Origin of the sequence: Pseudanabaena sp. Chao 1811 (genome assembly GCF_027942295.1) — a bacterium.
Taxonomy (GTDB): domain Bacteria; phylum Cyanobacteriota; class Cyanobacteriia; order Pseudanabaenales; family Pseudanabaenaceae; genus Pseudanabaena.
Window position 1 is genome coordinate 575310 of record NZ_CP101416.1, and the last position, 115343, is coordinate 690652.

At 42.1% G+C, this 115343-nt stretch carries 109 protein-coding genes, 1 tRNA gene and 8 pseudogenes (2 of these 118 cut by a window edge); 61 read left to right on the forward strand and 57 right to left on the reverse strand.

Annotation, left to right across the window (positions count from 1 at the left end; all coding sequences use genetic code 11):
* The 4 genes and pseudogenes from rplL to NMG48_RS02750 form a co-directional block, all read left to right on the forward strand.
* Window positions 1-332, forward strand: the 3' portion of a protein-coding gene (gene rplL / locus NMG48_RS02735; RefSeq protein WP_126388025.1) for a 50S ribosomal protein L7/L12. It extends 61 nt beyond the left edge of the window; only the last 332 of its 393 coding nucleotides appear in the window; its start codon lies beyond the left edge, outside the window; it ends in the stop codon at window positions 330-332.
* A gap of 149 nt (window positions 333-481) precedes the next feature.
* A pseudogene (gene hisE / locus NMG48_RS02740) lies at window positions 482-754 on the forward strand (phosphoribosyl-ATP diphosphatase); the annotation flags it as partial.
* Between the two features lie 99 nt (window positions 755-853).
* Window positions 854-2785 (forward strand): transglycosylase domain-containing protein, encoded by a 1932-nt coding sequence (locus tag NMG48_RS02745; protein WP_271253879.1) that lies wholly within the window; start codon window positions 854-856, stop codon window positions 2783-2785.
* A 47-nt stretch (window positions 2786-2832) separates the two neighbouring features.
* Window positions 2833-3036 carry a hypothetical protein gene (locus NMG48_RS02750; protein ID WP_271253880.1) on the forward strand — a complete coding sequence of 68 codons (204 nt, stop codon included), beginning with the start codon at window positions 2833-2835 and terminating at the stop codon, window positions 3034-3036.
* Window positions 3037-3064: 28 nt separating this feature from the next.
* On the opposite strand, the gene NMG48_RS02755 is transcribed toward NMG48_RS02750, so the two are convergent.
* The 5 genes from NMG48_RS02755 to corA form a co-directional block, all read right to left on the reverse strand.
* Complete coding sequence (locus NMG48_RS02755) at window positions 3065-3535, reverse strand: ATP-binding protein (protein WP_271253881.1); 471 nt, start codon at window positions 3533-3535, stop codon at window positions 3065-3067.
* A 137-nt stretch (window positions 3536-3672) separates the two neighbouring features.
* Window positions 3673-5016 carry a gluconeogenesis factor YvcK family protein gene (locus NMG48_RS02760; protein ID WP_271253882.1) on the reverse strand — a complete coding sequence of 448 codons (1344 nt, stop codon included), beginning with the start codon at window positions 5014-5016 and terminating at the stop codon, window positions 3673-3675.
* Between the two features lie 52 nt (window positions 5017-5068).
* Window positions 5069-5512: a secondary thiamine-phosphate synthase enzyme YjbQ gene (locus NMG48_RS02765; protein ID WP_271253883.1), complete on the reverse strand. Its 444-nt coding sequence runs from the start codon at window positions 5510-5512 to the stop codon at window positions 5069-5071.
* Window positions 5513-5566: 54 nt separating this feature from the next.
* Window positions 5567-6370 carry an RsmE family RNA methyltransferase gene (locus NMG48_RS02770; RefSeq protein ID WP_271253884.1) on the reverse strand — a complete coding sequence of 268 codons (804 nt, stop codon included), beginning with the start codon at window positions 6368-6370 and terminating at the stop codon, window positions 5567-5569.
* A 48-nt stretch (window positions 6371-6418) separates the two neighbouring features.
* Window positions 6419-7585 (reverse strand): magnesium/cobalt transporter CorA, encoded by a 1167-nt coding sequence (gene corA / locus NMG48_RS02775; RefSeq protein WP_271253885.1) that lies wholly within the window; start codon window positions 7583-7585, stop codon window positions 6419-6421.
* A gap of 151 nt (window positions 7586-7736) precedes the next feature.
* Here corA and NMG48_RS02780 point away from each other — a divergent pair, with 151 nt between their 5' ends.
* A complete protein-coding gene (locus NMG48_RS02780; RefSeq protein ID WP_271253886.1) occupies window positions 7737-9329 on the forward strand; it encodes a hypothetical protein in 1593 nt (530 codons plus the stop codon).
* A 34-nt stretch (window positions 9330-9363) separates the two neighbouring features.
* Here the strand turns inward: NMG48_RS02780 and NMG48_RS02785 are convergent, their stop codons facing one another.
* The 3 genes from NMG48_RS02785 to hemB form a co-directional block, all read right to left on the reverse strand.
* On the reverse strand, window positions 9364-10485 hold the full coding sequence (locus NMG48_RS02785) for a tetratricopeptide repeat protein (protein WP_271253887.1): 1122 nt from the start codon (window positions 10483-10485) through the stop codon (window positions 9364-9366).
* A 62-nt stretch (window positions 10486-10547) separates the two neighbouring features.
* Window positions 10548-11255, reverse strand: a complete 708-nt coding sequence (locus tag NMG48_RS02790) for a pentapeptide repeat-containing protein (protein WP_271253888.1) — start codon at window positions 11253-11255, stop codon at window positions 10548-10550.
* A 68-nt stretch (window positions 11256-11323) separates the two neighbouring features.
* A complete protein-coding gene (hemB, locus tag NMG48_RS02795) occupies window positions 11324-12316 on the reverse strand; it encodes a porphobilinogen synthase (protein ID WP_271253889.1) in 993 nt (330 codons plus the stop codon).
* A 160-nt stretch (window positions 12317-12476) separates the two neighbouring features.
* Here hemB and NMG48_RS02800 point away from each other — a divergent pair, with 160 nt between their 5' ends.
* Window positions 12477-13133 carry an SDR family oxidoreductase gene (locus tag NMG48_RS02800; RefSeq protein WP_271253890.1) on the forward strand — a complete coding sequence of 219 codons (657 nt, stop codon included), beginning with the start codon at window positions 12477-12479 and terminating at the stop codon, window positions 13131-13133.
* A gap of 46 nt (window positions 13134-13179) precedes the next feature.
* Entirely contained in the window at window positions 13180-14019 is an 840-nt protein-coding gene (locus NMG48_RS02805) for an SDR family oxidoreductase (protein WP_271253891.1), read from the forward strand.
* 215 nt (window positions 14020-14234) lie between these two features.
* On the opposite strand, the gene NMG48_RS02810 is transcribed toward NMG48_RS02805, so the two are convergent.
* The gene (locus NMG48_RS02810; RefSeq protein WP_271253892.1) at window positions 14235-15728 is read right to left on the reverse strand and encodes an LCP family protein; all 1494 of its coding nucleotides are present in this window, start codon (window positions 15726-15728) and stop codon (window positions 14235-14237) included.
* A 288-nt stretch (window positions 15729-16016) separates the two neighbouring features.
* Here NMG48_RS02810 and NMG48_RS02815 point away from each other — a divergent pair, with 288 nt between their 5' ends.
* From NMG48_RS02815 to NMG48_RS02825, 3 genes are read left to right on the forward strand one after another with little or no spacing between them, the layout of a single operon-like run.
* Window positions 16017-16904 (forward strand): DUF4349 domain-containing protein, encoded by an 888-nt coding sequence (locus tag NMG48_RS02815; protein ID WP_271253893.1) that lies wholly within the window; start codon window positions 16017-16019, stop codon window positions 16902-16904.
* Between the two features lie 57 nt (window positions 16905-16961).
* Complete coding sequence (locus NMG48_RS02820) at window positions 16962-17252, forward strand: type II toxin-antitoxin system Phd/YefM family antitoxin (protein ID WP_271253894.1); 291 nt, start codon at window positions 16962-16964, stop codon at window positions 17250-17252.
* The gene (locus NMG48_RS02825) at window positions 17236-17559 is read left to right on the forward strand and encodes a type II toxin-antitoxin system RelE/ParE family toxin (protein WP_271253895.1); all 324 of its coding nucleotides are present in this window, start codon (window positions 17236-17238) and stop codon (window positions 17557-17559) included. Before NMG48_RS02820 ends, NMG48_RS02825 begins: the two co-directional genes overlap by 17 nt.
* 37 nt (window positions 17560-17596) lie before the next feature.
* Here the strand turns inward: NMG48_RS02825 and NMG48_RS02830 are convergent, their stop codons facing one another.
* Window positions 17597-18217 carry a Uma2 family endonuclease gene (locus tag NMG48_RS02830; protein WP_271253896.1) on the reverse strand — a complete coding sequence of 207 codons (621 nt, stop codon included), beginning with the start codon at window positions 18215-18217 and terminating at the stop codon, window positions 17597-17599.
* A gap of 232 nt (window positions 18218-18449) precedes the next feature.
* Here NMG48_RS02830 and NMG48_RS02835 point away from each other — a divergent pair, with 232 nt between their 5' ends.
* From NMG48_RS02835 to petG, 4 genes are all read left to right on the forward strand, one after another.
* A complete protein-coding gene (locus tag NMG48_RS02835; RefSeq protein WP_271253897.1) occupies window positions 18450-18899 on the forward strand; it encodes a DUF3531 family protein in 450 nt (149 codons plus the stop codon).
* Between the two features lie 79 nt (window positions 18900-18978).
* Window positions 18979-19362, forward strand: coding sequence for a lactoylglutathione lyase (gene gloA / locus NMG48_RS02840; RefSeq protein ID WP_271253898.1), 384 nt, complete (start codon window positions 18979-18981; stop codon window positions 19360-19362).
* 91 nt (window positions 19363-19453) lie between these two features.
* The gene (locus NMG48_RS02845) at window positions 19454-20908 is read left to right on the forward strand and encodes a hypothetical protein (RefSeq protein WP_271253899.1); all 1455 of its coding nucleotides are present in this window, start codon (window positions 19454-19456) and stop codon (window positions 20906-20908) included.
* Between the two features lie 107 nt (window positions 20909-21015).
* On the forward strand, window positions 21016-21114 hold the full coding sequence (petG, locus tag NMG48_RS02850; protein ID WP_071590170.1) for a cytochrome b6-f complex subunit V: 99 nt from the start codon (window positions 21016-21018) through the stop codon (window positions 21112-21114).
* A 39-nt stretch (window positions 21115-21153) separates the two neighbouring features.
* On the opposite strand, the gene NMG48_RS02855 is transcribed toward petG, so the two are convergent.
* On the reverse strand, window positions 21154-21486 hold the full coding sequence (locus NMG48_RS02855) for a hypothetical protein (protein ID WP_169364279.1): 333 nt from the start codon (window positions 21484-21486) through the stop codon (window positions 21154-21156).
* Between the two features lie 226 nt (window positions 21487-21712).
* Between NMG48_RS02855 and psbO the strand changes: the two genes are divergently transcribed.
* On the forward strand, window positions 21713-22555 hold the full coding sequence (gene psbO, locus NMG48_RS02860) for a photosystem II manganese-stabilizing polypeptide (protein WP_271253900.1): 843 nt from the start codon (window positions 21713-21715) through the stop codon (window positions 22553-22555).
* Window positions 22556-22670: 115 nt separating this feature from the next.
* Here the strand turns inward: psbO and NMG48_RS02865 are convergent, their stop codons facing one another.
* From NMG48_RS02865 to NMG48_RS02900, 8 genes are all read right to left on the reverse strand, one after another.
* Window positions 22671-23396: a hypothetical protein gene (locus NMG48_RS02865; protein WP_271253901.1), complete on the reverse strand. Its 726-nt coding sequence runs from the start codon at window positions 23394-23396 to the stop codon at window positions 22671-22673.
* Window positions 23393-24553: an AAA family ATPase gene (locus tag NMG48_RS02870; protein WP_271253902.1), complete on the reverse strand. Its 1161-nt coding sequence runs from the start codon at window positions 24551-24553 to the stop codon at window positions 23393-23395. Before NMG48_RS02870 ends, NMG48_RS02865 begins: the two co-directional genes overlap by 4 nt.
* Window positions 24540-26534, reverse strand: coding sequence for a S9 family peptidase (locus NMG48_RS02875; RefSeq protein WP_271253903.1), 1995 nt, complete (start codon window positions 26532-26534; stop codon window positions 24540-24542). The genes NMG48_RS02870 and NMG48_RS02875 overlap by 14 nt, the downstream gene beginning before the upstream one ends.
* A 63-nt stretch (window positions 26535-26597) precedes the next feature.
* Window positions 26598-27305: an HpsJ-like protein, cyanoexosortase A-associated gene (hpsJ-A, locus tag NMG48_RS02880; RefSeq protein WP_271253904.1), complete on the reverse strand. Its 708-nt coding sequence runs from the start codon at window positions 27303-27305 to the stop codon at window positions 26598-26600.
* Between the two features lie 44 nt (window positions 27306-27349).
* Window positions 27350-28069: a cyanoexosortase A system-associated protein gene (locus tag NMG48_RS02885; RefSeq protein WP_271253905.1), complete on the reverse strand. Its 720-nt coding sequence runs from the start codon at window positions 28067-28069 to the stop codon at window positions 27350-27352.
* A complete protein-coding gene (locus tag NMG48_RS02890; protein ID WP_271253906.1) occupies window positions 28038-28925 on the reverse strand; it encodes an archaeosortase/exosortase family protein in 888 nt (295 codons plus the stop codon). Before NMG48_RS02890 ends, NMG48_RS02885 begins: the two co-directional genes overlap by 32 nt.
* Before the next feature lie 19 nt (window positions 28926-28944).
* Window positions 28945-31305 carry a ComEC/Rec2 family competence protein gene (locus NMG48_RS02895; protein WP_271253907.1) on the reverse strand — a complete coding sequence of 787 codons (2361 nt, stop codon included), beginning with the start codon at window positions 31303-31305 and terminating at the stop codon, window positions 28945-28947.
* Between the two features lie 16 nt (window positions 31306-31321).
* Window positions 31322-31597 (reverse strand): hypothetical protein, encoded by a 276-nt coding sequence (locus NMG48_RS02900; protein ID WP_126387950.1) that lies wholly within the window; start codon window positions 31595-31597, stop codon window positions 31322-31324.
* Window positions 31598-32250: 653 nt separating this feature from the next.
* Here NMG48_RS02900 and NMG48_RS02905 point away from each other — a divergent pair.
* From NMG48_RS02905 to NMG48_RS02980, 16 genes are all read left to right on the forward strand, one after another.
* Window positions 32251-32589: a diguanylate cyclase gene (locus NMG48_RS02905; protein WP_271255230.1), complete on the forward strand. Its 339-nt coding sequence runs from the start codon at window positions 32251-32253 to the stop codon at window positions 32587-32589.
* 231 nt (window positions 32590-32820) lie between these two features.
* Window positions 32821-34512, forward strand: coding sequence for an ABC1 kinase family protein (locus tag NMG48_RS02910; protein ID WP_271253908.1), 1692 nt, complete (start codon window positions 32821-32823; stop codon window positions 34510-34512).
* Window positions 34513-34682: 170 nt separating this feature from the next.
* Window positions 34683-35420: a Stp1/IreP family PP2C-type Ser/Thr phosphatase gene (locus tag NMG48_RS02915; protein ID WP_271255231.1), complete on the forward strand. Its 738-nt coding sequence runs from the start codon at window positions 34683-34685 to the stop codon at window positions 35418-35420.
* A 245-nt stretch (window positions 35421-35665) separates the two neighbouring features.
* Window positions 35666-36250 carry a DUF4157 domain-containing protein gene (locus NMG48_RS02920; RefSeq protein ID WP_271253909.1) on the forward strand — a complete coding sequence of 195 codons (585 nt, stop codon included), beginning with the start codon at window positions 35666-35668 and terminating at the stop codon, window positions 36248-36250.
* Window positions 36251-36362: 112 nt separating this feature from the next.
* A complete protein-coding gene (recR, locus tag NMG48_RS02925) occupies window positions 36363-36959 on the forward strand; it encodes a recombination mediator RecR (protein ID WP_169364255.1) in 597 nt (198 codons plus the stop codon).
* Window positions 36960-37182: 223 nt separating this feature from the next.
* Window positions 37183-37701 (forward strand): YdcF family protein, encoded by a 519-nt coding sequence (locus tag NMG48_RS02930; protein ID WP_271253910.1) that lies wholly within the window; start codon window positions 37183-37185, stop codon window positions 37699-37701.
* A 151-nt stretch (window positions 37702-37852) separates the two neighbouring features.
* Window positions 37853-37925: transfer RNA gene (locus NMG48_RS02935), tRNA-Phe, on the forward strand.
* 450 nt (window positions 37926-38375) lie between these two features.
* Window positions 38376-38900 (forward strand): FKBP-type peptidyl-prolyl cis-trans isomerase, encoded by a 525-nt coding sequence (locus NMG48_RS02940; RefSeq protein WP_271253911.1) that lies wholly within the window; start codon window positions 38376-38378, stop codon window positions 38898-38900.
* A gap of 124 nt (window positions 38901-39024) precedes the next feature.
* The gene (locus NMG48_RS02945; protein ID WP_271253912.1) at window positions 39025-41691 is read left to right on the forward strand and encodes a CHAT domain-containing protein; all 2667 of its coding nucleotides are present in this window, start codon (window positions 39025-39027) and stop codon (window positions 41689-41691) included.
* 25 nt (window positions 41692-41716) lie between these two features.
* Window positions 41717-44251: a CHAT domain-containing protein gene (locus NMG48_RS02950; RefSeq protein WP_271253913.1), complete on the forward strand. Its 2535-nt coding sequence runs from the start codon at window positions 41717-41719 to the stop codon at window positions 44249-44251.
* 129 nt (window positions 44252-44380) lie between these two features.
* A complete protein-coding gene (locus NMG48_RS02955; protein WP_271253914.1) occupies window positions 44381-45292 on the forward strand; it encodes an Rpn family recombination-promoting nuclease/putative transposase in 912 nt (303 codons plus the stop codon).
* Window positions 45293-45313: 21 nt separating this feature from the next.
* The gene (locus tag NMG48_RS02960) at window positions 45314-45475 is read left to right on the forward strand and encodes a hypothetical protein (RefSeq protein WP_271253915.1); all 162 of its coding nucleotides are present in this window, start codon (window positions 45314-45316) and stop codon (window positions 45473-45475) included.
* A gap of 34 nt (window positions 45476-45509) precedes the next feature.
* Window positions 45510-47126: a tetratricopeptide repeat protein gene (locus tag NMG48_RS02965; RefSeq protein WP_271253916.1), complete on the forward strand. Its 1617-nt coding sequence runs from the start codon at window positions 45510-45512 to the stop codon at window positions 47124-47126.
* Window positions 47127-47146: 20 nt separating this feature from the next.
* Window positions 47147-48289 carry a transposase gene (locus tag NMG48_RS02970; protein WP_271252192.1) on the forward strand — a complete coding sequence of 381 codons (1143 nt, stop codon included), beginning with the start codon at window positions 47147-47149 and terminating at the stop codon, window positions 48287-48289.
* Window positions 48290-48300: 11 nt separating this feature from the next.
* Window positions 48301-49296 (forward strand): CHAT domain-containing protein, encoded by a 996-nt coding sequence (locus NMG48_RS02975; protein WP_271253917.1) that lies wholly within the window; start codon window positions 48301-48303, stop codon window positions 49294-49296.
* Window positions 49297-49447: 151 nt separating this feature from the next.
* Window positions 49448-51976: a CHAT domain-containing protein gene (locus NMG48_RS02980; protein ID WP_271253918.1), complete on the forward strand. Its 2529-nt coding sequence runs from the start codon at window positions 49448-49450 to the stop codon at window positions 51974-51976.
* A 104-nt stretch (window positions 51977-52080) separates the two neighbouring features.
* Here the strand turns inward: NMG48_RS02980 and NMG48_RS02985 are convergent, their stop codons facing one another.
* The 4 genes from NMG48_RS02985 to NMG48_RS03000 form a co-directional block, all read right to left on the reverse strand.
* A complete protein-coding gene (locus NMG48_RS02985) occupies window positions 52081-52503 on the reverse strand; it encodes a hypothetical protein (RefSeq protein ID WP_126390344.1) in 423 nt (140 codons plus the stop codon).
* Between the two features lie 147 nt (window positions 52504-52650).
* The gene (locus NMG48_RS02990) at window positions 52651-53559 is read right to left on the reverse strand and encodes a hypothetical protein (protein ID WP_271253919.1); all 909 of its coding nucleotides are present in this window, start codon (window positions 53557-53559) and stop codon (window positions 52651-52653) included.
* A 175-nt stretch (window positions 53560-53734) separates the two neighbouring features.
* Window positions 53735-55111 carry a glycogen synthase GlgA gene (glgA, locus tag NMG48_RS02995; protein ID WP_271253920.1) on the reverse strand — a complete coding sequence of 459 codons (1377 nt, stop codon included), beginning with the start codon at window positions 55109-55111 and terminating at the stop codon, window positions 53735-53737.
* A 140-nt stretch (window positions 55112-55251) separates the two neighbouring features.
* Window positions 55252-56007 (reverse strand): response regulator transcription factor, encoded by a 756-nt coding sequence (locus NMG48_RS03000; protein ID WP_345961239.1) that lies wholly within the window; start codon window positions 56005-56007, stop codon window positions 55252-55254.
* A gap of 320 nt (window positions 56008-56327) precedes the next feature.
* Here NMG48_RS03000 and sds point away from each other — a divergent pair, with 320 nt between their 5' ends.
* Both sds and NMG48_RS03010 read left to right on the forward strand, forming a co-directional pair.
* A complete protein-coding gene (gene sds / locus NMG48_RS03005) occupies window positions 56328-57311 on the forward strand; it encodes a solanesyl diphosphate synthase (protein WP_271253922.1) in 984 nt (327 codons plus the stop codon).
* A gap of 57 nt (window positions 57312-57368) precedes the next feature.
* Entirely contained in the window at window positions 57369-58064 is a 696-nt protein-coding gene (locus NMG48_RS03010) for a Uma2 family endonuclease (RefSeq protein WP_271253923.1), read from the forward strand.
* Window positions 58065-58104: 40 nt separating this feature from the next.
* Here NMG48_RS03010 and NMG48_RS03015 read toward each other — a convergent pair whose 3' ends face one another.
* From NMG48_RS03015 to psbE, 4 genes are all read right to left on the reverse strand, one after another.
* Entirely contained in the window at window positions 58105-58224 is a 120-nt protein-coding gene (locus NMG48_RS03015) for a photosystem II reaction center protein J (protein ID WP_126387912.1), read from the reverse strand.
* Between the two features lie 108 nt (window positions 58225-58332).
* A complete protein-coding gene (locus tag NMG48_RS03020; protein ID WP_071590099.1) occupies window positions 58333-58449 on the reverse strand; it encodes a photosystem II reaction center protein L in 117 nt (38 codons plus the stop codon).
* Between the two features lie 55 nt (window positions 58450-58504).
* Window positions 58505-58639: a cytochrome b559 subunit beta gene (psbF, locus tag NMG48_RS03025; RefSeq protein ID WP_126387910.1), complete on the reverse strand. Its 135-nt coding sequence runs from the start codon at window positions 58637-58639 to the stop codon at window positions 58505-58507.
* A gap of 87 nt (window positions 58640-58726) precedes the next feature.
* A complete protein-coding gene (gene psbE, locus NMG48_RS03030; protein ID WP_126387908.1) occupies window positions 58727-58972 on the reverse strand; it encodes a cytochrome b559 subunit alpha in 246 nt (81 codons plus the stop codon).
* Window positions 58973-59163: 191 nt separating this feature from the next.
* On the opposite strand from psbE, the gene NMG48_RS03035 reads away from it, so the two are divergent.
* The 5 genes from NMG48_RS03035 to NMG48_RS03055 all read left to right on the forward strand — a co-directional run bounded on the left by NMG48_RS03035 (window position 59164) and on the right by NMG48_RS03055 (window position 62261).
* Complete coding sequence (locus tag NMG48_RS03035) at window positions 59164-59580, forward strand: XisH family protein (RefSeq protein WP_271253924.1); 417 nt, start codon at window positions 59164-59166, stop codon at window positions 59578-59580.
* The gene (locus tag NMG48_RS03040; RefSeq protein ID WP_271253925.1) at window positions 59568-59903 is read left to right on the forward strand and encodes a XisI protein; all 336 of its coding nucleotides are present in this window, start codon (window positions 59568-59570) and stop codon (window positions 59901-59903) included. The genes NMG48_RS03035 and NMG48_RS03040 overlap by 13 nt, the downstream gene beginning before the upstream one ends.
* A gap of 2 nt (window positions 59904-59905) precedes the next feature.
* Window positions 59906-61129, forward strand: a complete 1224-nt coding sequence (locus NMG48_RS03045) for a GNAT family N-acetyltransferase (RefSeq protein WP_271253926.1) — start codon at window positions 59906-59908, stop codon at window positions 61127-61129.
* A gap of 51 nt (window positions 61130-61180) precedes the next feature.
* Entirely contained in the window at window positions 61181-61570 is a 390-nt protein-coding gene (locus NMG48_RS03050) for a Fur family transcriptional regulator (RefSeq protein ID WP_271253927.1), read from the forward strand.
* Between the two features lie 151 nt (window positions 61571-61721).
* Window positions 61722-62261, forward strand: coding sequence for a DJ-1 family glyoxalase III (locus tag NMG48_RS03055; RefSeq protein ID WP_271253928.1), 540 nt, complete (start codon window positions 61722-61724; stop codon window positions 62259-62261).
* A 131-nt stretch (window positions 62262-62392) separates the two neighbouring features.
* On the opposite strand, the gene NMG48_RS03060 is transcribed toward NMG48_RS03055, so the two are convergent.
* The 3 genes from NMG48_RS03060 to ilvB form a co-directional block, all read right to left on the reverse strand.
* Window positions 62393-62989, reverse strand: a complete 597-nt coding sequence (locus NMG48_RS03060) for a DUF5684 domain-containing protein (protein WP_271253929.1) — start codon at window positions 62987-62989, stop codon at window positions 62393-62395.
* 129 nt (window positions 62990-63118) lie between these two features.
* A complete protein-coding gene (locus NMG48_RS03065; RefSeq protein ID WP_271253930.1) occupies window positions 63119-63604 on the reverse strand; it encodes an RNA pyrophosphohydrolase in 486 nt (161 codons plus the stop codon).
* Between the two features lie 197 nt (window positions 63605-63801).
* Window positions 63802-65565, reverse strand: coding sequence for a biosynthetic-type acetolactate synthase large subunit (gene ilvB / locus NMG48_RS03070; protein WP_271253931.1), 1764 nt, complete (start codon window positions 65563-65565; stop codon window positions 63802-63804).
* Between the two features lie 557 nt (window positions 65566-66122).
* Between ilvB and NMG48_RS03075 the strand changes: the two genes are divergently transcribed.
* The 4 genes from NMG48_RS03075 (at window position 66123) to NMG48_RS03090 (ending at window position 70423) form a co-directional block, all read left to right on the forward strand.
* Complete coding sequence (locus NMG48_RS03075; protein WP_126387885.1) at window positions 66123-67016, forward strand: FAD-binding oxidoreductase; 894 nt, start codon at window positions 66123-66125, stop codon at window positions 67014-67016.
* 90 nt (window positions 67017-67106) lie between these two features.
* Entirely contained in the window at window positions 67107-68507 is a 1401-nt protein-coding gene (locus NMG48_RS03080) for a sensor histidine kinase (RefSeq protein WP_271253932.1), read from the forward strand.
* Window positions 68508-68510: 3 nt separating this feature from the next.
* Window positions 68511-69503: a pentapeptide repeat-containing protein gene (locus NMG48_RS03085; RefSeq protein WP_271253933.1), complete on the forward strand. Its 993-nt coding sequence runs from the start codon at window positions 68511-68513 to the stop codon at window positions 69501-69503.
* A 203-nt stretch (window positions 69504-69706) separates the two neighbouring features.
* On the forward strand, window positions 69707-70423 hold the full coding sequence (locus NMG48_RS03090) for a hypothetical protein (RefSeq protein ID WP_271253934.1): 717 nt from the start codon (window positions 69707-69709) through the stop codon (window positions 70421-70423).
* A gap of 130 nt (window positions 70424-70553) precedes the next feature.
* Here NMG48_RS03090 and NMG48_RS03095 read toward each other — a convergent pair.
* Window positions 70554-71357, reverse strand: a pseudogene (locus tag NMG48_RS03095) (HsdM family class I SAM-dependent methyltransferase); the annotation flags it as partial.
* A gap of 67 nt (window positions 71358-71424) precedes the next feature.
* Between NMG48_RS03095 and NMG48_RS03100 the strand changes: the two are divergent.
* Both NMG48_RS03100 and NMG48_RS03105 read left to right on the forward strand, forming a co-directional pair.
* Window positions 71425-71793, forward strand: coding sequence for a helix-turn-helix domain-containing protein (locus NMG48_RS03100; protein WP_271251623.1), 369 nt, complete (start codon window positions 71425-71427; stop codon window positions 71791-71793).
* Window positions 71794-71822: 29 nt separating this feature from the next.
* Window positions 71823-72371 (forward strand): annotated as a pseudogene (locus tag NMG48_RS03105) (transposase); the annotation flags it as partial.
* Between the two features lie 10 nt (window positions 72372-72381).
* Here NMG48_RS03105 and NMG48_RS03110 read toward each other — a convergent pair.
* The 8 genes and pseudogenes from NMG48_RS03110 to NMG48_RS03145 all read right to left on the reverse strand — a co-directional run.
* A pseudogene (locus tag NMG48_RS03110) lies at window positions 72382-73113 on the reverse strand (type I restriction-modification system subunit M); the annotation flags it as partial.
* A gap of 42 nt (window positions 73114-73155) precedes the next feature.
* Window positions 73156-73557, reverse strand: coding sequence for an HNH endonuclease (locus NMG48_RS03115; RefSeq protein WP_271253937.1), 402 nt, complete (start codon window positions 73555-73557; stop codon window positions 73156-73158).
* Window positions 73557-73916 carry a hypothetical protein gene (locus NMG48_RS03120; RefSeq protein ID WP_271253938.1) on the reverse strand — a complete coding sequence of 120 codons (360 nt, stop codon included), beginning with the start codon at window positions 73914-73916 and terminating at the stop codon, window positions 73557-73559. The genes NMG48_RS03115 and NMG48_RS03120 overlap by 1 nt, the downstream gene beginning before the upstream one ends.
* Before the next feature lie 31 nt (window positions 73917-73947).
* Window positions 73948-74142: a hypothetical protein gene (locus NMG48_RS03125; RefSeq protein ID WP_271253939.1), complete on the reverse strand. Its 195-nt coding sequence runs from the start codon at window positions 74140-74142 to the stop codon at window positions 73948-73950.
* A 25-nt stretch (window positions 74143-74167) separates the two neighbouring features.
* A complete protein-coding gene (locus NMG48_RS03130; protein ID WP_271253940.1) occupies window positions 74168-74596 on the reverse strand; it encodes a virulence RhuM family protein in 429 nt (142 codons plus the stop codon).
* Window positions 74593-75882: a restriction endonuclease subunit S gene (locus tag NMG48_RS03135; RefSeq protein ID WP_271253941.1), complete on the reverse strand. Its 1290-nt coding sequence runs from the start codon at window positions 75880-75882 to the stop codon at window positions 74593-74595. Before NMG48_RS03135 ends, NMG48_RS03130 begins: the two co-directional genes overlap by 4 nt.
* 43 nt (window positions 75883-75925) lie before the next feature.
* The gene (locus NMG48_RS03140; RefSeq protein ID WP_271253942.1) at window positions 75926-76396 is read right to left on the reverse strand and encodes a hypothetical protein; all 471 of its coding nucleotides are present in this window, start codon (window positions 76394-76396) and stop codon (window positions 75926-75928) included.
* Window positions 76393-76632: a hypothetical protein gene (locus tag NMG48_RS03145; protein ID WP_271253943.1), complete on the reverse strand. Its 240-nt coding sequence runs from the start codon at window positions 76630-76632 to the stop codon at window positions 76393-76395. The genes NMG48_RS03140 and NMG48_RS03145 overlap by 4 nt, the downstream gene beginning before the upstream one ends.
* Window positions 76633-76813: 181 nt before the next feature.
* Between NMG48_RS03145 and NMG48_RS03150 the strand changes: the two genes are divergently transcribed.
* Window positions 76814-77038, forward strand: a complete 225-nt coding sequence (locus NMG48_RS03150; protein ID WP_271253944.1) for a type II toxin-antitoxin system ParD family antitoxin — start codon at window positions 76814-76816, stop codon at window positions 77036-77038.
* A 7-nt stretch (window positions 77039-77045) separates the two neighbouring features.
* On the opposite strand, the gene NMG48_RS03155 is transcribed toward NMG48_RS03150, so the two are convergent.
* The 5 genes from NMG48_RS03155 to NMG48_RS03175 form a co-directional block, all read right to left on the reverse strand.
* Window positions 77046-79841 carry a type I restriction endonuclease subunit R gene (locus tag NMG48_RS03155; protein WP_271253945.1) on the reverse strand — a complete coding sequence of 932 codons (2796 nt, stop codon included), beginning with the start codon at window positions 79839-79841 and terminating at the stop codon, window positions 77046-77048.
* Between the two features lie 58 nt (window positions 79842-79899).
* Window positions 79900-81135 (reverse strand): dihydroorotase, encoded by a 1236-nt coding sequence (locus tag NMG48_RS03160; protein ID WP_271253946.1) that lies wholly within the window; start codon window positions 81133-81135, stop codon window positions 79900-79902.
* Window positions 81136-81221: 86 nt separating this feature from the next.
* Window positions 81222-82307, reverse strand: a complete 1086-nt coding sequence (locus tag NMG48_RS03165) for a hypothetical protein (protein ID WP_271253947.1) — start codon at window positions 82305-82307, stop codon at window positions 81222-81224.
* Between the two features lies 1 nt (window position 82308).
* Entirely contained in the window at window positions 82309-82734 is a 426-nt protein-coding gene (mscL, locus tag NMG48_RS03170; RefSeq protein ID WP_271253948.1) for a large conductance mechanosensitive channel protein MscL, read from the reverse strand.
* A 92-nt stretch (window positions 82735-82826) separates the two neighbouring features.
* Entirely contained in the window at window positions 82827-83243 is a 417-nt protein-coding gene (locus tag NMG48_RS03175; RefSeq protein ID WP_271253949.1) for a hypothetical protein, read from the reverse strand.
* 555 nt (window positions 83244-83798) lie between these two features.
* Between NMG48_RS03175 and NMG48_RS03180 the strand changes: the two genes are divergently transcribed.
* The 3 genes from NMG48_RS03180 to opcA all read left to right on the forward strand — a co-directional run bounded on the left by NMG48_RS03180 (window position 83799) and on the right by opcA (window position 87659).
* Entirely contained in the window at window positions 83799-84614 is an 816-nt protein-coding gene (locus tag NMG48_RS03180) for a mechanosensitive ion channel family protein (RefSeq protein WP_271253950.1), read from the forward strand.
* Window positions 84615-84885: 271 nt separating this feature from the next.
* Window positions 84886-86415, forward strand: a complete 1530-nt coding sequence (gene zwf / locus NMG48_RS03185) for a glucose-6-phosphate dehydrogenase (RefSeq protein WP_271253951.1) — start codon at window positions 84886-84888, stop codon at window positions 86413-86415.
* 122 nt (window positions 86416-86537) lie between these two features.
* Window positions 86538-87659 (forward strand): glucose-6-phosphate dehydrogenase assembly protein OpcA, encoded by a 1122-nt coding sequence (opcA, locus tag NMG48_RS03190; protein ID WP_271253952.1) that lies wholly within the window; start codon window positions 86538-86540, stop codon window positions 87657-87659.
* Between the two features lie 69 nt (window positions 87660-87728).
* Here opcA and NMG48_RS03195 read toward each other — a convergent pair whose 3' ends face one another.
* The 6 genes from NMG48_RS03195 to hemF form a co-directional block, all read right to left on the reverse strand.
* Window positions 87729-88049: a hypothetical protein gene (locus tag NMG48_RS03195; RefSeq protein WP_271253953.1), complete on the reverse strand. Its 321-nt coding sequence runs from the start codon at window positions 88047-88049 to the stop codon at window positions 87729-87731.
* 276 nt (window positions 88050-88325) lie between these two features.
* Window positions 88326-88622 (reverse strand): hypothetical protein, encoded by a 297-nt coding sequence (locus NMG48_RS03200; RefSeq protein ID WP_271253954.1) that lies wholly within the window; start codon window positions 88620-88622, stop codon window positions 88326-88328.
* Window positions 88623-88788: 166 nt separating this feature from the next.
* A complete protein-coding gene (locus tag NMG48_RS03205) occupies window positions 88789-89886 on the reverse strand; it encodes an AI-2E family transporter (protein ID WP_271253955.1) in 1098 nt (365 codons plus the stop codon).
* A gap of 126 nt (window positions 89887-90012) precedes the next feature.
* Complete coding sequence (locus NMG48_RS03210) at window positions 90013-90714, reverse strand: ABC transporter ATP-binding protein (RefSeq protein ID WP_271253956.1); 702 nt, start codon at window positions 90712-90714, stop codon at window positions 90013-90015.
* Between the two features lie 137 nt (window positions 90715-90851).
* The gene (locus NMG48_RS03215; protein ID WP_271253957.1) at window positions 90852-91268 is read right to left on the reverse strand and encodes a hypothetical protein; all 417 of its coding nucleotides are present in this window, start codon (window positions 91266-91268) and stop codon (window positions 90852-90854) included.
* Window positions 91269-91450: 182 nt separating this feature from the next.
* Window positions 91451-92473, reverse strand: a complete 1023-nt coding sequence (gene hemF, locus NMG48_RS03220) for an oxygen-dependent coproporphyrinogen oxidase (protein ID WP_271253958.1) — start codon at window positions 92471-92473, stop codon at window positions 91451-91453.
* A 147-nt stretch (window positions 92474-92620) separates the two neighbouring features.
* Between hemF and NMG48_RS03225 the strand changes: the two genes are divergently transcribed.
* On the forward strand, window positions 92621-93181 hold the full coding sequence (locus NMG48_RS03225; protein ID WP_271253959.1) for a GNAT family N-acetyltransferase: 561 nt from the start codon (window positions 92621-92623) through the stop codon (window positions 93179-93181).
* Between the two features lie 36 nt (window positions 93182-93217).
* Here the strand turns inward: NMG48_RS03225 and NMG48_RS03230 are convergent, their stop codons facing one another.
* Window positions 93218-93991, reverse strand: a complete 774-nt coding sequence (locus NMG48_RS03230) for an SDR family NAD(P)-dependent oxidoreductase (protein WP_271253960.1) — start codon at window positions 93989-93991, stop codon at window positions 93218-93220.
* Between the two features lie 502 nt (window positions 93992-94493).
* Window positions 94494-95150, reverse strand: a complete 657-nt coding sequence (locus NMG48_RS03235; RefSeq protein WP_271253961.1) for a Coq4 family protein — start codon at window positions 95148-95150, stop codon at window positions 94494-94496.
* A gap of 196 nt (window positions 95151-95346) precedes the next feature.
* Between NMG48_RS03235 and NMG48_RS03240 the strand changes: the two genes are divergently transcribed.
* Complete coding sequence (locus NMG48_RS03240) at window positions 95347-96369, forward strand: histone deacetylase family protein (RefSeq protein ID WP_271253962.1); 1023 nt, start codon at window positions 95347-95349, stop codon at window positions 96367-96369.
* A 165-nt stretch (window positions 96370-96534) separates the two neighbouring features.
* Here the strand turns inward: NMG48_RS03240 and NMG48_RS03245 are convergent, their stop codons facing one another.
* On the reverse strand, window positions 96535-98160 hold the full coding sequence (locus NMG48_RS03245) for a peptide chain release factor 3 (RefSeq protein ID WP_271253963.1): 1626 nt from the start codon (window positions 98158-98160) through the stop codon (window positions 96535-96537).
* 182 nt (window positions 98161-98342) lie between these two features.
* Between NMG48_RS03245 and NMG48_RS03250 the strand changes: the two genes are divergently transcribed.
* The 5 genes and pseudogenes from NMG48_RS03250 to NMG48_RS03270 all read left to right on the forward strand — a co-directional run bounded on the left by NMG48_RS03250 (window position 98343) and on the right by NMG48_RS03270 (window position 103999).
* Window positions 98343-98591, forward strand: coding sequence for an RNA-binding S4 domain-containing protein (locus tag NMG48_RS03250; protein WP_126387812.1), 249 nt, complete (start codon window positions 98343-98345; stop codon window positions 98589-98591).
* 444 nt (window positions 98592-99035) lie between these two features.
* A pseudogene (locus tag NMG48_RS03255) lies at window positions 99036-100112 on the forward strand (adenylate/guanylate cyclase domain-containing protein); the annotation flags it as partial.
* A 28-nt stretch (window positions 100113-100140) separates the two neighbouring features.
* On the forward strand, window positions 100141-101937 hold the full coding sequence (locus NMG48_RS03260; protein WP_271253965.1) for an adenylate/guanylate cyclase domain-containing protein: 1797 nt from the start codon (window positions 100141-100143) through the stop codon (window positions 101935-101937).
* A 152-nt stretch (window positions 101938-102089) separates the two neighbouring features.
* Window positions 102090-103361 carry an AAA family ATPase gene (locus NMG48_RS03265; protein WP_271253966.1) on the forward strand — a complete coding sequence of 424 codons (1272 nt, stop codon included), beginning with the start codon at window positions 102090-102092 and terminating at the stop codon, window positions 103359-103361.
* On the forward strand, window positions 103358-103999 hold the full coding sequence (locus NMG48_RS03270; protein WP_271253967.1) for a retron system putative HNH endonuclease: 642 nt from the start codon (window positions 103358-103360) through the stop codon (window positions 103997-103999). The genes NMG48_RS03265 and NMG48_RS03270 overlap by 4 nt, the downstream gene beginning before the upstream one ends.
* A 97-nt stretch (window positions 104000-104096) precedes the next feature.
* Here the strand turns inward: NMG48_RS03270 and leuS are convergent, their stop codons facing one another.
* On the reverse strand, window positions 104097-106661 hold the full coding sequence (leuS, locus tag NMG48_RS03275; protein WP_271253968.1) for a leucine--tRNA ligase: 2565 nt from the start codon (window positions 106659-106661) through the stop codon (window positions 104097-104099).
* Window positions 106662-106793: 132 nt separating this feature from the next.
* Here leuS and NMG48_RS03280 point away from each other — a divergent pair, with 132 nt between their 5' ends.
* Window positions 106794-107372: a Uma2 family endonuclease gene (locus tag NMG48_RS03280; protein ID WP_271253969.1), complete on the forward strand. Its 579-nt coding sequence runs from the start codon at window positions 106794-106796 to the stop codon at window positions 107370-107372.
* Here NMG48_RS03280 and NMG48_RS21605 read toward each other — a convergent pair.
* Window positions 107350-107499 (reverse strand): annotated as a pseudogene (locus tag NMG48_RS21605) (Uma2 family endonuclease); the annotation flags it as partial. The gene NMG48_RS03280 and the pseudogene NMG48_RS21605 sit on opposite strands and share 23 nt — an antisense overlap.
* 52 nt (window positions 107500-107551) lie before the next feature.
* On the opposite strand from NMG48_RS21605, the gene NMG48_RS03285 reads away from it, so the two are divergent.
* Both NMG48_RS03285 and NMG48_RS03290 read left to right on the forward strand, forming a co-directional pair.
* A complete protein-coding gene (locus NMG48_RS03285) occupies window positions 107552-107920 on the forward strand; it encodes a helix-turn-helix domain-containing protein (RefSeq protein ID WP_271251623.1) in 369 nt (122 codons plus the stop codon).
* A gap of 29 nt (window positions 107921-107949) precedes the next feature.
* Window positions 107950-108498 (forward strand): annotated as a pseudogene (locus tag NMG48_RS03290) (transposase); the annotation flags it as partial.
* Window positions 108499-108514: 16 nt separating this feature from the next.
* On the opposite strand, the pseudogene NMG48_RS03295 reads toward NMG48_RS03290, so the two are convergent.
* A pseudogene (locus NMG48_RS03295) lies at window positions 108515-109003 on the reverse strand (Uma2 family endonuclease); the annotation flags it as partial.
* Window positions 109004-109096: 93 nt separating this feature from the next.
* Window positions 109097-112744, reverse strand: coding sequence for an NB-ARC domain-containing protein (locus NMG48_RS03300; protein ID WP_271253971.1), 3648 nt, complete (start codon window positions 112742-112744; stop codon window positions 109097-109099).
* 227 nt (window positions 112745-112971) lie between these two features.
* Here NMG48_RS03300 and NMG48_RS03305 point away from each other — a divergent pair, with 227 nt between their 5' ends.
* From NMG48_RS03305 to NMG48_RS03315, 3 genes are all read left to right on the forward strand, one after another.
* On the forward strand, window positions 112972-113898 hold the full coding sequence (locus NMG48_RS03305; protein WP_271253972.1) for a D-Ala-D-Ala carboxypeptidase family metallohydrolase: 927 nt from the start codon (window positions 112972-112974) through the stop codon (window positions 113896-113898).
* 57 nt (window positions 113899-113955) lie between these two features.
* On the forward strand, window positions 113956-114804 hold the full coding sequence (locus tag NMG48_RS03310; RefSeq protein WP_271253973.1) for a glycoside hydrolase family 19 protein: 849 nt from the start codon (window positions 113956-113958) through the stop codon (window positions 114802-114804).
* 177 nt (window positions 114805-114981) lie between these two features.
* A protein-coding gene (locus tag NMG48_RS03315; RefSeq protein ID WP_271253974.1) for a WD40/YVTN/BNR-like repeat-containing protein crosses the window boundary here: on the forward strand, window positions 114982-115343 show its 5' portion. 325 nt of this gene lie beyond the right edge of the window; 362 of the gene's 687 nt are visible here — the first part of the coding sequence; the start codon lies at window positions 114982-114984; its stop codon lies off the right edge, out of view.

The window sequence follows — 115343 nt, forward strand, 5'->3', positions numbered from 1 at the left end:
CTGAATTGGTTAAAGCGATCGAAGAAACCTTCGGCGTTTCGGCAGCTGCTCCTGTTGGTGGTGTAGTAGTTGCTGCTGCTGGCGGTGGCGCTGCTGCTGCTGAAGAAGTTGAAGAAAAGACCTCCTTCGACTTGGTACTTGACGAAGTTCCTGCTGATAAGAAGATCGCTGTTCTGAAGATCGTTCGCGAAATCACTGGTTTGGGTCTTAAGGATGCCAAGGACATGGTTGAGTCTACTCCTAAGACCATCAAGGAAGGTCTACCTAAGGCTGATGCTGAAGCTGCTAAGAAGCAAATCGAAGAAGCTGGTGGTAAGGTTTCCATCAAGTAATTGTTGGCAAAACTTAGTTTTGTTGAATGTCTTGCCAAGCAAGACATTCAACCTCAGTAAAGGCACGCATAGCGTGCCTTTATTATTTAAGATTGTGAAGTGCGAAGTGCTTCACAATTATTTTGTATAAGTATTTTGATTTTATGAATGATCCTCTATCAGAATTATTTACGGTAATTGTCGATCGCCGTGAGCATCCCCAAGAAAGCTCCTATACTTGCAAACTATTTGCGGGAGGAGATAACAAGATTTTGAAAAAAATTGGTGAAGAATCAGCAGAAGTGGTGATGGCTTGTAAGGATGATGATCCTGATGCGATCGCTGGTGAAGTTGCTGATTTGTTTTACCACACCCTTGTGGCACTAGCTCACCATCGCGTCGATCTGCAATTGGTGTATGACAAGTTGGCTCAACGTCGTTAAATTTGAGTAAAAAAACTACTAAGTAGTTTTTTTACTCAAGCGCTCGAAATACTTCTTAATGCAGTAAGATTACTCATGAGTTACAAAGGGTAGATTGCTGTGGCATCGAATAGTGTAGAGCGTTCTGGTTCTCTGACTGGCAGTATTTTAAAAGGCACTCTCAAAGCTGTTGGTGGCACATTGCTAGGCATTATCATGATTGGTGGTGCAGCAGTGGCAGGTGGACTTGTGGGCTTAGCCCTCAGCTTTCGTGATCTGCCTGATGTCAGAGTCCTCAAGGGATATGTCCCCGTTGAAACTACCTATATTTATGACATTAATGGTGAGCTAATTGCCCGTTTGCATGGGGATGTTAACCGTGAAGTAGTTACTCTTGATCGCATTTCACCACATCTCAAGCGATCGGTTCTTGCCATGGAAGATGCCTACTTCTACACCCACAAAGGCATTGATCCCAGTGGTATTGGTCGCGCCATTGTAGCTAACTTTAGTGCAGGTGGAACCGTTGAGGGTGGTTCGACACTGACCCAACAGCTAGTCAAGAATTTATTTTTATCGAATGAGCGTAGCCTGAACCGCAAAGTTGCCGAGGCTGTCTTAGCCATGCGGGTAGAGCAGGTTTTCACTAAGGAGCAAATCCTTGAGATGTACCTTAACCAAGTATTTTGGGGAAAAAATACTAATGGGGCAGAAACAGCATCTCAGAACTATTTTGGTAAATCGGCGGCTGATCTGACCCTTGGTGAAGCCGCGATGCTGGCAGGGACAATTCAAGCGCCTTCAGTATTCAATCCTGTCGATAATTTTGCGGAAGCGAAAAAACGCCAAGGTTTAGTACTAGATCGCCTTGCAGAACTTAACTGGGCAACGCCTGCGGAAATTAAAGCAGCAAAAGCTCAAAAGATTGTGATCCGTAAGCAAGGGATTTCCTACGAAGCAAGCCGTGTACCCTATGTGTCGCAGGCTGTAACTGCTGAGTTAGAAGAAAAATTTGGTAAGGATGTTGTTTTACAAGGTGGTTTGCGTGTCCAGACAACCATTGACTTAAAGCTCCAGCGCATTGCCGAAGAGGTCGCTGCCGAAGGACATACTGATTTAGTTAATCGCGGAGCCTATGCCGATCAATTAGCCTTAGTTGCAGTTGATCCTCGCACAGGTTTTGTAAAGGCTTTAGTGGGAGGCGTGGGCGACTTTGACAAAAATCAATATAACCGTGCAGTCTTAGCAAGAAGACAGTTGGGTTCATCCTTTAAACCCTTTGTCTACTATGCCGCCTTTGCTACGGGTAACTACACCCCAGACTCAGTAATTGATGATAGCCCGATGTCAATCCCTGATGGTGATGAACCCTATGTACCTCGCAACTACGACAACAAGTTCTCAGGAGCAATCAGTATTAGGCAAGCGATCGCAGTTTCTCGAAATATTCCTGCACTAAAGTTAGGCTTAGAAATTGGCAACGAAAATGTAATTGCAATTTGCCGCAAACTGGGTATCAACAGTCCCATGAAACCTGTAGTTTCTTTGCCCCTCGGTGCAGCCGATGTCACACCAATGGAAGTAGCAGGAGCCTATGCAGTATTTGCTAGTGGTGGCTATAAATCTAAAACGACATTAATTGCCCGTGTCACCGATCGCAACGGGAATCTAGTTCTGGATAACACTCCTAAGCCTGAGTTAATTCTCGATCCGATCGCCGTTTCTTATTTAACCGATGCTTTGCGTGGTGTTGTGACCAATGGTACAGCAACTGAGGCGCAATTGAGTGAAGGTCGCCCCGTTGCAGGTAAAACAGGGACAACTTCAGATTTCCGTGATGCTTGGTTTGTGGGCTATGTACCACAGCTGGCCGTTGCCATTTGGATCGGCAATGATGACTATTCACCGATGGCAAATGGTGTAACGGGTGGTGTCTATGTCACACCAATTTGGCGCAAATTTATGGAAAAAGCTTTAGCGGGTCAGCCCATTGAGCAATTCCCCGTACCCGCCGAGATTCAAGAAAAAGAAGGCGGCAAAAAGAAAAATTAAATTAACTCAAATAAGGGCGCTATGCGCCCTTATTAACTTTAAATATTATGTCTGTAAAAATATTTACGCAGTTTCTATTTATTGCCAAGCTACTGACCTACTCGCTAATCATTTCGGCTGTAATTAAATATATTGTCCCTAATTGGTCATTATTAAATGGTCTCACCAATGACACAATGAGTGTGATCGCCTTTGCCGCAATTACAATACCTGTAGGTCTATTTGCTTTCGTTTTATGGCTAAGGCGTTAAAAACTGAATCAAATTACAATACTAAGTATCAATTTGGTACGTTTTGGGTAAAGTTTGCAAAGCTTTTTGTCATTACAAAACAATTACGACCATCGTCAGAAGTCTCATATCGAATATTGTCAGCGATCGTTTTGGCGATGATCAAACCTCTACCACCTGTAGGAATATCATCAACATTTTCAAAATCCTTATTTTTCTGAGCTTCTTTGGAGAGCCTGTCAATTTCAGCTAGTAGGTCAAATGGTTCTCCATAGTCCCAAATTTTCAATTCTAAAAATTTTTCGGTTGCATTGATTTCTAACTCAATATCAACTGGAGTTTCCTCAGACAAACCCTCATGAGCATAGGAAACTACATTCGTAAATACCTCAACTAAAACTAGATTGCACTGCATCCAAACAGGTTTAGGCAATAATTGTTGGAATTGAAGAAACCACCCTTGCAAGTTTGAAAGGGCATAAATATCACTGTTAACTCGGATATGGTAATGCTGTAACACTGATGATTTTATCTGGCGTTTTGAGCTTGAATTCTAGGCTTGTTTTTAATTTATCTAGCCAAATTAAAAACTATAAAATCTTATCTAGGCTGAACTTTAATTTTTACATTAGCATGGGGCAACGTAAAAACTAAAGATTACTGACGGTTATACCAACGCATTAATACCCCTGCAAGTTTATCTGAATCATGACAGACTGTTCCATTAGCCTTTTCCCGCATAATATTAGCAATTAAAACAGGACAGCCCATTTTGGCGAGATTTTCACGATCTAGGGGTGTCAAATGAGACCCAAAAGATGCATAATGCTGTAGAGATCGCTCAGAAGGCGGGTGCTTTTGAACTAAAACTACATCAAATAATCGCACCCCTGCTAACTCGTCTAAAACTCGCACGTAATCAGACACAGCATAGCCATCGGTTTCACCTACTTGACTCATGATATTACAAAGATAGATCGATGGCACATTGCGATTGATCAATGCTTGGAGAATCTCAGGTACAAGCAGGTTAGGAATAATACTGGTATATAAGCTACCAGGACCAATCACAATCAAATCAGCTTGGTTGATATCCTCAATGGCTTGAGGTAGTCCCTGCGGATTACTAGGTTTGCAACCAATACGTTTAATCTTACCCTTAGCTTCAGGAATATTGGACTCCCCTTCAACATATCGTCCATCTTCAAGTTCTGCCCAAAGCACCATATGGTCGAGGGTTGCTGGTAATACGCGCCCCCGCACAGCTAGTACCTGTGAACTAGCGGCGATCGCCTTTTCGAGATCACCTGTGACTTCACTCATCGCAGTCAGGAACAAATTACCAAAGCTATGTCCTGTTAGACCTTCACCCGTTTCAAAGCGATATTGAAATAGTTCGGTAACTAATTTTTCTTCATCGGCTAGAGCCGCAAGGCAGTTGCGAATATCCCCTGGGGGTAAAACGCCATGCTCACGCCGTAAGCGCCCAGAGGAACCACCGTCATCGGCAACTGTGACGATCGCCGTAATATTGGCGCTATATTGCTTGAGTCCACGCAACAAATTTGACATGCCTGTGCCACCACCAACGGTGACAATTTTGGGTCCGCGATTGAGTTTGCGGTGAGAAACTAGTAACTCTAATAACTCCTTATCTTGATCGGGCATCAAAACTTGGGTAATCGAACCAAGGGCGCGTTTTTGTCCTAGCCAGAGAAGACCAAGCCCAATGACTAGGGCAAGTGGACCACTGAAATTGCGGGGTAAGATCGCCACTAAGATGTCGATCGTATTACCGATGAGACGCGATAGAAATAAAATCGGGGTCAGTCTTGCCGAAATCGCAATACCCAACACGATTAAGATAATGCCGATAATGCTGACTAGCAACCATCTTTTGACTAAGAGTCCTGGTAAAAACCACTGAAATCCCCGCAGCCACTTTCTCTGTTTAGTTGCTGGGCGATATCGGCTGGCTGGTGGCTTTTTTACGGACTTCATCTAGGCTCCTGTTTTAATATCCTGATTTAGCACCCTGTTTTCACACCTTGTTTTAACATCCTGTAATATGTACCAAAACTTCGCGAGTGTGTCCCAAATTGCGATGTTCCCAAACAAAGATTCCTTGCCAAGTACCGAGGGCAAGTTTACCATTAGCGATCGGAATTGTTTCCGATGTTTTAGTAAGGACGCTGCGAATATGGGATGGCATATCATCTAACCCTTCGGAAATATGACGATATTGACTGGCATCTTCGGGAATGAGTTTGCTAAAAAATGTTTCTAAATCTGCCAATACATCGGGGTCAGCATTTTCTTGAATAATCAAACTTGCCGATGTATGTCTCAAAAAGACATTACATAGCCCCATTTTTATACCCGATTGAGCGAGAATGGCTTCTACTTGACGGGTGATATTGTGCAGTTTTTTACCATTGGTGCGCAGGGCAATTGTTTGCTGCACCATATGTAATGTTTGCGGTTGATTGGCGATCATAAATTGTCTCTATATTCCAAGGATGAAATAAGATTTTCCCTGTTGCTAAGAACCTTATTTAGTATCTAAAAATGCACTAACTATGGACAATGCTACCACTGGGGCTGTAATTGCCGACAACACCCGATCGCCTAGAGATACAGGTATAAATCCCGATGCGATCGCCATTTCTTCTTCTCTAGCAGTCCATCCTCCCTCGCAACCTGTAGCAACCATAATTTGAGCAAGATGCTCTCCCGCAGGTAAAGCATCATAGCCACTTTGCAAGCTAGTCAGCAAATGGGTAGCCTCAGGATGGATAACACAAATATATTTTAGAATTTGCTTAGATTCTGGGGTGCGATCGCCTAGCCATGCCTTGAAGGATTGCGGCGCATTAATTTCAGGGACATAGGTACGCAGGGAAAGCTCGGCGGCTTCTTCGGCGATGCGTTGCCAGCGATCGCGTTTTTGATTGCCGATTTCTGTGCCTGATTTGATAATTGTGCGATCGCTAAATAATGGCACTATTTGACGCACGCCTAATTCCGTAGATTGGCGAATTACCGATTCGATATTGCTACCTTTGGGCATCGCCACACCAAGGGTGATCTGGGTATCTAACTCGGAGTTATTTTCTAATTTGTCGATAATTTGGGCATGATCCGCCTCACTAGATAACTTTGCTAGCCACCAGCCGCCTTGACGATCAAGGGCAATAAATTCTGCGCCGCTTTCTAAACGCAACACATTACATAAATAATGTCTTTGCTCCGAGGTTAGGGCGATCGCACTATTAACTTCTAAAGTTTGCTCAACTTGGTGTGGCTGTAATGTCACCCGTTGCAGTCTGCGTTTTTGAGGTTGAGGAAGTAACACAATATTTTCATTAATAACTATGAATCTACGCTTCGCGCCGATTCATAGTTATTTTGGACTAAATAGCCAGCCTTTTTTCCAAAAGTAAAATAACAAACCACCAGAAATAGAAAGCATCAATAACCAACAGAGCGGATAACCTAAGGGCATTTTTAACTCAGGCATATTCCCCGCTACACTCGTATCAAAATTCATGCCATAGACACCAGCAACGAAGGTAAGGGGAATAAACACCGTAGAAATCACCGTTAAAAAGCGCATGATTTCATTGGTGCTGTTGCTTAATGACGAGAGATAAATATCCATTAAGTTGGCAGCAAGTTCGCGATAGGTTTCCACCATATCGATGACCTGTACGGTGTGGTCATAGCAATCTCGGAGAAAGACTCTAACTTCGCGGTCAATTAACGGACTTTCCTCACGAATCAAAGAATTAATCGCATCTCGCTGTGGCCAAATGGCACGCCGCAGTAATAATAATTCGCGTTTGATCTTATGAATTTTATCTAGGGTCTGACGGGTGGGTTTTTCTACTACTTCATCTTGGAGATCTTCGAGACGCTCGCCGTAGTCCTCTAACACAGGGAAAAATCCATCGACGATCGCATCGATCAGGGCATAGGTTAGATAATCAGCCTTTTGCGATCGGATCACGCCACGATTGCGGTGAATCCTTTGACGAATTGGCTCAAATACATCATTTTCAGGCTCTTCTTGCACTGTCAGCACATAGTTCTTACCTAAAATCAAACTTACCTGCTCATCATAAAAACCCCGACCATCTTCACGACTCGTCACCATATGTAAGATGATTAGTTCTTGATCCTCAAAGCTCTCAACCTTCGGTCTTTGGGGAATATTGACGATATCTTCAAGTACTAGCTCATGGAGGCTAAACACTTTGCCAAGGCGTTTTAAGACATCTTCAGAACCTAGCCCCTGCACATCTACCCATGAGACCGATTGACTATCGAGGTAGGGGAAACATTCTTCAGGAGTTGCTAGTTGCACGCCGATCGCTTCTTCAGCATGGTAATCAATCAAGAAAATATTGGGGATACTGGCATCTTCATCAATGATTAACGTCCCCGGTGGACTCCCCGGTTCGGGTTCATTAAAATCGTAAAATTCTAATTCTTCTTCATTTTCTGAATCATTTTCGATAGAACTAGGCTTAAATCTGGCAGGGTTGTGCAGCATGGAGAAGCAAGTCATGAAATACACTTGTCAGTGTGCCACATTGTTACGGCTAGTTCGTCAGGGAAATTGCTTCTATCAAGATCAAAATTTTAGGGTTAGGGTGCGCGGTGCTCCTGACCGCAAGATCAACGACCCAAGGTAAATATCAAGGTATTTTTGTATTTTTATGAAATTGATCAAATCCTCGACATCTCGAAAAAATTTACATCAACCAAAATTCGGATTGCTTGCTTCTGGGGCTTGTCTGAGCTTAGCAACAATATTTTCAAATAATGCGATCGCGGGACCTTTACCCGACAGAATTTTGTGGGGCAATCCGACCTGTGATGTGAGTGCGGCGGAAATTTTGCGTAAACATGAATTACGAAAAGCGGCTCTGATCAATACTAAGGATCAAAAATCGCAGACCCAATATCGGGAAATCATCCAAAAACATAAAGTGGCTTTACAAGCCTGTCGCGATCGCACTGCGCCCCAAACCCAAGCCACTTGGATCAGGCTCTATCCTAATGATGTCAAGGCAGGTGTGCTAGAGGATGTCTTTGATCGGATGGCAAATCGGGGCTATAACCAAGTTTTTGTTGAAGTTTTTTATGATGGGCGCGTACTCCTACCCGTTGCTGATAATCCGACACCTTGGAAATCAGTCATGGAGGAAGCAGTCAAGGCGGGAGAAGTACCTGCGGACTATGATCTGTGGAAACAGGCGATCGCGATCGGTAAAGAACGGGGCATCAAGGTTTATGGTTGGTCTTTTGCAATGAATTTTGGCTATGGCTATAGCGAAGTCAAGGGGCGCTCAAATACATTTGCCATCAATGGCAATGGGGAAAATAGTATTGCAAACACAAACTTTGATCGCAAGCAGGTAGCTAATGGCAAAGCCTTTTATGAAGATGCCTATGAAGCCGATCACCTATTTGTCGATCCCTATAGTCGGACTGCCAAGGATGATTTAATCGCAGCAGTTAAAGCTCTAATGCAACGCCAGCCTGATGGCATGGTATTTGATTACGTGCGCTATCCGACTAATATCACGGGAGAATTAATCGATAACGTCAAGCAACTGTGGATTTACGGCAAATCATCACGAACAGCATTACTCAATAGTATTGACAATCGCAATGTGCGAGAGTTGATGGCGCTTTATCTCCAAAATGGTAATCTCACGGCAAATGATGTTGTTGAAACCGAGAAGCAACTCGCTAATACCGCTAAAGTAAAACCCACAAATATTAAAAATCCTAGGGAAACGGCAGCGATCGCTGAAGGTTTACTGTGGAATATTGCCACAAATCATGCCTATCAAGGGGTCATCAATTTTGTCACCACAATTTCGGCTCCCCTCAAGCAAAATAATCTTCCCATTGGTACGGTGTTCTTCCCCAATGGTAATCTCACGGAGTCAGGCAGATATGAGGCAAGAATGCAGCCTTGGGATCGGTTCCCGAAATATATGGAACGCCACCCCATGACCTATGCCCTTTGTAATGATGGGAGTTGTGTCGCGGAGCAGGTTTCCGACGTAGTGCGCCAATCATCACCTGAAACCTTAGTCTGTCCAGTTTTGGCAGGAACTTGGGGGCAGGGTTTTGATGGGCATCCTAGCTTCGAGAAGCAAATGCAAGCGATTATGGCGCGAGAACCCCAGATTAAATGTTTTAGTCATTTTGTCTATTCATGGATGGAACCCGAAAGCGATCGCCTCCGCAAAGCAGGCAAAGCAACAGGTCTAGAAGCAGCAACTATCCCAAATTAAAATCAGAGAACCGCACATTGTGCGGCTCTCTGATTTATTTGATTTCTGATAGAACTTTGCGAGTTTGGGCTAACCCATCGATATTGCCCTGCTGATTAAATAGACGCTCAGCCGATTCTAAGGTTTTACGAGCTTCAGTCACCCGTTGCTGTGTGACTAATAATTTACCTAAAGCGAGATAAGTTTCAGCATCATCAGGTTCAGCTTCGATAATTTGGCGATAGGCAACGATCGCACCTGAAAGAGAACCCTGCTGAATATAGAGATTAGCAATTTCCCGTTGTAACTCAATCAAATTACTCGTTGGAATATTCCTTGCTGCCGCCGCATGACGGAGAGCCGTTATTGCATCGGCATAATTGCCTTGACTCTGTAAAACTTTGGCGATCGCTAAATTCGCTTGAGGATGACGCGGATTAACTTCTAAGGCGCGTTTATATTTGGCGATCGCCTCTTCGTTTTGATTTTGTTCAGCGAATAGACCACCGAGTGCTACTAATACATCGGCATCAAAGGGGGCAATTTTATCGGCTTGGTTGTAGATAGCGACTGCACCTTTGCGATCGCCCGACAATTTCAAGATATACCCCAAATTGAGATAGCTTTTGACATTATTTGGGGAAGCGGCGATCGCTTGGCGATAAATCTTAGCGGCTTCACTATAGTTTTTTTGCTCCGTGAGTAAAAAGCCAACACTGTTATAGGCATCAATATTTTGCCGATCCAGTGCGATCGCTCGACGATAGGCATTGATCGCGTTGGGGTAGTCCTTAATCTTGACATAGACAAAACCCAAGGCATTAAAGGCTTTGGCATTGGTATTATCTAAGCGTGTCGCCCTCTCTAAGGTCGCGATTGCCCCCGAATAATTACTCTGTTGCGTTAATAAAAAGCCAAGACTCGTCAGAATTTTGGAATTTTTGGGTTCTAACTGGGCTGCTTGTTGATAGGCAGCGATCGCTCCAGAAATGTCATTTCTTTGCCAAAGTTGTCGCCCCTGCTTGATCCATTCCACGGCATCCTTTTGGGCTTGAGCATGGGCATTTTCGGTAATTGGTAGAGCGATCGCCCCTGCGATCGTCATGATTAAAGCGAGATGAGAGATTCTATAGGTAAGAGTTTTGGTGTGACTAATTACGGAACGAAACAAGGGCATAAGCTTTTAATTGGGATTGATGAATTTTATAGTTAGGCGACCTACGCACAGCTATCAAAATTCTATGGAGTTGGGTTTACCTCTTCCATATTAACAAGCTCCACTGAGTTCGGAGCATTACGCGCATCCGTAAAATCAGTACCCTCAATACTTTTCAGAGTCGATAGATAGGTTCCCGTCAAATCTGCCCCAATTAACTTAGCATTGGCAAGATTTGCCCAATTTAGTTTGGCATTCGTCAGATTAGCACGACTGAGATCTGCTCCTGCGAGATTTGCCCCCGTCAGATTAGCACGACTGAGATCTGCTCCTGTGAGATTTGCCCCACGCAGATCGGCTCCATTCAGATAAGCACCTGTCAAAAAAGCGTTAGCAAGGTTGGCTCGACATAATCGCGATCGCGTCAGATTTGCACTAGTCAAAAAAGCATTAGTAAAATTTGTCTCCACCAGCACCGCATCACTTAAGTCCGCTTCGATTAAGAAAGCTTCCGAAAGATTTGCCCCAATTAATGAAGCCTGTTCTAAGATTGTGCCATTGAGATTTGCTTGGATCAAAATTGAACCACTCAAATTTGCCCTGACCAAATTCGCGAGATTTAGCTCCACATCCTCTAAGTTGGCAATGTCGAGGGTAATATCTTCAAGATCTGATTCGATAAAGTTTGACCCAGATAGGTTTGCCCCAGTCAAGATCAAGCCAATGAGCGATCGCTTACTAAAGTCGCGATCGCCCTGAGCATAACTTTCGAGAAGTTCTTTTGCGTTCATTGAGTTAATGGCACAGTAAATATTTCCACATCAAGGGAGTCAACGCTTTGCGTTGACTCCCTTGAGATTTAAGGACGATAACCCGTAGCTAAAAGCTGAGCCACCGACTTGGCATGGTAGGTCAAAATCAGATCGGCTCCTGCTCTCTTCATACTGAGCAGAGTTTCAAACATAACCTTCTTCTCATCGATCCAGCCTAGTTGCGCGGCAGCCTTGATCATTGCGTACTCGCCACTGACGTTATAGGCTGCTACAGGCACATTGGTAGCATCTTTAACTTTGGCAATGATATCCAAATAAGCCAAAGCAGGCTTCACCATCACAATATCTGCACCTTCCGCAATGTCTAAATAAACTTCCTTAATCGCTTCACGGGAATTAGCAGGGTCCATTTGATAGGTCTTCTTATCACCAGACTTAGGTGCAGAACCAAGCGCATCACGGAAAGGACCATAGTAAGCAGAGGCATATTTAGCAGAATAGGCAAGGATACCGACATTCTCAAACCCAGCAGCATCTAAACCTTGACGAATTGCCCCAATACGTCCATCCATCATGTCCGAGGGAGAAACAAAATCTGTACCTGCGGCAGCTTGGGAAACTGCCATTTTTACTAATACTTCAACGGTCTCATCATTGAGAATTACGCCATTGTCATCAATGATGCCATCATGTCCGTGCGTGGTGAAAGGATCAAGGGCAACATCAGTAAAGATAATCACATCGGGAACTGCTGCCTTAATCGCTCTGACCGCACGCTGCGCCAATCCTTCAGGATTAAGACTTTCCGTACCAGTGAGATCCTTTTTCTCTTCAGGAACCGCAGGAAAAAGTGCGATCGCCTTAATTCCTAACGCATAGTTCTCTTCTACTTCTTTGACCAATAGATCGAGGGTAAAGCGATAGGCTTCGGGCATTGAAGGAACTTCAACACGGTTGTTCTCTCCTTCCATCACAAACATCGGATAGATAAAATCATCTACAGATAAATGATTCTCTTTAACAAGGCTACGAATAGAAGGATTGCGGCGGAGGCGGCGAGGGCGATGTGTGAGTTGCATTGATGTTTCTTAACTTTTCTTAATGGATTTGTTTGAAAAACATATATTTTTATTTGTGGATTATATCAGAGTAGTTCACCCGAAATGAGCGCACTGAATTAGCATAGGCAGGACTTCGCGCCGCTTATACTAGGGTAAATAGTTGAGAAGCAATTCAGATATGAAAGCATTTGTAGCTGGAGCCACAGGACAAACAGGACGACATATTGTCACCGAATTAATCAAACGTAATATTCCTGTCAGAGCTTTGGTTCGTAACTTAGAACTAGCGAAGCAGGTTTTGCCATCTGAAGTAGAGTTAGTCCAAGGAAATGTGCTTTTCGCGGATACCTTGTCAGAGGCGATCGCGGATTGTGATGTGTTGGTATGCGCTACAGGTGCAAAGCCCAGCCTCAATGCCCTTGAGCCATATCTAGTCGATTACATTGGTACAAAGAATTTAGTCAAGGCAGCCAAAGCAAAAAATATCAAACATTTTGCGATCGTCTCATCCCTTTGCGTCTCGAAATTTTTGCATCCCCTAAATTTATTTTGGCTAGTACTATTCTGGAAAAAACAAGCCGAAAGACACCTGCAAGATAGCGGCTTAACCTACACCATCGTCCGTCCGGGGGGACTGCTCAACCGCGAAAAAGAAGGTGGTTTAGTCCTATCTGGTGCTGACACCCTCTTTGAAGGCAGTATTCCCCGTACTAAGGTTGCCCAAGTGACGGTAGATGCTCTATTTGAAGATAATGCCAAGAATAAACTTGTTGAGATTGTGGTTAATGCCGATACACCCGATCGCCCAATTGCTGAATTATTTGCAACTGTATAACCACTTAGGATGTCACTGCGTGACATCCTAAAAATCAGGAAAAAATATGACTAAAACTGTATTGATCACTGGCGCTTCCTCTGGCATTGGCAGGGCAACGGCGCTATATTTCCAAAAACGTGGCTGGAATGTGGCGGCGACGATGCGATCGCCTGAGCAAGTAATCAGCAAAGAAGCAGGTAGAGCGAATAGCTTAACCAATCTTGATCGCCTAGCTTTACTCAAGCTTGATGTGACTGATACTGACAGTATTAAGGCTGCTGTTGCCGAAGCAATTGAAAAATTTGGGTCGATCGATGTCTTGGTAAATAATGCAGGCTACGGTATGTTAGGCGCATTTGAAACCTCCACTCCTGAGCAAATCCAACGCCAATTTCATACCAATGTCTTTGGTTTGATGGAAACTACTCGCGCTGTACTTCCCCATTTTCGCGATCGCCAAAGCGGTGTGATTGTGAATGTCGCTTCGGTTGGTGGACGGGTTGCTTTTCCGCTCTATAGTCTCTATCACTCGACAAAGTGGGCAGTAGAAGGCTTTTCCGAATCTTTACAGCATGAATTATTAGCTTTTAATATTCATGTCAAAATTATTGAGCCTGGCCCCATTAAAACCGATTTTTACGATCGCTCCGCCGAACGCACTAGTAATCCTGATTTTCCTGAATATGATGCTCTTAGCGATCGGGTATTGACTAAACTCAATCAAATTGGCACAACGGGTGCATCTCCCGATGTGGTGGCAAAGACAATCTATGGTGCTAGTACGGATAAATCGTGGAAATTACGCTATCCCGCCGATCCATTAGCTAAGCAGTTGTTGTTAGCACGCAAGCTATTGCCAGATTTCCTATTTACGAAACTGATTCGCCAAACTACAAATATTTAACACGAGTTCAGGATAATTTGAAACGGGCTTTGAGAGAGGGTTTGCGTAGCAAACCCTCTCTCAAAGCCCGAAAGTAAAAGCCTTGCGTAGCAAGACTTTTACTTTTAGACTTTTAAAAATTTGCCAGCTTAAACCGAACTGACGTTATTTAACATCAGCTCAGCAAATACGAAAAATAGTAAGAAGCGTTTGGTACTTCTTACCATTTTTCGTAATTAGCGTTGATTAGTTGTTTGTGTGGGTTTCACAGGCTTGAGAGGAATGTTATTGGCTTGTAACCAGTCCTTACCAACACGCACCGTGACATCAGACTCAATGTCCCCCGTCGATTCGATCAAGACTTCTCCAATTCCCAAGGCATCACGTAATTTTTCAGCGCTTTCCATATCACCATTTTGAGCAATAATTTGCGTCTTAGCAATAGGCTTCGTCCAGCGAGAGCTGGCAGGAAATACTTGAGAATATCCTGCCTTGGATAGCATAGTTGTTGCTTTCTTAGCGCCCTCAGGTTGAGACATACTATCTTGAATCGCAACCCTAATGCTTTGAGGTGTATTATCAGCAAAACTTGCATCGGCAGACTTCATAACCCCAAAATTTTGGTACATGATTTTGGCAAGCATTTTATTATCCAAAATCCAGTAGCTGAGACTATCGAATTCCCCCGGATTACTAAAGCGCCCCGGAGCCATATGCATCTGAATACTCTTGCGATCAATTTTTGCGGTGTAACTAGCAAGGGCAAGAACTTCTTCAACGGATAGATTGGTGTCAATATTGTCCTTAATAATGCCGAGAATCTCAGAAAATTTTGTGATGGATTCAGGCTTTAGTTTCTGCTCAATGAAAGCTCGGAAAAATGCTTGTTGACGCTGTACCCGACCAATATCCCCTAAGTCGTCATGGCGGTAGCGCATATATTGAATAGCTTTACTACCATTTAATTTTTGCTGACCTGCATTGAGGTTGATATATAGATGTTGACTATCATCTTGATATTTCAGCTTTTTCGGCACATAGATATCAATACCGCCAAGGGCATCGACTAATTTACCAAACCCGTTCACGTTGAAGCGAATATAGCGATCGATGGGGATATCGCCTAGAACTTGGCTCACGGTTTGGGCGGACAGTGACGCACCACCTGCATAGTTGGCAAAGTTAATCTTGGTGGTTCCTACGCCTTGGATATTGACACGACTGTCACGGGGAATTGAGAGAACAGCAACTTTTTGGGTAGCTGGGTCAAAACGGATCAGCAACATCGCGTCACTCATCCCATTGAGGTTGTTATCGACCTCAGCGAGATATTTGCCCTTAGGCTTTGACTGGGCATCGGGTAAATCAGAGGTAAGCATGATCGTCCCTAAGACCAAAATATTCACAGGTCGGGTTAGGGTCGGGACACCAGCGATCGCTGAAGTCATGCTATCGGAATTACGATTAAACACAGCAGCTTCATCTGCTGATAGCTGTCTCTGCTGAAAAGGACGACTACTTAATACAAATGCTAATCCTGCACCTAGTCCCCCAGAGATCAGCGCTATAAACAACACTACAAATAGTGTCCACTTGTGACTTAAGAAATTCTTCTTGGCTTTGGGCTTACGTGCCAAATCAGTTTTTTGTCCTAGATTGATGGGATTTGTTGCCACAGGTAGGAAATACTCCTCACGACTGAAAGTTTGATTCAGCGATCGCCCAGCCATGAGCAGGGATGGGACTCAACACACTTTAATGTTATTTCTGACATTTGGAGATTTTTTACGATCTCACTCAGGAACTTTGCACAGGGTTCCTATGACTTTTAGACTAATTTGAATCTAACTTTAGCACTGTATCGTAACTTATCGTTACAAATCACTAAATAGCTTATAGTATGCAATCGGTAAAATCAAATTATTTTGACGGATGATACTACATATTTGTCAATTTAGAGAACTTGATGATCGGCTTTACAATTAAGATACAAAGCCTGAAATAGAGAGATAAAGAATGTGAAAGGTCAACTATCTTCCAAGAGATCTGTGAAAGCCTTGAGTATGGTGATAGCGATCGCCCTAGCAAGTTGTGCTTCTTCGCTACCCAATAAATCTTCGGCTCCAGCAAATCTTACAGTTTTGCCAGAACAAGCCCAAGCTCCGAATGCTGACTCAGCAACACCTGCCAAAGCTGCTGTACCTCGTCCACAACTGATTAAATCGGCTGACATCTCGATACAGGTTAAATCCATCGAAGAAACGACTAAAGCTATCTCAGATTTGGTCAAACAACAACAGGGCGACATTTTAGAGCTACAGGACTTTCGTACTGGCAGCTATGACATTGCTCAGTCAGTGTCTCTCAAACTCAGAATTCCCCAAGAACGTCTTGATGCGGTATTAGAGACGATCGCACAGTTAGGTATTGTCAAGGGGCGATCACTTAAAGCGGAGGATGTATCCAATCAATTAGTCGATTTGCAAGCCCGCCTCAAAAATTTGCGCCAAACTGAGTTGCAGTTACAGGAAATTCTCAAGCAAACTGGCTCCGTCGGTGATGTCCTCAAGGTAACGCAAGAACTCAGCCGTGTGCGGGAAATGATCGAGCAAATTGATGCTCAGCTAACCAATTTAAAAAATCAGGTTGCCTATTCCACAATTCAAGTCACTCTTTCCTCTGCGATCGCTACGATTCCTCCTCAATCCGATCTCGGTACTCAAATTCAAAACACTTGGAATAGTGCAACGAGTTCCTTAGTAGGTGTCAGTATTGGTTTATTAAAACTAGCAATTTGGTTATTAGTCTATTGTCCCTATTGGCTAATCCCCCTAACTATTTATCTATTCCTACGCCGCCGTCGTCGTCAACTTCCCCCAGTTCAAAAGCCTGATCCTGAATCTTAGATAAACGTAAATGTGCTAGCATTAAAAAAGATGCAAATTTAATGCAGGACAGACTCTATGTTAGATATTAGTCGAGATATCCAATCACTCTCTAACTTCAAGCGTAATACTGTGGAATTTATCGAACAAATGAAGCAGACGGGCAACCCTTTAGTCCTTACAGTCAACGGCAAGGCTGAGCTTGTTGTTCAGGATGCTGTATCTTATCAAAAGTTATTAGATGCCTTAGAAAGATTAGAAGCGATCGCAGGAATTAAGCAGGGATTGGAAGATATCAAGGCTAATAGAACTATTAGTCTGAAAGATTTTGAGCAGGAAATGCAGCAAAAACATGGCATTTCAAGTTAGTCTAACTCAACAAGCAAAAAATGAAATTGATACTGCTTACTCTTGGTTAAAAGAACTTAATCCAGACTATGCAGATAATTGGTTTCGAGGGTTGATGAATACGATTGCAACACTGCAAGAGAAACCTAGACGTTGCCCTCTAGCACTAGAAGCTGATGTGTTTACCGAAGAATTACGCCAGCTTATTTATGGGAAATTAAGAAATAAGTACAGAGTTTTATTTACAATTCGTGAAGATACTGTATTTGTACTTCATATTCGTCATAGCTCTCAATCCCCTTTAAATATAGAGGACACCGATGAGTAGCGACATTTAAAATATTTTTATCTACATTTCTTCGGATTTATTCGTTGAAATCAATATTTTCATAAAGGACTGATAAGGGAAATTGTAAATCGATGTTAGTGATGTGAATTAGCGAATCATTTGTCTCAAAATCTATGCCATCGATCGCAATGGATATATATTCCCAAGCTCGATCATCACGTCGCTGGTAGATCTCAATTCTGGGGCGCTCTGGCGTAATCAGGATATAGGTTTTTAATGTATCGAGAAGCATGTAATTTTGCTGCTTGATACCGCGATCGCGTGCTTCGGTAGCAGGAGATAGGACTTCAGCGATCAGGCAGGGATATTGCAAAAAATCACGGGCAAAGCGATCGCGTTCATCGCAAGTAACCACCAAGTCTGGATAGTAGTATTTCCCAGATTTAGTCAACACTTTGGCATCACTGATGGCAACCTTACAACCTTTACCGCGCAAGTGAGGAATCAGTAATGCTGCAAAATTGGCGGCAATTTGACTATGGGGAACAGTTCCTCCCGTCATTGCGATGATTTTCCCATTTTCATATTCATACTTAAGCTCTTGCTCTGATTCCCATTCGAGATATTCAGATGCTGACAAAATCGGAAAATCGGTTAATTGCTCGCTTTGCCGATTAATTTGGGGTTGGGCAATCATACTGTAAGCCTCGCCATCTTCAATTTGCCTGAGCTAGTACCAAGGCTAAAAATGGCTACGCCATTTTTAGCCTTGAAAACCCTTGCTGGGTTTGCTTTTCATTTCACAAAAGTGCATGTAACAACACTTTTTTGAAGTGGTATAGATCGAGAACGATTGGTAATCGCTATGGACTAAAATTAACCTGATTAATGTATCTTATCGAGATTTTTGAAAGATCTGCAAGTTGGTTATGGAAGTTAGATTTCGAGAATGTGATTGGTTTGACTTATGGATCTGGATAAAATTTAATGAAGCTCCCTCCCAGCAGGAAAAACAACTGCTAGACGAAGTATTTAATTCTTGGTTTTTACTTGGTAAATTGGGCGGCTTCAATGCTTGCAATTTACAGGTTTTAGAATCTGGTGTCGATGTAAGCTACTTTGACTATGACAACCAAGCTGCTGATGACGAGATGATGTCAGTGATGCATAACATGACTGACCTAGAGTACGAAAACGACTGGGCAAGGTGTTGGGTTGACTTAGGAACTGCCGATGCGATCGCAATTGATACCCTAGTTAATGCCTTGCGTCAGTTTGATAAAGAATATGTAGCGATCGAAGAGGTCATTATCGGTGGACAAAACTCTGACTGGTTGGTTGAACCCAAGAGTCTCGATGATGAGGATTATGATCAATAAATAGTTTACAGAAGCGTATCCCCTGAGGGGGTAAGCTTCTGTAAACTTCTTTGAAATACAAAACTTAGAGGAAATTCAAATGCGCGTCTTACATACAATGGTTCGGGTTGGTAACTTAGAGCGATCGCTAGATTTTTATACGAATGTCCTTGGCATGAAGGAATTGCGTCGCAAAGATTATCCAGATGGACGCTTTACCCTTGCCTTTGTGGGCTATGGCGATGAATCGAGCAATGCCGTTATCGAGTTAACCCATAACTGGGATACTGAGACCTATGAAATTGGTACTGGCTATGGTCATATTGCGCTAGGCATGGAAAATATCTATACAGCCTGTGACGCAATTCGTGAAAAAGGTGGCAAAATCACCCGTGAACCTGGCCCAATGAAACATGGTACGACTGAGATTGCCTTCGTCGAAGATCCCGATGGTTACAAAATTGAATTAATTCAACTTAAGTAAAATAAGAGGGGGCGCAAAGCGCCCCTTCCTATTTTCTGTTATTTGGTAAAAATTGTTATAAGCTAAAAAGCTGCACACCAATAGCCTCCTCATGCGTAGACCCCGATATACTCCCTCTTGGCATTCCAAGCGCAAATCATCTTGGTTGCGAAACACTTTACTCCTCATCTTTATTGGTTTGCCATTGCTGTTAATTTTGGCAGAACTAATTGCGCGAGGAGCGCTTTTGGCTACAGGTACAACTCAACTTGAACCTAACAAAACTGTAGCGATCGCCCAATCCTATGCCTTTAAATTGCAGGATGCCAATGGTAATAGCTATCCCGGATTACCCGATTCAGGTCGCCTCAAAGTTCGCCGTAGTCCTCTATTAGGATATGAACTAATTCCTAGTCAGAGTAGTGACTATTGGCAAATTAACGACCAAGGCTTTCGTCAAGATTCTTCCGTACCAATTGAAAAACCTGCTGGCGAGATCCGCATATTTTTAGTTGGTGGGTCTACCGCTTTTACGAATATGGCGGAAAAAAATCAAAAGGCATTGGCTTTTAAAATCGAGAAATTAATCAACGATCGCGTCCGCGCCCAAAATAACAACCCTGAAAAATTTAAGCCTAAAGAAACACCCTACTTTGCCGATCAAATCGAGGCAATGCGTGCCTTACCTCCACGTATTCGTGATGGTAGCTATCGGGTCATTGCAGCGGCAGTCCCTGGGTATACCTCTGGCAATGAACTAGCACTGCTATCTCAGAAGGTCAGTGCCTATAGTCCCAATGCCTTAATTATTCTGGATGGCTATGAAGACTTGCGATCGCCCAGTAGTCAGCCTGCCCATGAGATTGGTAACATTGATCAATTGTTGCGCGATCCGATCGCCCAATATCGTCAACACCAAAGCCAACAATTTGGCAACTGGATAAATTCTTTCTATTTAGTCAAAGCATGGCAAAAGTGGATCGTTCCTGCCGATACAGCGACATTTAGCTCTGATTATCAAATCTTTAGTGCTGAGCAATTTAGCAAAGATCCCAAAGAGTTACAAAAAAGGATTGATCGCTACGTCTACAACACAAAGCAAATGACAAAGTTAGCTGGTGACATTCCCACTTTGATTGTGCTTCAGCCAGAGATCACAGGTAAGAAAAAGGCTCTAACCAAGGAAGAGCAAGGCATACTTAAGTCTTTGGGTAATGAATATAGCGATCGCGTTACCAATGCGTACAATGTTGCTGAAAAAACTCTGAGCAGCCAATTTCCAAACACAAAATTTATTAATTTCTATCAACTATTTCAATCAAGCAATCAACAAGCTTTTATTGATCCAATTCATCTAACGGAAGCTGCCAATGATACGGTGGCACAAAAGTTGTATGAAAGTATCGAACAGGCATTTTCGGTACAACCAGCTCCCAACTCGATCAATAGTGACATCACACCACAGTCTGTTCCCACGCCACAGCCCACGCCTACACCTGAGCCAGCAAAACCTACCTCTCCTCCTGCCAGTCTTTCTGAAACACTGCAACGAGTACAAGGACAGTAACAAAAGTAAAGTTCATCCCCTAGGGGATGAACTTTACTTTTTAAAAGGTTTTCAGAATGAGAGTCACTGAAGTAAACTATTGAAGTTAGTGAGTTTAATAAATCTTTATGGTAGAACCAATTTTGTCGGGCATTTGCCTCGGTCTTATTTTCATTACCCTTGGTGGACTATTTTTCGCTGCTTATCAGCAATACCGTAGAGTCTAGCAACACAAAGAAAAAGAGGCGCAATGCGCCTCTTTTTCTTTAGGAGTCAGATTCTTCAGGCTGTTCTAGATATCGACAGATTTCATTAATTTTCATCCGATAAATATGTGGCCAGCCACCATTAGTCTCAATGTCGCGTAAGAGATTAAATAGCTCATGCCGACTAATTGGTAATGCAGGTTGAAATAAATCATCCCGAATCCGTTTATGAAGTGATTCTAAGATCCGCAAAATTTGTAAAAGACTCTCGGCATTGCCTTGTTGAGCTTGAGAAATTTGCCAAATGCGATCGCTGAGCGCTTCCAGCTCAGACAAATCAGCAGTTTGCCCCTGTTGTGATTGGTTCTGTGATTGGATTTCTGTTTGTGCCAAGCTAAGTACCCTCGTGCGCGATAATATGGTGATTGGAATTTTACAAATTAAGTCTTTAGTTAGCTAACCTCTATGGCTAGTCTAAAGCACCAACAACTCCTTAACGATCTCAATTTAAAATCCCAAACTTAGATCGTATTTTTTAACAGATTCTAGAATATGCGGTATAAAACGCTGCATATCCGAAGTCTAAAATGTTACCCGTTAAATTAAAAAGAGGTTATTTATGAAATTTCGTAGTTTTACGAAAGCAATTTTTACATTGTGTATCAGTTTATGCATGTTAGTAGCTAGTGGTGTATTTGCTAGCACTACTTTTGCTGCTGTCCCCCCAGGTTTGACCTATGACCAAATTGTAAATACTGGTTTAGCAAACAAATGTGGTGACATTTTGGGTGCTTCTCGCGGTGGTCGTAACTTTATTCCCGTTGGTGCAGGTCAGTCTGTCGAAATTACCGACCTTTGCTTAGAGCCAACCTCCTTCTATGTCAAAGAAGAATCGAACAACAAGCGCAAAAAACCTGAGTTCGTAGCTAGCAAGTTAATGACTCGCTCTACTTCTAGTCTTGACTTTGTAAAGGCAACTGTTACTGGTAATAGCGATGGTAGCTTGAGCCTGGTAGAAACCGATGGTCTAGACTATCAACCAATCACTGTCAAAATGCCTGGTGGTGAATTGGTAGCGATTTTGTTCACCATCAAGGGTTATAAGGCAACCACAAACCCTGGTGTAAATGGTCTGACTACATCTGTTGACTTCGTTGGTACAACTGATGTTCCTACCTATCGTGGTTCTGGCTTTATCGATCCTAAGGGTCGTGGTCTAGCGATCGGTTATGACGCTGCTGAAGCTTTACCTGCAAAGCGTAACTCTTTCGATAACCGCAGCGTTAAGGATGACTCGACTTCTAAGGGTACTCTATCCTTGCAAATTGCTAAGTTGAATGCTGATACTGGCGAAATCGCTGGTACTTTCGAGACCGAACAAACCTCTGACAATGACCTCGGTGGTGTTGAGCCTAAGGAAGTAATCATTCGCGGCGTATTCTACGGCAAAGTTAACGCTTAAGCCCTAATCAAAGCTTTTGAAAAAGGAGAGTCTTATTAATTTAAGACCTCCTTTTTTAATGAATATTTAGATAGTATTCAGTTGGACTTACAGTATCAATAGCTTGGATTGATTTTTATGGCTTAGATATTTTTTCCCATATATCCAACAAATACTTTAAGCTCAATAAATGATTGGTTAATTCACATCGTTTTATCAAAGCATCAAAATATTTTTTATCTTCAATAGCTCTTGGCTTTTCCTTTCTATAAGACAATCCAAATTCTCGTAAATACTGCTTTAAGTATTTTTCATGAAATCTTGCTCTTGTCGGATAACTGGTTGGATAATTCATCTTCTCTGGATCGTTGACAAGAACATCGTAATAAGGTTGAAAATTTGAGAAAAATTCAGAATTACCTTTAGCTATATATTGATTTGGAATATCTGCATTACCTAAAGCCCAAGTTTCAATACAGCAATGCTGAATAATAATATGAAACTGTATCAACTGATTTTCATTTATACCAAGTTTAGTTTTAAATTCTTCGAGCTTCACCTTAATCTCTGCAAATCGATCTTGATAAGTGTCATCTTCTGAATCTATACAAATAAAAAAATGATCTACATTATTGTAGTTTTTGATATCAAGTAAACATTGCTCCAATAATGATTGACCTCCATAGAGTTTTGGTGAACTAACCATATTGGGATACCCATTCCCTGCAATTATCCGACATGAATTATCTGTCATATCTTCAGGCTTATCTACAAAGTTAATATTGGAGAAAAAATGAGTTAACCAAGCTTTGTATACTTTAGGTTCTGTCTTACCTCCTTCAACTAAAAACAAAAGGTTCACGCAGCAATATCCTCATTTTCAAGTAAGTTAATTAGTTGCGTAAATTTATCTAAGCTAGATGCTGTATTAAGTGTAGGAATATCTATAGCTTTTCTGGATCTTATTACTCCATTATTTCTAGATACTAATTGCCAAGTTTTCCAAGGGATATTATTAATAACATATGGATGATGACTAGTAAGTATAAATTGCAAATCTAGGGACATATCTAGAATTAACTCTGTTAGCTGAGGCATACAATTAACACCTAAACTATTTTCAAATTCATCAATAACAATTACAGATTCTTCAGGCGCAGCTATAATTTCCACTAAACAAGTTAATACCCGATACATACCCGAAGATATTTGGAATTGTGAAATCCATTTCTCTGAATCATTTTCTTTGATCTCAAAAAGAAGATTATATCTATCATGAGCTTCACTATCAACAATAATCTTTATGTTTTCTACAGAAGTAAAAATTTCAATATAAATTTCTTTAATTGTATTAAATACTCTTGGGAAAAGTGATTCTAGATAATATGCTTTAAGTAATGTTGGTGCATCAACAAGGTCTGACTTGAGTTTTTGTAAATAAGTACGATATTCATAATCATCTAAGTCCAAATATTCTGGTATTTGCACATTGCTGGGTGCTGATTTCATGGAAACAATAGCACTTTGAGGATTTTCGTTGAAAATAAATCTTTTAAAAGCTTCAGCTATAGGTGCGATAGCATCTTCTTCAGCAAGAATAGTAATTGCACTTTCAGTCCTCTTGAGTTTTGGAAGCTTTCGATTGTTTAATTTGGATACTTTACTAGTACGATGTAAAATCTCTATCTCATTAGATTTATTAACTTCAATAATTTTTTCATCCAAAATTTCAGCTTGTTCTGGCTCACTTGTAAAAGGATCATAAATAGAATTTGAGACTTCAGCTTCTAGACTCCAACGATAGTTTTTATTTAAGTGAGAAAAGTTAATAGACCACTTTACATCTTCCAATAATTGAACTTTGCCTTGGGCAACATTACAGATAAAATTAAGTGCCTTAAGGATCCTCGTTTTTCCAACACCAGAAGCACCTACTAATAGGTTTAAGTTTTCAAAGGAAACTTCTTCAATATTTAGGTTTCGGCTATTACTGTTAAAGCTAAAACTATTTATTTTCATGATTGTTCTGTAAATGCTTTTTGAAAAAGTCTAGGGTATAGCCAATTTCTAGGACTTGATTACTGCGCTTGCTAGAGCCGTGACCTTCATCGGGGAAGATGACTAATTGTGAAGGGATTTTTTTCTGTTCGAGAATTTTTTGGATTTGGATCGCTTCACCGACAGGGACTCGCGGATCGTTTGCACCTTGGATGATTAGTAATGGGGCTTTGATGCGATCGCTATAGGTCACAGGCGATAGTTCAATCAGTGCATCCCGATCCTTAACAGGATCGCCATATTCACTAATTCGTAAAATGCGGCGATAGGGAGCAGTGTTATTTAAAAACGTGAGTAGATTGCTAATGCCAACAATCGAGACACCTGCATCATAACTACCTGCAAATTTTGACATCCCAACTAGTGCCGAATAGCCGCCATAGCTACCACCGACAATACCGATTTTGGGAGTGATTCCGTTAGCTTGCCAGTTTTTGCGGATATAGATTGATGCGTCTTCGATATCAGTGATTACTTTGAGGCGATCGCGTCCATTATCAGCATTGAGCCAAGTTTTGCCATAGCCCTCACTACCGCGAACATTCGGCTCCGCAAATACAAAGCCTGCATTCACAAATAACTGGGCATAGCGATTGAAACCTGCGGTACTTTGTCCCTCTGGCCCCCCATGAAAATGAACAATTACGGGGCAAGGCTTTTCCAGAGGATTTTGGGGAGTATTTTCACATTGGGGCGATCGATAGACAAACATGGGGATTTTTGTCCCATCTCGCGTTGTGTAGGTCTCTAGCTTAGCAGCCGTAAATTTACTGGTGTCAATTTCGGGGGTGCTAGGCAAGACCCATTGCGTGAGTTTTTTAGTCTGCCAATCATATACATAGCTAAGTCTTGGAGCTTTGGCAGTTTCTACCCCAATGGTGGTGAAGCGACCATTACGGGTAGTTAAACCTGTATAGATATGATCTGCATTCGCAAATTCAGGCAGCTCGATCGCCTCATAGTTATTGGTGGCGATCGCCTTAACCCTTGTGTAACCGCCATCATTAATCGAGTAGAGAATGCGTTGGCGTTGATCATCGATATCAAAGCTAGCAACATCCGCTTTTAGCTCTGGGGTAATGGGCGTAAATTGCTTGTTTTTGTAACTATAAAGACGACGAAACTCACTAAATTTGGGAGTTAGTACTAAATATTCGTCAGCGTTTACACCATATTGAATGCCATATTCTTCCTTCTCTTTTTGACCAATGAGAGGGGTAGTGGTTCTAGTTTTGACATCGTATTCGTAATATTCCTGCGATTGGCTACCCGTTGCTTTTGCAAAGAGAAATTTTTCGCGATCGCCTGTTTTCGGATTCACATACACATCGGCAATCCACCAAATCCCATCGCCGCCAGAAATTGGCACTTTCTTTTTGGTTTGCAAATCGTAGCGATAAATTGTATTGGAGTCGGGTTTAACATCATTGGCACTGAAATAGATCGTGCGGGAGTCATTGCCAATATATTGCAGTGAGGTACGCACACCTGCTAGGTGCTGGATAACTTCTAACTCTCCGCCATTGGTCGATTGCAAATATAGTCCCGGATTTTCCTCGCCTTGGCGATCGCGAGATAGGATCAGGTATTTACCGTCAGGAGTCATGCCTGCGATCGTTGTGGCATCCTGCCCTCCCGTCACTTGCACAGGAAATTTTTGTGCGCCATCGAGCCGCCACACCTGCACTGTTCCTGTAATTCCCCAAGTAAAAAACATCCGCTTGCCATCGGGTGTGACCATCCCTAACCCTGGCGATCGCACATCGAGAATGGACTCAATCGGACGGGTGACACTAGGCGGTAGTGCCGTTGGTGCATAGCGTTTAAGAATTGCAGGATCGAGGCTATCTTTACCTAATCCTGAATACTGAGCCTGAGCTGGTAGGGCAGCAACGGTAAGACTAGAGAGAAGCACAGAAAATAATAGCGATCGCTGATTCATAAAGTGGGATTGCTTTCACAATAAGTTATAAAAGGTTTGCTAAGAAAGAAAAGTCAATAATTACTAATAGTTAATACCTACCCTAGCCCATTTAGATTGTATCCAAATATAGACAAGAAATAGCCCAGACAGGGCTGCCGCGATCGCCCATTTTATGGAATCTTTCCAAAGCGCGTTACTAATCCTTCTTTTAATTTCATCGGATTGCGACTGCGTCTGATTAATCGATGTATTAATCTCAGTTAAAAGCTTTTTCTTAACCTCTTGAGGCTTGGGTATTTTGGCGACTAATGACTGCTGTTGAGGATTTAGAGATTTTAAAACATCACGAATTTCATTGTCAGTATTTGATTTGTTCAAACGCTCAGCGATCGCTTGTAAAGGACTATTTTGTTGAGCAGTTTTAGCGATGATATCGCCTTGACGAATAGTTTGAACACGGAACGTATTGACAATATCTAAAGGAACACCGAGGAAGAAAAACACTGCCATCACCAAAGCTAGCCAAGAAATAACTTTTGTAGCTATCTGTTCCCATTTTATACGCGCACTATATTCACCAAAAAAGATCAAGGGGAATGATAGTAGTAATAGTGGAACTCTTTCAACAATTTGACCAAAAGTATTTAGCTCCCAAACGGCATCAGTAAATTTTAATGGTAGGACAATTGTTAAAAGATCTAAAATGAATAAAGCTAGTAAGAAATAGCCAACACCTCTTAATAAAGTAAATGTCTGTCTACCCATAGCTGGCACTTGAATATCTTGCATAACTATCTCCAATTTATTGATGGAATTGATTTTTTGAAAAAGTACTATTCCTTAGGGAAATTATCTTTCCAGTAAAGATGCCAATTAATCCATACTTTTTCTAAGGTTTGATATTTTTTATCTAAAGAGCTGCTATTTTGCCCAAGATCATTTTTTTCTATTGGTATCGATATGGTTGTAAATAAACAGCGATCATCGAATAAATCACTAGTTCCCATTAAATAAGCACTAATATGACTCCAAGTCATCTCAAGGGGACGATTATTAATAAACTGCTCTTCAGTAGCAGTCGTCATACCACGTGAATTAATACATGATGATAAGTAAGCCCGTTCTTTATCAGAGAATAAAGCATAATATCCTACTTTATCTAAATACCGCATACTTAGATTATTGTTAGAGGATTTTACGCCAATCATTTCTAATGATTTAGAAATCGAAACTGTTCCATTGGTATATATTGCATCAACTCTTAAAACATTTCGTGACGATGATACATATAAATACTGTTGAGCAGAAGTAGCATCATTATCCAAAGAAATATTTAAAATTTTACTTTCTTTAAATTGCCAATTAGCCAAAGATATTTGATTAGGCAGTTGTAATTTTGAGCGAGTTTTAAGATTAAGATTGAACAGACAAATGCTAATAGCAACAAAGCTTGAAGTACAGGCGATTACTAAGCAAGACGTCTTAATATTCTTGAGGAATTTCAATCTTGATTTTTGATATTTATATCCTTGAGCTAAGTTTATCTGATTCATCTTGATTATATTTAGAAGATTTATTCAATACTTGATAGGATATTCCACCAATCAAAAAAACAATCAGATTTGAGAAAATCCCTGCACCTCCTCCAACATGCCAATAGTTAAAATTATTTATATCACCTTGATTTAAAAGTATTGCTAATAAAAATAGGCGAATACTGTTAATAAAAACAATTAAAAAAACCGTACTTATATAGATAAAGATTTGTTTGGTTTTACTTGTAGGATAAATACTTAATAAAACAACGATAAAGGGAAGCATTGTTAATATGGGTCCCACACTAGAGCAGCTAGGCATTATTTCAACCGCTCCATTTTGGAGATAAATAACAGCACCCTGCCTAATAGATTGGAAGCCGAAATAGTGCAGCATAAAATTGAGAAACTGGGCATCAATATTTACAATCGGCTTTAATATATTATATAAAGATGCATAGGGCAAAGAAATAAGGGTTGCAACTAAAATTTCATTCTTGTAATTTATTAAGCGTCTAAATCCTGTAGTTACTAGGAGTAGACCGATACAAGTAATCACAGGGAAGAAGCCATATAAAACATCAATTTTTGATAGATAATATCGTCCCAAACTATGTCTGATGATCATCCATAGGATTAAAATTGTTCCCAAAATTGAAGCAGTGAGACTGCCACGCAATCTGAGCCTAAATTTCCGTTTCCACAGCAAAAAGCCAATACTAAACCATCCCAAGAAGTTAAGTAAAGATGGTACTCTTTCGGATATTTTCCAGACACTATACAGGTGAAGGATCGCCAAACAGCTAAGAGTTGCAAATATCCAAAAAGTCCGATCAGTCAGGATCTTTTTTAGCTGCTGTAGTTGCGATTCCATAATGTTTTTATATCTTTAATCAAATTGGCGATCGCGCGTCTTGTTGATCACGCAGAGTGTGGAAATCTTTGTCAGGAGTCCACTGAATTGCACCATCTCTGCCTGTCCAAAATACGCGAATTTTGGCTTCATAGAATTGATTGACTATTTCCTCAACAACACTTGTGGCTGAAGCGATCGCAATTTTAGGACTAATCGCTTCCAAAATCTTGGAATCAATTTGCCCGCCTGTCCACCAGAGAATATTCGCGGATAATTTTGGTAGTAAGTCTTTTTGACCAATGATCACCTGTTGTGCCTTTTGGTCAGCATTAGCAAGCATTAGCCAAGATAGCTCACCCGTTTTGATTTTGAGAATAGCTGGTGATTGATTGAGTAGTTGCACCTCGATTTGGTTATTAATCGTGAGAGTTTCACCCACTTTGAGTGAAGCTAAGGGAGTCTTTGCCGTGGACAGAGACTGTTGGAGGTCTTGATAGGGCTTAGGCGTAACACCAAGGCTAATATCGCGGAACTGGGCGATCGCTACAGAACTAGACATAAGCGTGTTCCATCCGTCACTGATATCTGGCTGCGTATCGGTCGAAACTGCCCAATCAATACGATTAATACCCAATTTTTGCAATAGTGGTTGCAGGGTGAAACTGGCAAATTGCCGATCACCGCTATTAATCAGTACTGTTTGATTTTGATTACGGATGAGCATTATCGGCACATCATTAAATGCAGGTAATGTCACTTGAAATGCATTTGCTTGGGCGATCGCATTGGGGACAAATAACACCACACAGGCAAGAACAAAGGCAATCGTCCAGCGCTGCATTTTGCCAAACCAAGGCACAAGCCAAATTGCTATGAATAACGCATAGGCAAGCAACATTTGCCAGAGATGAATTGCCCCAACATTGGTATTGGCATTAGGTAGCGTGTTAACCCATTGAGCAATGTCAATTGTCCAATGCAGCAAGGGATAAAGTAGCCATGCAATACCCGCACCAATCGGTACAAAAATAATTGCTAATAGCCCGCTAATAATGCCGCCATAGGTAGATATTGACACTAGAGGTGTTGTACAAACATTAGCTAGCAGACTATAGGGTGTCAGTTTGCCAAATACAACCAATTGCAAAGGCAATGTCCAAATATATGCTGCGATCGGTACAGACATTAGTTCTGCGATCGCTGGGGGTAGCCATTCTAAACGCTCGGAAATCGAACGTGAGGTGGTGAGTAGTCCAAAGGTGGCAAGAAAACTAAACTGAAAACCTAAATCCCAAATCCAGAGTGGTTGATAGAGCAGTAGCAATACCGCTGTAATTACTAAACCCAACACGGGACGACTACGACGCTGTACGACTAAACCAATCAAACTACCGAAGCCCATAACAACTGCTCGTAAAATCGAGGGACTAGCGCCTGTCAGGAGTAAATATCCCCCCAAGCACAGGCTACCAATCAAAAATTGCAGTTTCAGTGAACTATTGTGGCTAATCGCGATCGCAGCTCCCAATACCAACGTGACTTGAAAGCCTGAAGCTGCCAGTACTGCCGCTAATCCCGCATTAATAAATTCATCCTTGAGATCGCTCGGCAAGTCCACTGCACGGCTACCTAGTACTAAAGAGCTAAGCAAGGAACCCTCTGGCACACCTGCCCCCATCACATGGGCACGGACAATCTTACTAATAAACCACCATTCCCCAAAGGAGGGTGGATCACCTTGGAGAATTAGCGATCGCCCACTTAGCCCTGCAAATACACCTTGACGCGCTAAGTAGGACTTAAAATCAAAGGCTCCAAAGTTATCAGCACGACTAGGCAAATATAATCTTCCTGAAAGTTCGATCGCTTGTCCTGCCCGTAAACCTGTCACCTCAATCAATGGCACAGTGACATATAACTTGCCCGCAGTTGCAACAAACTTATTTGCTTCATCGGACTTCGTTTCTGTAGTGCTAGTAGTTGGAGTTGTTGCTGGATCAGGATTTTGACTAATATCCTTAAGATTTAATTTACCAGAAGGATTAATTTCTCGCACCTCTAGCAAAAATTTTGCCCTTTCACTGCGAGTTAGACTAGGCGGTTCCACCACCTGTCCCCGCACAATCACATTCGATATGGGTGCATATTTAGAAATATCGTTAGCTTGGGGTTGGGGCGTGCGCAGTTTCACATAAAAACAAGCAAAAATTGCTATCAATGTTGCAAGTAGATATACCCAACGCTTAGGACCTAAACGCCAGACAGCAGGAACCAGCAGCGATAAACCAAAGCCGATACCAAATACTGTATAAAAGCCTGTCCAGTCTGGCAAAAAGCTGGCATATGCCCCTGCCACAAAAAACAAAGCTAAAACTAAGGCAATTTGCGATCTCCTCATGTACTCAATTTCAAGGCTAACTTAAGGTATCGTCGTAATTGTTCCGAAGGTAGCGATCGCTAAATTCTGAAGGTGGGCGATCGTTACTCCAAGCCCACCAAGCTGCTTGGCACTCGCATTTATAAAATTCTTGCCATTTCCGTTGATGATTTTCCGTGTAAACAGGCGATCGGCGATTGACCCACACCGCTTCAGCTTTACTTGGAGGTTGACTACAGCGTGGACAACAAAAACTACTGGCGTGTGTAGCCTTTTCGACCCACTCTGGAGGAATCGGATTAAAAGCTTCCATAAAAAATGACAGGTAACGCGACTCCGCGATAATTGTTTCTAAAGATCCCAAGATCTTGCCTTAAGTTAACGCAAGATTAGCAATAAATGTCCTACGCTACTCATTTCTCTGCAAATAAATCCACCCAAAAAGCATAAAGTTGTGGAACAAATCGAGTATTCACCAAAATTGTTCATACTTTACTGTACTCACTCCTATCCAGCAATAACATTTTCGAGTCTAGTAAGTGACTAAGCATAATTAACGTCAATTCGCGTTAAGCTGGCAAATTTGAAAACTCCAAAAGTAAGAACCTTGCTAAGCAAGGCTCTTACTTTTGGGATTTGAGAGGGAGTTTGCGTAGCAAACTCCCTCTCAAATCCCGTTTCAAATTATCCCGAACTCGCGTTTGCTTATTGTCATCAACCCAAAAAGCCTTCTTTGCATATGGAATGGGTTTTACCCTCTCACTCTTAACCCGAACTCAGGTTACATTAAGTTTATGGCTCCCCATAATCCCTTCTGTATTCTCATTTCTGTTCAGCAGTGTTATTTCGATCATTTATCTGAGTGAACAGTTTCGCTATGCATCAAATATCGATGATCTGACTTAAATTGCTAACCGTCGTTATTTTGATCTCTTTCTCCTCAAAAACTTCAACACTAAAAAAGATCTGTCAGTAATTCTCTGTGATATCGATCATTTCAAGCTATACAACAATAGTTATGGGCATCAGGCTGGGGATTCTTGCTTAAAACAAGTAGCTAGTGCAATCGGGAAATCTGTACGGAGTGGAGAGCTAGCTGGTAGATATGGTGGAGAAGAGTTTGCCGTCGTGCTTCCTGATGCTGACTTTAAGACAGCCTTATCTGTTGCCGAAAGAATTGTCAGCAATGTCCGTGCGCTGGATATCCCCCATAAAAGCTCAAAAACCTGTAATATTGTGACCTTAAGCTGTGTAATTGCAACAAGGACAGTTGAAGATGGCTCTAGCTTGGATTTACTGATTTGAGCTGATCGCGCACTCTATAAAGCTAAAGAACTCAGTCGCGATCGCGCTGTAGGATAGGATCAAGTTTAGTTAAGACATTAACTATTGAGAATATTGAGAGAGTGCGCCCCTAAGGGGCGCACTCTCTCAATGGATATACACTTGCTTCCTAATATTAAAAAGTGTAAATATTCAGGTTAAGATGTAAAGGTTTGTTACAAGTTTTAGCAGTCCTTCCATCGTTAGTGAGCCGTGTCAGCTTTATCTTCTGAACCCAATTATCGCTGGAGTCGTGACAACTACTCTGAACTCGCCCGCACCATAGACATCTGGCGTACTGTTCTCACCTTTTCTTGGATGATCTGGCTCGATGGCAAAAAATGGAGCTATATCGGGGGCAAAACTGAATCCAAAGTCAAACAACGCACTAGAAAACGGGCAATTTGGCTAAGGGAATCCATGCTACAACTGGGACCCACATTTATTAAAGTTGGGCAATTGCTTTCCACCCGTGCCGATATTTTGCCAACGGAGTCCGTTGAGGAATTATCTAAGTTACAGGACAAGGTTCCTGCATTTACTGCGGAAAAGGCGAAGCAAATTATTGAGGCAGATTTAGGCAAGTCCGTTGACCAAATGTTTGGTTACTTTGATCCTGTCCCCCTTGCCGCAGCAAGCCTAGGACAGGTGCATAAGGCACAACTGCATACGGGCGAAGAAATCGTGGTTAAGGTACAACGTCCGGGATTATTGAAATTATTTGCGATCGATTTAGGTATTCTCAAGAAAATTGCACAGTATTTTCAAAATCATCCCAAGTATGGACGGGGACGTGATTGGGTTGGTATTTATGAAGAATGCCGCAAAATCCTTTACGAGGAAGCAGATTATCTCAACGAAGGTCGTAATGCTGATACCTTTCGTCGTAATTTTCGAGGCGATCGCCGCATTATGGTTCCGCGAGTTTATTGGCGTTACGCATCACGACGAGTGCTGACTCTAGAATATATGCCGGGGATCAAGGTAAGTAACTATGAAGCTCTTGAAGCCGCAGGGATCGATCGCAAAATTATTGCTCGCATCGGTGCAGAGTCATATCTCGAACAATTGCTCAATCATGGCTTTTTCCATGCCGATCCCCATCCCGGAAACTTAGCAGTTACTGGCAAAGGTGAACTGATTTTCTATGATTTCGGAATGATGGGACAGATCCAAACCATCACCCGTGATAAATTACTGCGCACTTTCTTTGGAATCGCCAAAAAAGATGCGGAGGCAGTGGTTAATTCCTTAATTGAATTAGGCGCTTTAGAAGTCAAAGGTGACATTGGACCAATTAGGCGATCGGTGCAGTATATGCTCGACAACTTCATGGGGCAACCTATGGATAAGCAATCGGTTGCAGCGATCAGTGATGATTTGTACGATATTGCCTATGACCAACCATTTCGATTTCCCGCCACCTTTACCTTTGTCATGCGGGCACTCTCAACCCTTGAAGGTCTGGGCAAAGGACTTGATCCTAGTTTTAACTTTATGGAAGTCGCAAAACCCTACGCAACCAATCTTATGGAAAATGGCAGTAATAAGGAGTCAGGTAATTTATCTACCGCTTTTCTCGGTGAGCTGGGTAGACAAGCCGCTCAGGTAAGTAATACAGCGATCGCCTTACCACGTCGAATTGATGACACCCTCGCCAAACTCGAACGTGGTGATATTCGGGTCAGAATCAAATCCCAAGAAACTGATCGCCTATTACGTCGCCTCAGTAATGTCGGCATCGGCGCAATCTATGCCCTTTTAGGAGCAACTTGCCTATCATGTGCCACCCTTTTATTAGTTAATGGCTGGTTTGTTCCCGCGATCATGGCAACACTCTTTGCCATAGTTTTTGTATTAATCTTATTACGATTGTTATCGCGAATTGATCGTCCTGAACGATGATTTGCTTACAAATCAAATTTAGTATTTGCAATGCTTAAAGCATTGCAAATACTAAATTTGATTTTAATGATAGTTTATGAATATTACTGTAGTTTTTACCTGTGAAGGTTAAACTAAAGATTGCGGTAGCAGAACTGGTTAATTCAATACGTCGAGTCGAACCACCTAACATGAAGCGTCTATTTGCGGGAGCAACAGATACGGGCTGTGTCAGATCAGCCAATCAAGATTCTTACTATATCGATCCTGATGGACGATTTTTTGTAGTTGCTGATGGGATGGGAGGACACGCAGGGGGCGAGATAGCAAGTAAGATTGCTGTCGATTCCATCCGTGAATGTTTAGACGCACTTTGGGATGTCGAAACAACACCTCAAAAGCTGATGCAGGATGCGATTGACAAGGCAAACCAAGCCATTATTAATGATCAAATGGCTAATCCTGTGCGCTCAGACATGGGAACAACCGTAGTCTTATTACTATTTCGTGACGAACAGCCGTGGTTTTGCCACATTGGAGACTCACGACTATATCGTTTACGGGGAGCAAAATTAGAACAAATCAGTGATGACCATACATGGATTGCCCGTGCGATTCAAACGGGGGTAGTCAATGCCGACGACGCGAAAAGCCATCCTTGGCGACATATGCTCCTACAATGCTTGGGGCGTGAAGACTTAAAATCAATTACAGCACAGGATATCGAGTGGCAACCTGGCGATCGCTTCTTGATCTGTAGTGATGGTTTAACTGAGGAACTAAGCGATGATCGCATCACTCACCAACTCAAGAATACTCGTAACTGCCAACAAGCTGCCGAAGCCTTAGTCGAAGCGGCAAAGTTACGTGGTGGTCGAGACAATATCACTGTAGTAATTGTATCTAACGAATTAAATCCAAATAGTTAGTTACAGCGCTTGGCGCTGACATGAAAACCAGAGAAATTTTTGAAAGCACTGCTTCGCAGTGCTTTCAAAAATTTCTCTGGGCTACTTTATAAGCCTCAAAAGGGAGTTGCGACGCGAAGCGTCGCAACTCCCTTTTGAGCTTTAGTTCTGCCCTAATAGTTAATTAATAGTTGAGATTGTCTGTCTAGGTAGAGCCAACTAACAACCTCTATCTATACTAGAAGCGTAAAGCTCAGTAATTCCTAATGAATAGCATTCGGAGAATCAGCTTTTTAATTTTGTTGACCCTAGCATTAGTAACCGCAATTGGGGTGTCAGATCTCAGCTTTTTTGCGAATTCGGAGGCAAAATCTAGCCTAGCGGAGGAAGCTTGGGGACAGGCGGGATCGATCGCCTATCAAGCGGCGGCAAGAACGATGCGCTCTAAAAATGGTGAAGGCAGACCTCTCGATAATGTCCAGAAACGCTATCTAAGGCGATATTTCATCGATTATATTGACCGTGTCACCGTGATTTACGATGCTCAAATGATGGATCGCTGGATCTTGGGCAATGTCGCTGTCCATTTTGGGAAAGTAGAGACGATCGCCCAAACCTATTGCGATCGCATCTATCTTCGCGATCCATACAAATCTGAAGATCCCAAACAGTTGGCAGTACTAGCTCATGAAATGGTGCATGTACGCCAATGCGCCCAAAATGGAGGATTAGATCAGTTTGGCTATCAATATTTTGTGGAATATAAACGCGCCAAACAAAAGTACGAAAATAATCTCATGGAGCGAGAAGCCTACGATTTACAAAATCGCTTTGCCAAAACCAACCAATAAAGATTTTTGAAAGCGCGGCGAAACAGCGCTTTCAAAAATCTCTCTGTGTTTCAAGTCGGTGTAAAGCGCTGTAACGTTAAAATTAGTAACGTTACATTATGTCTTCGCTGTTTTGTATACTCGACCTCTCGCTAATCTCATCGAACAATTGCAGCGTCTCCCCGGAGTAGGTGCAAAAACTGCTCAACGCTTATCCCTTCACATCATCAAGCGTCCCACCGAAGAGATCGAAGCCCTTGCCCAAGCATTAATTCAAGCCAAGCAACAAGTGGGCAGTTGCACCGTATGTGGTCATTTATCGGCGGAACCCATCTGCGAGATTTGCGCCCATCCTAGTCGCGATAATTCGATTATTTGCGTAGTCGCTGACTCTCGTGACCTCATTGCCCTAGAAAAAACTCGCGAATATCGCGGCAAATATCATGTGCTCGGTGGTCTCATTTCACCAATGGATGGCATTAGCCCCGATCAATTAAATATTCAAAGCCTCGTCCGTCGCGTCAGTGGTAATAAAGTTACTGAGGTAATTATGGCGATCGCCCCCAGTGTCGAAGGAGAAACTACCACACTCTATGTGGGCGGATTATTAAAACCCTTTACAAAAGTTACGCGGATTGCCTTTGGTATTCCTATGGGTGGTGATTTAGAATATGCAGATGAGGTAACACTCGCCAAAGCGATCGAGGGCAGACGCGAATTAGATTTTTAGTTTGTTACAGCACTTTGCGCTCAAGTCCAAACCAAAATTTTTTTAAAAGTGTTGCAAAGCAATACTTTTAAAAATTTCTTTTGATTCAGCCGTATAAAGACCGTCTCAAAGAGACAGTCTCTTAACAAAATCTTGTTGCATATTGTTCCATCATGCAGATAATATTTTGCTGGTTCGCAACACAAAAATGATGATGATTAACCCTTTCCCTAGAGGGAGTTCCATGACAGCTTTATCTGGGTTAATTGGTTCTGGGTGCATGATCTTTGGTTTGCCATGCTTGCCCCCAATCATTGCCAGTCCATCTACAAGAGAGCCACAGGCAATCTTGGTACTAGGCGGTTCTCCCAGCCGTGAAAAATTTGCTGCTCAATTTGCACTACAACATCCACAATTACCCATCTTTGTTTCATCAGGCAGTCCAGAGGAATATGCCAAATATGTATTTGATCGTGCAGGGGTAGATCGAAGTCGCATCCATTTAGACTATCGGGCTGTAGATACCGTTTCTAACTTTACAATCATGGTTAAAGAGCTTCAGAAACGTAATATTACAGATGTCTATGTGATTACATCAGATTTTCATATGCCCCGTGCGCTGGTAATTGGCAAAATTGTGTTGGGGAGTCGCGGTATTGAGATGTATCCCGTTACTATTCCGTCAACCATCAAGTCTGAAAGTCCAACTAAATCTTTGCGTGACGGATTGCGATCAGTATTTTGGCTAGTTACAGGTTCATAGATAAGGATGGGCGGCGCTTCGCGCCACCCATCCTTATCTACCTGAACTTGTTGTTTAGGGGCAAGAACTAAATTTTGAAAAAATTTTGAAAAACTATTGCTTGAAAATCCTAAATAGTGTTATCTTAATCAAGCGCTAAAAAAAGCGCCCAGCCGGGATAGCTCAGTTGGTAGAGCAGTGGACTGAAAATCCACGTGTCACGAGTTCAAATCTCGTTCCTGGCATCATTAAAAAGAGTTCGCTTAGCGGGCTCTTTTTTGTTTTGGACTAGTTAGTTCGACAAAAGTGCAAAATGGTAAGAATTGCAAAGCGATTCTTACCATTTTCCGCCATTTGCACCATGCTTTGCAGGGCATACAGCAATTTTCGATCAAACGAACCACAAGATATTTTTTGAAAGGCTTGCAAAGCAAGCCTTTCAAAAAATATCTTGGTTTGGTTTTGAGCGCAAAGCGCTGTAAATGGTGATACAGCCTATTTAGGGTTTGTAGTAGTACAGATAAATTTTGAAAAAGCTTGCTTCGCAAGCTTTTTCAAAATTTATCTGGGTTTTGAGAAAGCGCAAAGCGCTGTATCTAACTCACGTTTGATTAAGTGAAGTATAGTCACACTTCACTTAATTGGTATAAGATGCCAAAAGCGAAGTCATCACGTAATTGATTGGAGATATAGCCTTGAAAGGAATTTTGATTAGCTTTGGCATTATGGCAGTTGCTGTATTGGTCATTGTGTTTGCCCAAATTACGGGTGCACAGACCGCAGTTGCTAGCGTGTCTACAGGTGTACCCTCTACAGGCGTACCAAATCAAACAGAAGTAAAAATAGCAGAAGCACCTTTAATTAATATGAGTGATTCCGAAATCAAAGAAACTGGCACTGGGCTTAAATATAAAGTAATCACTGCTGGTACAGGTGCAACACCTAAGAAGGGCGATACCGTCGTTGTACATTACACAGGTACTCTCGAAGATGGAACTAAGTTCGATAGTTCTCGCGATCGCAATAGTCCTTTTTCCTTCAAGCTTGGCGTTGGTCAGGTAATTAAAGGATGGGATGAAGGCTTGGCAGATATGCGTGTTGGCGATCGCCGTACCTTGATTATTCCTCCAGACCTAGGCTATGGCGCTCGTGGAGCAGGTGGAGTCATTCCTCCTAATGCCACCTTAATTTTTGATGTAGAACTATTACGTATTTCGTAAATTGCAGTATGGCTGACATAAGCCTATGCCAAGAAGCGATGCAATGCGTCGCTTCTTTTGTTTTGTAGATTCGAGGAAATCTTGTAATATTCAGTGGCAGCAGTTTTCAGAAAGGCTTAATCCTATGCGTAAGGGTTTTGGTATTGCGGTTTTGTTGATGGTGACTGGCTTACCTATGCAAATGCTCAACTGTGTGGAAGTACAGGCACAAGCTGAGACAGAGACAAATCCTAAAGCTGAAGCAGATCGACTGCTAGAGCAGGGTAATCAGCTAAATCGAGTGAGCAAGTTTCGTGAGGCATTACCCATTTTTGAGCGATCGCTGCAAATTTATCGAGAAATTAAAAATCGAAAAGGGGAAAGTAATGCCCTCAATAATATTGGTAATGCCTACAGTTCTCTAGGCAAGTATCAAAAATCTATTGAATATCATCAGCAATCCTTAGCCATTGCTCAAGAAATTGGCGATCGCAATAATCAGGGTAATTCCCTCGCTAATTTAGGGGTCGCGTATTATTTATTGGGTCAGTACACCAAAGCCATCGAATATCATGAGCAAGCTTTGGCAATTAAAAAACAAACTGGCGATCGCTATGGGGAAGGTCGCTCGTTAGGCAACCTCGGCAATGCCTACAATCTGCTCGGACAATATCCTAAGGCAATTGATTATTATCAAAAATGTTTGCCCATCTTAAAGCAAATTGGCGATCGCGATGGTGAGTCAGATTTGTATATTGCCCTTGGCATTGCCTACGATGGTCTTGGTAAGTATCAAACAGCAATTGAGCAATATCAAAAAGCCCTTGTCATCAAAAAGCAAATTAATGATCGCAATGGTGAAGCCGATGCCTTAAATACCCTTGGTGGGGCATACGACTCGCTGGGGCAGTACCAGAAAGCCATTGATTATTACCAGCAATCCTTAACGATCAAAAAGCAAGTTGGCGCTCGTAGTGGTGAGGCTGATACTTTAAATAATTTGGGAATTGTCCATAACAGTCTTCGGCAATATCCCAAAGCGATCGGCTATTTCCAGCAAGCCCTAGTGATTGCCCGTGAAGTTGGTAATCGCTATACGGAGGGACGGACATTAAACAATCTCGGAATTTCCTATCGCGCCCTCGGTGATAGCCAGAGAGCCGTTGCCTACTACCAGCAAAGTCTGGAAATTGCTAAACAAATTGGCGATCGCGATGGCATCAGAACTGCCCTCAGCAGTTTAGGCACTGCCTACAATGCACTGGGGCAAGTTGATCAAGCCTTTGACTATCATCAACAAGCATTAGCTACGGCTATTCAAATGGGCAATCGCGCTGGCGAAGGAAGCGCCCTGAGTCAGCTTGGATATTTATTCTCCCAACAGGGACAACCTGAGTTAGCAATTCTGTTTTATAAGCGATCAATAAATGTGCGTGAAGCAATTCGCAAAGATATCCGTGGTTTGAGTAAGGAAGATCAAAAGTCTTACTTATCTACTATTGAGAGTTCCTATCGCCGTCTTGCTGACCTTTTACTGAAACAGGGTCGCGTTATGGAAGCTTTGCAGGTTATTGACTTACTCAAGGTGCAAGAACTGGAAGACTATCTCAAAAATATTAAGGGAACCGATAGAACATTACGGGGAATTCAACTATTAGACGTGGAGCAGGCTTTTATTCGTGATGTTTCCACAGTTAAGTTTGCCCAAATCGCTGAACTCAATCGCCAACTTGCTAGTCAAATCCAACAAATACCCCAAGCTGAAATCAACAAAGTTCCTGATTACCTCAAACAGATTCCTCAGAGAACTGTTCTCTTCTATCCACTAATTCTCGATGATCGGTTAGAGCTAATTCTCTTCTCTCAAAACCAGCCGCCGATTAGCCGTACTGTCAATATTAAACAGGATGATTTGAAAACCTTAATCGAAAATTTCAAATCTAGTTTATTAGATACAGGTTCTGAAGATTTTAAAGAACCAGCGATCCAACTCTATCAGCTCTTAATTAAGCCAATTGAGACAGAACTCAAGCAGGCAAATACGGAGACAATTCTCTATGCTCCTGATGGTCTATTGCGATATATTCCCCTCTCGGCTCTATATGAAGCAAAACCTAGCGATGGCAAGCATTGGTTAATTGAGAAATATCGCATTAGCAATCTGATTGCCTATAGCCTGAGCGACTTTACATCCAAAGCCAAAATGCAGCCGAGTATTCTCGCTGGAGCCTTTGGTGGCAAGGGTAACGAGAAGAAGTTTGGACAAGCGGGATTGCCAGCCACGATTCAAGAAGTACAGGCGATTGCGAATTCTTTTCAAAATTCCATCACGCTCAAAGAAGAACAGTTCAGTCGTAAAGAATTTGAATCACGACTTAAAAACCATAATATTTTGCATTTAGCGACCCATGCGGAGTTTAATACTGGTACACCTGACACCTCATTTATCATTTTTGGGAATGGCGACAAAATTCGATTAAATGAAATTAGCGATTGGGATATCCCCAATGTGGATCTGATCATTCTCAGTGCTTGTCAGACAGGGATCGGGGCATTGGGGGAAGGGGTCGAAATTTTGGGATTTGGCTATCAAGTACAAAAGGCAGGCGCAAAATCTGCGATCGCATCTCTGTGGAAGGTTGATGATACGGGGACACAGTTACTTATGGATGCTTTTTATAAGGAGTTACAAAAGGGTAATATTCCCATTGCGGAGGCATTAAGGCGATCGCAAATTTCTCTGATTAAGTCTTCAAATTACAATCATCCCTATTTTTGGTCAGCATTTTTTGCGATCGGCAATGGGTTGTAAGCAATTAAACAATTAAGGTGCTGCTATGGCTTCTCAATCATATTGGCTCACATTCGTTTTAACTGGAATTTATAGTTGCGGTTTTGGTTTATCGCTGACAATGTCATCTATGACTGTCCAAGCTCAACCGATGCAATCGCGCAAAATTGAAGCTGCTCGCCTATTCAACCAAGCCATTCAACAGGCGCAATTGAGTCAGTTTCGGGAATCTTTGGCATCTGCTGAGCAGGCTTTACAGATTTATCAAGAAATCAACGACTATCCCAATCAAGCCAATGTGCGCTTATTAATAGGTAATATCTACGTGATTTTTAGTCAGTACGATCGCGCCATTAGTTCTTTTAACAAAAGTCTCGAGATTGCAAGACAATTGCAAATCCCCAATTTGGAAGTAAAAGTACTCAATAATTTAGGAACTACTTACTTTGCCTTGGGACAATATCAAAAGGCAATTGATCACCAGCAGCAAGCACTCAAAATTTCTCAAAACCTGAGCGATCGCCAAGGTGAAAGCCTCAGCCTTGGACTCTTAGGCAATAACTATGTGGCTCTCGGACAATATCAAAAAGCTTTAGACTTCTATCAGCAATATTTAGCCGCCACCAAAACCATCGGCGATCGCCAAGGAGAAGCCTATGCTACGGGGAATATTGGTAATACTTATGCTTATTTAGGTCAATATCAAAAAGCAGTGGAATGGCTCCAGCAGAGTTTACAGCTTGTGAGAGCGATCGCAGATCGTCGTGGTGAAGCGAAAGCACTCGAAAATCTGGGTAATGCCTATGGATACTTGAACAAATATCAGCAAGCCACTGATGTATACCAACAGGCGCTAGTCATCTATCAGCAAATCGGCGATCGCAATGGTGAAGCCACGACTTTGGGCAATCTAGGCAATACCTTTAATACCCTTGGACAGCATCAAAAAGCCATTGAGTATTTACAACAGAATTTAGAGATTGTCCGTAATATCAAAGATCGTCAAGCGGAAGGTGCAACCTTGGGCAATTTGGGCAATGCTTACTATGCCCTCAAACAATATGAAAAAGCATTAGATTTGTATCAGCAGCATCTCACAATTATGCGGGAAATTGGTGAACGTAGGGGAGAAGCACAGGCAAATGCCGAGATTGCCGAGACTCTAGTTAATCTCAATCAACATCACTTAGCGATCGCTTTCTACAAGTCTTCAATCAATATCACCGAAGCTATCCGTAAGGATATTCGTAATCTCACCCAAACAGATCGTCAATCCTATTTAGCCACCGTAGCTGATCGCTATCGTCATCTCGCGGATCTATTGCTCAAACAAGGGCGAGTTATGGAAGCATTACAAGTCCTTGATTTACTGAAGTTGCAGGAACTGGAGGACTATTTTAAAAACATCAAAGGTAGCGATCGCACGGCAAAAGGTGTCAGGCTTTTAGAACCAGAGAAAGCTGTTAGCGATAAGCTATTAGCGATTAGCTTTGATAATAGTAAAGATATCAATACTCAATTATCTAATCAGATTCTGCAACTCCCCCAAACCGAAATCAATAAAGTTCCCGACTATCTCAACCAAATCCCCAAGGGAACTGTATTACTCTATCCATTCATTTTAGGCGATCGCTTAGAAATCATCCTCTTTTCATCGCAGAATCTCCCCATCCAGCGCACCGTCAATATCACTAAAGATAAATTAGAAGCGTTAGTTGCTGAATTCAAATCTGGGTTGATCGATGCTGGATCTGAAGACTATAAAGAACCTGCAATTGCGCTCTATAAGCTATTAATTAAACCTATTGAGACAGAGCTAATTCAAGCTCAGACAATCCTCTATGCCCCTGATGGTATTTTGCGATATATTCCCCTAAGCGCTCTCAATGACGGCAAGCAGTGGCTCGGCGAAAAATATCGCATTAGCAACCTCATTGCCTATACACTTTCCGACTTCTCGCCCAAACCTAGAACGCAGCCACGGATTCTCGCAGGAGCGTTTGGAGGTAAGGCAGGAACCACAAAGTTTGGACAACAGGGCTTACCTGCTACGCTCAAGGAAGTGCTAGCGATCGCCAATTCATTTCAGGATTCGATTACTTTAATAGAGGATGACTTTAGCCGTGCCAATACTGAATCAAAATTCAACAGCTACAATATTCTCCATTTTGCAACCCATGCTGAGTTTAATGATGGTGCGCCTGAAAATTCGTTCATCATCTTTGGCAATGGTGATAAAGTTCGCTTGAACGAACTGACTAATTGGCAGATTCCCAATGTGGAATTAATTGTCCTCAGCGCCTGTCAGACTGGGGTTGGCAAACTCGGTAGTGGTGTCGAGATTTTGGGCTTTGGCTATCAGATTCAGAAAGCTGGTGCAAAACAGGCGATCGCATCTCTCTGGTCAGTTGATGATGCAGGGACACAAGCACTCATGGAAGCATTTTATAAGGAACTAAAAACAGGTAATGTTACTACTGCTGAAGCATTGCACAGAGCGCAAATTTCGCTGATTAAGTCATCGCAGTTCAATCATCCTAAATACTGGTCAGCATTTTTTGCGATCGGGAATGGGTTATAGACAGTATGCGATCGCGATTACTTTTAAAGTACCTGTGACTTCGACTCCACTCAGCCAACGTTAGCTGAGCGAAGTCGAAGCTAGATAACTTTTTTGCCACGAGCGATCGCAATTCGCTAATATAAGCTGATGCGGACTGACACGATCTTTTTTCAGCTATTTCAAACCTTTGATAGCTTGTTGTTTGAATTGGTGGGATTACCACCAGAAACAGCAGCAGGATATCGCTTTACTTCTGTGGAAATCAAGGAGAAAGCCTTTCGGTTTGATGGTATTTTTATCCCAGATTCGGTTGATAAAAATATCTGGTTTGTAGAAGTCCAATTTCAAAAACGAGCCGAATTTTATTGGGAATTTGTTGGTGAAATTTTTCTGTATTTGAGTCAGTACAAACCAGAGCATAATTGGCAAGCGGTCTCCATTTTTGCCAAACGTAGCATTGAACCTGAGATACCAAAGCAGTTTAGTGCGCTATTTGCGAGTGGGCATATTGTGCGGATCTATCTGGATGAGTTGCCAGAGTCTGAGTCACTGAGTTTAGGGCTGGTAAGGTTGATCGTTGCGCCTAAGAGGGAAACCATTGCTTTAGCACATCAGTTGGCTGATCGAGTGGAGCAAGGCGATCGCGAGAGGATGATAGAATTTATTGAGACAGTTTTGCTGTATAAGTTTCCCCAAATGAGTCGAGAGGAGGTTGAAGCGATGTTTACGTTAGGTGATCTCAAGAAAACAAGGGTATATCGCGAGGCAAAGCTTGAGGGCAAACTTGAGGGCAAGCTTGAAGGCAAGCTTGAGGGTAAACTTGAGGGCAAGCTTGAGGGTGAAAAGATTGGGACGCAGCGCGGTCAGGTTTTGGGACGGCAGCAGGCGCTTAAGCAGGTTGCAGTAAGGTTATTGACGCGGAAGTTTGGTAAGGTGTCGCTGAAGACTGGAAAGCGGTTGGAGAGGTTGTCGGCTGAACATTTGGAGGAGTTGGCGGAGGCGGTGTTGGATTTTGAGAAGGTTGCTGATTTGGATGCGTGGTTGAAAGGTAAAAAGTAAAAAGTGACTGCGTTGTGAGGTTTGGGCGCAGCATTACCGATCGCTGATGACGGTAAATGCATAAATGGTGGCGGTAATGCTTCGCCCCTAAGGGGAACTGGTTTTTTTGATGAATATTTGGTTATGTTTTTTGTAACGATCGCCTGTTTTGGGGAATATCACTTTATGCTGGCTGGTAGGTAACTGTGGGTTTGATCTAAATGTAAGGATATGTGCGATGAATAAGTTTGTTGGGATTGCGATGTTGGCTTTTTTGATTTGTGGGCAAGCGCAGATAGTGATGAGCGAAAGTGTCCAAGCTCAAGCAACCCAAGACCGTAAAGTAGAAGCAGATCGACTAATTGATCAAGGGATTCAGCAATATCAAATTAGCCAGTTTGAAGCAGCATTGCAGTCATGGCAGCAAGCATTGACCATTTATCGCGAAATCAAAGATCGACTGAATGAGGGAGCAGCACTGGGAAATCTGGGAATCGCTTACCGAAATCTCGGCAAATATAACAAAGCGATCGAGTACCACCTGCAAAGCTTAGTGATCGCGAGGGAAATCAAAGACCAAATCGGTGAGGGAAATGCGCTGGGCAATCTGGGAAATGCTTATCAAAACCTCGGCAAATATGACAGAGCGATCGAGTTCCATCTGCAAAGCTTAACGATCGCGCGGGGAATCAAAGACCGTCGCAGTGAGGGAGTCTCGCTGGGAAATCTGGGACTCGCTTACGATTCCCTCGGTAAATATGATAAAGCGATCGATTTCCATCTGCAAAGCTTAGCGATCGCGAGGGAAATCAAAAGCCGATTCCATGAGGGCGCAGCACTGGGGAATCTAGGAAACGCTTATTATTTACTTGGTAAATATGACAAAGCGATCAAGTTCCATCTGCAAAGCTTAGTGATCGTGAGAGAAATCAAAGACCGTCGCGGTGAGGGGAATGCACTGGGGAATCTGGGAAGTGCTTACGAAGTTGTCGGCGAATATAACAAAGCGATCAAGTTCCATCTGCAAAGCTTAGAAATCAAGCGGGAAATCAAAGACCGAATCGGTGAGGGGAATTCGCTTGGCAATCTGGGAAACACCTACGATGATCTTAGGAAATATGACAAAGCGATCGAGTTCCATCTGCAAAGCTTAGAAATTAAGCGGGAAATTAAAGACCGACTTGGTGAGGGACAGTCGCTGGGAAATCTGGGAGCCACGTACTATTCCCTCGGCAAATATGACAAAGCGATCAAGTTCCATCTGCAAAGCCTAGAAATTAAGCGAGAAATTAAAGATCGTGATGGTGAGGAAAAGTCTTTGAATAATCTGGGGGTTGCATTTTCTAAACTCAATCAACTTGAACTCGCAATTTTATTTTACAAACAAGCGATTAACGTTACTGAATCTATTCGTAAAGATATCCGTAAATTAAACAGAGTAGAACAAAGATCTTATTTAGAAACTGTCACTGGTATATATAAAAGACTAGCTGAGTTACTGATTCAGCAAGGTCGGATTGTGGAGGCATTACAGGTTATCGATCTCCTCAAAGTCCAAGAACTCGAAGACTATTTCAAAAATATCAAAGGCAGTGACAGATCGGCGCAAGGTGTCCGACTGTTAGAACCAGAGAAAGCGATGAGCGATAAGCTATTAGCGGTTAGCTTTGAGAATAGTCCTGAAATTAACAGCCAACTTGCTCAGCAGATCCAACAACTTCCTAAATCAGAAATCAACAAGGTTCCAGATTATCTCCAAACAATTCCTCAAGGCACTGCTTTACTTTATCTGAGAACTTGCACCATTCTGGAAAGGGGTTGCAAAGAGAGTAAAGATGTGAAAAAAAGGGCGTAGTAGTAAATTAAATAACGATTATGGAAAGCATCGTTAAGCACGCCCAAGGTTTAGTGTATAGCCTAATTTGTCTGATGCCAAGTGTGTATCAAAAAGCAAGTCTGAATGCAATATTAGGGCTATTTCTGGAAGCGCAAGGGCATCCCTATCCAGAACATACACAGGTAAAATCAGCGAGTGCATTAAGCCGATTTCTCAATCACTATAACTGGTCAACAAGAGGACTAATTCGAGCAACAAGGCTGTCAATTTTGGGGCAAATCGCCAAGCATCGCCCATCGAAGAGAGTGCCATTAAAGATACTGATAGACCTGACCACCTTAGAAAAAAGCGGCAAGTTTTTACATTTGAGCAATCCCACCCCAAACGAACCAGACCCATGGGTGAGAATCCTCAACGGAAAGCGAGGACTACATCTGGTTGTACTGTATCTGGTCTATGGAGAGTGGCGCGTACCATGGAGTTTTAGAGTATGGCGCGGCAAAGGATACTCCAGTCCCTCTGACTTAGCTTGTAAGTTATTGGGGACAGTACCCAAGCAACTAACCCAAGGCAAGACTGTGATTGTCCTTGCTGATACTGAGTTTAGTACGGTGAAGTTTTTCAATGCTGTCCGCGCCAAGTCTTGGCGCATCGTTGTCGGTGTCCGCAACAATCGTAAACTTCAAGATGGACGTACCGTCAAACAACTTTATCCCCATGGCAAACGTGGACAACTAATTTTACTGGAAGGGCTAAGTACGCCTTTGACGATCTCTTGGTTCTGGCTCAAAAGAGCCGATAGTAAACGGGAGTTACGCTTTGTGGTCTCTTCTCATCCTTATTCTGGCGCTTATCTGGTGATGTTAGGTCGTAAGCGTTGGGCGATTGAGGGATTCTTCAAAACCATCAAACATCGCTTTGGTTTGCATTGTTTTGGGCAATCTACAAAACTTGGCGTTTATCGTTGGCTTATCCTCTCTCTGCTTTCTTATCTTTTGGCTCATTGGATTGATCAATGGTCGTTTCCTCCCATCTTGGACTGGAAAGCTACCTGTGATTTAACCCTTTCTGTTTTATTCCCTTCTGTCCTTTGGTTGAAACTTCTCAGGTATCTTCAAATTAGTGCCGATATTGCTGCTCGTCATGGCTTTGAAATTATTCTCAAACCCATTCCCACTTGACTCTTTCACGAATGCTGCAAGATCTCAGTTATCCCTTGATTTTAGGCGATCGCCTCGAAATCATCCTCTTCACACCCAACACCATCCCCATCAGCCGCACCGTCAAAATCTCACAAAAAGAACTAGAAACCCTAGTAACTGATTTTAAAGCAACACTCCTTGATAAAGGCTCCGAAGACTACAAAGAACCTGCTACACAACTTTACAAATTGCTGATTAAACCAATCGAAACGGAACTCACCCAAGCCGAAGTCACCACAATCCTCTATGCACCTGACGGCATCTTGCGCTATATTCCCATTGCCGCACTCTATGATGGCAAGCAATGGCTTGCTGAGAAATACCGCATTAATAATCTGATCGCCTACAGCCTCTTCGACTTTGTATCACAGCGAAATACTCAACCCAATATCCTTGCAGGCGCTTTTGGTGGTAAAGCGGGCGATCGCAAGTTTGGACAAGTTGGTTTGCCTGCTACAGTTAGAGAAGTTCAAGTGATCGCAAATTCCTTTGACAACTCAGTTACTTTAATCGAAGATCAATTTAGCCGCCAAGCGATCGAGTCTAAATTCAAAAATCATAATATTCTCCATCTTGCTACCCATGCAGAGTTTAATACGGGTACACCTGATAACTCTTTCATCATTTTTGGCAATGGCGACAAAATCCGTCTTAATGAAATCACTGATTGGCAGATTCCGAATATCGATTTGATTGTGTTGAGTGCTTGTCAGACTGGAGTTGGTAAGCTCGGTGATGGTGTAGAGATTTTAGGTTTTGGTTATCAAGTTCAAAAGGCTGGTGCAAAAAATGCGATCGCTTCTCTCTGGTCTGTCAACGATAAAGGCACTCAAGCTCTAATGGAAGCATTTTATAGTGAACTCAAAAAAGGTGATGTCACACCTACTGAAGCATTAAATAGAGCGCAAGTTGCTCTGATTAAATCACCAAAATATAGTCATCCAAATTATTGGTCAGCATTTTTTGCGATCGGTAATGGATTGTAGTCATTTGTTAAGTATCTCAGCATAGTTATAAAATAAACCCAAATTGGTGTTCCGCCAGCTACGCTGGCGGAACACCAATTTGGGTTTAAAGTTTAGATGGACTATTGTGAGGCGCAATCAAATTTTGTGATTTAGGAGAGCAGTTTTTGCCATGAATAAAGGTTTGGGCGCGATCGCATTGGGCACTCTTTTGTCTTGCTTGTCCGTACCAACATTAGGTAGTGATCGCCTATGGGCGCAAGAAGCTCCTGACCGCAGAGCAGAGGCAGGTAGATTGCTAAACCAAGGATTGCAGCAGTACCGCAACAATCAGACTCAAGCGGCTCTTCAGACATGGCAGAAGACATTACAAATTTATCGAGAAATCAAAGACCGTGCAGGCGAAGGAAAAGTACTGAACAATCTTGGCATTGCGTACTACATGCTGGGGCAGTACAACAAATCAGTTGATTTTTTTCAACAGCGTTTAGCGATCGCCCGCGAACTCAATGATCGTAAAAGTGAAGCCAATGCCCTCGACAGTCTTGGACTTGACTACATTCTCCTAGGACAGTACGAAAAAGCGATCGCCTTCTACCAACAAGCGGTGAAGATATTCCAAGAACTTAACGATCGCCAGAATGAAGGAAATGCTGTCGGGAATCTTGGCATCGCTTACCGTGAACTAGGGAAATATCAGCAAGCAATCAATTTCCACCAACAACAGTTAGCCATTACTCGCGAAATCAAAGATCGTGCAGGAGAGGGAAGAGCGCTCGGTGGACTTGGCATTGTTTATCGCGAATTAGGGCAGTATCAAAAAGCAATTACTTTTTACGAACAGGATTTGGCGATCGCTCGCGAATTTAAAGATCTTAACGGTCAAGGCAGGGCTTTCAACAACCTTGGTATCGCCTATAGTAATTTACTGAAATACAAAGAAGCCGTTACCTTTTACCAACAATCTTTAGCAATATTTCGTGATATCGAAAATCGCAAGGAAGAAGGAAGTACCCTCGGTAATCTTGGCATTGCTTACCGCGAACTGGGTCAGTACCAAAAAGCCCTCACCTTCCACCAGCAACAATTGGCGATCGCCTATGCCATCAAAGATCGCGTCACTGAAGGTAGAGCCGTTGGTGGGCTTGGCATTATTTACAACAAACTCAGACAGTATGACAAAGCCCTCCCCTTTTATCAGCGAGACTTAGCGATCGCGCTTGAACTTAGCGATCGACGCGGAGAAGGGAGAGTACTCAATAACTTGGGGGTAATCTTTGCCGACCTCAACCAAACAACATTGTCCATCCTTGCTTACAAACAATCAGTGAATATCCAAGAATCGATCCGCAAAGATCTACGCGGCCTGAGTAAAGAAGAACAGAAGTCTTTTTTGGATACAGTTGCCCGCACCTATCGACATCTTGCCAGTCTACTGCTAATGCAAGGACGGGTAATAGAAGCTCTACAAGTCCTCGATCTCCTGAAAGTGCAAGAGCTAGAAGACTATTTCAAAAATGTGAAAGGGAACGATAGAACGGCTCAGGGAGTAAAGCTTTTAGAGCCAGAGAAAGTGATTGGTCGTCAATTGTCGCTTTTAAAGTTGGAGAATAGCGAAGAAATCAATCTGCAACTTGCTAAGCAGATCCGCCAAATCCCCATATCAGAGCTAAACAAAACTCCCGACTATCTGCAACAAATTCCTCAAGGCACAGTGCTGCTCTATCCATTGATTTTAAGCGATCGCCTTGAGCTAATTCTCTTCTCTCCCAATTCTCCTCCCCTCAACCACACTGTCAAAATATCCCAAAAAGAATTAGAAGACTTAATTAATAATTACAGAACAGGACTTCTCGATACAACTTCTGAAGATTATAAAGCTACGGCTATTGCCCTTTACAATCTACTAATCAAACCCATCGAAGCAGAACTCATCCAATCCAAAGCCCAGACGATTCTCTACGCACCTGATGGACAAATGCGATATGTTCCCCTTGCTGCACTCTATGACGGCAAACAATGGCTGATTGAAAAATATCAAATCAGCAACCTCATCGCCTATAGCCTATCGGACTTTTCTCAAAAGCCTAAAGCTCAGCCCAATATCCTCGCAGGAGCATTTGGTGGGAAAGCAGGGGAGAAAAGATTTGGACAATTGGGATTACCTGCTACGCTCAAAGAAGTCCAAGCGATCGCCAATTCATTCCAAAATTCCGTTACCTTAACCGAAGACCAGTTCAGTCGCTCAGCGCTAGAGTCTAGATTTAAAGACCACAACATTCTCCATCTCGCCTCCCATGCCGAATTTAATACTGGTGTACCAGACAATTCGTTCATCATCTTTGGCAATGGCGATAAAGTCCGCTTAAATGAAATCAGCGATTGGCAAATTCCGAATATAGATTTGGTTATACTCAGCGCTTGTCAAACGGGGATTGGGAAACTCGGTGATGGAGTCGAAGTTTTAGGATTTGGTTATCAAGTTCAAAAGGCAGGGGCCAAAAATGCGATCGCTTCGCTTTGGAAAGTTGATGATGCAGGCACACAGGCACTTATGGAAGCATTTTACAAGGAACTCAAGAAAGGTAATATCACCTCCACCGAAGCATTACAACGCGCCCAAATATCCCTGATTAAATCTCAAAATTACAATCATCCTAATTATTGGTCAGCATTTTTTGCGATCGGCAATGGCTTGTAGTAGAGCTAGATAAGGATGGGCGGCGCTTCGCGCCGCCCATCCTTATCTCAATAACATTAACGTGAGTTCGATAACGCCATTTGCGCGGCGCAAATGACGTTAGATTATTTGCGATTAAAAACCTCTAAGGTCTGGCGGCTGAACTCGCGTAGGTTTTCAGCACCATCATCCTTGGGTAGCGTATCCCCAAAAAATTGCCAATTGTCCACCGTGGAAAAGCGCCAACGTTCTCCTTTATAGTCATGCCCACTTGCTTCAATGCCGATCGCCCGCAAGTCACCATCTACAGGATCTTCATAGAGACGGATTTGAAAGAGAATACTCCGCACCCTGAGCCGCCAACTTACCCCCGGAAAATGAAAACCCACATCAATCGAGTCAGGGTCAAGTAACCTGCGTGTATCCGAATTGTTTAGCCAAGGTTTCAGATCGGAGCGGGCAGCAGGGTAAATGGTTTTAAACAAATTAACAACGGTGGCGATTTTGGTCGCTACTTCAACATTCCTAGCTTGTTCGGCAGCATTCACGGGCAAGAACCTCACATAAAACCTACAAAACAAAGCTTTATCAGCCTTTGGTAGCTGATTTTAGCATTTGCAAACAATAAATCGACTACTCAGCGATCGCTGTAGCGATTGTTATCATTCAACAAAAAAATAGACAAGTCTGTAAATTTAGCGCTTTACTGGCACTAGATCCGATATATCTGCCAATTGGGGCAGTACATTGTGATCAAAACTGAGGCGATCCAGCAGCTTCGCAAATTCTTTACAACATTGTATAGAACTTTGAAAAATTTGCTCTTGGGAAAACTTGACAATCAACCAACCTGAATCTACTAAAAATCTCTCGGCTAGATCATCTCGCATCATAATTGCCGCGTTATCGGAAGGTACAGTAATTTCGATCGCAATGTGGAGATTAATCTCAGGATCGACATAAACCAAGGCAGGCGACCAATCATAATCAATACTCGGAATAAATAACTTTATGCCTTGATAGAGTGTCCCCTTTAAATATTGCTGAAGAGTAACGCCAAAATAGTAGATTACACCTTCGGTTTCCTGTGCATCGGTTGGCTCAATTTTTCCTAAGGGATTACTACCTGCTTTTAAGGATTTTGCCCCATCATAATCAGGCATCTTTGCAAAAAAATCACGGTATTGCTGATGGCGAAACTCAAGGATGCGATCTGGTGCATGGGCGATCGCTAGTTCACGCTGATAGCGAATTTCTTGATGGGAATAGGCTTCAAATTTTGCTAAATATCGCTGAAGCGTATCCTGATGTCTTTTTTCGCGTTTTTTATAAGTTTGAAATTGATACTTAACGCGCACAATAATTGCGACCGTCCCCACGAGTAGCAAGATGATTCCTAATTCCTTAGCGATCGCCGTAACTAAAGCAACTACTATGACCAAGCCGCAAGTTAGCCCCAAAGCCTCTTGAATATGAATTGGCTTAGGCTGACGAAAAGCAGGCACACTGGGAATCTCAACATCAAACTTAGGCGCATCGGGCTTAGATTGAGCGATTCGCTGCACTTCTGGAGGAATAAGAATAATCGGGAACTGACGCATCATCAATAGTTACTGGGTAGTCCTAAAAAGGAAAGAATTTATATGGTAAGGATGGGCGGCGCAAAGCGTCGTCCATCCTTAACTGTTTAGCACTACCGTGATTTTTACAGTGATTTAAAGATTTTGGCAATCTTTCCAACAGAAGGGCTACAAAGTGTCCCTTCTGTAAATTTGGATTTTAAGCGTTTTCTAAACCGGGGATTGAGCGATAAAGCTGGACATACTTTTCGGCTGAGGTTTCCCAACTAAAGTTACATCTCATGCCACGCTGTTGTAATAAGCGCCAAGCATCGGTATAGCGATAGCTTTCCCATGCACGTACCATGCAGGTATACATATCGAGTGGCTCATAGCGATCAAAGCTAAAACCAGTACCTGTCTGTCCAATAGGATCATGGAAAGATACGGTATCGACTAAACCACCTGTACGGCGGACAATTGGCACAGACCCATAACGCAGTGCCACTAGTTGACTAATACCACAGGGTTCAAAACGGCTCGGCATCAAGAAAGCATCGGAACCTGCATAAACGCGATGGGATAGCGCCGAGTTAAATAAAATTTGCGCGGACATACGACCAGGGTAGCGAGCAGCAATTTGCCAGAGTTGCGATTCATAATAGCGATCGCCTGTACCTAAGACGACAAACTGCGCGTCGGTGTAAGCCATAAACCGCTCAAGAATTTGCAGCAGTAGATCAATACCCTTCTGCTCCACCAAACGCCCGACCATGCCAATTAAGAAAGTACTAGGATTAACGACTAGTCCTAATTCCTTTTGCAAAGCAATTTTGTTAGCAAGGCGATCATCAAGGGTATCTACGGAATAGTTTTGAGCTAGGGCAGGATCGGTAGCAGGATTTTCTAGGTCAGTATCAACGCCATTTAAAATCCCCCAAGGTTTGAGGAATGAGAGCAATCCTTCTAAGCCTTCTCCATAGCCTGGTGTACAAATTTGCTGGGCATAGGTCGGGGAAACAGTATTGACGCGATCGGCATATTTAATTCCAGCAGCCATAGTGTTGTGGGCATCCATATACCAAGGAGTCCATGTAATCCGATCTAAGAACCAACGCCAAGGACCTTGATAAGCCAAGTTATGAATCGTAAAGACCGTACCGATATCCGAGATTTGGTGCATCCATACAGGGATCATGCCTGTGTGCCAATCGTGGCAGTGAATAAGGTTGGGTTTCCAATAGTTCCATGAAAACTCAGCGACTGCATTGGCAAACATGGTGAACCGCCAATCTTCGTCTTCACCACCATAAATGCGGGCAGGAATAAAGGAGCCATGCCCCACTAGGTAAAGGGGAACATCAGTCCCTGGAAGAACCGTCTGAAAAATATCAAATTCCTGAAACATGGCATAGCCTTTCCAGATCCACTCAGGATTTTCCTTGAGCTTGTCTGGAATCACACCGTAGTAGGGCATGATAATTCGGACATCATGTCCCATTTTTTTGAGAATTGGGGGGAGTGCGCCCACCACATCTGCCATGCCGCCAACTTTGGCGAGAGGAGCAACTTCAGCCGCCGCAAATAAAATTTTCATTCGTTGATCATTACTCGTATTTCAGGCTATCTAAATTATTTTCAGGCATAGCGCGATCGCTTGTGTGCAAAAAAGAAATTCACTTAGTGAGTTTGTACTTTTGCAAAAAAAAAGAGACTCACAGAGTGGTCTCTTTTTAATCATTCAGCGATCGCTGCGGGTTCAGACGGATTGTTATCGGTTTCGTTGTCATTATCGTGGGGCAGCTCTAAGCAATACCCTGCACCATAGACAGTTTTAATATATTTAGGATGACGGGGATCTGGTTCGAGTTTGGTACGCAAATGGCGAATATGTACGCGAATCGTCTCAATATCATCATCAGGCTCATAGCCCCACACCTCTTTAAGGATCTCACTAGGTGATACTGTTTGCCCATGACGCTGCAACAGACAATGCAATAGCTCAAATTCTAAGTGAGTTAACTTGACGGTTTTGTTAAACCAGATTGCCTCAAACCGCTCAGGTACAAGGGTTAAAGAACCAAAAATTAAAATTTCACCATGTTTTGCCGTGTCAATAATGCGATTGGTACGACGCAATAAAGCACGTACCCTTGCCAGCATTTCTTCAAGCTCAAAGGGTTTAGTGAGATAGTCATCAGCCCCTGCATTAAAGCCCTCAACTTTATCTTGAGTTTGCCCCATCGCTGTGAGCATCATCACAGGAATTTCTCTAGTACGTTCGTCACGCCGCAGTCTCTGACAAACAGTAAAACCATCAACCCTTGGCAACATCAAGTCAAGGATGATCATGTCTGGCATCAACTGAATGGCGAGTGCTTGTCCTTTAATGCCATCACTCGCTTGACTGACTTGATATCCAGCATTTTCGAGGTTGAGCGTGACCATTTCAGAGATTATGGGATCATCATCGATCAAGAGCAGCCTAGGCATCATTAGTCAAAGTTCCATCTATACGATTGGATTAATACGATTTGTAAAATAATATATCCTTTAGCAATTCTCAGTAAAGTTAGCCCATAAAACCCAGATATCAGTCGCAAAGTTAAGCGCGATCATCCATATTTTGAGGTTAGGGCAGTCTCTAAAAAAATTTCTGGCTAAAGGAGTAGTAGGTACAGATTATCAGCTATTTACAGGCATGTTTACCATGATGATAAAGAAAACAAACAGAGTCTGTCTTCAACTCTTACAACATTACTCATACAATATATGAAGATATGTAAAAATTGATATAAAACTGGTTTATTCGCATGAGCCTTCCAACTACTTCTGTCGCCGAACTTTTTGCACCAGTCAAGGATGACTTGCGTACTCTCACGGATAACCTGAAGCAGTTGGTAGGCGCAAGACATCCTATTCTCTACGCTGCTGCGGAACACCTATTTGAAGCTAAGGGCAAGAGTATGCGCCCTGCATTAGTGTTACTAGCTTCACGGGCAACGATGAGCGATCGCGATATTACCTCACGTCATCGCCGCCTCGCCGAAATCACGGAAATGATCCATACAGCGAGTTTGGTACATGACGATGTGATCGACTCTGCCGAACTTAGACGTGGGATGCCAACGGTAAACAACAGCTTCGGCAATCGCATTGCTGTACTCGCAGGGGATTTTCTCTTCGCCCAAGCATCTTGGTACTTAGCAAATTTAGATCACCTCGAAGTCGTTAAGCTCTTGTCTAAGGTGATCACTGATTTTGCCGAAGGTGAAATTCGTCAGAGCCTCACTGCCTTTGATAGCAGTTTGACCCTTGAGGATTATTTAGAAAAGAGTTTTTACAAGACTGCTTCACTGATGGCAGGTAGCGCTAAGGCGGCAGGTGTCTTAAGTGGTGTCAGTCAAGTACAGGCTGAGCAATTATTTAACTTTGGTAAGCATTTTGGCATCGCCTTCCAAGTGGTCGATGATATCCTCGATTTCACCAGTTCCACTGAGACTCTGGGCAAACCCGCAGGCTCCGACCTCAAGCAGGGTAATTTGACCGCACCAGTTCTCTTTGCCCTAGAGGAGCATCCCCAATTGCGCGGCTTGATCGAGCGTGAGTTTAGTGAAGTGGGCGATCTCGATAAAGCTTTAGAACTTGTCTATAGCAGTGAAGGCATTTCGCGATCGCGTGAATTGGCTAAGAGCCATGTCAAGTCTGCTTTAACTGCGATCGAATGGCTGCCATCCTCTGCCCCCAAACAGTCCCTCATTGGCTTAACTAACTACGTTTTAGATCGGTTGTATTAAAAACGGAGATAGCGCAAAGCGCTAATCTCCTTATTATTAGGCTAATGAGGTGTAGCTATGGTTGTGGTATTAGGCATCAATAAAACTCCTGAGCACCCCTTTAAAAATTTCATAGATCAGCACCTAAATACTTGGGTAAAAGTCTCTTGGGCTGAATTTATCCAAGTTGCCGATGATCCTCAATATCAAAAAAACAAGTTTTATTACTTTAATGGGGAAGTAAGAGTCGAACCTATGTCCACAGGCTCAGATCATTCGGCTGATCATGCACTAATCGTCATGGCAATTGGCTTATTTGTTGCTGTTAATGGATTAGCCCTAAATAGCAAAGACAATTGCTCTTATCGCAAAGTTGGGAATAAAGAAGTACAGCCTGATATTTCCTATTACGTGGGCGATCGCGCTCAGTTAATTCCTTGGGGAACAGGGATTATTGATCTTGAGACTTATCCTGCACCTGATTTGGCGATCGAGATCGCCAATAGCTCTTGGGCTGACGATATCGGTAAAAAACGCTTGATGTATGAAGATTTGGGTGTTAAAGAGTATTGGGTAATTGATGTTAAAAATGTAGAGATTTTAGCCTTTGCAATTACCGATTTAGAAGGGGTTAAAGGTAGTTATCGCATTACGAGATCGCAAGTAATTACAGGTTTAGAAACTGCACTTTTGCAAGAAGTGTTGCGCTTGTCGAGAGAAAATGATCATGGCTATGTAACATCATGGTTACTCACACAATTGCAACACAAATAAAAAAGAGGGAGCGCGATGCGCCCCCCTTTTTTATGGAAGCTTAGGTTGCAGAACCTAACCCAACGTAGGAACCATAAAAGAATAGACCAACAACAACTAGTACACCAGTACCAGCAACAGTGGCTACTAACCAAAGTGGAATGCGTCCATCTTTAAACATGAATTGAGACCTCCAAAGAAAATAATTTTATGAAAAGAATTAAAAAATTGCGTGGATGCAGAGCATCTGTCTAAGCAAGAGCTTTCTCCATCTACAAAAATTTAGGACTTAGTTGAAGAAGTAGCTGGAAAATAGCAAAACAGTTACGAAAATGAGTAATAGTCCCAAGAAGAGAGAAGTACGATTCAACTCTACAGGTTGGCTATTTGGATTTTTAGGAGCCATAAGTAAATAGTTTTCTTGTATTTTGTTTCTAGATTACGTCTGGAATGAATAAGAACTAGCGGCTAATGAATTGCATTGCTGCGATCGCGCCAATAAAAAACACGGTAGGAACGCCTAAGCCGTGAACTGCTAGCCAACGGAAGGTAAATACAGGATATTGAACGGGTTGGTTAGGATTGTTGCTTGCCATAGTGAATGAGTAAAGTTTTGCAGTGGTTTAACGCGATAAACAGAATGAACTGAGTCTTGCAATATTTAGCAGAGAAATAGTTCGGAGTTATTTCCCAGTTGCGGAAATCTCAGCGTCAACATTGTAGCGCTCGATTACAATGGGCGCAGTTTGGCGATCTTGAGAGTAGTACTCGTTAGGGCGTGGTGTGCCAAATACGTCATAGGCTAAGCCTGTGCTTACAAACAACCAACCTGCCAAAAACAGTGCAGGAATGGTGAGGCTATGGATTAGCCAATAACGAACGCTGGTAATAATGTCGGAAAATGGGCGCTCTCCAGTAGTACCTGCCATAACAGTCCTCTAAATGTGTAATGTCTAAAATCTTTATTTTAAATAATAATTTACTATTGTACCAAGTTGCGATCGCAGAGCTAAAACAATACCCTGCCACAGGCTGAAATCACAAATAATTCAGTATTAGTCGTTAAACCGCGAGAAAACCTCTAGCCATTTCCAGAAAAAATTATTGTTTCTCTAGCTATATGCCAGCCAAAGATATTTTTCATAATACGGTCAAAATAGGGTTAGAGAAAGAAGGATGGGAAATTACCCACGATCCCATGTATTTAGACTTTGGTGGAGTTGAAATATATATTGACTTAGGGGCAGAAAAGCTAATTGCAGCAGAAAGAAAAGGGGAAAAAATTGCAGTTGAAGTTAAGAGCTTTATTAGTGGCTCAGTAATTTCTGAATTTCACAAAGCACTAGGGCAATTTATTAACTATCGCACAGCACTGAGCCAAAAAGAGCCAAATCGCATAATGTATTTAGCTGTTCCCAACACTATTTATGAAACATTTTTTAAACTGGAATTAATCCAAATAATCATTAAAGCCCAAAACATAAAATTGATTATTTACAATCCAAATAGAGAGGAGATAGCACAATGGATAAATTAAACCAATATCGAGAAATTGTGAAACGATTAATCAAAGAATATGCCCATGATGACTATAGAAGAAATGGTGTAGACCGCGAACTAGTTTTTGATTTAGAAAATGATCATTACCAAATTATTAATGTGGGCTGGGAGAATGATCACCGTATTTATGGTTGCATTTTGCACTTCGATATTAAACAAGGTAAAATCTGGTTGCAATACAACGGTACAGAAATCGATTTTGCCGAAGAGTTAGTGAAGCAAGGTGTACCAAAACAGAATATTGTCATCGGTTTTCATTCTCCTTTCATGCGTAAATTTACGGAGTATGCCGTAAGTTGATCATGAAAATTCGCAAGATTGATAAAAATGAACGTATTGAAATACTCAAGGGAGATTTGTATGCCTATTCGCGCTGGACTAATCAGGACTTACCGCGATCGCATTTAACCGCAATCAATCCTGATGATGTATTAGCAGCCGAAATCGACGGCAAAATTGTGGCGGCGCTGCAATGTTTTCGATTTCAGCAGTTGGTACGGGGCGTGATTAAGTCGATGGGGGGAATTGGTGGAGTCTGGACATATCCTGAATATCGCAATCGTGGTTGTGTGAAAGCATTAATGAAAAGTGCTTTTTTAGAAATGCGGATGCAGGGTATTTGTGTGAGTATGCTTACGCCCTTTAAAGAGAGTTTTTATGAATCACTGGGCTATGCGATCGCCAATGTCACCAATGAAATCACAATTCCGATTGCGTCCTTAAGTAATTACTTAAAACTGCCCAATCAAAATAACTGGTCATGCGATCGCTTTCCCGCTACTGAAGTTAGAGATATTTTGTCTAATTTTCTCTACGAAAATCTGCGATCGCACACAATAATGCCCCATAGTCACGGGTTAGCAATTACAAATTTCACCTATGACCAATGGTGGCATTTACATCGGCAAAAGCTCTGTGTGGTGATAAAGCGCGATCGCCAGCCCGTAGCCCTAGCCATTTATGGAATTGATAGCAGTGGCAATTTACCCATGAGCGATCGCCAGATCGAAATTTCATCTATATTTTGGACAGATTTAGAATCCCGCGATCGCCTGTTTGCCTTTTTTGCTAGCCATCGCAATCAAATCAATAGCTTGAAAATGCCAATCCCAATCAATGCACATATACATTCATGGCTCAACGATGCAGGAAAGTTGCAATCATCAATAACAGAGCCTTGGATGGTAAGGATTGTGGATATTGTCGAAGCTTTGAATGGGTTGCCGATCGCCTGTGAGCCATTTACCTTTGCCCTGAGTGATCCTCAATGCAGTTGGAATGAGAGTATTTTTAGAGTAGACGGCGATCACGGTAGTCTCACAGTCAAACGCTATAACGGTGATGTGCAAAATATGGTGATCGACTTTCGTGCCACAATTGCAGGTATATCTGCTCTGATCTATGGCACTTGTGAGATCGCCGAACTCGTTCATAAACAATGGATTACTAATCTAAATCCAGTTACTTACGAATTATTAGAAAACGCCTTTACCCCATGCGTGATTTATAATCCTTTTAAGTTCTGACCTCCGTTGCTTGAGCCTACAACTCAGTTGCTGCAACACCTTAATAAAAGCATGAAAGAAAAACTCACTCGCAGTCAAGAACGAGTGCTACATCTCCTCCAACATCACGATCACGCGGTATCCGCGCAAGATATTCATTCGGAATTACGCAATAGTGAAAAAAGTGTGGGTTTGGCGACGGTTTATCGATCGCTAGAAACGCTCAAATTGCAAGGTTTAATCAAGGCTCTCACCTTACCCAATGGCGAAACGGTTTATAGCGTCACTCGTGCCGATCGCCATCATCTTAATTGCCTGAACTGTGGTAAATCCTTACCGATTGATAGCTGCCCCATTCACGATCTAGGCAATCAACTCGCCAAAAAACATAGCTTTCAGATTTATTATCACACTCTCGAATTTTTTGGTATGTGCAGTCAATGTCAGGAGGATAGTCATTAGCTTTTAGCTTTTAGCTTTTAGCTTTTAGCTTTATCAATTGTGATATAAAGCAAATCTGTAAAATGGCTATAATGCATTCCATCCTATTAATCAACATTCCCCATCCCCAAAGCTAACAGCTAACAGCTAATAGCCAACAGCTTAAAAAAACATGCCCACTGCACTTGTCCCCCTATTTGAAGGCTTTGAAGAAATCGAGGCGATTACGATTATTGATGTATTGCGACGCGGCAATATTGAAGTAGTGACTGCCAGCCTCGCCGAGCAGACAGTGATGGGCGCTCATGCGATAGCTATTATTGCCGACAAACTTCTCGATGAAGTTGATGCGAGTAAATTTGATGCGATCGTCCTTGCTGGTGGTGCAGGCACTTTCCGCTTGCGCGAAGACCATCGCATTGCATCAATACTCAAAACACAAGCAGCAGCAAATAAACTCGTTGCGGCAATTTGTGCGGCTCCCACTGTTCTCTCTAATGCAGGATTACTGCGAGGTAAACAAGCCACATCCTTTCCCGCCGTCAAAGAACAACTGGAAGTGGGCGAATATCTGGAATTACCTGTGGTAGTTGATGGCAATGTGGTCACTAGTCGTGGCGCAGGAACAGCTATGGCATTTGCCCTCAAATTAGTAGAGATTTTGCAAGGTGAAGCGATCGCTAATAAATTAGCCAAAGACATGATTGTCTAAAAAAACGTCAGTTCGGGTTAAGTTAGCAAATTTTAAAAGCCCAAAAATAAAAGCCTTGCGTAGCAAGGCTTTTATTTTTGGGCTTTGAGAGAGGGTTTGCTACGCAAACCCTCTCTCAAAGCCCATTTCTTTTAGGTAAAGGCTAACAAACCAAAGTAGAGAAATACACCTAATATCGGCACAAAAAGTAATAGACCATAGAGAGATGATTTATTCAGGCTCGTTGGTATTGAAAAGAAGACAATTAAGCCAATCACAAAGTTAACAAGCGGAATCAAAAATAAAATTACCCACCAACCGGGTTTACCCGCAGCACGTACCATGACCCAAATTTGAGCGATGGGAATCCATGATAACCAACTATTTGGAATTTTCAACTTATCAGCAATTTTCATCAGACAGAAACTGGTGAAAATATAAGCAACAAGACCAAATGTCCCAGCAAAAAGTAGGATTTTATCAGCAAGGGCTTTTTGCTCTTCAGTTAGAGAATCATAATTAACAGTAGTTGAATCAGAACTTTGAGCAATAAGCTGATCGCCATTTTGAACTGAAGCTGTGGCGATCGCACTAGATGTGTTGCTAGATATCACATTAGAAGCAGATAAACTTGGCTCAGCAATGAAATGTTGGAGACTTACAACAGCGAACAAAGCAATAAAAAACAGAGCGAATCTGCGCCAGACCACACTTATATATTGAAAAGGCAAATATTTAGACAAATTCACTATTTACACTCCTACAGAATTTGTAAAGATAGGACGCGATGCTTTTAAACAATACTGTAAGCCTATAGGAATGTAGATCTAGTTAATTGCAGAACGTTAGATTTCTTAATTCTTAAATCAACTTATTTTTTAGGGTAATTTACCTATGTAATCGCGAATAACAGGTGTAAAAATCTTGACTACCTGTTGATAAACTTCTCTTTTAAACCTGACAATAGAATCAAGAGTTTGCTCGATCGCCATAAACTGCACTACCCGAAATTCGCGATCGTGGATATCTAACTTGCAGTCAGAGGCAGGATGATCCCAATAAAAAGCATACCAACGCTGTCTTTGTCCGCAATAATTTGCCCATTTGCCTGTCAATTTCAGCGAAGGTGGAAAGTCGTAGTACAACCATTCAGGATGAACATAGGCAAGCTCAGCATTATCAATGCCAACTTCTTCATAAAGCTCCCGTAGAGCTGCCACCTGTGGATCTTCTCCCTCATCAATGCCACCCTGTGGAAATTGCCACGAATCAGGCACGCCCAGACGCTCACCAACTAGCACTTCTCCCTTGCGATTAAAAACGATCAGCCCGACATTTGGGCGGTAAGATTTTTCAGGTTTCATACTTTTTAATTTAACAAATCCAAAGCATAGCACCGTCGCTAATTATCATCAAAAAAGAATGCTGCACGCATAACGTACAGCATTCTTTAATATCTTGCTTAAGAGTATTTTAAAACAATGCTCTCAACAGAAATATTACGAAAAGCCCGATCTAAAAACTGTGGTGAACGCGCAGCGTGTACCACAGTTTTTGTTTTTTAAACAAGTTGAGCAGCACGTTCTAGACCAGAGGCAATCTCTTTTGCTTCTTGACTTAACTGCGATCGCTTTGGAGTTTGTAAGCCAACCATCTGATCATTACTTGCGCCTGGGGGAACCATTGGATAACAGTTCTCATCACGTTTAACACGGAAGTCCGCAAATACAGGGCCATCATAGGCCAAAATCTCCGCAACTGCGGACTGTAGGTCACTTGGTTCAATTACCTTGATCCCCTTAATGCCATAGGCTTCAGCAAGCTTAATAAAATCAGGCATACCCGCTTCCATATTGGAAGAAGAATAACGCTCATCATAGAAGCTCTCTTGCCACTGACGTACCATGCCTTGCCAACCATTGTTGACAATGATCACTTTGACATTGATGCCATACTGCGCCAATGTCCCCAATTCCTGAATATTCATCTGAATACTAGCATCACCACTAATACAGATTACTTGCTCATCAGGCAGAGCCACCTTTGCACCCATAGCCGCAGGCATCCCATAGCCCATCGTGCCAAGTCCTGCACTGGAAATCCATTTGCGGGGGCCAGTTTTAATCAACTGAGCTGCCCACATTTGGTGCTGACCGACATCAGTGGTGAAACAAGCATGGGGAGACTGCTTGCCAAATTCATAAATTACCTGCTGTGGTGAGAGAACTCCCTCATAGGTTGGTACTTCAAGGGGATAGTCTTCGCGCCACTCATCAAGCTGTTTAAACCAATCCTTAGTTTGAATGGTTTCTTCGTAACTAGTCGCATCGAGAAGCGCTTGTAATACTTCCTTAACATCACCAACAATAGGGACATCAGGCTTGCGATTTTTACCAACTTCCGCAGGATCGATGTCAATATGAATGACTTTCGCATCGGGAGCAAATTTATCTAGACGACCTGTAACGCGATCGTCAAATCTTGCGCCAACCGCAATCAACAAATCACAACCCTGTACCGCAAAGTTTGCATAGGCAGTGCCGTGCATTCCCAACATACCAAGGGAAAGGTAATTGTTTTCATCGTAAGCACCTTTACCCATAAGGGTTGTAGTCACAGGTAACTGGAAGCGCTTCGCAAGTTCAGCAATTTCGACATGGGCATCAGCGAGGACAGCACCACCACCCGCATAGAGCAGTGGACGTTTAGATTCACGGATTAAAGCGATCGCGGCAGCAATTTGATGTAAATGCCCCTTAACTTTCGCTTGATAACCAGGAAGATCAATCTCCACCTCAGGACTGTACTCAAAGGCTTGCTGGGCAATATCCTTAGGAATATCAATCAATACAGGACCTGGGCGACCCGTACCTGCAATATGGAAAGCCTCAGCAACAATGCGAGCAATATCTTCAGGCTTGCGAATCACATAGGAATGCTTGACGATCGGTAAAGTAATGCCCCAAATATCTGTCTCTTGGAAAGCATCAGTACCGATCGCATAGGAAGGCACTTGTCCCGTAATCACTACCATCGGAATAGAATCCATTTGGGCAGTGGCAATGCCTGTCACCAGATTAGTTGCCCCAGGGCCTGAAGTTGCCACACATACTCCCACCTGACCAGTTGCGCGGGCATATCCATCGGCAGCATGGACAGCTCCCTGCTCATGACGCACGAGGTAATGCTTAATCTCGCCTCTTGACTCTGCCTGATAAATTTCGTCATACACTGGCAGAATCGCTCCACCAGGGTAGCCAAAAATATGTTTTACACCCTGTCGTCTCACACTGTCGATGAGAGCAAATGCACCCGTTGTTCGCAAAGTAGCCTCCTCTAGACTCTTAACTCTTAATTGTTCGCGATCCAATCAAAACCTACTGCTAATAGCAAGTCTCATTATAAAAATTGACACTGATATAAAAACTAGTGAATTGCTAATTTTTTATCAAGCTATCAAAACTGACTATCAAAACGGATCTTTAAGCTTACAGAATTGGCAGTTCTGGAAACTTAAAAATCTTAGTCACAGTGAGAAATGCAATTTTGCTGAAGCCTTTGCAGATACTTTTTTCGCCCCTTACTACGAATTAGTAGCTTGTAGCAAGTACCTTAAGTTGATAATTTGTAGCAATTGTATCGATAATAACATAGACAAGCTGACACAAAGCTGCTAAGCGCTGTCTCTTCAAGTCCAAAATCTGTCCAAATTTGGAGAATTGGGGTTTGACCATTTACTTGATAGGAGCAACAACAAATATTAATAAACATGTAATCTTTGCCCCATCAAAGAGATCTTTCTGCTACAGAATACCGACAAGTCGCATTTGAAAATATAATAACTGCGTGTTCTTCTGTCATATATCGACCACATAACGTCTCATGAGTGCAAATTCAGACAAAGATATTCCCGTTAATATCTACCGCCCCGCTAATCCATTTACGGCAAAATGTATCTCCAACGAAGTGTTGGTCAGACCCGGTGCTGCTGGTGATACTCGCCATGTCAAATTTGATATTTCGGGAGGCGATCTTCGCTACTTAGAAGGTCAAAGTATTGGTGTTGTCCCTCCTGGAGAAGATAAAAACGGCAAACCCCATAAACTTCGCCTCTATTCGATCGCTTCTACCCGCCTTGGTGATGATCTTGATGGCAAAACCCTCTCCTTGAGCGTAAAGCGCCTTGAGTACAAAAACGAAGCAGGCGAAACGGTTAAAGGTGTATGCTCTAACTTCTTAACCGACCTCAAACCTGGTGATGATGTCAAGCTAACAGGTCCCGTTGGTAAAGAAATGCTATTACCTGACGATCCTAATGCCACCATCATTATGATTGCCACAGGTACTGGTATCGCACCTTTCCGAGCCTTCCTATGGCGGATGTTTAAGGAAAAGCACCCCGATTATAAATTCAATGGTTTAGCTTGGCTCTTCTTTGGTGTCCCTACCGACAGTGCAGTTTTGTACAAGCCTGATCTAGAATGGCTTGCCTACAGAAACAAGCGTAACTTCCGTTACGATGTTGCTATTAGTCGTGAACAGAAAAACGATAAAGGCGAAAAGATGTATATTCAAAACCGCATGGCTGAATATGCCGATGAGTTTTGGGAATTACTCCAAAAGCCTAGCACCCATACTTACATGTGTGGTTTGCGTGGTATGGAAGATGGTATTGCTGAATTCATGACCACAACAGCCGAAAAGAATGGTGCTGTTTGGAAGGATTTCGAGAAACAAATGAAGAAAGACGGTCGTTGGCATGTTGAAACTTACTAAACTTTTAGTAGTTACAACTTAAACCCAGAAGAATAAATGCGGCGCTTTGCGCCGCATTTATTCTTTACATGTTTTAAAGAGAGGGCTGCTGTGCAACCCTCTCTTTTTGTATATAATCAAACAAATATACCTGTTGCCATGAAACTGGAATTGCTCTGGCTGCTTGTAGGAATTATCATTGGGGCGATCACCACTAGTGCTTGCTGGTTTAGCTGGCACTATGCCCAAAAGAGACGTAATCGGAAATTTCGGAAGCGATCGCGACAGGTGTTTAAGGTCAAATCACTCCATAGCCTTAAATCTTGGGCACAAAATATTCAACAAAATATTCAACAAGATTTACAGCAAAAATATCGCGATCAATTTGGGAATAATCAATTTCTCGAGTATGAGTCTGATCGCCTATTGTGGGAAAAAATCGTTGAGGCTGCCCCCATCGGTTATATCCAAGTTGATCAAGATAATCACTTAAATGTCTGTAATCAAAGGGCGGCAACCATGATGGGAATTAATAACCATCAGCAGGGGCTACTCCGCAAGCCATTTTTATTACAGGTAATTCGCTCCTATGAACTCGATCATTTAATTGAACAAACCCGATCGCAAAGTATGGGTTCTCAAGTTGATTGGGTATTTCATCCTGCTATTCCCGATCCTGTTGATCCAGTACCTCAACAGGGCAGACCGATTCGAGCCTATAGTATCTATCTTGATCAGGGACAGGTAGGGATTTTTTTAGAAGATCGTCAAGAGGCGATCGCCATTGCTCAACAGCGCGATCGCTGGACATCGGATGTTGCCCATGAGCTAAAAACTCCCCTCACTTCGATTCGCTTAGTTGCTGAGACCATCGAGCCAAGAGTCGATCCTTCCGCCAGAATTTGGGTAGAGCGGCTCCTTAGTGAAATCGATCGCATTACCAATCTGGTGAAAGACCTGCTCGATTTAGGACAGATGGATGTGGGTATTGAGCCGCCTTTGCATCTCCAAGAGGTAAATTTAGCAGCCCTAGTGCGATCGGTATGGACAACCTTAGAGCCATTGGCGAATCGGAAGCAGGTTAGCCTCAAATATATTGGTGATGAGACAACATCTTTGCTGGTTGATGAGTCGCGCATTTATCGACTACTGCTCAACTTATTAGACAACAGCATCAAGCATAGTCCTGCCCTCCAGAGCATTACCATTAAAGCTAGTGTGGTTGATACCAATATTGAAATTGAGACTATTGATGCTGGGGAAGGTTTTCCTGAAGACTCCTTACCCTACTTGTTCGATCGCTTTTATCGCATTGATCCATCACGTACTCGCTCAGGACTTGATTATGGGGGTAGTGGTTTAGGTTTGGCGATCGCCCATCAGATCGTTTTATTACACAAAGGGACGATCACTGCGAAAAATCATCCTGAGACTGGGGGAGCATGGATTACAATCGCGCTACCATATCAACACCCTGCAAACAATGGAAAACTTGCAAACCTTACAGCGTAAATCATGAGTGCAGACAAACTTTTGAAGGAATATGCTGCTGGTCGGCGTGACTTTGCCAGTATTAATCTAGCTAATGCCAATCTATTTAACAGTGATTTAATTGGTGTTAACTTAACCAAAGCCGATCTCAGACGTACAAATTTAGTCTTTGCTTATCTAAACAAAGTCACTTTTAATCATGCCAATTTAGTTGGCGCAAAATTAGGTGGGGCAACCCTCAACCAAGCGATCATGATGAATGCCAACCTCTCCGAAGCTGATCTGCATGGCGCAATGTTGCAAAGGGTAAATTTATTTGGAGCAAATCTTTCTTTAGCTAACTTAATGGATGCTAATCTGGGGGAAGCGGACTTACGCAGTGCAAATTTGCGGGGGGCAAATTTACGTTGTGCGATCTTAAGTGCGGCTCTGATGCGCGAAGAGCGAGGCTATCCACCCACAACCATGAATGGTGCGAACTTACGCAAAGCTGACTTACGGGGGGCAAACCTCAGTGGAGCGGATCTGTCTGGGGTCGATCTTTCGGAAGCCAATCTCAGTGAAGCAACCCTTGCGAGGGTTAATTTACAGGGTGCAAATCTCAGTGGGGTGATCGCGATCGGGACAATTTTTACGGAAGCCAATCTGAATAATGTCAATCTTACGGAAGCTAACTTGAAGAATGCCAATTTCACCAAGGCGGATCTTAAAAATGCAAATCTCCGTTTAGCAAACTTATTTGGCGCTAATTTGAGCAAGGCAAATGTTAGTATGGCGACTTTAAGCAATGCAGGCTTAATTCAGGCTATCCTCACAGGTACAGATCTATCGCGATCGCTACTTGATAAAGCTAATCTCAGTCAAGCGAGTTTAGTGGATGCCTATTTAGTCAGAGCTAATCTCGATGGCGCTGACCTCAGCTATGCCGTTCTCACCAGAGCCGAGCTAAGCGGAGCCAGTACCATTGGTACAATCTTTAGTGGCGCAACCATGCCCGATGGCAAAAACCATCCCTAAATTTAGGCATTGCCCTTGACTTGCCTAACCACCATCTACCAAGATGGCAACATAAATTACGGCAATTGCTGCATAAACAAATATCATTTAGGGCAACATTGTCTAACAAAAAGTAGTGATTTAGAGGTTAGAATGGACGGCGCTTTAGTCAGGCATTCTCATCCTAATATCCTGCTATCTTTAGCAACATCACAAAAAAGTCTATGGAAGATTTAAATCTTCTAGAGGAAGTTATAGATAGCTTGGAGCAAGACAGCAATGTACTTCGCATCAAACGACTCATCCTCTTCACTTGTAATGACACTTGGTCAAATGATGTCAACGAAGTCAAAACGTTGCATATCCGTCAGCTTGTGCGCGAATTGATGATTTTATTCCCCAATCTCAATACACTCAAGCAAAAGTTAAATAGTCATGTCAAGCAGCTTAGCAAGCAATCAGATTATCTGCTTGCTGCCGATAATATTATCGATAGCATCGGGTTTCTCTATACCTTGCGAGATGAAGGTAAACTCCCGAATAGCTTTTTACATCCCGATGAAGCTGTGGCGATCACATATCGCAACGAAGCTGACATCATTGATCCTGATAGTCAGTCAACAATTCCCCATCGCCATAATCTTAAATATTTAACGAATTTATTTGATTTACGGGCGGACATTTCGCGAAATATCAGTCCACTCCATGCCAAGATTCTATTATTTTCGAGTCTTCATTATCGTTTTAGTCCACAAGAACGGGACTGGTCTGCACTCTATACCTATGATCTCGATGATTTGATGCAGCTTATTTTCCAAACCTATGAAACCTTTGATGCGTTAGAGCAACAGCTAACTCAAGTCAGTCAAACTCTTGATCATGCAGAAGATGCAAAACGTGCCTCAGCCGTAATTTTACAGGCGCTAAGACCTTTCTATTAAAAGAGATAGGCACTTCGTACCTATCTCTTTTATCGCGATTTTATATTGCGTATATCAATCTAGTAAAGAGGGCTGTGTCCTCACCAAAGGTGGGGACACAGCCCTCTTTACTTCGCTTACTTGAAAAGAGCTATATTGCGATCGCATTAAGGTTTTCCATAATTTCCCGAAAGCTGTCTAAGCCTGCTTCGATATTTTCGATGATTTCATTAGCCAGAATGTCGGGATCGGGGAGATTATCGAGATCGGCGAGGCTTTTGTCCTTGAGCCAGAAAATATCGAGGTTGGTTTTGTCTCGCGCCATGATTTCGTCATAGCTAAATTTGCGCCAGCGTCCTTCGGGGGTTGCTTCTGACCATGTTTCGATGCGGTGGTAGCGATCGCCTGATTTGTAGCAATCGATAAAAGGCTGGAGATCTTCAAGTTTGAGGGGATTTTTCTTGAGGGTATGTTGGACATTGGTGCGGTAGTCATAGATCCAGACTTCCTTTGTCCAAGGCTCTTTGGCGGCGGGTTTGTTGTCAAAAAAGAGGACGTTTGCCTTGACTCCTTGGGCATAAAAGATGCCTGTGGGCAGTCGCAAAATTGTATGTAAATCGGTGGTTTTCATTAGCTCTTTGCGGACGGTTTCGCCTGAGCCGCCTTCAAAGAGAATGTTGTCGGGAAGGACGACGGCGGCTTGTCCGTTGACTTTGAGCAGGGTGCGGATATGCTGCAAAAAGTTGAGTTGTTTGTTGGAAGTGGTTGCCCAAAAGTCTTGGCGGTTATAGCTAAGGTCTTGGCGTTCCTGTTCGCCTTCTTGGTTGGTGATGGTGATGCTGCTTTTTTTGCCGAAGGGTGGATTGGCGAGGACATAATCAACGCGAATACCTTCATCGGAAATGAGTGCGTCATTGGTAGAGATAAAACTATCGCCATCAATTTCGCCGATGTTACAGCCTATTGAGGGAAAGAGTAGTACAAGATAAGCTAGGATAGCAAAACCCAAAAGAGAGTAAAAAATGGCACCTTACTCACTAGATCTCAGAGAAAAGATCGTAGCAAACTACGAAGCAGGAAATACATCGATTCGGGAAGTAGCGAAGCAATTTCAAGTCGCGACGAAAACAGTGCAAAAACTACTGAATCAATACCGAGAGACAGGAGAACTAAACCACAAACCATTAGGTAGTCCAATCAAAAGTCCCCTCGAAGCGCATCAGGAGAAAATCCTCGAAATTGTCTCAGAGCATCCAGATTGGACACTATGGCAGTACTGTGAAGAAGTAGCAGAACAAACAGGAGTATCAGTGACCACAGGCAGCATGTGCCGATTTTTCCAGAGGCATAACATCACTCTAAAAAAAAGACCTATCGCCATGAAAAGGTAAAAAGTGAGGCAGTACAACAGCAAAGATGTGAATTTTGGGAAGCATTGAATGAAGTGAAAGCTGAAGATCTGATTTGTATTGATGAAACGGGAGTATGGCAGGGGATGGAACGCTCTGTGGCAAGAAGTGAATGTGGCAAAAGAGTATTCAGTCTTCGTCCCTTTTACAAAGGTCAGAAATACACAATAATTGGCGCTATTTCAGTTGATGGGATTGTTTGCCTGAAAACGATTCAGGGTTCTATGAAAGGAGCAGATTTTCTCACCTTTGTCCAAGATGACCTAGTACCTAAATTACGTCCTGAGCATAGGATCATCATGGATAACCTCAACTGCCATAAAGTTGAGGGGGTCGCAAAAGCAATTACAGCGACAGGTGCTAAGATTTTGTACTTACCCACCTATTCTCCTGATTTTAATCCAATTGAGATGATGTGGTCGGTTCTCAAATATTTTATTAGATTGCTTAGACCTCATTCTCAAAAACTACTTCAGCATTTAATCAACGTTTTCCCTTACTTGTTAGAAAAAGATTTCTTCAAAAATTGGTTTACTAAGTGTTGTTACTGTACTACTTAATCCCTCAATGGACTGTATGCAAAAACATATTCATCAAGCAGAGGCGGCGGGTACTGGCGACGATTTCATTTCCTGAGAAGGTGCGATTTTTGAGAAAGATTTTCTGATCTTTGTCGAGGCGATGGTGTTTGATGATGTGGTCATAGGCGGCGAGAAAGAATCCTCCTGTACCACAGGCGGGATCGTGAATGGTTTTGCTGGGTTGCGGATTGACGCAGGCAACCATTGCTTTGATTAAGGCTCTGGGGGTGAAGTATTGTCCTGCACCGCTTTTGGTGTCTTCGGCGTTTTTCTCTAGCAGTCCTTCGTAAATGTTGCCTTTGACATCGGTTCCCACCATTGTCCATTGCTCTTTGGCGATCATGTCGATGATTTTGAGCAGTTTTGATGGGTCTTGGATTTTGTTTTGCGATTTGGTGAAGATTTGCCCTAATGTGCCTTTTTCGGTGGCAAGCGATCGCAACATTTGGTTGTAATAATTTTCGAGTTCTGCGCCGCGTTTGTTGCTGGTGAGGGTTGCCCAGTCGCACTTTTCGCCGTTAGCGATTTCGTTGCCTTCTGCGTCTTTGATGTGCGGAAATTTGATGATTTTGCTGTAGGGCGGTTTGGACATTTCGTCTGCCATTTTGAGGAATAGCAGGTATGTAATTTGTTCGAGGTAGTCGCCATAGCTCACACCGTCGTCACGTAGGACGTTGGCGAAGTTCCAAACTTTAGAGATTAGGCTTGATTCGTTACTCATTTGTAGCTTTTCTTTTTTAGATAATTTAGATTTAGATAGGTTTTAAGGAAATAAGCCCAAACGTATCCATAGTTTTCTTGCTGAAAGTTGGCTGGAGCTATTCATCATTAATTTTTCTACAGTGACTTTGCCGATATCAGTTATGCCATTGACTATGCCTGATTCAGGATCGGCTAAAAAATGTTGATGCCACTGATCATTTCTCGGATTGAATAGTCTAACTTCAATATTTGAGTTAGGAGAAATTACGCTAGTACTTGAGCCTTTACGCAAATTGCAGGATCTACAAGCAAGGGCTAAATTGTCTGCGTTATCTGTGCCTTGTTTGGAGATGGGGATAATATGCTCTACTTCAAAGGGAAAGTTGAAAACTAGTTCTGGTGCGTGGCAATATTCGCAATGATGATTAGCTCTGGCAGATACTTCTGAATAATATTGATTCATTAATTCAAAGGCTGCACTAATAATTCTGTGCGCTTAGTGGCGGCTTTTAGCTCGGCTTCAACTAAACTATCAAGTTCTGCTTGTTTTTCGGTTGGTAATTCTTGACCCTGCTCTCTAGCAATTCGCCAATGATTCATTAGTTCGGATAGTCGTTTTTGCTGGTTGGCACTAAAAAATGAGTCGGGCTGAAAGCTCTGAATAATTAGCATCCCGCTAAAGTCAGTTTCCTCTAGTTGTGTGGTTAGCCTATCTAAGGCTTGTCCCGCAGTTTTGCCTGTGCTTTGTTTGTCTCCCGCGATCGCACGGTAGGATTTTTCGCCATTGATGTTTGAAATAGGCAAAATTGCTACTGTTGTCATTGGTTTAACTTGGTGAGCTTGGTGTTTTAAATTATAGTTCAGCGATCGCTAAGATATTTTCTCTGTTTGCTTGGAGTTGCTGTAGTTGCATATTTAAGTTTACTGGCTCAAAAAATGGATTATGGCGATCGCTACGTTTTACTTCTTCAATTCCAATAGAATTTGATTGCTGAATAATAGCTAGTTGATCAAATAATTCTCTGATAGTAGGAATTTCTTTAGCCATTTTTATCCGTTTAATATACTGATAATCAAGTATTTAACTGTTTCTGATTCAGAGGTTTTACTGGATGCGATAAATAGGGTAAGTGTTGTTTTTGGTTGATGGCATAGCCTTGGACTAGATAATCTTTGAGGCGTTGGGTCGCCCATTGGCGAAATTGTGTGCCTTGTTTGGATTTGACGCGATAGCCAACTGAGATAATTACATCGAGGTTGTAGTATTTGGTGTTGTATTTTTTGCCATCTGTGGCAGTATGTAAGAATTCCTTACTAACTGAAATTTCGTCTAGTTCACCTTCTTTGAAAATATTGCCGATGTGTTGTGTGATCGCTACCCGATTGCGTTGGAATAGTTCTGCCATTTGTGCTTGAGTGAGCCAAACTGTGTCGGTCTCAAATTTGACGTTTAGCTCGATTTGGTTGTCTTGGCTTTGATAAATTTCAATGTTGCTATTCATTTACTTTTCTTGTTTTTAACTCTTTCCAATAGTTTAGCAGCAGGTTCCCAGTCGGGTTGTTGGCGACAGGTTTGGAGTTCGTCTTGGCTGAGGAGTTTGCCTTCAAAGGCTTTTTTGAGGATGCTTTGTCGTAATGCTTGGGCTTTTTCTAGGCTTTGATCAATGCTTTCTTTAAGTTTGTCGCAAACAGATAGACGGGTTTCAATTTCTTGGACAATTTTGTTTTGTGAAGTCTTATCCAAGTAGGGAACCTTAACACTTTTGATAGTTACTTGGCTAACTGTATTTTGACCAGCAGATGAAACCATATTGTCATGAATATATTTCCTTGTCTCTGGCATTTGAAAAAAATAAAAGTAGAACTTTGAGTTAAATTTGTCAGGATCTAGACTCAATCTTATGAAGTGATCGCAAAAAGTCCAAGTCTCTAATTCATCTTTTTGTGTAAAAGAAATTAATCTGCCAACTAAATCCTTACTGCCATTAACTCTAATTACCAGTAAGTCATTTTTACTGATTTTATATTTTTTAATTTCAGTATCATCTAATAATATATACCTAGGAGACTCATAATTAATTTGTAGATCTGAAATATCTGCTAAACGCAATACTTTAGTTTCCTTACCACTTATCCCTTGTCTCTTTGAGATTCCATTTTGCGATGATTTTATAATCTCCTCAAAAGAAACAAGTTCAATCCCGTCCAACATCTTTTTAAAAACAGATTGGCGATAGATTTCTAGTTTAGATTTGGCGGCTTTGAGGTTGGCTATGCCGTTGTCTAGTTCGCTAAATAGTTGCTCAATTTTGGCAGCGATCGCCCTTTGTTCAGGCACTGGCGCAAGAGGTAATGGAAGCTTTTTAAGTATTGTTTGACTTATATTTGGCTGAGCACCTCCAGTACCTTGCTCAATCAATTTTTGTCTTTTGTGAAATAGATAATTAAATAAAAATTTGGTTTCAAATAATTTGTTTTTATAAATGCCACATATTGCCTGATTTGTAGTTGCAGGAACACCTAAAACAGCAAGTTTCCCAATAGTTGCACCATAAAGAGCAATTAATAAAGTTCCTTCTGGGAAAATTTTTGCACTTGATTTTTGTACTGCTTCATCAGAAATATGTTCTTCAGTATCAAAGATTATGTTGTAGTTTAATTCCCCTGATTTAACCCAAGGAATTGTCCCCTTGTAATATTCCGATTTACTTCTGCTTGGCGTTCCTCCTGAAGTAGTAAAGCAAACATCCCCTAATTCAACCTCAATCCAATCTTCTCTCATCATCATTAACCTGATTTATCGCCCAAAACTCTCAAAATAATAGATTTGTCTATAGCTGGATATCTTGCCACTCAAAAGCCTCAGTAAACAACGACAAATGACGCACATTAGTCGTCGCAACTACCACATAACGACTAGGAAACTCATCTCGTAATAATTGCCAATGAGCGCAAACAATTGCATCAACATCAATACCAGTCAAATTTGACATTGGTTGCCCCTGTAAACGCGACCTTGCCCAAATATCCGCAGCCTTGCCCAACACTTGCGGAGAAACTGATATAAATTCAACAAATTCATGCAACTCATCTAGTGCAATTAATGAATGCGATCGCCGCTCAAAACGCATCGCTTCAAGCACTAAATTTCGTCTTACCTCATAATCACAAATATCTGAACTGACAACATATACACTCTTTGCTAACAAACTATACAGCCAATTCTCACACGCAATAACCAGAGTATTCTTATTGGGATTGGACAATATGCCAATTACACCAGAATCGAGAAATACAATCATAGATAAAGTTTGGCATCCACAGCGCGATCGCTATCGATGCTTACCTTAAATCGATCAAAAGCAACCTCAGCTTCTTGCATTTCTGATACTGTCATTTGCGCTAGCCGATTACGTCTTTTCTCTAAAAATTTTTGTGCTAAGTTAATTCGCGATGAATTATCCCACAAAGGATAATTTTTTAAATGAAGACGGAATAGCTCATTAGCAGTCTCTCTAACTTGTTCTTTTGCCAACATATCAAACCTCTTCAGCAAATATAAACATTATAAAACGATACACCAACCAAACTAGATTACCCATAGCAATGAATGCTTTGCTTATGACCTAACCCCCAACCCGCAGCAAATTGCGATCGTCAAAATCATCTCATCAGACAAATAACATATACTCAAAAATAATCCCTACGCTGAATGAGTCATGACAACCCTAACCGTCACCCTCCCCGAAGCACTAACCCAATATTTGCAAGAACAAATCGCATCAGGACATTACAACAACACCGACGATTATATTCAAACCCTGATCAAACAAGACCAAGCTCGCAAAACATACCTTGAACCTCTAATCCTCGAAGGCATCGCTTCAGGTGAAGCAACCCCAATGAAAGAAAACGATTGGGACACAATCCGTCAAGCTGTCTGATAGATGCTTACGCCGCCAGTGCCTCATTTAACTCCTCGATAATCTCACCCATGCGATCGCCAAAAAGTTGATACATCTTACCGACACCTCCCTCCGCATCAAAAGGCGTATATTCCAAATCATCCACATCAATATGAAAACTTGAAATGATATGTTCCTTCATCATCCGTAACCAGCGCATCTGCTCCTCCGTAAACTTCAACGCGCCCGCCTGCTTACCAAATACCCAATTCTGAAAATTGCGATCGATCATCTTGTCATAGGGAGTCAACGCATTATCAATTCCCGTCACCCGTCGAATCAGCGCAACTAAAGCTACCAACTCATTTTTGGGACTATCAACCCGCACATTTTCTAATTGCTTGTACGCATCCCAAACATAGGTCGGCGCTAACATCGGACGATCCGCCTTTAACTTCTCTAATAGCTCCTGCACCATCCGATAGGTTAACTCCCGTCGGCGATAGGGCTGATCATAAAATAGGCTCAAAGCCACGATTTCATCGCGATTTGCGGCAATATAATCAGTAAAATCTTGAATCATCGCGCTAGCCTTATCGACCGAAAAAGCATCAAACTCTGACTTCAAAATCTTGTCCTGATTGATCGTATCGATAATCTGTTCATGCACCTTCCGCACATTCTCAAGGTAAGTATTCAACTCACCATTAAAATTTGCTGAGGCAAGATCCGCTAACTCTGACTGCGCTTGTTTAAGCGCCGACTCTTCTAAAGCAGGAGTGCGATCGCCTAGAGGCAAATTGTTGATCAAAGCCTCGGATCTTTCCGCGATCGCATCAGGATCGTAAGCCGTCAACAGATCCTTGACCACAGTATGAATACTCTTACCGCCTGTAAGCTCCGTAAATTTCACCTGCTCAGGTTCCGTTAGTTGTTTATCTAATCGCATCAACCGATTAGCCAAGGTCAAGAATAAATCCTCATCCTGCGCTCCCATCGTCACGGCTCCCAATAAATCCTTAAGCGGAACATTGGGCTTGCGCTCTAGCGGACGACTATCGGTTTTCTTCGACTTCATCGCGCCGACAGCATCGACAATCACAAAATGGGTTTTCGTAAAATTCGCCGTGCTAGTCACCCTTTGCAAATCATCAAAGGCGATCGTTCTTGTGCCGCGCCCCTTCATCTGCTCGAAGTAATTGATACTCTTGACATCGCGCATAAATAGCAACACTTCCAAGGGCTTCACATCGGTTCCCGTAGCGATCATGTCCACGGTTACAGCGATGCGTGGATGGAAATCATTGCGGAAGCGATTTAGCACCGATTTGGGATCTTCCTTACTCTGATAAGTCACCTTTTTACAAAACTCATTCCCCTCGCCAAATTCCTCCCGCACGATCGCAATAATGTCCTCAGCATGGCTATCCGTCTTCGTAAAAATCAATGTTTTCGGTACTTCATACTCACCATTAGGCATGACGCGATCGCGAAAAATCTCCTCCTTTAACGCCCGTTTGAACTCCCGAATAATTTCGCGAATTTGATTAGGATTCACCACATCGCGATCTAACTTATTCGCCTTATATTCAACATCCTCATCTAACTGTTCCCAGCGCTTTTTACGAGACAGCTTTTCGCGCTTGTCGATATATTCCTTCGCTTTCAGTTTTGCGCCATTTTTCGTAATTTCCGTCTCAATCGTATAAACGTTGTACGGCACATTCACCCCATCCGCGATCGACTCCTCATAGGTATACTCGCTGACCACATTCTGATTAAAAAAGCCAAAGGTGCGCTTATCAGGCGTAGCCGTCAGCCCAATCAAAAACGCATCATAATATTCCAACACCTGCTTCCAAATGTTATAAATCGAGCGATGGCACTCATCAATGATGATGAAATCGAACTGCTCGATCGCATTTTTTAAGGAATAGCTCACGGGCAAAGGTTCTTTTTTCTGCCAACTCCAAGCCGACTCATTGGGGTTTTCCTGCTCTGCCGACTCATCTAATTCCTTACCCTGCAAAATTGAATAGAGTCGCTGAATTGTGGAAATGCACACCTGACTATCGGAAGCAATATAGCTAGAACTCAGACGCTGCACATTATAAAGCTCCGTAAATTTGCGATTATCATCCGTCGGCTGATATTTGAGAAACTCCTGTTCCGCCTGTTCTCCTAAATTCTTGGTATCCACTAAAAATAAAATCCGCTTGGCTCTGGCAAACTTCAACAACCGATACACAAAAGTACAAGCCGTAAAAGTCTTTCCCGCCCCCGTCGCCATTTGAATCAACGCCTTGGGACGATTGGCTTTAAATGATGCCTCCAAATTAGCGATCGCCTTAATCTGAGCAGGTCGCAACCCCTCTGCTTTTAATTCAGGAATTTTATTCAGCCTTGCCCGTAAAGTTTCCGATTCTGCCATCCATTCCGCTAAGGTTTCAGGACGATGGAAATGAAACACAGCTCTAGCTCTCGGCTTGGGATCGCGATAGTCCGTAAACCTAGTTAACGCGCCTGTGCTTTCATAAACAAAGGGCAAAGGATCGTTTTTGAGATATTTCAGCTTGCTTACGGCGTAATATTTCGACTGCTCCTCATGGGCGCTCAGTTTCTCCCCCTCCTCTTCTCGCTTGGCTTCGATAATGCCCACAGGTTTCTTATCGACAAACAAAACATAGTCCGCAATCCCCGCATCGGTCTGATATTCCCGAACCGCCACACCTCTACTAGCCGCCAGATTAATCTTGCTCTTTGATTGCACGCCCCATCCCGCCGCAATCAACATCCCATCGATTTTATCTCTTGCGATTTGTTCTGGATTTTGGTTTACCATCACATTTTTAGGTAAATAATACCTAAATTATAGCTCTAGGGCGCTCTGCGCCCTAGAGCTATAGAACCTTGCCGATTAGCGATCGCCCGATGTAGCTACTATTTTTTGATTGTGAGGCGATCGCTTTTGCATCAACTAGCCATTCCAAGTTTGGATCGAAAAGAGTGGCAAGCTGAGGTTGAGCGAGTCCGAGAATTTTGGCAGGATTAATACTTAGCGCGTTCCATAATTCGCTTGCAGTTAATAATCCTGTAGTCACTAGGTTTTGCCAAAGTACAGGAAGCGCAAATTCTAAGCCGATCGCCCCAACGGGAGCTACCTCAAAGGGAACGACTTTTTCCTCATAGGCGCAGGGGGTATGATCGATCACGATCGCGTCGATGACTCCAGAACGAATACCTGCAATGAGTGCAAGGCGATCGCCTTCGCTACCAAGGGGAGGCATGAGGCGCAAATTGGGATCGTAACTTTCTAAATCGCGATCGCAATGACAGAGATGGAGCCAAGTTGTACTTGCGGTTACTGGCAAGCCATCGTTTTTGGCTTGGGCGATTAGTTCTACACTCTGCGCCGTAGAAATTCGCATAAAGTGAGTCGGGGCTTTGGTGAGGCGGACTAATTCGATGAGTGCCGCAAGGGCTGAAGTTTCGGCGGCGGCGGGATAGCCCGTCATGCCATATTGCAAAGACCATTTGCCCTCACGGATCACCCCACTGCCAGCCAGATCAGGATTTTGGGGAAATAGGGCGATTGGCTTGCCCAAGGGTTTGACATATTCCATCGCTCGGCGCACTAACAGGAGATTAGAGATCGGTTTGCTATCGGTAAAGCCAATGACGGATTCGGCAAGTTCCGCCATGTCTGTCAGTTGTTTTCCCTCTAAGCCTTTGGTAATTGCCCCCCAAGGTTGCAAGCGATCGCCATATTTCTGCTGCACATTGCGCCAAAATTCTAGCGCTGCAATATCATCGATCGCAGGTTGAGTATTGGGCAAAATCCCTACGGTGCTAAAACCACCATTTTGGGCGGCTTGGACTAATTCGGCAATGGTTTCTCGTGATTCATGCCCCGGTTCACCACTGGTACTGTAAAGATCGATCGCCCCAGTTCCTAAAATTAGCCCCGATCGCTCATCAACATTGGTATTTTCAGGAATTTGGTTAGCATCAACGTTCAGATGAATTTGGCGATCACCATCTATGAATATATCTGCAAATTTATCAGTAGCATCTGCATCAAGAATGCGTACCTGTTTGAAGAGGGTGGGATACGCAAGGGAATTTTCTAAAGGCATAACAAAACGATTTTCTTTTTACTGTATAGCGCGATGGGTATCAAATCCTAAAAAAGTGTGGTGATGCAAAGCATCACCACACTTTTTTATTGAACAATATTTAGTGATTTTTGATTTCGGTAATAGCTGCGCCATTGCCATTTACCCTGTGGGTCAATATTGGGTGTGAGTACGCGCACATCAAGGGAATTTAAGCCAATTTCTTGGACAACAAGCTCAGGATAGCGATCACCATTAATTTCCTGAATACCATAGAGCGCATAACTACTCACACTGTCATTAATATAGGAGAGCGCCCGCGTATGGGTCAAAATTGGTTCCGCATTCCAATCATTGCCTGATTTTCGGAGCATCACTAACATGCTGTACTCTTGGCGCTCAAGGGCAGGGCGCGATAAAAAATCTTTCCAAACTTGGGGATCAAAGCCTGTTGGACGTTGTGAGTTATCGAGGCGCAAACCTGCAATGATTTCAGGTTGATTATCGCCGTCAATATCCACACATACGAGGGAAGCGATCGCCACCTGCGAAGTTGCCGCTTGATTTGCCCCCAGTTTTAAAAATAAATTGCGAGACTTATCTAATACAAGGGGTTGAATTTTGCTGGGGCAGTTAAAGAAATAAGTGCGATCTTCTTTCGTAACGAGGCGATCGCTTGCCACAATTGTTAAATTCGATTGTTTTAAGACAGTGGGATCAAAGCCCTTGGCTGGTTGATTTTTGTCATTAGGATTCGGCTCCTGCACTTTAAAACTGGCGATCGCGCCAAAGGCATCGGAACCACGCACCGCACTAACTTGAAACATTCCTAGAGGCTTACCGAACTGTACCAAAGAAAACTTGCTACCGACGGGGATCGATTGAATTACCCGATCCAAACTACCTAGCTGCTCTACGAGATCCGACGGCACAATTCCCTCAATTGTCTTGCCATCAGGAGAAGCCTGAATGAACAAAAACATCGGTACGGGGGACTTAGTTTCTTCAGGCTTTTTGTCGTTATTCGGACTCACGCAAGCATTAATACCAATCGCAATTCCTAAAGTAATCAGAAATCCAAGAGCCGCATGGCGAAATTTATACGTGAATTGTCTAAATGGCATAATGGGCGATCGGTCTAGAAAAATATTTCCAAATAGAATGTAGGTGATTGCTGAGCAACCACCTAACATTCTATTTGGATTCCATCACTTCCGCTAAGCGTTCAACCGCTAAAGTCAAACGTTCTTGGGGATCAGGCTTGACTTCAGGTGCGACAGCTTCCTCTCGTTGTTTTTTGCGCTTCGCGGCTTCAAAGGTACGAATGATTAAAAAGATCACAAAGGCAATGACGAGAAAGTTGATCACAGCAGCAAGAAATACACCATATTTGATGCCATTGATTTGCAACTTGGCTAAATCTTCAACATTAGCAGCTTTGAGGGCAGGATTTAAAAGCAGAGGGGTGATGATGTCCTCGATCAAAGAGGTAACAATTTTTCCAAAAGCACCACCAATAATCACCGCAACTGCTAAATCAATCACATTACCTTTCAAAATGAATGCTTGAAAGTCTTTAATAAAACCACCAGCAGCCCGTTGCCCATTTTGCAAAGCCATAACCTATTTCTCCTAAATTTGATTTGATCGGCAATCTACAAAGTTGACTTTGCCAACTTTGTAGATTGTTTTAAAGACGCTGAAAACAGTTTTTAATTATCATGCTTTTGATCACGTTTTGCTGATCGCACTTCATTACTCTTATTCCAAGGTAAGGCGATCGCCTGATGTCGATATAACCGATACATCAAATACATACAAGCCGCAAAATATCCTGAGCTTAAGGTTGCTTTGAGTAATTCTGTCGTCACTTGAATTGACTGCCCATCACTGGGTACACCACCCATCGCACTATAGGAGATCGCCCAAGTCACCATCAAAGCGATCGCTACTTGGCTGACATCGCGTACCTTACGACTACTCCTCTGCCGCACCAAAGCGATCGCCGATGGGATCAGCCCAAATACAGGCATCAAGCAAAAAAACATCTCGATTCTTTCCTTAGTAGAATCTCGTGATATTTGCTCTGGAGTTTCAATTTGGCGATCGCGTTTAGGATAACGACTCATAGATGTACCCTTACTCAGATGTTTATAGAGCGGCTTCGCTACTCTACAAGCTTATTTTACTGCGCGTTCCTAAGATCTCTCTGGGGCTTATTTTATGGCTAAAAACTACGGCACACGCACAAGCGTGTGCCGTAGTTTTTAACGACAGTTCGAGTTAAGCTGGCAAATTTTCAAAGCCCAAAAGTAAAAGCCTTGCGTAGCAAGGCTTTTACTTTTGGGCTTTGAGAGAGGGTTTGCGTAGCAAACCCTCTCTCAAAGCCCGTTTCAAATTATCCCGAACTCGCATTTTTTAGTTGCGCCTAGCTACTTATAAATATTAATAAACTCATAAACTCTGTAGCATTTTTCCCAGCATCGTTCAAAATCTATAGATGTTGATGTCAGTGAATATTGCCATCTATATTTCTTATTAGTTTTATTAAGCTAAATTGGCATTTTGAATTTGATTTTAGGGTTAGGCTGAGCATCATTTTGTACTGCTCAGCCTAACCCTAAAACCTCGCCACTATTAGCACCACTAAATCTCTCAACCAATAGGAGTATTTCTTTACAGTAATGGATCCAACGACACTTCAAAATATTCTCTCCACAAATTTAAACCTGCTGGCTGGTGCAGCATTTAAGGTAATTGCAGCGATCATCCTCTGGTTTATTGGACGCAAACTCATCGATATTTCGATCAACATCACCTCACGCGCCCTCAGAAATCAGCGCATTGATCCCACACTGATCAGCTACCTGATTTCTAGCCTTGCGGTGCTATTAAATATCATTTTAGTAGTTGCCATTCTTGGTTACTTTGGTGTTGAAACAACGTCCTTTGCCGCACTGTTAGCGGCGGCTGGTGTAGCGATCGGAGCCGCATGGAGTGGATTGCTCGCTAATTTTGCCGCAGGTGCATTCCTGATTATCCTTCGCCCCTTCCAAGTTGGTGATTTCATTTCCGCCGCAGGCATCACAGGCACTGTTGTCGAGATTGGTCTATTTGTTACTACCATCAACACCCCTGATAATGTCCGCACGATCATCGGTAACAACAAACTGTTCTCTGAAAATATTCAAAACTTCTCTGCTAATGACTACCGCCGTGTCGATATTAAAGTACAGCTAGATCACTCAGTTAATCCTAGTGAAGCAATACGTGTTCTCCAAGAACGAATTGCCAATATTCCTAACGTAATTAGTAATCCTGTTCCTGTAATTGAGATCCTTGACTTCACTCCAATGGGTCCCGAATTAGCAGTACGTCCATTCTGCAACAACACCCACTATTGGCAAGTTTACTTTGACACCAATCGTGTCATCCGCGAAAGCTTTAGTGAGTCAGGCTTCCCCACTCCTAAACAACATTTCCAAATTCGCCAATCTTAAGAAACGTCAATTCGGGTTAAGCTAGCAAATTTTAACAGCCCAAAAGTAAAAGCCTTGCGTAGCAAGGCTTTTACTTTTGGGCTTTGATAGAGGGTTTGCTACGCAAACCCTCTATCAAAGCCCATTTCAAATTATCCCGAACTCGCGTTAAGAACCAACAAGCCCTGCATTGCGGGGCTTGTTTAGCAGCGATCCTAAAGGAAAACATACGATATCTCTCGAACACTAGATGTATTGGCTAGAATCTAGCTAGCGTTCAACAACCGAGCCTGTGGTACAAATACTCGAAAATCCCTTACGGGTTGGTTTACAGCAAGAAAGAACCCCTGAACCATTGATCCTTGTGATCTTCGGTGCATCAGGCGATTTAACCATCCGAAAGCTTGTTCCAGCAATCTACCATCTCAAACAGCAGCGTCGGCTGCCACCTGAACTGACCATCGTTGGCGTGGCCCGACGACCTTGGAGTCATGATTATTTTCGTGAGCAAATGCGCGAGGGTATAGATAAGTTCTCAGTAGGCGTTGGGGCAGAAGCCATTTGGCAAGATTTTGCTGAAGGCTTGTACTATCAATCGCTGGATATGAGCAATCTTGATGATTATCGTAAGCTCGATGAATTGTTAGGAGAGATTGATAAAGAAAGAGGTACTCGCGGTAATCGAGTCTTTTATTTAGCAGTTTCGCCTAATTACTTCACCGATGCGATCGAGAAGCTAGGGCAAGCGGGAATGATTAAAAATGCCCAGAAAACTCGCGTGGTCATTGAGAAACCTTTTGGTAGAGATTTATCGTCCTGTCAAGATCTCAACCGCGTAGTGCAGAAAGCTTGTGATGAAAAACAGATCTATCGAATTGACCATTATCTAGGCAAAGAAACGGTTCAAAATCTTTTGGTTTTGCGCTTTGCCAATGCCATTTTTGAGCCATTGTGGAATCGACAATTTATCGATCATGTGCAAATTACAGTTGCTGAGACTGTTGGTGTGGAAGATCGGGCGGGCTATTACGAAAACTCTGGGGCGCTCAGAGATATGCTGCAAAACCATTTGATGCAGCTTTTCTGCTTAACTGCGATGGAGCCACCTAACTCAATGGATGCCGATTCATTGCGAAATGAAAAGGTAAAGGTGATTCAAGCAACTCGTCTTGCCGATACTCGCAAACTAGAGCGATCGTGTGTACGCGCTCAATATAGTGAAGGTTGGATGAAAGGTAAGCAGGTACAGGGTTATCGCCATGAACCAAATGTTAATCCTGAATCCCTTGTGCCTACCTATGTTGCGATGAAATTTGAAGTCAATAATTGGCGTTGGCAAGGTGTGCCTTTCTATTTGCGAACTGGGAAACGGATGCCGAAAAAGGTCAGTGAAATTGCGATTCAATTCCGTGATGTCCCCTATTTACTATTTCAGTCAGCCGCTAAGCAGGTTTCTCCCAACGTGCTAACACTAAGGATTCAACCTAATGAGGGGATCGCCTTAAAATTTGAGGCTAAGATGCCGGGGGCTGATCTGCGATCGCGTTCCGTAGAAATGGATTTCGGCTATGGCAAAACCTTTGGTATCGAAGGCTCCGATGCTTATGATCGCTTGCTATTAGACTGTATGTTAGGCGATCAAACTCTATTTACACGCGGTGACGAAGTAGAAGCTGCTTGGAAAGTAGTAACACCTGCTCTTACTGCTTGGGAGCAGCCTAATGATCCCAGCGTCGTTCCTCAGTATGAGGCAGGCACTTGGGGACCAACGGAAGCAGAACAGCTAATCGAGCGTGATGGACGACAGTGGCGACGACTATAAACCCTTAAATAAGTTGGCTGAGCCAACTTATTTAAGAACAAATAATGTTTTAGAGATTTGGGTATATTCCAAATCTCTAAAACTCAAGGTAAACGGTGTTGATTTAGATTTAACTTTTTCCTATGAATACTCAAGCAACTCCCGTCGTATCTTTGCAAGCTCCCAAAGATGTCTCGGTATCCCAAGTCGAAGCAGAGCTAAGCAAAATCTGGCAGTCCTATGGTGAGAACTCTGCGGCTCGTGCCACCACCTTTAACCTATTAGTATATGAACCAGAAACCATTGGCGCAGCATCACGGATTGCTTCGGTAGAATCGATCGCTTCTCAAAGCCCCTGTCGAGTCATTGATCTCGTCACAGTTGAGGGGGAGGATCAAGGAATTTCCGCACAGGTAGCAGCTTATTGTCCAATTCAAAAAAGTCGTAGCTCCTTAATTTGTGGAGAATATATCACACTCTCTGGGGCAAAGACTTCCTTTGAGCGGGTGCATAGTATTCTTCCAGAATTGCTGATCCCCGATTTGCCTGTATTTCTCTGGTGGAAGGATAGCCCTGCTCCCAATACAAGAATGTTTGAGAAGTTGGTTAATTTAAGCGATCGCTTAATTATGGACTCGGCAACTTTTAGTAATTCTGAAGCAGACTTGCTAAAGGTCAAAGCAATGATCCAAGCTAGCACCCAAATTGCCGATCTCAACTGGCAAAGGCTAGCTCCTTGGCAAGAACTCACGGCTCAAGCCTTTGACCAACCCGATCGCCGTGCTGCCGTTTGGGAAATCGATGGAATTACCATTGACTATGAACGCGGTAATAGTACCCAAGCCCTGATGTTTTTAGGCTGGATCGCTAGCCGTTTGGAATGGGAACCGATCGAACGTACCAGTGAGGGTGGCGATTATGACATTCAGCATATTATTTTTGAGGGGCGACACGATCTCCGAATCAAAGCTGAACTCGCCGCGATCCCCGTTGGTGATCCTGGCGAAGTAGTAGGTGATTTGATTGGGTTGCGCTTAACTGCTTCTAATCAAAATACTGATGCTTGTAATGTGTTCTGCTCTGAGTCAACGGGCTGTATGCGGATGGAAGCTGGTGGCGGCGCACAGAACTATCGTGTGCATCAGGTGTCACCTTTATCTGATCAAAGTGCTGATACCCTACTCGGTCAACAGTTACAACGCTGGGGGCGAGAGGTTCTTTTCGAGGAAAGTCTGGCACTCGTAGCAAAAATATTAACTCTATAAAGAAAGGCTCGCTAAGCGAGCCTTTCTTTATATAAATCAAAAAAGGGCTGCAACGCAGCCCTTTTTTGATTAAAATTCTTCGATTTCTAGTTGTCCGACAATAAAGGCGACACAGCCAAATGCACAGGTAATGGGTAGGGGATTTTTAAAGATAAAACTAAATATTGATGCAATGCAGGAAATCGTGATCGCAGCTAATGTCCAAAACTTTTCATCATCACTCATCCCCTTAGCAGCTTTGATCTCTCGAAGGGTATCGTTAGGGATTGGTAAGGGCATGACAGAGCTGGGCGGAAATGCCCAATAATTACAGCAGCGCTCTACAAATAGGTCAGTCCAACCATTTTCTTGACACCATTCGTCAATCCATTCATCCCGAAAACGCTTCATATGCACAAGTTGTCAGTTGGTCTATAAAAAGAGAAACATGAGTAGCATTTGCGCTGCTCATGTTTATTTTATTTAGATTAACAGAGTATCTATTGATTGGGTTATAAGTTACAAAAACTTAAAGTAACGTCAGTTCGATCAAGCTTGCAAATTTTAAAACCCCAGAAGCAAAAGACCTGCCTAGTAAGTCTTTTGCTTCTGGGATTTGAGAGAGCGTTGGCGTAGCAAACCCTCTCTCAAATCCCGTTTTAAAGTATCTCCAATGCTTATAGCTTTTTATTGCTTAGCTTCAACATTTACAAATGAGTTATCACAAAGATCAAAAGTTTCAGTTTTCCCAGCAGCTAAAGATGAAGTCAAGAAGGATTTACTGATCTTCCCTTCGCTATCACGACGATTGACAGATACATTGCTCACTGCTCGTCCAGTGGTATTTGTGGCTGTATAGGTAACACAATTCTGTCTGGGGGATTGTTTAGTTGAAATAGGGAGATAAACTGTTGCAGCTTGAGCCTGACCAACAATTTGTACTTGAGTATTAGAGATTGCTGTACTTAGAAATAAATCAAACATATTTTTTAGAATATCGTGAGCTAAATAATAGATATTCCCCTCTAAAAAATAATATTAACTTTATTTCAATGACAAATAACCATATTAAAGGAGTTTATATAAATTTTTTGAGTTATTCAAGGGAAAGCTCTATCCATCAAATAGGGCTTTCCCTTGAATCTCTTTGTTACTTAATTACAACTTCTGTATGTTCCTCAGCGATCGCCTTTATTTCTTCTTTCGTCGGTGGAATCTTGACACCACGGATCGTATCAAAGGTTCCTTTGATAAAACCAGCGATCGGTACTGCTACCAGCAAGCCTAAAACACCATTCAACTTAAACCCAATATCGAGAGAAATTAACATCCAGACTGGATTTAGCCCCGTTAACTCCCCAACAATACGGGGACCTAATACATTTTCCACGACCTGAATAACAGCTACAGCTACCAGCAAAACCTTTACTCCCAACCAAAAGTTTTGTAGGGCAAGCAAGAGGCTAATCGTGATAATTGATGTTGAGCCACCAAGGGGAATTAAACTCGCAATCCCAATTCCAAATCCAAACAGTTGGGCTAAGGGGACACCTAAAATGAGCAGGGCAGTGGTTTGACATATACCAAGAATCGTAGCTAAAGTAACCTGTCCGACAATAAAGCGCTCAAAATTGCGAGGGAGTAAATTACGTACCTGATCATTCCATTTTTGAGGCAGCCAGCTTAGCAATCCATTCCACAGATCTTGCCCACGCAGAACTAGAAAAATGGAAAAGACTAAAGTTAGAAAGATGTTGACGATACTACCGATCGCACCAAAGACAAGTCCAAAAAGCTGACTCGTTAAAGATCTCAATACACCAGTTAGTTTTTCAATTAATTGATTAAAAGTACTGCTGATATCGATTGGTAATTGCTGCGCGATCGCCCAAGTCTCAAGGGTTTGCAACTGCTGCTGACCTGACTTAATCCAATCAGGCAGACGCACAAGTAATTCATTTGCCTGTGCCAAAATTAGCGGTACAAGAAAAATGGCTAGAGTGCCAAGCAGCATGAAAAATATGAGGATCACTAATCCTGCGGCGATACCTCGCTTTACTCTCAATTTAATTAGAAAGCGAATGGGATAATCTAGCAAAAACGAAATCACTGTTGCCGTAATGAGAATACTAACTAATGGTTGCAATTCTCTACCAAGCAATAGCAATAGCCACCCGTTCAGGAAAATTAACGGGAAGGTTAAGCCCAGTGAAAACCAACGAGGCAACTTATTGAGGGTCTCAATCATACGAAACAATGCGACGCGCTAGATATCTATGTATAAAGTGTAAGTTAAAACACAACTTTTCACTTTTTCCATGGTAGCCAATAAATAAGAGAGTTGCTTGTTTTGCTGGGTCTCAGACATCAGCAATTAACCCAAATAAGCCTGACGCACTCTTTCATCAATCAATAAGTCTGATGCTTGCCCCTCAATTGTAATTATTCCTGACTCCATCACATAGCCACGATTCGCATTTTGTAAGGCTAAGTTAGCATTTTGTTCTACCAATAAAATCGTTACACCAGACTTATTCAGTTCCACAATCGTTTTAAAAATTTCTCGTACAATTTGCGGCGCTAAGCCTAAGCTCGGTTCATCTAGCAGTAATAACTTCGGGCGACTCATCACCGCACGGGCGATCGCTAACATTTGTTGTTCGCCACCACTTAGGGTTCCAGCGAGTTGATCGCGGCGCTCACCGAGGCGTGGAAATATCTGAAATTGCTTTTCGATATCGGCTTTAATCCCCCAGCGATCGCTCCGCAAAAAAGCACCGAGTTCCAAATTATCTAATACCGTTTGTCGAGCTAATACTCGGCGACCTTCGGGACTATGGGCAATGCCAGCTTGCACCACTTGATCAGGTCTTAAGCTCGTAATATTTTTGCCGTTGTAGAGGATCTGTCCCGATCGCGGTGATACCAAGCGCGAAATAGTGCGTAAAGTTGTCGTTTTGCCCGCACCATTTGCCCCGATTAAAGTGACAACTTCACCCTCATTGACAGTCAAGCTCACATCTTGCAAAGCCTGAATTCCGCCATAGTTAACACTAAGGTTGTTGATTTCTAACATTGGATCATTTTATCTTGCCATCTAAAATTATCACTCTAAAAATGAGACTTAGAGCTTTAGATCGACTAATCTTATATTTTAATAAGTATAGGCGGCGCTTCACGCCGCCTATACTTACCTATTTAGCACTACTAATCTCATACTTTTGTTAATGGCTCAATTGGAAGATCTTGATCAATTTCAAGCACTGTGATTATGGCATTTTCAACTACAGTGTTTCCTATAATTGTGTTATGCAATGCTTCAAACTTTGACTCTACTTCAATAATGTCTTCGTAGTGAAGAATTACATGGTAAAAACTATCAATGACTTCTCCTGTTTCTGATTTTTTTGTTTCTTCCCAATCGATGTTTTGTTGTTGATCCTCAGCAACCTGTCGATAGCTTGCTGCTAGCTTTTCCAGCGCATTAGCGATCGCATGTTCTCTTGTCTGACCATAGCAGCGAATAGTATTAGTGGAGAGGTCTGACAGTTCGCAGATATACCACCCATTATTTTGTGGATATACATTAATTGCAAAATTTTCAGTGATGGAATTGCTGATTTCTGTCATAAGCCTGAACATTGAAATCTTTTGGACATTATATTTTTCTAATATAGCAATGTAAGTTTTGCTTAGGACATAAAACCCAAATATAGTGAAGGCGGCACTTCGTGCCGCCTTCACTATATTTGGGTTTTGATTTGTTTTCTTACATTGCTATAAAAAAGCACCTCTTACGAGATGCTTTTTTATTAGGCTTGCCAGTTAATCCAGTCTTGGGGTTTTAGGAAGGTTGTGTGCAATTCAGCTTCAGGGGTATTGGGTTCAGGATGATAGTCATAATCCCAACGTACCAGAGGAGGAAGTGACATCAAAATTGACTCAGTACGTCCGTTAGTTTGCAGACCGAAAATTGTGCCGCGATCATAGACGAGGTTAAATTCGACATAGCGTCCACGACGGTAGAGTTGCCATTGCTTTTCGCGATCGCCAAATTCAGTATTGCGACGACGATTTGCGATCGGGGTATAGGCAGGCAAGAACGCATTACCGCAATCTTGAACAAAGGCGAAAATTTCTTCCCAAGTACGAGGTACATCGCCGATCTCGTCACTCATGACCTGAGCAGTTGTCGAGTCATTACTGTTTTTATAAAGTCCTTCCTCGCCATTTTGGTAGTCAAAGAAAATACCACCGACTCCACGAGTTTCACCACGGTGCTTGAGGAAAAAGTAATCATCACACCATTGCTTGAAAACAGGATAGTAATTAGGATTGTGGCGATCGCAAGCAGCTTTGAGTGTAGTGTGCAAATGCTTAGCATCTTCGCCAAAGCCATAGTAAGGGGTGAGGTCGAGTCCGCCACCAAACCACCAGATTGGACCTGCTTCAAAATAACGATAGTTTAGGTGAACTGTTGGTGCGTAAGGATTTTTAGGATGCAGCACCATCGAAGTACCCGTTGCATAAAATGTTTCGCCTGCAACTTCTGGATGATGGCGCAAAATGGTTGGGGGTAATTGGGAGCCAAAGACCTCAGAGAAATTTACGCCACCCTTATCAAAATAGTCACCATCGGTAATTACACGAGATCTGCCGCCGCCGCCTTCAGGTCGTTCCCACTGATCTTGTTTAAATTTAGCTTTGCCGTCTAATTCCTCTAAACCTTGGCAAATGCTGTCTTGTAAGTTCTGCATGAATTGTTTCACGCGAGTCTTAGAATCAACAGGAACTTTTGGTAAAACCTTACTAGGAGCAACAGGAGCGATAGTCATAATCGTTTCTTTGTAATTACTAAATATTTCAGGGATTGGACTTAGGATTTGTTATAAGCGTTTATCACTAAATAAATACTTTACATTTAGTCTGTGATGCTAGGTGAAATGTAAAGCATTGTGTAGAAAATTTATAGAGCTATCACCATGCGATATCTGCCAGAACAATTTCTAACTTTACAAACACCAAGACTGATTCTTCGTAAAATAACTATTGAAGATGCCGAGGATATCTTTGCCTATGCTAGCGATCCTCAAGTCACAACTTACACATTATGGGATGCACATCAGTCGATAAAGGATACCTACGAATATTTAAACAACGTTGCCTTTGCAATCTATCGTTCTGGGAAAGGGATGAAGTGGGGAATCGTTGAGAAAGAAAGTGGCAAATTAATTGGAACTTGTAGCTTACACAGTACATCCATCCATCATCGTGCGGAATTGGGATATGTAATTGCAAGGGAATATTGGGGACAGGGACTAATGACGGAAGCAGCACAAGCGGCGATCGCTTTCGGTTTTCATGTGATGCACTTACTCAGAATTCAGGCATATTGCGCTGTTGATAATATTGGCTCAGCCAGAGTTTTAGAAAAATCTGGAATGCAGTTTGAAGGAATTCTGCATAATTATGTATTCACAAAAAATCGTCCTTGGGATGTCAAGATGTATGCAATTACGCGATCGCCTGATTTTTTACTCTAATCAAAAAGAGAGAACTGCGAAGCAGTTCTCTCTTTTTTAACTAACTTTAGGAGCAGCCATGAGCAAGATCTTTTCCATTAGGAATGGAAAGAGCCGATGACACCAGACTGCGAGATGACTCTGCCAACCGACCAGAATTTCGGGTGCTTCGCGCTCTACCCCAGAGATGAGCGCCTTAGCAACTTGCTTAGGAGTCATCAGGGAAACCCAGCGAAACCACTCCAAATCCTGTGCCATGTCGGTATCGGTAAGAGAGGGAAGTAAGGCAGACACCTTAATGTTGTAAGCAGCTAACTCTCCACGCAGGGCTTGAGTAAAGCCAACGATCGCAAACTTAGTCGCCGAATAGGTTGCCATCGTTGGTGCAGCAACTTTACCCATCAGGCTAGACACATTGACGATGCTACCTCGACGCTGCACTGCCATTCGTCGCGCTACCATTCTGGTGATGGCATACATACCAAGTAGATTGATTTCAATTTCCGATTGCACATCTTGAAAACGCGATCGCAAAAATGAGGATTGATGCGCGACACCCGCACAGTTAATCAAAATATCAATAGGACCAACATCTCTCCATACTTGAGCGATCGCAATGTTCACTTCAATCGTTTGCGATAGGTCTAAAGGTAGACTTACAGCTTCTATCCCTAGATCTTCTATTTCGGAAGCTAGTGAATTTAAACGGTCTTGATCGCGGGCAACCAGAATCAAGCACTTTGCACCCTGTTGAGCTAATTCTAAGGCGATCGCTCGACCAATACCCCTCGAAGCTCCTGTAATCAGAGCTGTTTTTCCTCGTACATTCATAAAACCTCCAATGTTGAGGTCTCACTATTTTTTACTGTTTGGGGTTGATATGGATTCTCTAACCTATGCCGTTAGCACGAAACCATACAACGTAAATTTTGTGAGACAAAAAGTAATCCCGTTGCGAGTTTTGTTGCCAGCAGATGACCAAACTTTTATATATGTTGACTTCTAAAAGGTTTGTTTAGTCATTGTGACAACAAAGTGCTTCGTAAAAGCACGATGAAGCCTTCATCAGTCTTGCAATTGCATACCTAGTTCTGTCATGACATTACCTCCATTAGTAATCATGATCTGTACAGTAGCGAAAAGGAAATTTATACCAACTTTTAACATGGCGCTAACATTACAACTATTTTACAATCATGTAAAGTATTGTTAAATACATTTGCAATGTGCTTCGTTTATAGAGGTTAGAAAATGATACTAAAGAATTATTTCTAAAGAGATATAGCGATCGCCATGATCACAATAGTATTTTGCCTTCCATAAAATGATTATTTCATAAAATTCTGATATTCAATGAATCGCGAAGCTCAGTTAGAGGCTTTTCCCACAGAAGTTTCCAATCTATCCCAAATAGAGGTTGAGCATGTTTTGCTAAAAGCCATCCTTGAGAAACTGCATCCATATACTCTGTAGAACGTTCAATATCATAGACCACAGTTTTTAAGAGATTTTTGGTAATTAAAGCTAACCAGAATCGGCTGAAACGCATTTGGGATACATAGAAAGCTTCTAACTGAATCTCGCCAATAATAGTGGTCTCAAATCCCGTAATCACATGCCAAATATCATGGGTTTCGGTAATATGTGCGCCTAAAAACTCATAGTCATTGTTACTAGGCTTGATTTGCAATGGCTTGAGGTTGTTTTTGAACATATGCTGAGCATAGGCATAACCAAGAGTATGCTTTGGCAAAATAGCAAGCTGTTCTAAATCTACTTCACCAACACGTGGATAGGTCTCAAAAGCAAGTTTCCCTTGAGAATGGCTAGATAAAGACTGAATCATTAACTGTAAGCTTTCTGAATCTGCACTCGCTATCGCAAGGCGATCAATTACACCAAAATCACCATCAGGCGATCGCACCATTTCTAGAAATGCCGATAATAGAGCTTCTTCTCTTTGTTGTTTAGCATCCAATAACTCAGTCATAGTTTTCAGTAATACTTAATAAGTAAATTATAAACCCGTAGTAGATAGATACAGCTAAAATAGTGTATTAGAAGTTCTTTTAAAACAAGCTAAACATAGTTACCAGAAATTTACTATGCATGATTTTAGCCATGTCTATCCACTACGGGGATGATTAACTGTCCCAATAACTCTAATAAAACAAGTACGGGAGACAATGATGATTCGGTTTGCTACCTACTTACATCCTCAAACATTTTTGTCTTCTAAACCTATTCAGGAAATTTCTTTTGGCAAATATTCTTTCCCGTATTACAACAAAGTTCGACATAATCTTGCAAACTCACTTCAAGATTATCCAGTACTACCTTTAAGAAAAGCTAAAGTTGATGATTACCTCCGAGTACATACCTATGAATATATACGGAAAATCACTTTAAAAGCTCTTGGAAAACCATTGGATGAAATTAGTCTATCTCTACCACAATTGAATTTTGAGTGTTCAGGGCTAGAATATTGTTTGTCTGGTTATCTCTATGGATTAGGAGGAATGCTAACGGCAGTTGACAACATGAAACAGGGAAATCTAGACCGAGCTTATTGTTTCAGTATGGTTGGACATCATGCCCACAGTAACTGGGGACATGGCTACTGTCTTCTTAATCCCCTTGCTGCTGCTACTCGATATGCTCAAAATCATGGATTTGAAAAGGTGCTGATTATTGATTGGGATATTCATCATGGTGATGGAACCCAAGAGATTTTTAGCAATGATTCTACTGTCTATTGCATCAGTATTCATAGTGCAGTTGATCTCTACATGGCTAAAGCCTCAAACTTGAAAGTTGGGACAACAGATGCTGCGGAAGCAGTTGGACATTGTAACATTCCGATTATCACTGAATCTTTTCCAGTTGAAGTTCTTCAAGATGAGGGGATAACTGGAAATTTTTATTATGGGCATGAAAGTATTGATGCTTTTCAACAAGCTTTAGAAAAGGTTCCATGGAAACCTAATCTAATCGCTATTTTTTCTGGCTATGATTCTCATAAGAATGATTGTGGAGCAAGGACAACGGGCTGGACAAATGACGACTTTTGCAAGCTAACTGAAATCGTTTTAAGTTATGCGAAGAAATGTGAATGTCCAGTTCTCTCTTCGCATGGAGGTGGGTATAAATTACCAGTAACAGTTTCAGCAGCAATTGCTCATATCAAGACTTTATCTACCTATATTTAATTCCTCTCAGAGCAACCATTTTGTAGATCTTGTAGTGGATAGACACACCTAAAATAGTGTATTAGAAGTTCTTTTAGAAAAAGTTAAACATAGTTATCAGAAATTTGCTATTGCATTACCTTGGCTGTGTCTATCCACTACGATTTCGTCTAAATGGATAGGTACTTACTTCGTATCAGCAGTAGTTAGCTCGGCAATGGGGGCGATCGCTTTTAATCTCAACTTAGGATGATCCGCTTCCACTTGATTTAAGTTCCATTGGTTCTTAAAGAGCAACACAGGACGATTCCAGCTATCTTTGACTACCATTGTATTAAATAGTCTACCCACAGCTTCGAGGGCTTCCCAGCCATCCTCAACCCATCTTGCTACGGAATAAGGCATCGATTCGAGAATAGTTTCGACGCTGTATTCGCTTTGGAGTCGGTACTGAGCAACTTCAAATTGTAATTGCCCGACGGCAGCGAGAATCGGATCGCGCTTCGATTCATCAACGGAATACATGATTTGGATTGCGCCTTCCTCCTGTAGTTCCGAAATCCCTTTACGGAATTGCTTGAACTTAGAGGGGTTAGGATTACGGAGCGTACAGAATAGTTCTGGCGAGAAGCAAGGAATCCCCGCATATTGACGCTTTTTACCGAGATAAATCGTGTCCCCGATCGCAAACATTCCCGGATTATTTAAACCGATGACATCACCTGCATAAGCGACATCGATCGCTTCACGATCCTGTCCAAATAATTTTTGGGCATGGGACAGCCGAATGCTCTTGCCACTGCGTAAATGGGTCACACTCATATCTTTTTCAAACTTGCCAGAGCAAACTCGCACAAAGGCAATGCGATCGCGATGGCGTGGGTCCATATTCGCTTGCAGTTTAAATACAAACGCCGAGAAGTCCTCATCAGTGGGAGAGACTTCACCGCTTGAACTATCGTGAACAGTGGGAGTGATGCCAAATTCCAGAAAAGATTTTAAGAATAGTTCCACACCAAAGTTGGTCATGGCACTACCAAAGAAAATTGGCGTGAGCTTACCCCGATGTAAATCCTGTGTATCCCATTCTGCACCGAGGGAATCGAGAACTTCCAAGTCTTCGAGCAGTTGGTTATAGAGATTATTGCCAATAAATTTAATGGCTTGGGGATCATCATAGGGATAGATATCAACAGTTGCTTCGCGTTGTCCGTGAGCACTCCGTTGAAACAAATGCACTGTCTTCGTGGCGCGATCATACACACCTTTAAACTGATCGCCCGTACCGATCGCCCAATTCATCACATAGGGAGTGATCCCTAACTCTTTTTCGATTTCATCCAACAGTTCCAATGGCTCACGGGTAGGGCGATCCATTTTGTTGATGAAAGTAAAAATTGGTAGCGATCGCATCCGACAAACTTCAAACAATTTCCGAGTTTGTGGCTCTAATCCCTTTGCCCCATCAACTAGCATCACGGCATTATCCGCCGCCGCGAGGGTGCGATAGGTGTCTTCACTAAAATCTTTGTGACCGGGGGTATCCAGCAAATTAATGCAATAGCCCATATAGTCAAATTGCAAAACCGTCGAGGTAATCGAAATCCCGCGTTGTTTTTCTAATTCCATCCAGTCCGATGTGGCATGACGCTGAGCGGCTCTAGCTTTGACCGCACCCGCAAGGTGGATTGCACCTCCGTACAGCAATAGTTTTTCAGTAAGGGTAGTTTTCCCCGCATCGGGGTGGGAAATAATTGCAAAGGTGCGCCGCCTTTCGACTTCGCGCTCTAACTCTTGCCACAGTTGACTCATGGAAATTTTTAACGAACTAATTTTTAGGATAGTGATAAAGATGGCGGTATTTTAGGATGATTAGAGCTATGCTCTGCTCATCTTAGAAACCATTTTTAGATGAATCGAGATTTCGCGATACTGCATCTATTATGCTTACTTTTTAGCGCAAATTAACCTAATCCTAGAAACTAGAGAGCATAATGCAAGAAAATTTTCAGGAAACCTTTGAACTAACGGGGGAATATATCACCCTAAGCAATTTATTAAAGGTTTGTGGTGTTGCCGATACTGGCGGCATTGCCAAATTAATGATTATAGAAGGGGATGTAGAGGTAGATGGACAGATCGAACTACGCAAGGGCTGCAAAATCCGTGCAGGTCAAACGGTAAGTGGCTATGGCTTCACAATTGATGTAGTGGCTGCTGAAGTTGATGATAAATGGGCTTAAGGTCAGCAATTGTGCGAATTGACCACTATTAGCGATCGCGTTAGCATATTTATATATTTGTCAGTATTTGTATTTTACAAGTCTAGAAACCTGAGTATTAACTACGCCACCAAATTGATCTGGGAAATATTCACCATCGCATTAATTGCATTAGTAGTAGCGATCGCTTGGTGGCGATCAATATTTTTGATCTCACAGCGTCTCAAAAAATCAAATCAGGAATTAGAATTACTAGTCCAGCAAAAAAGTAATGAGCTAGAAGCGTTAAAATCTTCACTACAACGCACTAATTTTTTGCTAGACCGTCGCGAAAATCAACTCAGAAAGCAGCAAAATATTTTATTTGCCTTAACAAAAGATCGAGCAATTAACCAAGGTGACTTTATTGTTGCTGTCCAAAATATTACAAGAACGGGCAGTTTCGCTCTCAATGTCGAACGGGTTAGTATTTGGCTCTTCAATAAAAACAAGACTGTTTTACATTGCCTTGATCTCTACCAAAAAAGCTTAAATCTGCATACCGAGTCTGAAGTTTTAAGCGCAGAAATGTATCCTAGCTTTTTTGGGGCAATTCTCAAGGATCGGGCGATCGCTACCGAAGATATCCAAGAAGATCCTATTTTTCAAGAATTATTTTTACCCTATTGCTTGCCTTTAGGAATTGTTTCTACTTTGGTATCTAGATTTGAAGTCGGTGGAGAAATTATTGGTATTCTCGCCTTTGAGCATACCGAGATTGAACATCTATGGACAGAGGAAGAAATTAGCTTTGCCAATTCTTTGTCAGATTTATTAGCACTCGGAATGGAAGCCCAAGAACGCCGACGGGTCGAAGAAAGTCTAAGGGTTGAACAGAAAAAATCAGAGCGCCTCTTGCTGAATGTATTGCCACCAGAAATCGCCGAACGCTTGAAGTCGTTGCAATTTAAGACGCAAGTGCATCTCAAAACTAGCGGGACAATTGTGGCAGATTCCTTTGACGAAGTTACCGTGTTATTTGCGGATATTGTCAATTTTACGGAATATGCGGCGGCTATTTCTGCTAGTGAATTAGTGAATGTATTGAATGAGATATTCTCAGAGTTTGATTACTTCGTTGAGCAATACGACCTCGAGAAGATCAAGACGGTGGGTGACTCCTATATGGTAGTGGGGGGATTACCTGTACCCAGTGATGATCATGCGGAAGCGATCGCCGAAATGGCTTTACAAATGCAAGCCTCGATCAAGAAATTTAAACGCTCTGATGGTAGCCAATTTTCATTGCGGATCGGTATTCATACAGGACAGGCGATCGCTGGGGTAATTGGCACAAAAAAATTCATTTATGACCTGTGGGGCGATACGGTCAATGTCGCTAGTCGTATGGAGTCCTATGGTATTGCCGACTGTATTCAAGTTACTGAAGCGACCTATCAACTTTTAAAAGACAAATATTATTTTGAACAACGCAGTGCCATTAATATTAAGGGCAAAGGAGAAATGACGACCTATCTCTTGAAAGGACGTATAGGTGCTTAGCAGCAAAGGCATTACTTACTTAGGCATCATGTTTAAAATCTCGTATCTAGCTGGGTTATTAAAAAATGTTCCACTGAAAAACTTACTAGTGGTTCCATTTGTGTTTCAGCTTATCCTCGCGACAGGACTAGTTGGCATATTTATTTTTTATAGTCGCCTAATGGTAGTAGTAATTCCTGAATCTCAATTTACAGGTTCGATGCAGGATTATACACAAATAGTGATTTTGCTATACTTTGCAATATTAGCGATCGCTATTTTGGTGAGCATGATGATCGGGCGATCAATTTCTTCTTCTATAGAGAAATTAAATGAAGCTTCCCAAGCAGTTACTCAAGGCAAGATCGATACAAGGGTATCAATAGAAGGAACTCACGAAATTCAAGTTTTGGCTGCATCATTTAATACGATGGTAGAAATGATGGCAAATTCTTTGTTGCAACTAGAGCAATCCAACCAAGACTTAACATTAAATTTAAGAGAAACAAACTATGAACTCAATGCATCCAAAGCCTCATTGCAACGCATAAATTTCCTATTAAGTCGCCGTGAAGATCAACTGCGAAAACAACAGGATTTTCTACTAGGTTTAACCAAAGATAAATCAATTAATCAGGGAGATTTTATCGGTGCTGTTCAAAATATTACCTATACAGGAAGCCATGCTCTAAATGTAGAAAGGGTTAGTATTTGGCTATTTGATACAGCAAAAACTCTTCTACATTGTCTCGATTTGTATATTAAAAGTACAGATACTCATACAGAAGCAGATTATTTAACTTCTCAAGATTATCCCAATTTTTTTGCTGCCCTTAAATCACAAAATAGTATTTCTGTTGAGGATGTACGGGAGGAATCATCGTTACAAGAAATCATGGAGTATTTCAACTCTGCAAACACGGTATCTTTATTGATTAAGCCCTTTGAAGTTAACGGCGAATTAACAGGCATTATTGCCTTTGAAAATACTGATATAGAACGTTTATGGCTACCAGAAGAGCATAGTTTTGCTAGTTCTTTGGCAGATTTATTAGCATTGGGCATGGAATCTCAAGAGCGTCGCCGAGCTGAAGAAAAGCTGCGAATTGAACAGATGAAATCGGAACGTTTATTACTAAATGTTTTACCGCAAGAGATTGTAGAGCGCTTAAAACTGTCTCAGTCAAAAGCTTTAGCAAGTAAGGTTGTAGAGGCTTATTCTAACAATTTACTAGAGATAGATCCTATGTTAGATAGTCTCACCAACGGTAAAATCTCTGGTGCAGTTGTTGCTGATGCCTTTGATGAGGTAACAGTGTTATTTGCAGATATTGTCAATTTTACGGAATATGCGGCGGCTATTTCTGCTAGTGATTTGGTCAACTGTTTAAATGATATATTTTCAGAATTTGACCGTCTAGTTGATGTTTATGAATTAGAGAAAATTAAAACTATTGGTGATTCTTATATGGCAGTTGGAGGATTGCCAACACCAAGTAAGGATCATGCGGAGGCGATCGCCGAAATGGCATTGGAAATGCAAGCATCCATCCAGCAATTCAAGCGTACTGATGGTAGTCCCTTTTCATTGCGGATTGGTATTCACACTGGACAGGCGATCGCAGGAGTAATTGGCACGAAGAAGTTTATTTACGACCTTTGGGGTGATACGGTCAATGTGGCAAGTCGGATGGAGTCCCAAGGTGTTGCTGGTTGTATCCAAGTTACCGAAGTAACCTATCACCTGTTAAAAGACAAGTATCAATTTGATTCCCGTCGAGAGATCGATATTAAAGGTAAGGGTAAGATGATTACTTATTTATTAACAGGAAGGCTCCCAAGCTAGGATCTCCAAACTTGCGATCGCTTAACCCTCAAGACAACCTTAAATTTTGTAGATAAATCCACAATGTAAGATTGTCTTGATATCATATTGGTTAATCTATAAGTTAAAAGATAATCTGTAGAATTAATTAAGATCGATCAATCAGTAAAAAAATGAGAATTAAACTTCTAAGACTAAAATCATTTAGAGGATTTGAGAACCTTGAAATTAATTTCGATGATAAGCTTTCTACTATTTTCTTAGGTGGTAATGGTACAGGTAAATCTACTATTCTAGATAGTATTTCTACTATGCTATTTTCAGTTTTTACTAGTCTATTTAAGCTAAAGTCGATGAACTTAAAACCTAAAGTTGATTATCCATTTGCAGAGTTTAATAAAGATGATATTAGTAGTAATTCAGGAAAGGGCTTTATTTCTATTGCGATAAAATCTCTAGATATAGATTGTTCAATTGATGTTGAAATAGAAAATCATTTAGAAAGTTTTGAAGCTTACAACTTACACCAATTATTAGAAGATATCTCATCTATGTATAAAGCTGAAGGGAATTTACCTTTAGTTGTCCATTACATAACAAACCGAATCGTTCCCGAAATTGAGCCTAAATTTTTAGAACCTGTATCACTAGACGATATAGATATAAGAGAAGTTTACAGTTTTTATTCTAAAATCAGACAAACAAACTTTGTCGAATTATTTACTTGGTTTAGATCGCTAGAAGATATCGAAAATCAAATGCGTCTTGATGGTGAATCTAGCTATCGTGATAAGCAACTGCAAGCAGTACGTGATGCAATTGCCAATGTAGTCCCTGAGTTTTCTGATTTAAAAGTTAATCGTAGACCACCTGCAAAGATTGAGGTGACAAAAAATAATAAAGAAAGATTCTCTATTAATCAGCTTTCCGATGGAGAAAAATGTTTTTTGGCGATGGTAGGAGATTTAGCACGAAGATTAGCGATCGTTAACCCTAAAAACGACGATCCGTTAAAAGGTTATGGCATTGTTTTAATTGATGAAATTGAATTGCATCTACATCCTGAATGGCAACGTCGAGTTATTCCTAGACTGACAGAAACTTTTCCTAATTGTCAATTTATTATTACGACCCATTCACCACAAGTGTTAGGCGAATTTAAAGGACAGGTCTATAGATTGAAACAGTCTGAATCAGGTATTATTGCTGAACTTCGTCATACCTACGGCAAGGATAGCAATCGTATTTTAGAAGATGATATGGAATCCACAGAACGAGATCGTGATATTCAAGAAGATATATTGCAACTGTTTCGACATATTGATGATGGTGATTTAAAAGCTGCGCGATCACTAAAACATTCTCTACAAAAAAAAATAGGTGAAGATCCTACTTTTATAAAAGCTGATGTACTTATGCACCGTAAGGAAGTACTTGGTCGATGAAATACATTTCTAAAGATCCTAGTCGTGAACCAGAGAGCGTAAAGCAATGGAAACAACTAGCTGCTAATGATCCCAATTATGGATATGAGTATTTGCGTAGTAAAGAGCGCAAGGAATTACTTCAAACCTTGATCGAAGAACAGGGGTATATTTGCTGCTATTGCGGTATGGAAATAAGCGATCGCACCAGTCACATAGAACATGTTGCCCCACAAAGTACACATCCTGAACTATCACTTGAATATACTAATCTACTCGCATCTTGCGGAATCTCTGATCACATAATTGCTAAAAATCTTGCAATAACACACTGTGAAGAGCATTGTGGACGTAAACGGGGAAATAAATACTTATCGGTTGAGCCTACTAATCCAGATTGTGAGACAAAGTTTAGCTACAGTGCTGAAGGTGAAATTTTACCTAATAATGACTCAACGGTAAAAACTCTCAATCTTAACTACACTGAGTTAAAAAAGCTCAGAAAAGCTGCAATTGAGGGGTTGATTAGTTTGTTTGAAGATGGGTTTAGTAATGAGGAAATAGATCTTTTTGTTAAAAGTTTTGGGAAACGCGATCGCGACGGTAAATTTCAGCCTTTTTGTTTTGCGATTACATATTTTTTAAAAAGTTACATTTAGTGGCTTCCAAAATTTAAACCCATAAATTAGAGAAGGAAATTACTACCATTTCTAATTTATGAGTTTAGGCAAGATACTAATATTAGTAATTGAAGCACTACACAACTACAAAATTCACCAATTTACTGGGAACTGAAATCACTTTCTTAATCTCCTTACCTTCGAGATACTTCTTCGCCGCCTCCGAACTGCGAGCATATTCTTCCAATGCTTGCTTATCATTGCTGGCGCTAGATGGCACTTGGAGACTGCCGCGCACTTTACCATTGATTTGAATTACGAGCGTAATCTCGTCAACGGTGAGTGCATCAGGATCATGGGTGAGCCAAGGCTGCAAATGGATTGAGTCTGTATGCCCAATCAATGACCAAAGTTCCTCAGCAATGTGCGGGGCAAAGGGAGCAAGCAAAGTTAAGAGGGTTTCAATACCTTCTAAGAAAGTAGCCGAACTCTTATCTTCAGCATCTTGTAAGGCGTTGCTGAGCTTCATCAATTCGGAAATAGCGGTATTTAGTTGATAACCTCCATCAAAATCTTCAGAAACTTCCTTAATGGCAATGTGAATCGCTCGGCGGAGATTCTTATCAATCTTCTTAGAGATGCCATTCTGCTTAGTTTCGGCAAAGCTAGAGACTAAACGCCATACGCGATTTAAGAAGCGTTGTTGACCTTCGACATCCGCATCTTCCCATTCCAAATCCTTTTCAGGAGGAGCTTTGAAGAGAGTGAACATCCGCAAAGTGTCAGCTCCATACTTAGCGATCGCATCTACAGGTGACACACCATTACCCTTAGATTTGGACATCGTGGCAAATAGCGCCTGCAAAGGTTCACCAGTTTTCGGATCTTTAGGGTCTTTGGGATCAACTAAAGCCGAAGGAACCCATTTGTCCTTGCCGCCTTTGTTGGGATTCATGTAGGTCAAGCCCTGAACCATGCCCTGAGTAAGCAATCTCGTAAAGGGTTCATCGAAATTTAGTAAGCCGCGATCGCGCAAAACCTTAGTCACAAAGCGGGAATAGAGCAAATGCAAAATCGCGTGTTCTACGCCGCCCACATATTGATCGACGGGTAGCCAATTATTTACCGCAGTGCGATCGCAAATTTCCTGTTCATTCCGCGCATCACTAAAACGTAAGAAATACCAAGAAGAATCAATAAAGGTGTCCATCGTGTCAGTTTCGCGCTTAGCAGCCGTGCCGCATTTAGGGCATGGGACATTGATCCAAGATTCTTTTTGGGCGAGAGGTGAGGCTCCTCGTCCTGTGAGTTCCACATCTTCAGGCAAAATTACGGGCAAATCTGCATGGGGAACGGGAACGATGCCACAACTTGGACAATGAATTACGGGAATCGGACAGCCCCAATATCTTTGGCGAGAAATCAACCAATCACGCAAGCGATAGGTTATTTTGGCAGTTCCCCATTGGTTCTTCTCCGCAAGTTTCACGATTTTAGTTTTCGCAGTTACGGAATCCAATCCGTCAAACTCTCCCGAATTGACCATAATCCCTGCTTCCGTGTAAGCCGCCTTGAGTGCTTCATCTGGTGCATTAGGTGCATTAATTACTGTCTGAATTGGAAGGTTATACTGCTTGGCAAAAGCGAAATCGCGGACATCGTGGGCAGGAACGCCCATGACTGCGCCAGTGCCATATTCAAAGAGAACGTAATCAGCAATCCAGATGGGAACTTCTTTTCCTGTGAAGGGATTAATCACACTCGCACCGATCGCTACGCCACGTTTGGGGCGATCGTCTGAAGTGCGATCAATTTCGCTAAGATTTTTGACCTCTTCGATGAATTTGCTGACGGCTTCTTTTTGAGCAGCACTGGTCAAAGTCTCGACTAGAGGATGCTCAGGGGCAAGCACGACATAGCTCACACCGTAAACCGTATCAGGACGGGTGGTAAAAACTGTAATTTTTTCGTCACTGTCAACGATGGGGAAACTTAGCTCTGCGCCTGTGGACTTGCCGATCCAGTTGGCTTGCATGATCTTGACGCTAGAGGGCCAGTCATTGAGCTTATCCAAATCTTGCAAAAGCTGCTCGGCATAATCAGTGATTTTCAAGAACCATTGGCGTAATTTGCGCTTCTCGACAATCGCCCCTGATCGCCAAGAACGACCTTCACTATCCACCTGTTCATTGGCAATTACAGTCTGATCAATGGGGTCCCAGTTAACCTTGGCTTCTTTTTGATATGCCAACCCTGCTTCCAAAAATTGCAAAAAGATCCATTGTGTCCATTTGTAATAGTCGGGTGAACAGGTGGCTAACTCGCGATCCCAGTCGTAGGACAAGCCCACTTGCTGAAGCTGCGATCGCATATTGTCAATATTGGCATAAGTCCATTTCGCAGGATGAGTATTGCGATCAATCGCTGCATTTTCCGCAGGTAATCCGAAAGCATCCCAGCCCATCGGGTGCAATACTTGATAGCCCTGCATTCTTTTATAACGGGCAATTACATCGGTGATCGTGTAGTTACGGACATGCCCCATATGCAGATCGCCCGATGGATAGGGAAACATTGACAGTGCGTAAAATTTCTTTTTGTCTGCACTAATTGCATCGTTGCTTACTTTGTCAAGTTGTTTCTCTGCCCAAACTTTTTGCCATTTGGGTTCGATCTGCTGGGGATTATATCTAGTGTCCATTACTTATCAATCAATATGCGAAAATATGCGAAAAGGAAAAGCAGCGATTGCGTAGATCGCTAGTCTTGAATCTTAATAATACTAAACATTTAGCATGAAAGCTCTAACCTACTTGAATTGAGGTGAAATACGATGACAGCCCAACTAGTTACACCCAGTTTTACGAGCAATATCCATAAATTTACAGTGCAGCAATACCATCTCATGCATGAGGCGGGGGTGTTTGCGGAAGGCGATCGCTATGAATTAATTAATGGAGAAATCAGAGAAATGTCCCCGATTGGCATCAAGCACGCAGTTTGTGTGGCTCGTTTGACTAAACAGTTTGAAAGAAAGTTAGGTGATCAGGCAATTATTTGGACGCAAAATCCCATTCGTTTAAGCGATCAATCCGAACCACAGCCCGACCTAGCAATTTTAAAGTTACGTGATGATTTTTATGCTAGTGCCTTGCCAACACCAGAGGATATCTTATTAATTATCGAAGTTGCTGATAGCACGATCACCTATGACCGTGATGTGAAAGCGCCTTTATATGCTGCCAATGGGATTCCTGAAATGTGGCTATTTGATGTCAATCAACAAATTATCGAAGGCTATTCGCAACCATCCGCTTCAGGCTATAAGCGATCGCAGCGCTATGAACAGGGTGATACTCTATCTTTGCTTACATTTCCTGAAGTAGTTTTTAATTGGGAAGCCCTGATGTAAAAATTTGATTTGCTGTGAGGTTTAGCTCAGGGAAAATTTGAGAGATCAGGCGATCGCTATTCTGAAATTTGCTAATTTGATATTCTCCATCCACCAAATTACAAACTGAGATACAGCCTATTGAGGGAAAGAGTAGTACAAGATAAGCTAGGATAGCAAAACCCAAAAGAGAGTAAAAAATGGCACCTTACTCACTAGATCTCAGAGAAAAGATCGTAGCAAACTACGAAGCAGGAAATACATCGATTCGGGAAGTAGCGAAGCAATTTCAAGTCGCGACGAAAACAGTGCAAAAACTACTGAATCAATACCGAGAGACAGGAGAACTAAACCACAAACCATTAGGTAGTCCAATCAAAAGTCCCCTCGAAGCGCATCAGGAGAAAATCCTCGAAATTGTCTCAGAGCATCCAGATTGGACACTATGGCAGTACTGTGAAGAAGTAGCAGAACAAACAGGAGTATCAGTGACCACAGGCAGCATGTGCCGATTTTTCCAGAGGCATAACATCACTCTAAAAAAAAGACCTATCGCCATGAAAAGGTAAAAAGTGAGGCAGTACAACAGCAAAGATGTGAATTTTGGGAAGCATTGAATGAAGTGAAAGCTGAAGATCTGATTTGTATTGATGAAACGGGAGTATGGCAGGGGATGGAACGCTCTGTGGCAAGAAGTGAATGTGGCAAAAGAGTATTCAGTCTTCGTCCCTTTTACAAAGGTCAGAAATACACAATAATTGGCGCTATTTCAGTTGATGGGATTGTTTGCCTGAAAACGATTCAGGGTTCTATGAAAGGAGCAGATTTTCTCACCTTTGTCCAAGATGACCTAGTACCTAAATTACGTCCTGAGCATAGGATCATCATGGATAACCTCAACTGCCATAAAGTTGAGGGGGTCGCAAAAGCAATTACAGCGACAGGTGCTAAGATTTTGTACTTACCCACCTATTCTCCTGATTTTAATCCAATTGAGATGATGTGGTCGGTTCTCAAATATTTTATTAGATTGCTTAGACCTCATTCTCAAAAACTACTTCAGCATTTAATCAACGTTTTCCCTTACTTGTTAGAAAAAGATTTCTTCAAAAATTGGTTTACTAAGTGTTGTTACTGTACTACTTAATCCCTCAATGGACTGTAGTTGGCTGTTTGGGATTACCGATAAAGTTGCGTCCGCCCAATGCGGCATAATCAATAATCCAATATTCAGCTATGCCCATTTCTTCATAATCGGCAAATTTTAAATGATAATCATCGCGCCAATTGGTAGATACAATTTCGATCGCTAAAGGTATGGATGCACCCTGACTCAGAACTGATTCTTTTTTCCATCGAGGTTCATTAGATAGGTTGGCGCGATTTACTACTAGTATGTCTGGAAAATATCCAGAATCTTTGCCTTCAGGTTTGATGATTACTTGATTAGGAATACCGTAGGGTATTCCCAATCGTTTGATTTCAAAGGGGATTTCTACACCCAAAAAGCTTTTAAGTTCTTCGTGATCTCCAACTGGTTGAGCCATTTCAACAATATTTCCGTTATGTAGTTCGTAACGTACGCCAGAATTTTCGGGAAGAAATTCCACAAATCCGTCAAAGGTTGTAACTTTGGGTAAGGTTTGAATCATCATGGCTGGTGTGGCTTGCTGACGATAAAAGTATGATTTCTATATTACTCCTCTTCTAACTTAAAAGTTAGTGGTGGGTTTTATTGCGCTAATTTAGTTGGCTAAAGCTCCTAAAGCTTTTAGGGTGTCCATTTCAGCTTGAGTTAAACCTGTGACATCGTTGATGATCATGCCTTTGTAAGGAGAGAGCGATCGCAAAGTTTGCCAACACTTACCTGTACCAACATTCCAACATCTGATCGTTTCATCCCAACTGCCACTCATCAGCGTTTTTGCATCTTCGCTGAGAGCCAGTGACACGACCCAGTGACCATGTCCTTGTAGTGTCTCAAGACAATCTCCTGTCAATACATCCCAAATTTTGATGGTGCGATCGCTACTTCCACTAATCAAGAGATGACCATTGGGCGTAAAGATAAGCGAGACAACGGGGTGGGAATGTCCAGAAAATATGCGTAAACAAGCTCCTGTCTCTATTTCCCATAGTTTTATAGAGTTATCATCACCACCAGTTGCTAGATGTTTTGAATTGGGGCTGATTTCCATTGCCCAAACACGGTTGCTAGAGTCTGCTTCCCAAGTATGTAAACATTTACCCGTTTCCAGATGCCAATGTTTCACTATATGGTCATAGCCGCTACTAAATAGAGTCTTGCCATCGTGACTAAACCTAACCGATAGAACGGAACTAGGATGACCTTGCAAGGTCTGTAAGCATTCACCAGATTCTAAATCCCACACTTTCACGGTGTGGTCGTAGCTGCCACTAGCCAAAAATTTATTATCGGGACTGATGGCTATTTCCCAAATCCAACTTCGATGCCCCTGAAGGGTTTTGATGAGTTTGCCAGTCTGGGGATGCCAAAGCTTAATCGTGCGATCGGCGCTACCACTAGCGAGAATTTGACCATTGGGGCTGAAGGCAACAGAGAGAATGCGATCGCTATGCCCTCGGAGTATTTGAAAAGGTTGAAGGTCAGTCTCTAAGGTTTGGGGAGAATTGATATTGACATTCCAGAGTTTAATCGTCTGGTCTTCATGTCCACTGGCAAGCAAGTTTTGCGGATAGATCTGATCACTATGATCACTAATTTGAGGACTATAGGCGATCGCATAAATCGCATTACTATTTCCTTGAAGAGTTTTGATACATTTTCCCCTATGAAGTTCCCAGATTTTAATCGCATGGTCATCGCCACCGCTAACCACTAAATTCTCTTGGGGATGGAAGGCAACTGACCATACTCGATTAGTATGCTTGTGCAGAGTGTCCAGACATTTGCCAGTGGAGACATCCCAAATCTTGACGGATTGATCATAGCTACCTGTTACGAGGCGATCGCCTTGGGGACTATAGCCTAAGCAGGTGACAACCGCTTGATGTCCTACCAACGTTTTTAAACATTCGCCCGTTTGCCAATCCCAAATTTTCACGGTGCTATCAAAGCTGCAACTGGCTAACGTTTTGCCATTAGGATTAAAGGCGATCGCTTTTACCCAATATTGATGACCTTGCAGAGTTTGCACACAGCAACCCGTTTCTAAGTTCCTTATCTTGATCGTGTTATCTTCTGCTGCCGAAGCTAGAAGAAGACCATTGGGATGGAAATCAACTGACCAGACACAAGCATGATGTCCTTCTAAGATTTGGATAGATTCTCCTGTAACTAAGTTCCAGATTCTAACAGAGCGATCGGTGCTACTACTAGCAACAAGTTGACCATCAGGACTAAAGGCGATCGAGGTAACAATATTGGTATGTCCATGTAAGGTTCGGAAACATTCTCCATTATTTATATTCCAGAATTTAACTGTATGATCCTGACCGCAACTAGCCAGAATGGGAGCATTGGGCGCAAAAGCAACATTCCAAACCCAACTATTATGTCCTTGACAAATAAAGAGTTGCTGACCATTAACAGCATCCCAAATCTGAATCTCGCCATTGGTGTCACTGCTAGCAAGAGAAAGTCCATCAGGGCTAAAGGCAACGCTAGTAACGCCGCCAAAGGTCGCCGCAAATAAACAATCTCGAAGGTTAGCTTGAGTAAAGTTGACTCCACGTAAGTTAAGCGATCGCAAGTCACAGTTGCGAATTGTCAGACGCGAAAAGTCATAACCTGTTAAATCAGTTCCCAAATGCACCAATAAATGAAGGAGATTTGCCCCTCCATAATTGTCTAAGAAATGTAGAGGTAATTCATGAATTGTCTCTACATTTTGTTCTTGCCCATAATTCCTCAATTCGTCTTGCAGTTTGATTATCAGTCTACCCAACTTATGTTTAAGTTGATTCGTAGAGCCAAGGCTATTTTGTAATTGCTGAAGGATAGGTTGCACAATTAATTGAATTTGACTATCACGAATATAATCCTTCGCTTTGGCTTGAACTAAAGCATGGGTAAGCAAATATTGTGGTGATTCGGTAATTATCTCCTGACAGATTAGTTTGATTAATCGATCTGTTACATATTCCATAACTACAGATTGCTGCGTAAATCCATAGCGATCGCGCTCAATTAAATTGCAATTCACTAAAGACTCTAAAACTTCCATCAACTTCAATTTAGATATAGATGGTATAAATACGCTATGCAATTCCGTTAAAGAAATACTCTCGCGATAGATGCCTAGCCAATACATGATTTGATTTTGCAGATCTGATAACCCCTGGAATTGCTGAGATAATAGATTGCTGATTCCATGAAAGAGCGTGATGCCACTGGCTAAGAAATGATTAACATTTCCTCCATGTAAGTCCCGAATGGAAGTTGCCGCAATCTTGAGTGCTAAAGGATTACCACTATAACAATCAACTACCTGTCTAGCTTCTGCATCAGAAATTAATAAGCTTTTTAGAGTTAGTATTGTTTTCCCTGCTTCAAGATCTAATCCAGATAGAGCAAGTGTGCGTACTGCCAAGCCATCACCTTCAAGGGCAACAATTTCTGTAGGCTTTTCACGGCTAGTAAGCACCACACAACTTTGATGATTAGTTTCTCCCAATCGCCACAAAAGTTCGCCATAGGCTTCGTATCCATCAAGGTAAGTTCCTTGCCCTTGACCATATTCCAGCAAGGTATCAAAATTATCTAAAATCAGCAAACATCGATACTTACGGAAGTATTCAATCAAGCAAGTAATCTGCTCATGGAAGTTAGCAGGTAAAGTCGCGATTTGTTGCTGTGACAGAATTTTAAGACATTCTGTAATCTTGTCTTTAAAGGTCGGAGCATGGCGTAGCGATCGCCAAATCACATAATCAAATTCTCCCTGCAATTGTTCCGTAATTTTTACTGATAGAGCAGTTTTACCCATACCTCCCATACCAAGAATTGTGACCACTCGACAGCGATCTCCCAAAATCCATTTACTCAAAGTCTCCAATTCCTGAGTTCGCCCGCAGAATTTAGAAACGTCGATAGCTTCTCCCATATGAATCTGACTCATTCCTGAGTTAGCCTTTAAATTCGCTTTTAAAACCGCCTGCTGTTGAGCATAACGCTCCAATACTCCACGCAAATTATTTTTGGTAACTTTTTCGTTTAAAGCTTTAGACAGCGATCGCCACAATTCTGAGCCAACATCCTTGATATAGCCAAGGTCATAGTTTTTCTCCACAGCCATATCTGTATATTTCTGGGATTGCCAAGACTGCTGAAATACAAACTGCTGAACTTTCGTTAATCGCCCACAGCCTAGTAATTGCACGGCTAGTGCGATCGCCTCATCTTCTGTCATTTTTCGCCTTAAAAACCTACTGATACTTACACTATGACTAGCAAATCTTCATTTGTCAAAAAAATTTACACAAATAAACTAAAAATATCCGACCTTAATCCGACCTTTTCTGACCTTGAGGCATTGCAGTATCAGTTAAATTTCAAGTATGTAATCCAACAGCATTAAGCATTAGTGTTGACTGCAAGTTGGGATTGGGTTGTTTGTAACTGGAAGGAAGTATCCAAATGTCTACTACATGGATCAAGTTAAACGCTAAAGCGCTTTATTTAATGAAGGGTGGCACGAATGAATTTATTGAAAAAGTAGATCTTGTGCCTAAATTAGAGCTTCTGACAGGTGCTACTGTTCCGACCCCTATAGCTGGTAAATTTAGTCTCAATATTCCTGCGAGATGGTTTGAAAGGTCAGATGCACCTGGACAAATGGCTATTAATCTCACAGATACATCTGAACCATCAGCATTTAAAACAACAACTACTCCCACGGCTGCGACACCCTCTACTTTCAGCAAGATTACAGCTCCTTCTGGAGAAGAATTTGCTTTCATTGATAGTAGAAGCGCTGGCACATCAGAACCAAACTTAGCCAATTTTCAACCTAATCAAGCTCTTAATGATGGAACTTTATTGCCCCGTTACTACTTCAAGGTTAATGATTTCAAAGATTTTAGTAAGAAATTAACCACCAACTTTACTTTACTAGAGTTTATCTCTGACACAGAAATTGCTAGGGGTATTACATTTCCTTACTATATCCCAGTTGCTATTATTCGTCTCGCTGATTCTATGCAAAGTCTTCGCGATAGATTTGGTGAGCCAATTCGTGTGAGTAGTGGTTATCGCTCTCCTTTCTATCCCGATTATCAGAATAACCCTTCTTTTAAAAGCGCTCACCGCTTTGGAACAGCGATCGATTTTGTTTCGGTCGGCGATCGAATCATTGATAGTCAAGCAGATTTGGATTTTGTAGACGATAAAGTTTTTGATGGCGGTTTTTTGGGCGGAGGTAATCGCCCATCTGGATCAAGCAGTCTTGGTTTTGAGTTTACTGAATCAGCCGCCGAAATGGGCTTCGATATCCATCACTCTCACCTTGATATGGGCTATATCACTCAAAACGCAGAACTAATCCATGTAAAAGATTTTCTTTGAGTCTTGTCTCTAAATTTTGTCGATTTGTTTATCTAATGTATATCTGGAGAAAAATCAATGACTTGGCTTAAATTAACAGAAAAAGAATTGTTTTTGATGGAAGGTGGAACAAACCAATTTCTTGAAAAAGTTACAGTTGTTCCCAACCCAAGTGGATCTCCTAACGAGTTTCAGATTGACTTGACTGAAGTTAAAAAATGGATGACTCGTGGTAATCCACCTGTACCTGGTTCTATGGCGATTGAATGGCAAACTGGAGTGCCAGCAACGACAAAGTTCGTTCCTCCGACTCCGACTCTTGGGGTAGATGCTTCTAGGTTTACTGAGGATATTGTCAAGCAGATTTTCTTTGATGCACCTCGCGGCAATATTAGAAAGTATTTGCCAAAGGTACTTCATTATCTTGAAACAGTTGGCTTAGGCGATCGCGAAGCGATACTCATGGCTCTAGCAACCATCAGAGCAGAAACCGCAGGATTTGAGCCAATTAGTGAGTTTATCTCTCGGTTTAATACTTCACCTGGTGAACATCCATTCGCTCTATATGATTTTCGAGATGATTTAGGCAATGGAGCTTTTGGTGATGGTGCAAGATTCAAGGGCAGAGGATTTATTCAATTGACTGGAAAGTTCAACTACAACAAGTTCAGCAAAAGAATCTATGGAGATGATCGACTTGTACAAGTTCCTGATCTTGCCAATGATCCTGACGTTGCCGCTAAGTTGTTAGCTGAATTTCTCAAAGATGCTGAACTTCCTCCGCTCCCGCCTAATCGCAAAAATTGGTGGAGAGGTACTGTGACAACCCGTGACTTTGAAAAAGCTAGAAAATCGGTGAATGGGGGTACTCATGGAATAAATAATTTTATAAATGCTTTCGAGAAAGGTGAAGAGCTTGTTCCTTGATTAAGTATTTGTTAGTCAGAGAAAGTTGATGTTCTGCATTAATTTACTATGACTTAATTTTTCTAATATTGTCATTTAAGGCAATTAATAAAAAACACTTCCCTAATTAATCAGTCCAAATATAAAAACTACTTATTTGGACTATATCTTGACTTAATTTTTCAAAGAGAAAAAACAATGTCTGTTCAACAAGACCTTAGAACAACACTCAGGGAGTCTGTAGAAAATTCACATTCATCCAGTATTGAGGCAACAGCCGCTCAAGTTATCGAATTAGATGATCTCACGGCTTTAATTCTTGTCACAACACGCGAAGCTAGTTCCCTAAATAGTTCTGCTGAAAGAACTCGCACTATTGTTGTCAAAACCACTGATGGAGGAAATACTTGGCGAGAAACATTGAATACAGATAGTGGTTCTGTAAATCCTGATGAGCTATTCTTTGTTGACGAGAATCATTTTTGGATGCTTACTCAATGGCAAATTGCTGGAACATACCCAACTTTGTATTGGACTTCAGATTTTGGTGATACTTGGCA

Bases quoted from the DNA above. Each gene is read 5' to 3' on its own strand.
- petG (WP_071590170.1), top strand. From the start codon at position 21,016: ATGGTAGAACCAATTTTGTCGGGCATTTGCCTCGGTCTTATTTTCATT.
- NMG48_RS02830 (WP_271253896.1), bottom strand. From the start codon at position 18,217: ATGATTGCCCAACCCCAAATTAATCGGCAAAGCGAGCAATTAACCGAT.
- NMG48_RS03130 (WP_271253940.1), bottom strand. From the start codon at position 74,596: ATGAATAGCAACATTGAAATTTATCAAAGCCAAGACAACCAAATCGAG.
- NMG48_RS03145 (WP_271253943.1), bottom strand. From the start codon at position 76,632: ATGTTGGCAAAAGAACAAGTTAGAGAGACTGCTAATGAGCTATTCCGT.
- NMG48_RS02820 (WP_271253894.1), top strand. From the start codon at position 16,962: ATGTTAGATATTAGTCGAGATATCCAATCACTCTCTAACTTCAAGCGT.
- NMG48_RS03210 (WP_271253956.1), bottom strand. From the start codon at position 90,714: ATGTTAGAAATCAACAACCTTAGTGTTAACTATGGCGGAATTCAGGCT.
- NMG48_RS03215 (WP_271253957.1), bottom strand. From the start codon at position 91,268: ATGACAGAAATCAGCAATTCCATCACTGAAAATTTTGCAATTAATGTA.
- NMG48_RS02965 (WP_271253916.1), top strand. From the start codon at position 45,510: ATGAATAAGTTTGTTGGGATTGCGATGTTGGCTTTTTTGATTTGTGGG.
- NMG48_RS03230 (WP_271253960.1), bottom strand. From the start codon at position 93,991: ATGAATGTACGAGGAAAAACAGCTCTGATTACAGGAGCTTCGAGGGGT.
- NMG48_RS03065 (WP_271253930.1), bottom strand. From the start codon at position 63,604: ATGAAACCTGAAAAATCTTACCGCCCAAATGTCGGGCTGATCGTTTTT.
- NMG48_RS03250 (WP_126387812.1), top strand. From the start codon at position 98,343: ATGCAAGAAAATTTTCAGGAAACCTTTGAACTAACGGGGGAATATATC.
- NMG48_RS02765 (WP_271253883.1), bottom strand. From the start codon at position 5,512: ATGATCGCCAATCAACCGCAAACATTACATATGGTGCAGCAAACAATT.
- NMG48_RS02895 (WP_271253907.1), bottom strand. From the start codon at position 31,305: ATGAGGAGATCGCAAATTGCCTTAGTTTTAGCTTTGTTTTTTGTGGCA.
- NMG48_RS02890 (WP_271253906.1), bottom strand. From the start codon at position 28,925: ATGGAATCGCAACTACAGCAGCTAAAAAAGATCCTGACTGATCGGACT.
- NMG48_RS02980 (WP_271253918.1), top strand. From the start codon at position 49,448: ATGAATAAAGGTTTGGGCGCGATCGCATTGGGCACTCTTTTGTCTTGC.
- NMG48_RS03010 (WP_271253923.1), top strand. From the start codon at position 57,369: ATGGTTGTGGTATTAGGCATCAATAAAACTCCTGAGCACCCCTTTAAA.
- NMG48_RS02810 (WP_271253892.1), bottom strand. From the start codon at position 15,728: ATGGCTGGGCGATCGCTGAATCAAACTTTCAGTCGTGAGGAGTATTTC.
- NMG48_RS02945 (WP_271253912.1), top strand. From the start codon at position 39,025: ATGCGTAAGGGTTTTGGTATTGCGGTTTTGTTGATGGTGACTGGCTTA.
- NMG48_RS02780 (WP_271253886.1), top strand. From the start codon at position 7,737: ATGAAATTGATCAAATCCTCGACATCTCGAAAAAATTTACATCAACCA.
- sds (WP_271253922.1), top strand. From the start codon at position 56,328: ATGAGCCTTCCAACTACTTCTGTCGCCGAACTTTTTGCACCAGTCAAG.
- NMG48_RS03310 (WP_271253973.1), top strand. From the start codon at position 113,956: ATGACTTGGCTTAAATTAACAGAAAAAGAATTGTTTTTGATGGAAGGT.
- NMG48_RS02870 (WP_271253902.1), bottom strand. From the start codon at position 24,553: ATGAAAATAAATAGTTTTAGCTTTAACAGTAATAGCCGAAACCTAAAT.
- NMG48_RS03125 (WP_271253939.1), bottom strand. From the start codon at position 74,142: ATGGCTAAAGAAATTCCTACTATCAGAGAATTATTTGATCAACTAGCT.
- NMG48_RS02875 (WP_271253903.1), bottom strand. From the start codon at position 26,534: ATGAATCAGCGATCGCTATTATTTTCTGTGCTTCTCTCTAGTCTTACC.
- corA (WP_271253885.1), bottom strand. From the start codon at position 7,585: ATGACTTGCTTCTCCATGCTGCACAACCCTGCCAGATTTAAGCCTAGT.
- NMG48_RS02790 (WP_271253888.1), bottom strand. From the start codon at position 11,255: ATGAACGCAAAAGAACTTCTCGAAAGTTATGCTCAGGGCGATCGCGAC.
- NMG48_RS03180 (WP_271253950.1), top strand. From the start codon at position 83,799: ATGGATCCAACGACACTTCAAAATATTCTCTCCACAAATTTAAACCTG.
- NMG48_RS03205 (WP_271253955.1), bottom strand. From the start codon at position 89,886: ATGATTGAGACCCTCAATAAGTTGCCTCGTTGGTTTTCACTGGGCTTA.
- hpsJ-A (WP_271253904.1), bottom strand. From the start codon at position 27,305: ATGCAAGATATTCAAGTGCCAGCTATGGGTAGACAGACATTTACTTTA.
- NMG48_RS03135 (WP_271253941.1), bottom strand. From the start codon at position 75,882: ATGATGATGAGAGAAGATTGGATTGAGGTTGAATTAGGGGATGTTTGC.
- mscL (WP_271253948.1), bottom strand. From the start codon at position 82,734: ATGGCTTTGCAAAATGGGCAACGGGCTGCTGGTGGTTTTATTAAAGAC.
- NMG48_RS02970 (WP_271252192.1), top strand. From the start codon at position 47,147: ATGGAAAGCATCGTTAAGCACGCCCAAGGTTTAGTGTATAGCCTAATT.
- NMG48_RS02975 (WP_271253917.1), top strand. From the start codon at position 48,301: ATGCTGCAAGATCTCAGTTATCCCTTGATTTTAGGCGATCGCCTCGAA.
- NMG48_RS02885 (WP_271253905.1), bottom strand. From the start codon at position 28,069: ATGAATCAGATAAACTTAGCTCAAGGATATAAATATCAAAAATCAAGA.
- NMG48_RS02845 (WP_271253899.1), top strand. From the start codon at position 19,454: ATGCGTAGACCCCGATATACTCCCTCTTGGCATTCCAAGCGCAAATCA.
- NMG48_RS03115 (WP_271253937.1), bottom strand. From the start codon at position 73,557: ATGAATCAATATTATTCAGAAGTATCTGCCAGAGCTAATCATCATTGC.
- gloA (WP_271253898.1), top strand. From the start codon at position 18,979: ATGCGCGTCTTACATACAATGGTTCGGGTTGGTAACTTAGAGCGATCG.
- NMG48_RS03040 (WP_271253925.1), top strand. From the start codon at position 59,568: ATGGATAAATTAAACCAATATCGAGAAATTGTGAAACGATTAATCAAA.
- NMG48_RS02760 (WP_271253882.1), bottom strand. From the start codon at position 5,016: ATGAAGTCCGTAAAAAAGCCACCAGCCAGCCGATATCGCCCAGCAACT.
- NMG48_RS02835 (WP_271253897.1), top strand. From the start codon at position 18,450: ATGGAAGTTAGATTTCGAGAATGTGATTGGTTTGACTTATGGATCTGG.
- NMG48_RS03260 (WP_271253965.1), top strand. From the start codon at position 100,141: ATGTTTAAAATCTCGTATCTAGCTGGGTTATTAAAAAATGTTCCACTG.
- NMG48_RS03100 (WP_271251623.1), top strand. From the start codon at position 71,425: ATGGCACCTTACTCACTAGATCTCAGAGAAAAGATCGTAGCAAACTAC.
- NMG48_RS03165 (WP_271253947.1), bottom strand. From the start codon at position 82,307: ATGTTAGGTGGTTGCTCAGCAATCACCTACATTCTATTTGGAAATATT.
- psbO (WP_271253900.1), top strand. From the start codon at position 21,713: ATGAAATTTCGTAGTTTTACGAAAGCAATTTTTACATTGTGTATCAGT.
- NMG48_RS02800 (WP_271253890.1), top strand. From the start codon at position 12,477: ATGAAAGCATTTGTAGCTGGAGCCACAGGACAAACAGGACGACATATT.
- NMG48_RS03175 (WP_271253949.1), bottom strand. From the start codon at position 83,243: ATGAGTCGTTATCCTAAACGCGATCGCCAAATTGAAACTCCAGAGCAA.
- leuS (WP_271253968.1), bottom strand. From the start codon at position 106,661: ATGGACACTAGATATAATCCCCAGCAGATCGAACCCAAATGGCAAAAA.
- NMG48_RS02750 (WP_271253880.1), top strand. From the start codon at position 2,833: ATGTCTGTAAAAATATTTACGCAGTTTCTATTTATTGCCAAGCTACTG.
- NMG48_RS03160 (WP_271253946.1), bottom strand. From the start codon at position 81,135: ATGCCTTTAGAAAATTCCCTTGCGTATCCCACCCTCTTCAAACAGGTA.
- NMG48_RS03200 (WP_271253954.1), bottom strand. From the start codon at position 88,622: ATGTTTGATTTATTTCTAAGTACAGCAATCTCTAATACTCAAGTACAA.
- NMG48_RS02785 (WP_271253887.1), bottom strand. From the start codon at position 10,485: ATGCCCTTGTTTCGTTCCGTAATTAGTCACACCAAAACTCTTACCTAT.
- NMG48_RS02900 (WP_126387950.1), bottom strand. From the start codon at position 31,597: ATGGAAGCTTTTAATCCGATTCCTCCAGAGTGGGTCGAAAAGGCTACA.
- NMG48_RS02950 (WP_271253913.1), top strand. From the start codon at position 41,717: ATGGCTTCTCAATCATATTGGCTCACATTCGTTTTAACTGGAATTTAT.
- NMG48_RS03045 (WP_271253926.1), top strand. From the start codon at position 59,906: ATGAAAATTCGCAAGATTGATAAAAATGAACGTATTGAAATACTCAAG.
- NMG48_RS02915 (WP_271255231.1), top strand. From the start codon at position 34,683: ATGAAGCGTCTATTTGCGGGAGCAACAGATACGGGCTGTGTCAGATCA.
- NMG48_RS03300 (WP_271253971.1), bottom strand. From the start codon at position 112,744: ATGACAGAAGATGAGGCGATCGCACTAGCCGTGCAATTACTAGGCTGT.
- NMG48_RS03035 (WP_271253924.1), top strand. From the start codon at position 59,164: ATGCCAGCCAAAGATATTTTTCATAATACGGTCAAAATAGGGTTAGAG.
- NMG48_RS03270 (WP_271253967.1), top strand. From the start codon at position 103,358: ATGAAATACATTTCTAAAGATCCTAGTCGTGAACCAGAGAGCGTAAAG.
- NMG48_RS03305 (WP_271253972.1), top strand. From the start codon at position 112,972: ATGTCTACTACATGGATCAAGTTAAACGCTAAAGCGCTTTATTTAATG.
- hemF (WP_271253958.1), bottom strand. From the start codon at position 92,473: ATGACTATCGCTCCTGTTGCTCCTAGTAAGGTTTTACCAAAAGTTCCT.
- NMG48_RS03225 (WP_271253959.1), top strand. From the start codon at position 92,621: ATGCGATATCTGCCAGAACAATTTCTAACTTTACAAACACCAAGACTG.
- NMG48_RS02920 (WP_271253909.1), top strand. From the start codon at position 35,666: ATGAATAGCATTCGGAGAATCAGCTTTTTAATTTTGTTGACCCTAGCA.
- NMG48_RS02805 (WP_271253891.1), top strand. From the start codon at position 13,180: ATGACTAAAACTGTATTGATCACTGGCGCTTCCTCTGGCATTGGCAGG.
- NMG48_RS03120 (WP_271253938.1), bottom strand. From the start codon at position 73,916: ATGACAACAGTAGCAATTTTGCCTATTTCAAACATCAATGGCGAAAAA.
- NMG48_RS02825 (WP_271253895.1), top strand. From the start codon at position 17,236: ATGGCATTTCAAGTTAGTCTAACTCAACAAGCAAAAAATGAAATTGAT.
- NMG48_RS03090 (WP_271253934.1), top strand. From the start codon at position 69,707: ATGGAAGATTTAAATCTTCTAGAGGAAGTTATAGATAGCTTGGAGCAA.
- NMG48_RS03150 (WP_271253944.1), top strand. From the start codon at position 76,814: ATGACAACCCTAACCGTCACCCTCCCCGAAGCACTAACCCAATATTTG.
- NMG48_RS03140 (WP_271253942.1), bottom strand. From the start codon at position 76,396: ATGATTGTATTTCTCGATTCTGGTGTAATTGGCATATTGTCCAATCCC.
- NMG48_RS03000 (WP_345961239.1), bottom strand. From the start codon at position 56,007: ATGCCTAGGCTGCTCTTGATCGATGATGATCCCATAATCTCTGAAATG.
- NMG48_RS03265 (WP_271253966.1), top strand. From the start codon at position 102,090: ATGAGAATTAAACTTCTAAGACTAAAATCATTTAGAGGATTTGAGAAC.
- NMG48_RS03195 (WP_271253953.1), bottom strand. From the start codon at position 88,049: ATGAAGCGTTTTCGGGATGAATGGATTGACGAATGGTGTCAAGAAAAT.
- NMG48_RS03015 (WP_126387912.1), bottom strand. From the start codon at position 58,224: ATGTTTAAAGATGGACGCATTCCACTTTGGTTAGTAGCCACTGTTGCT.
- NMG48_RS03240 (WP_271253962.1), top strand. From the start codon at position 95,347: ATGATGATTCGGTTTGCTACCTACTTACATCCTCAAACATTTTTGTCT.
- opcA (WP_271253952.1), top strand. From the start codon at position 86,538: ATGAATACTCAAGCAACTCCCGTCGTATCTTTGCAAGCTCCCAAAGAT.
- NMG48_RS03245 (WP_271253963.1), bottom strand. From the start codon at position 98,160: ATGAGTCAACTGTGGCAAGAGTTAGAGCGCGAAGTCGAAAGGCGGCGC.
- NMG48_RS03280 (WP_271253969.1), top strand. From the start codon at position 106,794: ATGACAGCCCAACTAGTTACACCCAGTTTTACGAGCAATATCCATAAA.
- NMG48_RS03050 (WP_271253927.1), top strand. From the start codon at position 61,181: ATGAAAGAAAAACTCACTCGCAGTCAAGAACGAGTGCTACATCTCCTC.
- NMG48_RS02955 (WP_271253914.1), top strand. From the start codon at position 44,381: ATGCGGACTGACACGATCTTTTTTCAGCTATTTCAAACCTTTGATAGC.
- glgA (WP_271253920.1), bottom strand. From the start codon at position 55,111: ATGAAAATTTTATTTGCGGCGGCTGAAGTTGCTCCTCTCGCCAAAGTT.
- NMG48_RS03285 (WP_271251623.1), top strand. From the start codon at position 107,552: ATGGCACCTTACTCACTAGATCTCAGAGAAAAGATCGTAGCAAACTAC.
- NMG48_RS03085 (WP_271253933.1), top strand. From the start codon at position 68,511: ATGAGTGCAGACAAACTTTTGAAGGAATATGCTGCTGGTCGGCGTGAC.
- NMG48_RS03235 (WP_271253961.1), bottom strand. From the start codon at position 95,150: ATGACTGAGTTATTGGATGCTAAACAACAAAGAGAAGAAGCTCTATTA.
- psbE (WP_126387908.1), bottom strand. From the start codon at position 58,972: ATGGCAGGTACTACTGGAGAGCGCCCATTTTCCGACATTATTACCAGC.
- NMG48_RS03075 (WP_126387885.1), top strand. From the start codon at position 66,123: ATGAGTGCAAATTCAGACAAAGATATTCCCGTTAATATCTACCGCCCC.
- NMG48_RS02990 (WP_271253919.1), bottom strand. From the start codon at position 53,559: ATGATGCGTCAGTTCCCGATTATTCTTATTCCTCCAGAAGTGCAGCGA.
- NMG48_RS03055 (WP_271253928.1), top strand. From the start codon at position 61,722: ATGCCCACTGCACTTGTCCCCCTATTTGAAGGCTTTGAAGAAATCGAG.
- NMG48_RS03155 (WP_271253945.1), bottom strand. From the start codon at position 79,841: ATGGTAAACCAAAATCCAGAACAAATCGCAAGAGATAAAATCGATGGG.
- psbF (WP_126387910.1), bottom strand. From the start codon at position 58,639: ATGGCAAGCAACAATCCTAACCAACCCGTTCAATATCCTGTATTTACC.
- hemB (WP_271253889.1), bottom strand. From the start codon at position 12,316: ATGCAACTCACACATCGCCCTCGCCGCCTCCGCCGCAATCCTTCTATT.
- NMG48_RS03020 (WP_071590099.1), bottom strand. From the start codon at position 58,449: ATGGCTCCTAAAAATCCAAATAGCCAACCTGTAGAGTTGAATCGTACT.
- NMG48_RS02930 (WP_271253910.1), top strand. From the start codon at position 37,183: ATGACAGCTTTATCTGGGTTAATTGGTTCTGGGTGCATGATCTTTGGT.